Genomic DNA, 115,343 nt, shown 5'->3' on the forward strand with positions numbered 1-115,343 from the left:
ATATATTTTTCATCAAATTCTATCTCAAAAAGCCTTAAAAACGCCATGTATTCTTCCCTAAATGTCTTTTTCTTATGATGCTCTTCCTGATTTTCGATGTATTTTATAATAGTTGGTAATTGAGATTGTCCGTATGAAAATGCACCATATCCCTCTTGCCAAGCAAATTTTTGACTCGTTAGTTTATTTTCATTTATCCACAATGATGTCATTTGTTTTATATCACGCACTAGATCGGAAAGAGATTGCGTGGTACGAAATCCAATCAGTATGTGAACATGATCTGGCATTCCATTTATAATCAATAATTTATGTCCATTGTTTTGAATAATGCCTGTGGCATATTTATATAAATCATTTTTCCATTTTTGTTGAATGATGGCTTGACGATATTTGACGGCAAATACCAGATGTACATGTATTTGAGTAAAGGTATTTGCCATGTTTACCAATATATAGCCCCTATGGGGCATCGTTGTTTTCCTATCGTTTGTTTTTACCGATATGTAACCCCTACGGGGTATTATTGATTTTGTTATTATCGTTTCTACCGATATATAGCCCCTATGGGGCATCGTTGTTTTCCTATCGTTTGTTTTTACCGATATGTAACCCCTACAGGGTATTGTTGAATTCTTCCTTATTCTATTATTTCTACCGATATACAGCCCCTAAGGGGTATTGTTGATTCTTCTTTACTGTTTATGTAAGCCCTACGGGGGCATCTTATCAGATTCCCCGTAGGGACTTTTGCTTTATTTAACTACTGTTAAATCAGGGTTATTAGGCCCAAAATGCTTCAACATCACGATGGGATCGGTTGAAGAATAGTTTGTAATGGTTACGCCTTCTTTAGCCGCTTTTTCTGTTACAAAAAACTCATCGTTGGTAAGTTGTCCATAGCGAATCAAAGCAGGCGTTTCGATATTCCATTCTCCCATTTTACCATGACCTTGCATCATAATCAAACCATACGCTGCACTATCTTTGATAGTAACTGTTTGACCTGGATATACGGTCAATTCTTTAGCACTAAACGCTTCCGAACGGTAACAAACCCATACTTCGTTGTATCCTTCTGTTTCTACATCAGGATTTACTGGGATAGGGCGCATAAAACGCGTTTCGAGAAGGTTGGGGTTGGTATTGAGATCCCAGTCGATTACTTCCATCAATTGGTCATAGTCACCAATACGCTCAGGAGGGGTACCGTTCCAAAGCAATTCTTCAGGAATGACGGCCTCATTTACGAGGGATTGATACATCGCAAATACATCTGATGCTTTTTGAGGCTCATAAGTACAAAGGCTACCTGGCGCGTGCAACATCCCCGGAGGCACATCCCAGCCTGTACCCGGAATCAGCGGGAAAGCTTGCGAATACATAGTGATTTTGTTGTCGCCTTTGGTGAAGTTCATCAAGCACTCTTTGATTTGCTCTTTGGTAGTACCGGGAGCAATTCCAAAAAAGGTATAAGGAAAGTCACCGCCGTGATTATTGAGCTGAGGGGGATAATAATAGGCTTCAGGTTTACCTAATTGACCAATTTTAGCAGCTTCTTCGTCATTGTGGTGAATATGGTGAGGAAGCGGCCCCATGTTATCAAAAAACTTAGAATACATTGGCCAGCTTTGGTATTCATCCCAAAGGCGGTCGCCGATGATTTCACCCTTTAGCTCATCAATGACATCTTTCAAGAGGATTTGCTCGGTTTGTCCTCCCTCTTCATATACTACTTTACTGAGTCCTTCATGCTCGCCAGTGAGTGGGCCATTTTTGGCAGGAGTAGTTGACGATAACCAACGCTCATCAATACCGCCACGTACACCACCCAATACATAATAATCGTCGGGGTGAAGTTTGATACGGCGCCCTGGTACACAAAAAGAGCGAGGTACCCACGTAGGAGCTAAGCGTAAAATTCCTTTGCCTTGTTCAAGCGCTTTTGCTGCTAAACTTAAATTTGCCATTGTATTGTTATAATAAGTGCTTTTGCACGATTGAATTGATATGTGTTTGTTTTTAGAAAGATTCTTTGTGAGGATTTAGGCTTCGCTGCCCCGCACATCTATGGTTAAGTCATAGGTACGACGCTCACCAGGAGCAAGATAGATGAGCGTGTTTTGGGCTCGGGCACTTGCCTGTCCAATAGGCGGATGCGTACCTGGCTCTAGCCCTGTAACATATTCATTTTTGCCCCAATGTTGCCAGTTGGTAAGATGAGGCAATTGATCCTTTTGGAAATAGAGCTTTAGGGTGACTCCCAAATTAGGATTATGTAAGCCACACATACAGCGTCCTGCCTCATCAGCAGTAGGGTCGATAAAGGCTACCTCTTCTCCCGAACCAAGGTGGTCGTCGGGCGGTGGAGGGCAAGTTTTAAAATCATTTCCTTCTTTGAATATTTTGGCTTTTTCGGGGCCAAAACGAGGTTGCCAATCTCCTTCCCACAAGATTTGAGTACCTTCATCGGCCAAGGGCCAACCAAAATTGAAATGATATAACAGCATCAAGGGTGCGGGGGTATTTCCTCGATTCAGTACTTCGTCGTGGATACGCAATACGGGTTCACCAAGGGTACTAGAAATAGTACGACGTAGCTCCAAACTAGGCCCGAAGATTTTTGTTTCACGCATTATGCCTGTGATACTCATCTCCATTTTGCCAGCCAAAGGGTCGGGCTGAACGATAGATTCTATTTCGGCGGCGATATTACTGATTTGTCCGTGAAGGCCCCGCTCGCCGTATTCGTCTGATTCAGGGCCTCCTACGTGTGAGAGACCGCAAGTCGTCAGAAGACCGCCCGTGAAAGTCCTTAACCAATCGATGCCTTTGTCAGAAAAGGGCTGTGGCGACATCACACCTGCATGACTTATCCACGCCAAACCATGTTGATTATAAAAAGCATCAGCAATATCCATAGCACGGTCTATGACGACTTTGTACCTTAAACCTGCTCCTGTATTAAACCAAGCCACGCGAGTACCTCGTCCTGCGCCATTGTCAATCACCGACGTCTCGATACCTCCCCATTGTGCTACATTTGAAAGTTTATTGGTCCAAGATGGTTTTGATGCTTCGGTGCTTTTGTTCATCGGCTATGTCTAAAAATTAAGGTTAAATAGGATTTTGAATGCCTCTTCGTTGGACATTCATACACTCTCAAATTTTTGCAATAAGTTGATTTATAAAAATTATTAAAAGTTGAATATAATGCACTAATCAAATAAAAAATTATGATTTTTTAATGCACCAATAACCAACTTTTAACTCTTTCATTAAAATCTTCTAGTTTTTCGAAATGGAAAATATGCCCTGCTTTTTCGTATAAGTACAAATCAGCTTTGGGAATTGCCTTGGCTACTTCTTCGGCCATCCATACAGGGGTGAAAATATCTTCTTTGCCCCCAATGACCAACGCCGGTTGGGTAAGCGACGAAAGAGCTTCTAGCGCATTGTGTGTAATACACGCCCATGCTTGTCCTTCAAGGGCATGTAGAGGTTGTGGCTCGGCTCCAATAGCTGCTTGCTGACGGCCTTCGGCTAGTTCGGCGGCTACTTTTTCATCGTCCCAAGAGGCTTTAGAATAAATCAATAACTGAATATAGTGGCTAAATTCTTCGGGGCGAAAACGTGCTTTGCAAGTCATGATGTGTTGAAAAATTGCCTTTGCCACATTGTCGCAGCGAGCCCAAGGGCACATTAGCACCAGTGAATTCACTTTTTGAGGATGGCGAATCGCCAATTGCTGCGCGATAGTACTACCCATAGAGCAACCCACTACTTTTACTTTTTCGAGATTGAGGGCATCCAGCAGACCTGCATAGTCGTCGGCCATTTGAGCGGTAGTATATGGACCAGCAGGTTTATCGGTTTTTCCTACGCCACGGTTATCGACCACAATGCACCGAAAGTATTTTTCCCAATAAGCCACATGAGGCTCCCACACCGACCCAGAAGCCGTAATGCCCATAATCAGCAACAAGGGCTGCGCTGAGGCAGAGCCACGCTCTTCGTAGTATAGCTTGATTCCGTTGGTTTCTACAATAGGCATCCGTATTGATTATTTTAGGTTCGGAATAAGTTCGTTTGTAATCCAGCGACCATCATGTAAGGTTACAAAATCAGGGTCTTCTAATGCTTCTGCCCCTTCATCTTCGCAGATAATCCAGCCACCATAATTAATATCTTTGAGCCACTGCGTGATAGAGACCAAATCCACTTTGCCTTTCCCCATAAGTGCGAACTCAGGTGCGCCATCCCAATCTTTATAATGAACGTGATTGATAAGCGACTGATATTCTTTCATTTTGGAGAGGGGATCCATATCGCCATTGATGATGTGACCTACATCGGGAGTCCAACCTGTAACACGCGTATCAAGCGACTCTAAGACTATTTTGTAATCTTCTTCGGTACGAATAATAGAACTATGAGGAGAATTGGGATGAAAACTACATTCGATCCCTTTTTCTTTGGCACGAGCCGAAACGGTATTCACAATGTTTACCAAACTTTTCCGACGTTCTTCTAGGTTATGACGTCCCGTTGGGATTTGTACGGTATTCAATACCGCTCCCGGAAAGTGTGTCAATAAACTAATGGCATTGTCGGCTACGATGCGTTCATTTTCCGACTCTTCGGCTCCGTTCCATTCTTGTGCCAATGCCAAGGCCGCTAATTCAATACCTTGTTCTTTGAGCTTGGCAGCCAAACGCTCAGGGTCTACCAAATCGCCCATCCAAGTAAAAATAGGTTGAATTCCGGTAAAGCCTGCTTGCGCAATGATTTCAATCATGTGTCCTAAACGTCCTTGGTGGGTTTGGCCGTTGCCACTCATAAACCAAGTATATACCTCTGAACCAAAACGAAACGGAAGTTTTTCTGTCATTTTTATAATATGTCAAATGAATTTAAAAAATCACTTTTTTTCTTTTTTCACCACTTCACCGGGCATAATCAACGAATCCCAACCTGCTAAATCGGCTGGTTTGACATTGGCTTTATAACCCGTAAAATTGAAAGTAGTAGGCTTATAAGGCCCTACAAAATCAATATCACTATTGGGTTTGATTTTCTTTTCAAGACCCATTGTCCAAAAAACAGCGTTGATGAGCATTCGCCGAAAACCCTCATTGAGCAAATCCTCAGAAGCTCCGTGAGTAGTAGCAAATACCCGTCCGCTTGCGCCCGATTCTAAGGTATAATTGCGCACCCAAGCCACGGGCAGAAGTTTTTTGTTGGGATCTGCTGCCGCGTCGGGAGTCATACCGTTGAGTACTTCGCCTCGTGCGATTACGGTAGCATTTTTGGGGTCAGCGGTGTAGCCACCTGACTGTACCCACATATCTTTGACACCTTTTAGTATTGCATGTTTTGCTTGTTCTTTTTCAGGAATAAGTCGTGACGATTGTTTGTGGTTTGTACCATAATGCGACACCCATGTTTCGCCTAGCACCACTTCTCCAAACCCATCCTTCCAGGCAGTTTTGGGGCCTTTATAATTCCAGCCGTAGTGCTCCCATGTAGGATCATTTTTAATATCAAAAGCGTGAGTTGCGGTACGAAGACCAATGACGGGTTTGCCACGTTTTAGATAATCATCAATGTGTTGCATTTCGGCGTTTTCAAAATGTGAAAAACGCGTGAAAATAAACATCAAATCAGCCTTATCTAACACTTCTAATCCTCGTAAGTTGGAGCTGCCGGGTAGGATATTACCTTGGTCGTCGAGAGCAAAAATCACCGTGCAAGTAAATCCAAAACGCTTCGCTAATATCCGTGCCAAAGCAGGCAAGTTTTCTTCGCCGCGATATTCATGGTCAGAAGCAATGAAAACAATGTTTTTCCCTACGCCAGGCCCTTTTTCTCCTTGATATACAACACGGTATTTTTCTAAATCGGCTTTTGTATCAGCCTTTCGGGAAGGGATGGGAGAGATTTGGAAACTGCTACCAACCGCCAAAAAAGATAAAAGCAACAACAGACGCTGAATATGTTTCATATAAAAGGTGTAGGATTTCGGATAAACAATAAAAAAGACTAAAGTCCGTGCTTAGCTCCCATTTCTTTGATAAACTTTAATCCTTCTTCGGCAATGTGCCAAGGGTCGTTGTATTCACGCCACACGTTGATAGCATTGGCAAAATCGGGGTCATTTCGAGAAAAAGCCTCAATGGTAAGCCATCCTTTATAGTCTATCGCAGCTAAAGAAGAGAAAGCCGCATCCCAAGGCACATGACCATCACCGGGGGTTCCTCGGTCATTTTCGCTGATGTGTACATGACTCAGTACAGGCGCAATCGTATTGATAGCTTTATCGTATTTTTTTTCTTCGATATTGGCATGGTGCGTATCAAACATAGCCCTTACATGGACATGGTCAGCCATTTTTACCAATTTCGACAATTGCTCCATAGTATTACAGAGATAGCACTCAAAACGATTGAGTGCTTCTATCGCCAACACGATATTGGCCGAAGCGGCATGTTCGCCAGCCGCATGAAGCACTTCAGCACTGCGCGCATACTCTTCTTCTAATGCTGGATGTGCTGCAAAGTGGGCGTGTGCCGAATGGAAAGGCCCACACAATACGGTCGAATTGAGGTCATGCGAGCGGTCGATGGCCCATTTGATGCGGTCGAGGGATTTGGCTCGTACCGTGGCAGACTCGTGAATAGGGTTCATGTCAGGGCTTACCACTGTTACGGTAGTTACTCCTAATTCCAATGAACGAGCATGCTCTCCCACTTTTTTGTACATCGCATCGTCAGGTGCGCCCACAAAAAACTCAACGCCGTCGTAACCGATTTTTTTCAATCGGTCGAGGATTGGAAAAAGTTCTTCCGACATTCCTGCCGACCAAGCCAATACGTTAAAACCTATTTTGTTCATCTTAATTTTGAGCCTATTTAATTTTAAGTTAAAGGGTCAACTATGGTGGATTTCAGTTGACAATTGTGGATAATGTACGGATTTTTATAAAAACAGTGCCAAGGTGAAAACTCACCTTGGCTCATCCAATCTTTATTTTACAACTGCTTGATGCGTAAATTACGGTATTGTACTTTCATGGGCGGGCCTACGTGCACTTGTACACCCAACAACCCACTCGCTTTGCCATTGACGGTATCTTCGTCGATTACTTCGCTCATCAGCACGCCGTTGATGTAGTGTTTGAGGTGATTGCCTTTGATGACCAAATGAAACTCATTCCAGTCTTCGCTTTTGATCAATGTTTTGAGAGAATCGCTGCTGCCCAACGAACCGGTCACGGTCAGATTAGTCCAGGCATTTCTTTGTACTTTAGAGCGTACCGCTTGAGGGGTGGCTTCGCCTGAATAAGGACTGATATTGGTTTTTTGACCACGATAAGCCAGCGTTGTACGTCCGCGTTCTTCGTAGTTTTGACCTGTATAATTAATCTTTCCGTCAATATCTGCTTGGTATCCTTTCAAAGCAAATGGAACATCTGGAACGCGCACACTACGATAATTGATTCCAGAGTTGCCAGCAGCGGCGATATTGAACTCCCCTTTCAACTCAAAATCGGCAGGCTCGCCCCCTTGCCAAATGATAAACGAATTGGCTTTTAACAGCGTAGCGGGGGTGATTTCTCCCACCAAATTTCCGTTTTCAACCCGCCAATAGGTAGGATCACCTTCCCAGCCATCTAACGATTTTCCGTCAAATATTTTTACAAAACCCTCTTTGTCTTTCTTTGCCTTTTTTGCTTTTTTCCCTTGGCTTATGGCATCGAAGCTAATCGATACAAAAAGGGCTGCTATCAAGCCCAACGTGAAATATCTAAGTTTGGAAGTACTGATCATTATTATGTTGCGTTTGATTGTATGATTTTTTGTTGGTTTCGGCGGCATTTGGCTCTCTTTACTATTTAACTCCTCAACAAGAGTCAATATTATATTCAAATATTTCTAAAAACACAACGGATTACTATCCTTTACATACCTGTTCGATGAAGTTTAGGTGAGATAAAAATGCTTTTTGTTTAGAACATTCAAGGAATAAAATATTGATTATCAGTTAGCTTAAAATTTCACTTATTTGCTTCACCGTTCTCTTTTTGAAAGAGATATTTGAATATTTTACTAGATTATTTGCGCATCTAGCTTTCAAATCTTTCCTCTATTTATTGTTGTATTTTGTTTTTTAAAGAAAGCTCTGGGCAATTACTACCCCTGTTTTTTGGCTAAAAACGCCAAATAAAAAGCCCCAGCGAAAATCACTGAGGCTTTTGGGATTACTAACCAATTGTAAAGTATTTTACCACTCCAAGCGTTGTTTATCTTTGAGCAAAACTTCCTTCAATTTCTCGTAGGGTAGCTTTTGTGGCGACACTTTACTATCTATCGCAAGGGCGGCGGCTGTAGCAGCCGACTGCCCCAATATCATAAATACCGGCTCCATCCGAATTGACCCATAAGCAATGTGAGAGCTTGATACACAGACCGATACCAGCAAGTTGTTGCATTCATTTTCTTTGGGCAAAATCGACCCGTAAGCAATCGAGTAAGGCTTGTCGGGATGCACTCCGATGTCACCTTCATTTTGTACATAGCCATCTTCGGTCACAAACCGCTGTGCATTGTGAGAATCCAATGCATACGAACCCATCCCAATCGGATTAGGCACTTTGGTTTTGCCAAGGGCGTCGGCTTCGGTCATTACAAACTCCCCAAGCATACGGCGAGCTTCACGGATGTAAAGCTGATGTGGCCATCCGCCATTGTCTTTAAACTCGTCTTTGGGTAGCCCCCATTGCTTCATTTTATCTTGTACGTCGGCTGGTACCCGCGAATCATTTTGAAGGAAATACATCAAGCCTTTTTGGTACAACTCATGCTCTTTGATGATTTGGCGGCGACGCTCGTAGGAGGCATTGGGATAATCATAGTTTTTGCCAATATAGTCGGTACTAAAAGGCCCGTGATTGTTGGTGTCGGTTTTGCGGTTAGGAATGGGGTCAAACTTGTCGTAAGTTTCGCGCCATCCTGCCTTAAACACGCGTGCATAAAGTTCGTAGCGATTGGGGTCATAGCCTTCGGGTTTAGGAAAAGGAATCCGATTGTCGGGGTGATTGCTCAAACACATCCGAAAACAATACGCCTGAATCTTGTCGTCGCCTTCGCCGTTTTTGCCGGGAGGCAAAGCCGATACTTCTGGCAACAACCCGCTTTTAGGGTCTCCTTCTATTTTGTAAGGACTGATTTTGTCTTTGAAATAATGACGATGCTGAAAAACGCCCACTTGTACGCCGTTCCATTTTTCGTTGTAAACACTATTGGCTTCGCGGCCCACGTGAAACTTGACTCCAGCGGCAGCCATCAAATCGCCTTCATAAGTAGCATCAATAAACATTTTTCCTTCGTACACATTACCACTCAAAGTACGGATTGAAGTAATGCTCCCTCCTTTCTTAGTAATGCCTTTGGCAGAACGGTCGAGCCACTCGTTGCGATAAATAGTAAGTCCGTATTCTTTCACAAAATCTTCATAAACTCCTTCAGCAGCATGAGGTTCAAAAATCCACATGGTGCGGTTGGCTCCGTCGAGAGCAGGGGTACCTTGACCTTTGTTTCCATACTCTTCTTTTTTCTGCCATTGCCATGAAGCATCTTTCTGATAATGCTGATATAAACGTTGATAAAATTCCCGCGAAAGGCCTCCAATCACTTCTTTGTTGCCCGTATCAGTAAAACCCAAGCCCCCCGACGTAAGTCCGCCGAGGTGTTTGTCGGGAGATACAACAATGACTGATTTACCCATTTTTTTGGCTTGGACGGCCGCAATCACCGCCGACGAAGTTCCTCCATATACGATAATATCCGCTTTGCGCGTAGCCACCACGGTTTGGGCATCCGCTGAAGTAGCTTTTGAGCCCATTTTATGGCTTGAAAACAGCAAAACGCATGGAATCAACCACGTCAAAAACATATTTCTTTTCATCAGAATGCAGAGTTGTTTTGGTTTAAAATAAAGACTGATCAGGTATTTTTTTACTGTTGAAATGTGCCTAATAGCCAGGGTTTTGATCCGAAGCTGATAAGTCAGGATTATTGTCCATTTCTTGTTTCGGAATAGGCCACATCAAATGAGTATCTTTGACATCTTTGCCACGAGCAGTTTTGATAACCTCTTTTAATTTGGTAGTGCCTAGCCGTTTAAGATCGTACCAGCGACTCGCTTCCATCATAAATTCATAGGCTCTTTCGGTCATAACCAAATCTCTAAATGAAGCAGCCGATAGTCCTGCCAAAGAAAAATCAACGGGCGAGGTAGTGGTAGATAAATAGCCATAGGCTCTACGGTGTACTTTGTTGAGTGCTTCGAGTGCTTGGGCGGTAGGCCCGCCATTGGCTTGACTTGCCGCTTCGGCATAGATAAGAAGCGCTTCGGCATATCGCAATACTGGAAAATCATTGCCGGCAGGATTGGCGGGCAAATCCCTAAACTTACGGAAGCAAATCGGTTCAGCAGCCGGAAAAGTAGTCAATCGGCCACTACGATTGGTATAGGACGAATACAAATTGTAGTCTTTGCGAAGGTCTTTATCGGACCAATTGCGGATGAGGGGCAACGTAGGCAAGGTAAAATGGGCTCTTACTCCCGTAGTATAAGGGCCATCTGCCGGGTGTTGATAGCTCGGATACCCCCAGCCTTGCCCCGTAATACGAGCATATTTGATATAAAATACTTCTTCGGGCGTAGTGGCTAAATCTGCCCCGAAGAGTTTTTCGAAATCATCAGAGGTTTTGACTTCTACCAAAGAATACACACCCGACTTTATTACTTCGTCGGCTTTGTCGCGCGCACCTGCCCAGTTTTCGCGCGTTAAATACACACTCGCTAGCAGCAACTTAGCCGCTCCTTGGGTAGGACGCCCCGCTTGCCCAGCAGATACTGTTTTGGGGAGGGAGTTTTCGGCAAATTGCAAATCTTCAATGATGAGTTTATAGACTTCTTCTACCGAAGCTCTTTTTCCTCTAGTCTGTGATACCTCAAAAATAGGCGCTGTACGTAAAGGCACTCCCCCATAATTTCTTACCAAATTATAATAATTGAAGGCCCTCAAAAACCGCGCTTCGGCCACAATCGTGTTTTTGTCGGCTTCGCTTACCGAAGCGACGTTGGGCGTAACCTGAATCACGATATTGGCCGAATTGATACTTTGGTACAAATCTCTCCATACGGCATCGGTACGGGCGATGTTGGTCCCGTCCAATCCCTGAAATTCACTCACGGGTATTTGAGTACCCCGCGAAATACAATAATCGGTCATCCCATTTAGCTGCGCGGGGTAGTTGGTCCCGTAGGAATTGGCTCCCCGCACTTGTGAATAAACCGCATTGAGGGCGGCAATCAAATCATCCTTGCTCTGATAGAAGTTTTCTTGAGACAGACGGTCGGTGGGAACTTCTTCCAACAGGCGTTCACAGGAGGTAAGGAATAAGACCAAGCAAGCAAAAAATATCTTTTTCATATTCGATTTCATTTAGGGAATTAAAAACCAAGACGAGCGCCAAGGGTGATTGTTTTGGCAACCGGATAACCAAACTGATCCACGCCAGGGCTGATAGACGTACTGCCACCTAGGGTGCTTACTTCGGGGTCATACCAAGAGTATTTGGTAAGCGTGAGTAGGTTTTGACCACTTACATATACTTGGGCTTTGCGCAGCCATTTGATGCCTGAGGTCGGGATGTTGTAGGCCAGCTGAATGTTTTTCAAACGCATGAAAGAGCCATTTTCAACATACCGATCAGATTCTCTAAACTTGGTATTGACACTGACCTTTGGATACTTAGCATTGGGGTTGGGGTTTTGCGGTGTCCAACGATTGAGGTATAAATCTTTGATTTGATTTTCCCCAAAATTGAAACTGTTGGCAAAACTCGCCACGTTGAAATTAAACAAATCTACCCCCTGAACTCCTTGAAGAAACAGATTGAATTCAAAGTTTTTGTAATAAGCCGAGGAGCTAAAACCAAAAATAGCTTTAGGGTTGGGATTACCGATTATGGTTTTATCATTGGTATTGATAATACCGTCGTTGTTGAGGTCTTTAAAAACAATTTCTCCTTTTTCATTGAGTCCGTTTTCTTGGTAGCCAAAGAAAACACCTACGGGCTGCCCTACTCTCACCAAACTTACGGGTACTCCTAAGGGGTTTTGTAAAGCAGCGCCAAAAATATCGCTGCCTCCTACCAAGTACTTGACTTTATTACGGTTGAAAGAAGTATTGGCTGAAATATCCCATTTGAATTCGCCCGAAAACACATTGGCATCTATTCCAAGTTCGACACCAGAGTTTTGGATTTCGCCGATGTTTTGAGTCGTACTAGCATATCCCGCCGAAGTAGGAAGGGATACAATGGCCAACAAATCTTTGGTGTCTTTCATATAATAATCGGCGGTAACTCGAAGGCGATCCTGCAAAAAACCTAAGTCCACCCCAATGTCGGTTTGAGTGGTGGTTTCCCACTTCAAGGTAGGATTTGACAAACTGCTGCTAGGGGCATAGCCGATTGCCAAATCATTTCCAAAAATAGTCTGATAAGAACTCAAGCTATTGAGGGTTTGGTAAGGGCCAAGGGCGGTATTGCCGGTTTGTCCCCACGACACTCTGAATTTCAAATCCGATAAAATCGTTTGCTGTTTCATGAAATCCTCCTCAATCGCTCGCCAAGCAAAAGCGGCAGAAGGAAAATAGCCCCATTTATTGTTTTTCCCAAACCTAGACGACCCATCGGCCCGATAGCTTGCGGTGAGCAAATAGCGATCTTTGAAAGTGTAATTCACCCTTCCCAAATAAGACAAAAGTGTCCATTCAGAAGCACCACTCCCTGGGATTCCGGGCGTAGCCGCTCCTTGTAGAGCATTGGTAGTGAGCACATCTGAAGCAAATCCGCTACCACCTGCACTCAAAGAGTTGTTTTTTTGGTTTTGGTAAGTCAATCCTGTTGTTACGGTCAAGCTATGGTTTTGTCCCCAAGTACGCGCATAGTTGAGGATATTTTCGTTGAGGAGATTGGTCTGACGCGAAGTAGACACCGAAGCCGAACCAGAAGGAGAAGTAGATAGTTTTCGAGTAGAATATTGGTCTCTTCGATTGTTGAATGCTTCTATCCCCCCTGATACTCTCAATGTAAGACCTTTGAGGATCTCATAGTTAATGGCAGTGTTGGCCAATACATAGTCTTGCACATCTTGGTCACGGCGCTCGTTGACCAAAGCAAAAGGATTGAGCAATACATTGGAACTAAACGAATAAGGTACCACATTGCTATAATCACCCTGAGGGGTAAAAGGAGCCACGGTAGGGGGCGCTACCAAAATAGCCGAAAGAGCGCCATTGCCACGGTTACTGTTTTCGCCATCGATGCGGCGCTGATTGAGGCGGCTCAGTATCATACTGAAATCAAAGGTCAATTTGTCATTGACGCGGTGATTGATGTTGCCGCGTATGGTTCCTTTTTTATAACTAGAATTGGGAACAATGCCATCTTGCGACAAAATATTGGTAGAAAAAGAATATTGCATACGCTCAGTACCTCCCGAGAAGGTAGCACCGTGGTTTTGAATAGGTGCCGACCGTAGCAATTCTTTTTGCCAATTGGTCCCTTCTCCAAAACTAGCAATCTCTTGGGCCGTGAAAAATGCACTAACGCCATCGTTGGCAGCACGCTCGTTGGCGATTTCGGCCATTTCGCGGGCATTCATCATTTCAATAAGTTTGGTAGGAGATTGTACTCCATAAAAACTCTCTACGTCTATTTGACTTTTACCTGCTTTTCCTTTTTTGGTAGTCACAATCACCACGCCATTGGCACCTCTAGAACCATAAATAGCCGTGGCTGAGGCGTCTTTAAGAACTTCAATAGATTCAATATCAGAAGGGTTGAGGGCTGATAAGCTTCCTGATAGCGCAAATCCATCCACTACATACAAAGGCTCATTGCTAGCGCGTAGCGAATTCCCTCCACGGATTCGCACTGAAATCGACGCCCCAGGGGCTCCCGAGTTTTGAATAACTTGAACCCCTGATACGCGCCCTTGGATACCTTGTACGGGTGTGGTGATAGGAAAAGCTGTGATGTCTTTGGCTTTGACCGAAGCTACCGAGCCTGTCAAGTCACTTTTTTTGACTTGACCATAGCCAACAACCACGATTTCACCCAACGACTTAATATCTGTTTTGAGTTTGATATCGACAGAAGTCTGATTTCCAATCGCAATTTCTTGGGATTCATAGCCCACAAAACTAAACACCAATACGGCGTTGTTGTCGGGTACTACTAGCGTGTAGCCTCCGTCTGCTCCGGTGATTGTACCTTTGTTGGTTCCTTTGACCAATATACTTACCCCCGGCAATCCTAAACCCGATTCGTCGGTTACCGTTCCTTTGATAGGCTGCTCGATAAGCATCTGATTGGTCCGTATTTCCGAACGAGGGCTTTCGGGAGTAAGGTTAGAAGGAGTGGTGATACGGTTGAGCAATATCTTATTGCCTACTACTTCATACGTGAGATTAAGAGGGCGCAATAGACCATCCAAAATAGTAGCAAGCCGTTCATTTTTCGCTACGAGCGTCACTTTACGTTTCGACGCAATAATCTGTGGGCTGTACATAAAATGCACATCGGCGACTTTCTCAATGCGCTCAAGCGCACGCCCTATTTCTTGATTCGATACTTGAATCGAAACCTTGCGTTCGAGTAGTTCTTGGGCTTGAGTATCTATGGCATACCCCAGAGAGGTGCATAGAATTGTGATGAAAATTTGATAACAAGTGATTCGCATGATTTTGAGCAGAATCTTGCTGAATTGTCGATGTTTTGACATAACTTTGATCTTTGTTGGTTTACAAGATTGACAAAAACATCCCCGCACTCGCCTGAGAACGAGTGTTGTGAAAGCCTGAGAAACTTTGGGGAATCCTAAGCCGGTGATGCGGACACATCGCCGGCTTTTTGTTGGTTGGGAGTTGAGCGTAATTTTAGGTCATTCGGAATACAAAAGGGGGTTAGGTAAAACAATCATTAAAGCATCTATGTAAAGTCTTTTTTTAAGAGCCTCATTTACAACCTTTTCCTGTCACTACAATTTGGGCATCTATCAGTTCGTACTGCGCTTCGAGTACCTTACAAATCAGTTCCATTTTTTCTAACAAAGGCTCATCAGAGAGGGTAGCGGTGAGTTCACAACCTCCCATCAAATCTTCGTCATATACTATTTTGACGCCGTACGCTTTTTCTAATACATCAAATACATCCGATACAGGAGCTTGTCTAAACTCGAAGCTTTGCTGCTGAATCTCAGGCAAAGCAAGGAGTTGGGGTTTTTCAACGAGAGAGCGTACGAGTCGGTTATCGGCTCTACTGTAAGTCACTTGCTGATTGGGCGTAAGTACCAGCCCTGTAAGTTCTCGACTTGATTTTTGATCCTGCGAGGCGGTCTCTTGTGCAAACACCGATACTTTCCCCGTCTTGACGATGACCTTTACTTCTTGGTCTTTGTCATAAGCTCTGACCGTAAAAGAAGTACCAATCACCTTGGTAATCAAACCATTAGCAAAAACAAAAAAGGGTTTATTCGGATTTTTGGAGACCTCAAAAAAAGCCTCTCCCGACAATACAACTTCTCTTTTATCCGCCAAAAAAGTGGTAGGATAACTAATACTAGTCTCGGGTTGAAGTACCACTGAGCTACCATCGGAAAGCGTAACAGACTGAGGAAAAGAAGTCGTGTTGGTAAATTCTAAAAGTTTAACCTCATCTTTGAACTGCCCTACCACTTGCTGATAAGGTGTAATGTGTATTTTTTGTTTTTCATAATAAAGCAGCCACCCAATCATAAAAAGAGCGATTGCCGCTACTCCAATTTTGAACCAAGTTTGTTGCCAAAGGGGAATTATCATGCTGCGCTTATCAGCTATCTGCACCAATTGATGTATGGCCTCGTCAATTTCTTCTTCCAAAATCTCGTCTTGGGCTTGATAAAGTGACAATACAAGCGCTTGAGCTTGTTTGACAGTGGCTGTTTTAGCAGGGTTGTTTTCTATCCAATTCTTCCAAAAATGGTGTTCTTTCCCCTCCAAAACCCATCCTCTAAACGAGTCGTCGAGGGCGAGAGCTTCAGGGGTATATGTGGTATAATCAATCATAGAATAAATTGTACTTAAATACCTTGTTATATTGAGATAGACACCTCTATGAAGTGCATACTCACTTAAATGCAATTTTTTTTGAATTTACTTCCAAAAAAGAAGCAATAACTTGGCGACAGAAAACCAGTTGGTTTTGAGAGAAGTAAGGGCTCGGTGGAGCAAATTAGCCACTGATTGGCGGTTCATGTCCAGAATCTCGGAGATTTGGTCGTTGGAGAGATTCTCATAAAATTTCAGAAAAATGATTTCTTGCTGACGTTTGGGGAGCTTAGACAAAGCGGTTTTGATTTTCTCCTCATTTTCAAGAAAAAGCTCACTTTCAATCCAACTAGACTCTGCCGATATATGATCCGACAGAGGTATTTCGGTATCGAGGTCTTCGGCGTCGGTAAACTTTCTTTCTTGGCGTATTTTACGGAACAAGTTATTTCTGAGGGCTTTGATAAGATAGATACGCACAAAAGGCGTCTGTGTCAAGTAGTCGCGCCGCTCCCATAGCTCCAAAAACAAATCTTGAATACAGTCTTTGACTACTTCGCGGTCTTTGGTAAATTTTATGGCATAATTAAACAATGCACGGTAATGACGGCGAGAAAGCAGCCCAAGGGCCTCACTGTCTCCTTCTTTGAAACGCTCCCAGAGGCGTTCTTCTTCGATATGAGAGAGGTTGTCTTTCAAATGTACGCCTATCTATTTTGGATGTCAAAATAACAAACAAAGTATTATAAATCATACTATTTTTTATGCGTTCAGTACTAATTTGCTTTCATCAGTTATTTATACAACACAAAGGGTCGGTGGGGCGCAAATCATCAGTATATCTTCTCTTTTAGGCAAAAAAGTGGGACATAAAGAATATAAAATTGTATAAATTTTTGTTTTAAACAAATGTTTAAAATTTTAAGTTAAAATAGTTTGTTAGTTAAATTATCCAATATTAACTTTGGCGCAGGTTAATGAAAACAGAGAAGAAAACGTGGCGTGTATAACTCAATCTAGTGAAGAAAAAATCAAAGAAGCAGCGAAATCTGTTTTTTTGAAGAAAGGATACGCTGGTACAACAGCGCGGGACATTGCGGAGGCAGCCAACATGAATATTGCCCTTACCAACTACTACTTTAGGAGTAAGGAGAAGCTTTTTGTTGAGATTTTTAAGGATTTATTTTCGCTTTATTGCAACAATACACTTCAGATTTTTGAGAAGCCCATTTCGCTTAGAGAGAAGCTAATTGAATTGATTGAGGCTGATTTTCAAGTGATGAAGACAGAACCTGCCTTGGTTTTGTTTTTGATGACTGAGATTCAACGCGACGGGAGTCGGCTATTGCCGGAGCTGAATAAGTTAAAAGAATTGTTACATGGGCATTTGACGGCTCATATCGAAGAAGAAGTAAGTAAAGGCACTATGCGTAAAATTCCAACCGAAAGCATCATGCCTCTGATCATGGGAAGTCTTCAATTTGTGTTTGTTGGTAAAAATCTTACCATGAAAATGTACAATTGCTCGGAGGAGGAGTTTAATCAGTTTGCCGAAAATCATAAGAATATAATCATTGATATGATTACGGAATATTTATTTATTTCGGAAGAAGTGATGTAGTTGTTTAACATTTTCTTCTGAAACATTGTTTGTAGTTGTAAGTTAATATTTGCCTTATCTGCAATCCTTCCATTTTTAATGGAAATGATTGAGTAAAGTTAAAAGCAATTTGTAGAATATTTCTGACACTAGTTTCATAATATGAGTAACAAACTACGAAGCCGAGTTGCGGAGTTTAAAGACGCTGCAATCGCGAGAGAAAAGGGAATATACCCCTATTTCAGGCCGATAGAATCAGGTCAGGATACTGAGGTTCTTATCAAAGGAAAGCCTGTGTTGATGTTTGGGTCGAATTCATATTTAGGGCTTACCAACCACCCCTATGTCATTGAAGCAGCCCAAAAAGCGGCCCAAAAATATGGAACAGGGTGCGCAGGTTCTAGATTTTTAAACGGCACGCTTGATATTCATATAGAGCTAGAACGTAGATTGGCTGCTTATACTGGCAAAGAAGCCGCTATTCTTTTTAGCACCGGTTATCAGGCCAATTTGGGAGCGTTGTCTTGTTTGACAGGGCGGCACGATTACATTTTGTTGGATGAAATGGATCATGCTTCTATCATCGACGGGAGTCGGCTTTCGTTTTCGAAGGTCATCAAATATGCTCACAACGACATGGAAGACCTCAAGAAAAAATTGGGTCTCCTGCCCGACGAAGCTATCAAGTTGATTGCGACCGACGGTATTTTTAGCATGGAAGGCGACATTGTCAAGCTTCCCGAAATGGTCGAAGTAGCAGCGCAGTTTGGTGCTTCTATCATGGTAGATGATGCCCACAGCTTAGGGGTAATCGGCGAAAAAGGCGCGGGAGCTTCTTCCCATTTTGGTCTTACCCATGCTACTGATTTAATCATGGGTACTTTTAGCAAATCTCTTGCTTCTTTGGGAGGGTTTATTGCCAGCGACAACGACACCATAGAGTACCTGAAGCATAGAGCTCGTTCTTTGATATTCAGTGCTAGTATGACACCGGCTACTGTGGCAAGTACATTGGCCGCTTTGGATATCATCGAAACAGAGCCTTTTCATATCGAGCGTCTATGGGCCAATACCCGCTATGCCAAGGAGTTGTTGCTCATCAATGGGTTTGATTTGGGTAAAACAGAAAGCCCTATTCTACCGATTTATATTCGAGACAATGAAAAGACTTTCTTAATCACCCGACTTTTACAAGACGAAGGCGTATTTGTAAATCCCGTGGTGTCGCCGGCAGTTCGTCCCGAAGATACGTTGATTCGGTTTTCGTTGATGGCAACCCATACCTTTAGTCAAATAGAGGAAGCAATCGACAAGATGACCAAAATTTACCATAAAATTTGCCCAGAAGCCATCAAAGCCAACCTATGAATCGGATAGTTGCGGTAGAGTCTAGCAAGGAGCTCGCTAGGTTTATTGATTTTCCCCATGAGCTTTATCGCGACGACCCTCATTACGTCCCAGAGCTGTTTATTGCTCAACAAGATATGCTCTCCCCCAACAAACACCCCTTTTATGAACATGGGAGTGTGAGGCTTTTTCTTGCGTATAGCAATGAGCGTATAGTAGGACGCATCGCCGCTATTCACAATCAAAACCATATTGATTTTACGGGAAACAAAGACGGTTTTTTTGGTTTTTTTGACTGTATCAACGACCCTGCTATTGCCAAAGCATTGCTTCAACAAGCGACCGAATGGGTAAAAGCAAAGGGAAATACCAATATCATAGGCCCTGTCAACTTGTCTACCAACGATACTTGTGGGCTTTTGGTAGAAGGGTTTGACCGTCCGCCTATTGCGATGATGCCTTACAATGCTCCCTACTATGCAGAGTTGATTGTAGGTGCAGGATTTAAGAAAAAAACGGATTTGTTGGCCTACGAACTCGAAACCAAAGAAGCCAACGAACGAACCCTCAAATTAGTGGATACGCTCGAAGCTCGCCTAAAACGCAACGGTATCACAATCCGGAAAGTAGACATCAAAAGGTTTAAGGAGGAGGTTCCTAAAATCAGAGACGTATACAACTCAGCTTGGGACAAAAATCTAGGCTTTGTACCCATGACCGACAAAGAGTTTGATTATTTAGCCAAAGATTTGAAGTTAATATTAGATCCTAATTTTTGTTTGGTAGCCGAAAAAGACAACAAATTGATTGCGTTTGCCTTAGGAATTCCGGATATCAATCAAGTACTGATCAAAATTAAAAGAGGACGCTTACTACCTACGGGCATTTTTAAATTGCTTTTCCAGAAAAAAAACATCACCCGACTGCGCGTACTTACCCTTGGGGTAGTAGAGGGGTATCGCAAAATGGGTATAGAAGCATGTCTTTACGGAAATATTATCAAAAATACGTACGGTACTAAAATTACGGGGGGCGAATGTTCGTGGATGTTGGAGGACAATTATCTCATGAACCACGCTATTGAGCAGATTAATGGTAAGCTTTACAAGAGATACCGATTGTACGAAAAGGAATTATGAGCAGCAGGGTACTCATTACAGGAGCGAGTGGTTTTATTGGCTATCACTTAATTGAATCCGCACTGAAAGCAGGCTTGGAAGTCCACGCCGCTATCAGGCCCTCAAGCGATGTGAGCCACCTAAAGGCATTCGATATTACGTATGTTTACCCTAATTTCAACGACAAAGCAGGTCTTCAAAAGCTACTTGCAGAAGGTCAATATTCCTACATCATTCATTCGGCAGGAGCCACTAGAGCCAAAAATCAACAAGCATACAATCTAATCAACGCCGATTATACCCGTACATTGGCCGAAGCCTCTCTTGCTGCCGATATTCCGCTCAAAAGGTTTGTGTTTTTGAGCAGTTTGGCCGCTTTAGGACCCATTTCATACCAAGATACTCAACCTATTACCGAACACACTTTACCCAACCCTATTACGAGTTATGGCAAGAGCAAATTGCTTGCCGAGCAGTACCTGTCCCAATTGAGCGAGCTACCTCTTACTACTATCCGACCTACGGCAGTATATGGCCCGCGCGAAAAAGACTTACTGATTTTGTTTAAAACGCTCAACAAAGGACTAGATGCTTATATTGGGCGCAAGCCGCAGCGCTTAAGTTTTGTCTATGCCAAAGATTTAAGTGCCGCTACCATAGCCGCTCTTGCCCAAGCTTCTCCCGAAAAACGAAGCTACAATATTTCGGACGGGAATTGGTACGACCGCTACGCGTTAGCCAATTATTTTAAAGAAGTCAGTGGTCAGCGTCTGTACCGATTGCATTTACCCGTGCAGATTTTGAAAATGGCCGCCAATGCACTTGAATTGAGTAGCTCATTTTCTAACAAAACACCCGTAGTCAACCAAGAAAAAATCAAAGAACTCACGGCAGCCAACTGGTATTGTAGTATCAATGCCGCCCAAAAAGACTTAAAATACAGCCCTCAGTATGACCTAAAAAAAGGTCTCACCGAAACCATTGAATGGTACAAAGCCCAAAGTTGGCTTTAAAGAATCAAATTAGTAGAATAAAATAACAGTTGTGATAGACAAATTAGGCCCAAGGCCCACATCAAAATGTTACGAATTATTTATGTACATATAGCCCTTTTTTTCGCGATTGTGGGAATACAATCGGGAGCCGTAATGGCACAAACCACGACCGTTAAAGGAGTGATTACGGATGCTAAAACGGGCGAAACGCTACCCTATGTCAATGTCCAAGTAGTAGGCACGACCATCGGTAGCACCTCCGACGCCGAAGGCAATTATACGCTTAGCTTCCCTGCCAACCAATCCCGCATTAAGTTTACGTACATTGGTTATCAAAGTCTTGAAAAAACGGTAACGCCGGGAATTACTCAGACTATCAATATAAAGATGGCTGTCGATGCAGTAATGCTCAAAGAAGTCACCGTCAAAGGCAAAACCCGAGGCTATCGCAACAAAGATAATCCTGCCGTACAGCTGATTAGGGAGGTGATTGCGCACAAGGACAAAAACCAAATGGCAAGCAACGATTATGTAGAGTATGAGCAATACGAAAAAATATCGTTGGCACTCAGCAACTTGTCCGACAATTTCAAAGAAAGACGCATTTTCCGTAATTATCAGTTTTTGTTTGTCAATCAAGACTCTACCAATATGGGTGGCAAAAATATGCTTCCCGCCTATATGCAAGAAAAACTCTCGCAGGTGTATTTTCGGAAAAACCCTTATACCAAAAAACAATGGGTAAAAGCGGATAGAAAAGCAGAGTTTGACTCCAAATTTATCGACAACGACGGACTAAACGCCTACTTTAGAAGGCTTTACGAAGATATAGATATTTATAAAAATGATATTTCGATTGCGACCAACTTATTGTTGAGTCCCATTGCCAATAGTGCCCCCACTTTTTATAAGTTTTTTATCCGCGACACCGTCAAAACCCAAACACCGTGGTTGGTAGAATTGGGCTTTGTACCACGCAACAAAACCGATATGCTTTTTGAGGGAAAACTCTTTGTGACTCTTGATGGCAATTATAGTGTTCAAAACGCCTATCTCACTGTCAACAAAGACATCAACCTCAACTTCATGCGCGACCTAGAAGCTCGTTTAGAATTTGAAAAAGGCGATGAAGGGCGCTATCATCTTAGCAAAACTACGCTGGGAATGGAATTTGCTTTGGGAGAAAAAGCGGCGGGATTGTATGGGCAACGGGTTGTCAATTTTAAAAATTTCACCATCAACCAACCGCGAGAAGATAGCCTCTACAAAGGCCCTGCTCAGGAGTATTTGCCCACGCTTGCTTCTACCTCCAAAAGTGAAGAATTTTGGAGCAATGTAAGACACGTACCTCTCGAAAGACTGGAGCGCAATATTTATCGCAATGTAGACACCCTCCAAACCATTCCGTCTTTTAGACGCGCTATGGACATCGCCACTTTGTTTGTGGCGGGTTATAAATCCTTTGGAAAAGTGGAGGTAGGCCCCGTCAATACTTTTTATAGCTTCAACCCAGTCGAAGGTTTTCGCTTGCGCTTTGGCGGACGTACCACTACTGAGTTGAGTCATCGTCTTTATTTTGAATCTTATGCCGCCTATGGCTTCAAAGATGAAAAATGGAAGTATTTTTTGAGTAGTACTTACTCTTTCAACAACAAATCGATTTATCAGTTTCCGTTTCATTATATCAGAGCAAGCTATCAGCGCGATACCAAAATCCCGGGTCAAGAGCTTCAGTTTGTGCAAGAAGACAATTTCTTGCTATCGTTCAAACGCGGCGACAACAACCGTTGGCTCTACAATGATATTTTCAAACTTGAATACATCCGCGAATTGCCCAATCATTTCTCTTATCGTCTAGGATTTACCCAATGGAACCAAACTCCTGCGGGGATTTTGAGATACGAAAAAGTGAACAACGATGGTTTGGTGCAAGCCGTACCTCAATTGAAAAATACCGAGCTAAGCCTCGAACTTAGGTACGCGCCCAATGAGCAGTTTTATCAAGGAAAACTATACCGTACGCCCCTCATCAACCGCTACCCTATCTTCACACTTCGCTATAATGTGGGAGTAAAGGGGTTTTTGTCGGGCGAAAACAATTACCATACTATCACAGCCAACGTAGCCAAACGTTTTTATTTTTCTCAGTTTGGGTTTGCTGATATTACGACCGAAGGCGGATACATCGTAGGCAAAAATATTCCTTTTCCGCTTTTGATGATTCACCGTGCCAACCAAACCTATGCTTATCAGTTGAACTCTTACAACTTGATGAACTTCTTGGAGTTTGTGAGTGACCATTATGCGAGTGTGGACGTACAATATTATTTCAACGGATTTTTCTTTAACAAAATACCTCTTCTCAAAAAACTAAAACTCAGAGAAGTAGTAAGCGTAAAAGCTTTGATAGGGGGATTGAGAGACGAAAACAATCCAGACAAAAACCTATCGGTATTTAGATTTCCGGTAGATGCGCAAGACAAATCGATTAGCTATTCGCTTGGCCGGCAGCCCTACCTTGAAGGGAGTGTAGGGGTAAGCAATATTTTTAAACTTATTCGGGTCGATTTGGTAAAGCGTTTCAATTACCTCAATCATCCCAATGTAGCCGAATGGGGAATTCGTACCCGATTCAGGCTCGATTTTTAGAATCAGCTCTCTTTGGATAACTCCTTCTATCTGTGGTTGTATTTTTTACCATAGCACGAAGGAAAAATCCAGAAAGACATAGACAAACACCCATATGAATTATGCAATCATAGCCGCCGGAGAAGGGTCACGTTTGGCAAAGGAAGGCTTTCCACTTCCTAAGCCTATGGTGCAGCTTCATGGAGAAATGCTCATTGATAGACTCATCAGGATATTTGTAAAAAATGGTGCCAAAACCATCCAAATTATCATCAACGAAGAGTCAGAATTACTAGAAACACATTTGCTATCAAGCACTTATCCAGTTTCGTTGAAGATAATCAAGAAGTCCACGCCTAGCTCGCTCCATAGTTTTTATGAGTTGCTGAAAGCCTCTCAGCAGCTTGACGCTCTCTGCCTTACTACCACCGATACGGTGTTTCGGGAAGAAGAGTTTGCCGATTATATTGCCGCCTTTCAGCAAAATACCCAAGTAGGTGGCCTGATGGCGGTTACTACTTTTGTGGACGACGAAAGCCCGCTTTTTGTCTCTGTGGATGCTCATCAACACATCACGGCTTTTACGGATACCAACCAAAACAGTACGCCTTACATATCAGGAGGCATTTATTGCTTGCGTCGTCCTGCGCTTAATCGGGCCATTGAGGCTGTAGAAAAAGGCACCAATCGGATGCGCAATTTTCAACGTTATTTGATCGAAACAAACATACCATTACAGGCGTATTCTTTCTCCAAAATTGTGGACATCGACCACGTCTGGGATATTACTACTGCCGAGCGCTTTTTGAGCGAACAGCAGCCGACACCAAATCATGAAGTTACGTTAAAATGAATCATTTAAAAGTATTAGGAGTACACCGCAATCGAAAGTTTTCACCTAACCATATCGGAAATGACGACGCTATTTTTTCGCTTGTAGCCCAGAATTTAGAAAAAATGAAGTGCCATGTTACGATTTGTTGTGAAGATGAGTTTCTTCAAAAAGAAGAAATACAAGAAGAGTATATCTTTACAATGGCGCGCCAGAAAGAGGTAGTTAAGAAATTGCAACAACTTGAAAACGAAGGCAAAAAGATTGTCAACTCAGGGTTTGGCATCGAAAATTGTTTTCGAATCAACATGACCAATGGCTTGATTGAAAACGGAATTCCGTACCCAAAGAGTTTTATTGTACCCACTACCTATGCCCAAAACGAAGTGTTTGACCAACTCCCGGGCAAAGGTTTTTGGATTAAACGTGGGGATTTTCACGCTATTCACAAAGAGGATGTGACGTTTGCGGCCTCTATCAAAGAAGCCAAAGAAATCCTGCGTGAATATACCTTTCGGGATATTCATGATGCTGTGATTTCGCAACATTTGGTCGGCGACTTGGTGAAGTTTTATGCCGTCAGAGATACTGACTTCTTTTTTTGGTTTTATCCTTACGACAACAACCACCACAAATACACCGGCTACGAAGCCATCAATGGGCAGTCGCTTTATCATAAATTTGATATAAATGAACTGCAAAAAGTAGCCAATGCCTCAGCCGAAGCGCTAGGGGTACATATTTATGGCGGAGATGCTATCGTGAGTAAAGACGGAAGTTTTCATATCATCGATCTCAACGATTGGCCCAGTTTTGCGCCTTGTCGCGAAGAAGCTGCTAGTTTCATCGCGCAATCGATTGTTCAACAATTTAGCAGATAACAGTATGGCAACCAATACTATCATCGAAGAGAAAAAAGAAAGTGCGTTTGAAAGCTCACTCAAATCCAACGACACCGAAGAGCAAATCGATATTTGGTTTTATCGACCTATTGGCTACCAAATCGCGCTATTTTGTGCCAAAGTAGGCATCACTCCCAATCCCGTTACGATTGTCAGTATCTTTTTTGGAGTAGCGGCGGGGATTTTGTTTTATTACCAAGAGCTTTGGATTAATGTGATCGGAATGTTGCTGCTGGTTTTTGCCAATTCGCTCGACAGCGCCGACGGTCAGCTTGCACGCCTCACCAACAACAAAAGCCGACTTGGGCGTATTTTGGATGGCGCGGCGGGTGATTTTTGGTTTATTTCGATTCATATCGCGATTTGCTTGCGTAGCCAAAACGAAGGCTGGAGCGCCTTGATTTGGGTGCCGGGTGTGGTAGCGGGGCTATCTCACGTAGTACAATCTGCGATGGCTGATTATTACCGTAATGTACATTTGTTTTTTATCAAAGGTACATCGGGTAGCGAACTCGACAATAGCCGCGATTTGCAAAGAGAATATGACCAACTGTCTTGGTCCAAAAACTTTGGGATGAAACTCGTAGCACGAACGTATCTCAACTATACCAACCTCCAAGAGAGTTTTTCACCTCATTTACAAAAACTTTTGGCTCTTGTACGGGAGCGATTCCCCAACGGTCTTCCGCAAGAGTTGGTGCGGGATTTTAGAGCTCAAAACAAACCTTTGATGAAATATACCAACATCGTTCAGTTCAATACGCGCGTTTTGTTTCTGTTTTTGTGGCTCTTTATCGACCAAGCTTGGATTTATTTCATGTTCGATATTTTCATCTTGAATCCTATCTTGATATATATGTGTGTGAGTCAGGAGAAAGTAAGTCGTCATTTTTATCAACAGTTGACCCACCCTAGTGAAAATAAGTACGCAAATATATAAAGCCCTATTTTTGGTCATTGGGGTCTTGTCGCTCGGCTATATGATATATGGCATGGGAGTAGAGACTATTTGGCAAAACATCCAAAAAACGGGTTGGTGGTTTTTGCCCGTGATTGGAAGCTGGCTGGTGATTTATGTACTCAATGCCTTTGCTTTTCAGGCGATTATAGAAGAACCTCAGCGCCCCGAAACGGATTTGCCTTTTTGGGCGGTGTTGCGTCTTACCATTACGGGTTATATCATCAATTACATTACACCTTTTGTGGCGTTGGGTGGCGAGCCTTACCGCATCATGGAATTGAAGCCCGCCGTGGGTATCCAAAAAGCCACTTCGTCGGTGCTCTTGTATAGTCTGATGCATATGTTTTCGCACGTCATTTTTTGGTTGGCTTCCATTGTTTTGATTGTGTGGGCTGTACCTCTTTCGCCGCTCATGATAGGGGGATGTGGGGTTATGCTTGTCATAGGGTTGGTCTTGGGATTTTGGTTTGTAAGGGTATATCAGCGCGGGTTTACGGTAAGTACTTTTAATCTATTGCAAACACTCCCTTTTATCAAAATAAAAGCCAAAGCCTTTGCCGAAGAAAAAGCGGATACTTTACAAGAAATAGACGAGCAAATTCGGATTTTATACGCCGAACGCAAAGGGCGCTTCCACGCTTCGTTGTGGCTTGAGTTTGTGGCACGGGTGGTGGGCTGCGCCGAAATATACTTTACGGCGCAAGCCATTGGATTGGAGATGTCGGTGGTGCAGTCGTTGATTGTAAGCTCTGGTTCGTCTTTGTTTGCCAACGTAGTCTTTTTCTTTCCGATGCAGCTCGGAACCCGCGAAGGTGGCTTGGCGTTAGCTTTAAGGAGTATTGGCTTACCGTCGGAAGCGGGGCTTTTTATTGGAATAGTAATGAGAATCAGGGAGTTGGTATGGATACTGATGGGTCTAATTTTGCTAAAATTTACGCCTAACTATCTACCCAAAAACCCTCAAAAATTGGAACCGATGCCTGAGAGTGCATCATTTTGAAAAACCGAAAAGATATTATGATTAGAGGCGTATTGTTAGATTATGGTGGCACTATCGATACCAACGGCCTACATTGGGGAGGGGTATTGTGGAATAGCTATCAAAAACATCACATAGACATTCCGCAGGAGGCATTTTCAAAAGCTTATTCTTTTGGGGAGAAGGCTTTGGCTATTCATCCTATTGTGATGCCTCACCACACTTTCTATGATACATTAGCGTTGAAAATCGACCAACAGTTTCGCTTTTTGGCCGATCATGGTTTTGAGCTTGACAAAAGTCTCGTAGAGCTTATCGCCCAAGACTGCCATCTTTTTGCCAAAGCTACCGTGCAGCAAGCGATTCCTACTTTAGAGGCATTGTATGAGCAATATCCTTTGGTTTTGGTTTCTAATTTTTATGGAAATATCAATAGTGTATTAACCGATTTCGGTATCCATCATTTTTTTAAGGCAATCGTCGAATCGGCAGTAGTAGGAGTGCGTAAACCCAATCCCGACATTTATCGACTTGGAGTGGCACAGTTGCAATTACCTCCCGAGGAATGTGTAGTAATAGGCGACTCTTATAGCAAAGACATCGTACCAGCCAAAGAAGTGGGTTGTCAAGCGATTTGGCTCAATGTCCAGGGCTGGGAAGAAAATACCACCGCCTCTATCGCCGATGCTGAAATTGGCGATTTTGGGAAGCTTGTGGAGGCCATCAAAATCCTAGATAGTATTCTTTTTTAAAACACATCTGACACCAAATCACCTTGAGCCATGTATGATATTTGTACAATCGGGCATATTACACTTGATAAAGTAGTAACCACACAATCGGTCAATTTTATGCCGGGTGGTACTTCTTTTTACTTTTCGAAAGCTATCCAAAAATTTGACGTTGATTATCGGCTCATTACAGCACTAGCAGCGGCAGAGCTTCCGATTGTGGAGCAATTGCAAAAAGAAGGAATTGAGATTACGACCTTACCGAGCGAGCATACCGTATTTTTTGAAAATATTTATAGTCAAAACCAAGACCACCGCGAGCAAAATGTATTGTACAAAGCCGACCCTTTTACCAAAGAGGTGGCTTTGTTGCCAAACATCGACGCTCAAATTTACCATCTTGGCCCACTTCTCTCCGACGATATATCGGTGGAGCTGCTGAAAGCGCTCGCCAAAAAAGGAATGGTTTCGCTTGATATTCAGGGATTTTTACGTTTTGTCAAAAATCAAAAAGTACACTATACCGACTGGGTTGACAAAGATGAAGCATTGGCCCATGTGAGTATTTTGAAAGCCAATGAGTACGAAATGGAGGTGATTACGGGTCAAAAAGAAATCAGAGCAGGGGCGCTTTATCTGGCCGAAATGGGCGTAAAAGAAGTCATCATCACGCTCGGTAGCAAAGGTTCGGTGATTTATACCGAAGGCAATTTTTATGAAATTCCTGCCTTCAAACCCAAACAGGTAGTAGATGCCACGGGCTGTGGTGACACTTATATGGCGGGTTATTTGTTAAAGAAAATAAAAGGCGGAAATCCACAAGAAGCAGGGGAATTTGGGGCAGCAATGGCCACTATCAAAATCCAATCTTCTGGGCCTTTTTCAGGTGATTTGCAGCAAGTTGAGCATATTTTAAACTCAACTTCGCACGAAAAAATTTTTCCTTGGGAGGAGTTAGCTTCTCCTGTTTCACAGTCATGAAGTAAGCGTATGAAGTCAGTAATAAGTCGTTTGGTGATTACCCTTATAGTAGGTCTATCGTTTATAAGTGCCATTGCACCCACCCACACAGCACCCTCTGTCAATGGGCCTCTTCCTGACCCTGAGACTTTTCCGGTACCGAGTGGGTTGCCAAAGTTGCTGTTTTATATTCAGCGTGACCCTAATACCAATACTATCTGTTATGAGTTGAATATCAACGAAAAAGGTCAGCTAGAAGAAGGTAGCCCCATTCACGCCTTTTGGATACGCTATCCTGAGGGTGGCGCCCACAAAGACCTCAACTATATCCAAAGGAAGTTTGCGTATGGTATCAATGCCAAAAAAATTGGCAATGGTCAATATGAATTAAGGTCGGTCGCTTATTCAAAATTACCTTTGTTGTTGAAGAAAGACACCAAAAATCAATACCGAGTTTATACTGACATTTCCCAAAAAGAATGTGTCTTGCAGCGGGTTTTTATCCGCATCGATGGAGGTACATTTTGGTCACCCAATGTACTTTATATTGAACTAAAAGGCACCGAAACAGCTACTGGAAAAACAATCATTCACCGCTTCAAACCCTCCTAACTATTGCTTATGTATTAGAGATAAGCGCCACAAAAAAAACAAAAAACGCTGCTCATTATCAATCGGAATTCATCAATTCCTAGCTCTGCTATTTTCAAAATTTTAGTATCAGTATCGTACAACAGCTATTCGAAAAACAATCTTTCCACCTTTAAAACCGTCTTAACATGCCTAAACAATATGTTTCGAACTCGACGGAGTCCTCAAGAATGTTTAAAAGTGACCTTTTAGAAGCCCTTTCTAAGGTTCATTACAGCGTCCCTTTATTTATTTTTATTCCCGTCATCTTTTATTTTTCTTGGAAAGCTCTTTTTGTAGGCCAATTGCCCGTTTTATCATTTGTTGGATATTATGGCGGAGGCTTGTTTATCTGGACTTTTACCGAATATTTTCTGCACCGATTTGTGTTTCATTTTACGCCCAAAGGCAAAATCATGGAGCGCCTTCATTTTATTTTCCACGGAGTCCATCATGATTACCCCAACGATGCCAAACGCCTCGTGATGCCTCCGTCGGTGAGCATTCCGTTGGCTACGGCCTTTTATTTTTTGTTTGCGCTTATGATGAGTGAATTTCTGGTGGCTGCTTTTTTTGCGGGTTTTATCAGTGGCTATTTGTTTTATGACATGAGTCATTATGCGCTACACCACGCCAATTTCAAAGCAGGTTTTTGGAAAAAATTAAAGAAGCACCATATGCTCCATCACTATGCCGAGCCTGACAGAGGATATGGAGTTAGCTCAGATTTTTGGGACAGGATTTTTGGTTCGACTTTTCATCGAACTAATGAAAATTGATTTTATGAATTCAAAATAAAACCCCAACCAAAGTTGGGGTTTATCTTTTCTCACAATTTAACCTATTTATCTTATCTAAAATCTTCCAAATTCTTCATACACATCAAAGGGATTGCGGCCCGTAGCCATGGCTTGTCGGCTTTTGGCTTCTGACGCAAACCACTCTTCGGCAAGTTCCAAAACGGGAATCGTGAGTTCAAAAGGTACTACCACCACGCCATCGTTGTCGCCAAAAATATAATCTCCGGGATTTACTTGGAGGAGTCCTTGCATCCCTTTGACATAAATCGGAATTTGATAATCCACTACCATAAATCGCCCGAAAGCTTCGACAGGATTTCGGAAACGACAAAAAGTGGGGAAGTTCATATCAATCAAATAGTTGGAGTCGCGCGTAGAGCCATCAATCACTGCTCCCACACACCCGTGTGCATGAGCAGCGGTGGCTGAGATTTCACCAAATTGCCCACACGAAGTATCGCCTTGAGTATCGCGTATTTGTACTACACCATGCGTCATACTTTTAAACATCCCCAATCGAATATCATGGATTTTGGTATCTCGGCTAGGGGTGGCGATACCATGCGCCGTAAACGCCGGCCCCGCTACTTTCATGGTATGCGTAAGAGGATAAATCCCACTTGCCATGCACTGACTATGATAGCCCATGTGCTCAAGAGCATCTGATACGAGGGCAGCATATAGTTTAAGATAACGATGCTGTATCTCCTGCCAATCGTAGTTGACTTCAAATTTTCTTACGGGATAAGACTGTGTGATAATTTCCATATTGTTTTATTAATTAAAAATTTTGTACTCAATTTTTCTAGCTTGACCCAAACGGCTATTTGGGTCAAAATGCTGCTGCGTCTCCGACGCAAAACACACAAGCAAACCACTTTTAAGTTTCTTTATCGTGTTTAAAAAAACAAACTACGGCTGTCGCAATCAGCCCACTGCCCAAAACATAAAAGCCTGCTAAACTTGCCAATCCTGTCGTAAGGCCTAAAGTAGGCTTGAGGATACCCAACAAAAAAGGAGAAGTAGCTCCGACCAAAAAAGCACACGCCAACATCAAACCATAGGCCGAAGACCGAATCTGAGGCGCAACTACTTCATACAGAGAAGCGACGATGTTGGAATCGTACCAACCCCTGAAAAGCCCAAAGAAAAACAACGCCACATAGGTAACGCTAGGCGAAAGACTCACACTCATTAAGTAAATAAACGGTGCACCTAGTAGCAGCCCTAAAGCTTGTACAATCAAGCGGCTTTGGGGTTTGGTTTTGGCAAAAGAATCGGCGATTTTAGCCCCCATAAGCACTCCCAAAAAGGCACCTACGTGATGATAAAACAAAGAAGTAAAGCCGGCTTCGGTGAGGGATTGGTCAAATTTTTCGGCCAAAAACGAAGGCATCCATGTAAGATACCCTACATTGACAAAGACCATACAGGCAAAAGCCAAAGTTAGCATCCATACCGTAGGTTTTTTAACGATAATACTCGCTACTTGCGCTACACTTACGGCTTGCTTATCGGATAATAACTCCTTCGCAATAGCCGGGGTATCTTTTCGGACACGTACAAAAAACACAATGCCAAGGATGACCCCAAAACTCCCAAACAGAAAAAAGGCGCGTTGCCAACCGTAATGTTCTCCTACATAACCCGCAATCAATCCACTTAAGATAATGCCAAAATAGACCGCTGTTTGATGAATAGAGAGTGCCAAAGACTTGTTTTGGGAGTGGTGTTCACTCAAAAGCGAATTGGCTGAAGGCGCATAAAAGGCTTCTCCTCCTCCTGTAGCGATACCCCGTAGTAATACAAATTGAATAAGGGTTGTACAAAACCCTGTACTCAACGTAGCCAAAGACCAAAACAAGAGGCTTATTCCCAGGATATTGCGCCGTGAATAACGGTCTCCAATAAAACCAGCGATAGGTACTAAAAGACCATACGTCCAGACCAATGCTGATGCTATCAGACCGAGTTCGGCGTCGGTAAGGCCCAAATCTTTGCGAATCAAAGGCAAAACGACGCTGAAAATCTGCCTATCGGCTTGATTTAAGAAAAAAGCAAACCAAAGTAAAGCCAGCAGCTCCCACCGATAGCTAGAAGGAAAAGTGGCGGAGGCAGAAGACAAGGGCTTTATTTCCAATGACTTGTTCATAGTTTTGTTTCTACTTTAGGGGCATTCCACGCACTAAAATTCAATATTGCTTGAGCCGCCGTTTGGGGTTCCCGCCAAAGTACGTCCAAGGTAATTTCACGACTTTCGCCTGCCGCCAACCAATTGTAGTTGTCGCTCGCTACGATAGCTCGCTTCGTACCCACAATATCCACTTTGGTCATAAAGGCCGGTAATTTTCCTTGGTTTGAAACCCGAATCGTAAGGCGGCTTTTTTGTGCATTTATTTTTTCATGACGCACCACCGACATCTGACAAGTTGTTGTGTTTTTGGCAACCGTAGGTTTGAGCCAAGGGCCTTTGTCGAGCGTAATCCATTCAATGGGCTTGGTAATATAGCTGCTATAAAACTGAGCATCTTCCATTTTGGCCAAAACCCGTGGATAATAAAATGAGCGAGAAATCAGTTTGCCGGCCGCATCTTTAAGTTCGGCTACCACAAACAAAAAGCGGTCGTTGTAATCTTCAGGAATTGGATAATGCCCCGTGGCTACTTCACTCACCGAAGGGCCAGCGGTGATATTCACCGTTTTTTGTTGACTCCAGACTGTTCTAAAATGATCGTCCAAAACCGTGATTGAAACCTGTCCATTTTTCAGAATTTCGGACGCAGCATGGGTAATTTTGATAGGAAGTGCCATCTTTTCACCTTTTTTCCACAACATCCGGGGGATATCCACCGCGATGTGGGTAGGTTCATAAGTGCGCTTTAGGAAATAATAAGGCGCTGCTGCTTGACCAAACCAATCCATCAATTGAATGGCAATCACGGGCCAATGCCGCTTAAATACCCAAGGCATCAAACCTGCCGTAACGGGATAATTTCCCTGAACTTTTTCGGAGAAAATTTGATAAAACTCGCCCGCACCTACTTGCGAAGCTTCCGCAATAGCATCAATCGTAGGGTCAGAAACATCAATGATATGCGACGCTCGACTCAGCATCCGAGGTACGCGTCCGGGGCCATATTCTGTAAAATGATGGATAAATTCGGGGTGCGTTTTATAAAACTCTTTATCCCACATTTTGCCTAGGTCATGAAATTCGGTATTGTCCACCGTCTCATAAAATACGCTTGCTTCTGGAATCGAGTGCATTCCTGTTTCCGAAATCCACGGCGCTTTGGCATAGCTACGATTGTACCAAATAGGATCCATGTCAGGATAAATATGAATGGCACCGTGGTCGGGAGTGGTGCGTTTGAATACCCTCGACGGGTCGAAGGTTCGGAGATTTCGCTCAATAATCCCGATAGAGGTAGCATTGCCGTAGGAGTAAGCGTTGAATTCATTTCCTCCACACCACACCGCCAAGGAAGGATGATTGCGAAGGCGAAGAATATTTTGCACCACCTGTGCCTCCCACACATCTTGGGGGTAGTCGGGCGTATCTTGGTTTCCAATCGGGAAATCTTGCCAAACCATAATGCCCAATTCATTACAAATATCATATAGATGCTGGGTTTCCAACAGTCCCCCACCCCAAATCCGAATGAGTTGGACACCCATTTTTTGAGCGGCTTCTAGGGTCCAACGATAACGCTCACGGTTCAAATCCAACAAAATATCTTGGGGAGTAAAATTCATTCCTTTCACAAAAAACTTCTTACCATTCACCACAAACTGCCAGTCGTCCCAGCGGTCGCGGGTGCGAGGACCTGCGGTAGGTAAGTACTCAATCGTCCGAACACCATAAGTAAACCCTAGGTGGTCAACTGCTTTGCCGTCTTTCAAAAGCACTATCTTTACGTCATAAAGCTCGGCTTTCCCTAGGCCGTTGGGATTCCAAAGCTTAGGTTTGGGCAATACAATGTCTTTTTCTAACCAGTTTCGCCCTTTGTTTAAGCTTACGTTCCAAGATTGCTTCAAGGCAGAGACTCCGCCACTACTCATTTCCAAGGCTACTGTATAATTGCCTTCAATAGCTTCAAATTTTTGACCATAGTTGTCAGGATGATCGAGTTGGGTATTTTGCCAAGGGTGCAGCTTGAGATTAGTGGAAACTTCGTTGGCCAACAATTCCAGAGAAAGGTGCAAAGCTGCTGAACTTGTATTGGCTGCGATGGATTTGGTAGTCAGAAAAGGACGCTCAACGTGGACTTTAGGAACCATCTCTAAACGCACACCTTGCCACATCCCGACGCTAAAGAAAGGTTCTCCTCCCGAACCGCCCGAAATCACCCACGGTTTGATGATTTTGCCACTTGCCCTAGGGTTGTAGCCTTTTCGTTTAGAATAATCAAATTCGCCAGAGCCTAAGCGAGGGAGGTTTTCATAGTAGGTAGCTTTGTTGCCCCAATTGCCTGCCCTTACCTCTACAACTACCTCATTTTCAGATTTTAACAATCGACTAATTTCTACGGTAGGCCCACCAAACATACCTTCATGGATACCTACTAGCGAATCGTTGACCCATACTTTGGAGAAATAATCTACTCCCTCAAAACATAGATAAACATAATGGTCGGTGGCAGTGCCGGGTAGTTTGAAACTACGACGATAATACCACGCTTTTTCGTCGAGCCAAGTATATTGAAGAGAGTTTTTGTGATAATAAGGGTGGGGCAACTTTCCTGCTTTAAAATAAGACCAATGCACCGAATTAGGAATGGAAGTTTTGAAGGCATCTTTTATTCCTTTTAGGTCTTCGATGCTTTGGATAGGTTGGTCGGTGTGCCCAAGCGTCCAGCCCTCGCCCGATAAATCAAGGTGCTGCTCACCTACTCTTTCGGCTACACGATAAGGCTGCCATAAAGTGGGGGGAGATTGAGCAAAAATAGGCGATAGCAATGCCCAAAAGGCCAAAGCCCCCACAAGTCTAAAAGTATGGTATGTCTGAAGAAAAGGGTTCATGTTAGGTTTTTGTTTTTCATTTTTCTGTATCATAAAGATTCGGTTTCCCATAGCCTCGCATGAGCAATAGGCCACCATCCAAGGTGATACTCGCTCCTGTCAAATAGCTCCCCGAACTAAGCAAATCTACAATCACTGCGGCGGCTTCGTAAGGTTGACCAAAGCGCCCCATCGGAATGCCGTCATTGACTTCTTTGAGCAAAGTGGGGTTTTGCCAAACGGGGGCTGTGATATCCGTTTCAAAGGCACCCAAAGCAATGGTATTGACCCTGATTTGGTGGGGAGCAAGCTCCATCGCCACTCCTTTCATGAGGGTTTCGAGAGCACCTTTGGTCGCTCCGTACGTACTCAGCCCTAATCCAGGACGAAGCGCATTGACCGATGTTATGGTATAAATACTACCTTCTATCTGGTGTCGAATCATCAAATGAGCAAGGGTCTGACTTAGGAAAAAAGTGCCTTTGAAATTGACATCCATGAATGCATCAACATCGGCTTCGTCTACATCCAAAAAGTGTTTTTTGTAAGAAATCCCCGCATTATTTACCAAGTAATCAATCCCCTGCATGGCTTCCCAAGCGGCTGTGGCGATGGATTTTGCCTGCGCTACTTCCGACAAATCTGCTTGAAACAAATACGCTTTTCCGCCCTGATTCTCAATCTCGGTTTGTACCTGTTTGGCTTCCTCTTCTTTGTCGAAATAATGCACCCCTACCCAGCATCCCTCACGGGCGAGCTGCAAGGCGATGGCGCGACCAATTCCCCCCGAAGCTCCTGTTACTAATGCTTTTTTATGTTTTAATCGCATGATGTTATTTCTCTAATTTTACAACGATAGAACGGCTAAAAGAAGGCAACACCACGCGGCCCTCGGCAGATAAAGTACCTGAAGACCAGCCATTTGTCCAAACATCATAAAATGATACTTTTCGAATACCCTTTTGGTGAATCGTTAGGGACTGTGGTGCGACAGCTTCTACTGCCTTCCCTTCTACCAATTCTGTTTTCCAATCATTGCTAGGGTCTCTTATCCAGAGCAAACTCATATTTTCGCCTTCCAATCCGTAGAGATGTAAACCTTGTGGAAGGTTTTCGGTAAATGCTCGGGCTTTTTGTGTTATGGGATCAAAACCTTTGATAGCTTCCGAAAAACGAGCAAAATGCCACCAAAGGTTATGTTTGTCGATATAATAATCCCAATGCCAGCTTTGTCCAGGGGCAGCAGCTCCCGCAAAAAACGGCGCAAACAAAAGGTCGTGCAAAAGAATCCCTAAAGTGTCTTTTTCGTACAATTTTGAAGGCCCTGCATGGCGTGGCTCTACGGCCCCTACCTCCGAAAGCAACACTGGTTTGTCAGGACAAAACGCTCGAAGGGTCAAAACGGCATTGCTCGCCAGCACTTCCATCGGGCCTTTACATACTTCCAAGCTCGCTCCCAAATCTAAATACCGATGTACTTGGGCAAGTTGATTGGTAGGCAATTGGGAATAAACACGGTACATTTCGGTCGCACTTTCAGTATCAAAACTCCCAAGACTTTGCATCACCAATTGACGAGGAAATCGTTTTTTTACTTCAGGAAGCATTTCTTGCGTCCATTTTAGCAATTGATTCTTGTCTTTGACACCTACGGCATTGACCTCGTTCCAAAGTTCCCAGCCAAAAATACTGGGATTGTTGCCGTATCGTTTTGCCAAAAAATCAATACGATTGAGGTACAATTTTTTGCCTTTATCAGTCAAAAAAAACTCATCTATTGTAGCAATCGTAGATTCATAAACGGGTCTGTCAAAAGGAACAGAAGTAGGAAAAGGTGCGGGGGAATTGGTAATCTTTCTGAAATGTTCCAAACAAAACTTTACTCTAATCTGATGCTTTTTGGCCAATGCCAATACCTTATCGATGCGCTTTGCCATAGCCAAATCATACTTCCCGGCGGCCTGATGCTCTACTTCAAAAACCGGAACACTCAACCAAATACGGGTAAAATTTCCGCCATTTTGTGCCAACTTTTGGAAGTACTTTTCATAAAATGCCAATACGTCGGTTTCGGTAGTAAGTCCGCGTGGGAAACAAATATTAGGCCCCACAGGAATGAACGTTTGCCCATTGCTCAAAGCCAAATACCGCGCATCTTGACGACTGATTTCCACAAATGATTTTTCAGAAGGATGCTTTTGTGCTACGCCCTTCCCAAACCAGCAAACTACGAAAGCTAAGATTAATTTACGCACAGTTAATCGTTTTGTATTATTACTTCGGTGCCTTTAACTATCTGATTATTGAATATTAATTTCCCTTTTTATTAAATTCCACCGACCGTAGGATACCAATCTGGCCGATAAGGGTCTTGATGAAAACGGGCGTAATAATCCCCTTTCTGTTCATAATATTTTTCGTAAAACTTCATCTTGTCTTCATCTAGCGCGACTCCCAAACCTAGTCCTGTAGGTACTTTGATAGCCCCATTTTCGTATTTCATTAATCCTCCTTCGATGATGTCGTCGGTCAAATAATGATAGTGAGCATCTCCCGCAAAAGTCATGGTAGGAATGGTAGAAGCGGTATGAATCATAGCCGCGAGTTCGATTCCGAATTCAGCTCCGCTGTGCATGGCTACTCCTAGATTGAAGGTATTACAAACCGCCACCAAATCTTTGACTCCTTTGGGTCCTTCCCAATAGTGGATATCGGTCAACACAATATCTACCGCCTCCATTTTGATAGCCGGCGCAAGGTCATCAAATCGAGCAGGATACATATTGGTAGCAATCGGAATGCGTATTTGTTTACGGACTTCGGCATTTCCATTCAATCCCCAAGAAGGGTCTTCAAAATACTCAAGTCCTAGGCTTTCCAATCTTTTCCCAATTTTTACCGCTGTTGGCACTGACCATACACCGTTAGGGTCGATTCGTAAGCCAAAATCATCTCCTAGCCGCTCCCTGCAAAGCTCCAGTACACGGGCTTCTTCGGTAGGAGGCATCACCCCTGCTTTGAGTTTCATGGCATTGACCCCCAGCGTCTCGTGGAGTTCTTCACAAAAATCGGCCAAATCTTCTGCCGTCTCGTCATGACCACCGCCGGGGCGGTCGTAGCGCCAAAACAAATAAGCGATAAACGGTACCTCATCGCGTACACGTCCGCCCAACAAATCACTCAAAGGACGCCCCACTACTTTGCCCTGAATATCTAAACACGCCATCTCGATAGCGGCATATAGTCGGGCATTCGACATATAATAAATACTCCGCAGAACCTTTAATTTGATTGTTTCGAGGTGAAAAGGGTCAAGGCCGATAATTCGCGGTTTGAGTTTTTGTAACGCGCCGCGTTGGTCACCACCCCCTACTTCTCCAAGACCAATGATACCCTCGTCGGTTACCAGTTCTAAAATCGTCCGCAGAAAGTAGCCAGGATGCACACCTGTATTGTGTCTCAATTGCGCATTGAGCGGAATCGCCACACAACGCGTCTTTAAATCAATAATTTTCATAAATGTGGCACGGGCTACCAGCCCGTCATTAAAGTTTTACTATTTTAAGCCAAGTACCAGCCCGTCATTAAAGTTTTACTTTCTTAAGCTAAGCGCACTGTTAGTTAAATTTTACCCGCCGATTGGCGCAGATTTAAAGCCGCAGAAAAACGCAGATAGAAGACTCTATAAAGTTCTTTTTTAGCGAAAATCTGCATTTGAATTATTCAGCAGACTTCTGCGGGTAAAACACAAAACATTTTACTTAACAATGTACCAAGTACCAGCCCGTCATTAAAAATACTTAAGTGCTTTAGCCTTGATTTTAAACACACTCCTATGAAAAAGTCAGGACTAAAGCCTCGTGGGTATTTCTTTTTTCTTTTAGGAGCAACAGTTTTGTTTTGTAAACAAGCAGATTACAGCCCCGTTATATTCAATTCTTTAGGTTGATTTTTCCCAATCACAAAACGCTTCTCTACCATCTTGCCATTGACCGTAATCTTAGCTACATATTCCCCATAAAACCCTCTAAACGAATAACTTTCGCCCGTAACATTTGCTTTTAGTTGGGTCTTCCATTCCTGATTAATCAAAGAATTGAGTGCTTGGTAAGAAGGTTTTGGTTGAAGAGCTTCATCCAAAAACCCTCCCCTCCACTTGTCTTCACCTGCCACCGCAGTACCATCGGCCACATTCCACCAAATAATCGCCTCTACCGCCGCGTGACTAAACCACAAGCGATAAAAATTACGGGTCATTTTGGCTTGGTTTTCCAGTCCTTCCTTAGTATTGGGCAAAGTAGGAATTGTAATCTCCGACACGTGTAAAGGCAAATTGAACTGACCATACAAATCAAGCGCCTTAAACAAGTCTTCAGGACGCATAGCCTTGCCCGCTGCTACATCATAATGCAGAGGCTCACTAAAAAAATGAAACTGCAAACCAATCCCACCGATACGCGCCCCTTTGTGTTTTAGGTTCTCTATCAGCAACTTATAAGGGGTATAATCTCGGTGGTAATTTTGCCACGACAGCGTAGTCACTTCATTGATAAACAAGCGTGTAGAAGCAGGATAATACTTTTGAGCGGCCTTGAATGCTTTCAAAGCATAGTCGGGGGGCATCGGTACATTGGGATGGTCGGCGAGCACTTCATTTACCACATCCCACGTTTTCACCTGCGAACCATAGCGCTCGGCCAATGTCTTGATGCGCGCATCGATAAAAGGCTGAATCTTAGAAGTATCTTTGGTAAGCCATGTGGGTACAGCGTGGGCGGTATTATCCCACACGAGAGTATGTCCTTTGGGGGTAATGCCATTTTTTTGACAAAAATCAAGCACCAAATCTGGCGGTGGGCGACGATAAATAAAGGGACTATTGGCCGCAAAGCGCGGTTTTCCTTGCTCTGGCTCCAAATCTTTCCAATAAAAAGGCACACAAGCCGTATTAAACAATGACTTAAACACCTCTTCATAACGCTGATTTTCGGCATCAGTTTTGAAGCCTTTCAGCATAAAAATATTGGAACCAAACTGAAACTCATGTTTTACTTGTTGGATTTCTACTTGAGCATTTCCCTTGAGATTAGGAAAAAGAAGAGTAAAATCTCCTTTACGATTTTTTTCGATACCCTCGGCGATGCGTTTTTCGACCGCAGCATTGTTCCACAAAGAATCATAGCGGCTAGTTTGGGCAAAAGTGTGGATATAGCCCAAAAGCAATAGTAAAATCAGTTTTTTCATTTTCTAGTTTTTAGATAATTTTTTGATTTCCTCGGTACTTAAGGAGCGGTCAAAAACGGCTAATCCTCCTATTTGTCCTTTGAAAAAATTTCCCATACCTGCTTTGAGCAACACCGCACCGACCGTAAAATCGGAACCGTTGTTGCCCATACCTTCAGGAAAATAATAAGGGTTTTTGGAGTGAATAATGCCTTCTGGATATCCCTCAAAGCCTTTGGTGTGGTCGATAAGCTCAGGGGCGCGTTCTTTAAATTCGCCATTAAAAAACGACCGAATGTAAGTCCCGTCGTAGGTAAAGGCCACACAGCTCCACTCATTGGCGGGAACCGTCTGAGAACTCGCCGAATAATCAATAGAATAAGGAAAAGGAGGAGTGGGTTTGCCGTTCCATGAAATATGTCCACAAACTTGATTTCGACCATTGTAATAAGGCAATGAAACAAATAAACCATACTGACGCTTGCCACCGTCTTGGTATTCGTTCCACATTCCACCCACAAAACCCGTTTGTTCGCCCGTCCATTTGACCCACGCCATCACTGTTACGCCTTGTGATTTTCCATAAATATTGAGATTTCCAGTTTCGGTATTGGGTAGAGACAGAAAGGCTTTATTGCCAAACAGAGCCGAATAGCCCGACAGTGGTCCCTCATTGACACGAGGCAACGTACCATTTTGTTCTTTGAGCGGAAAATCTCCCTTTCCTTGCGCTTTTCGAGCTTGGCCTTCTTCTTCTTTGAAATCCCAAAGCGCAATCAGGTTAGGAGTTTTAAGAATCTTGGCGACGTACCTCATTTGCTTATTTTTAGATTGTCCACAGACTATAGTTATTCCCCCAATGAGAATAAAGAAAGCACACAGAATAATGGCGTTTTTGTTCATTTTGTAAGAAACAGATTGGAGTTGATTTGAAAAATAATAACAAATATCTAGTGATTAGGCTATTAGTTTTGATTTCCAAATCAACTCATCCACAATCCTTGAATCAATACCCCGGGTTTTGGTCTTTACTGGGGTCGAGGGCAGTGTTAAAGTTTAATTCACCTACAGGTATAGGCCAAAACAAATGCTTATCTGCTACATCTTTGCCCGTAGCTGCTTTGATGATTTGTTTCAGTTTGGCTGTACCTAGGCGTTTCAAATCAAGCCAACGTTTGGCTTCGTATTGGGTTTCATATCCTCTTTCTTTTAATACCAAATCATTGAAGGTCTCAGCAGTATAATCAGCCAATTTGAAATCGACCGTTGAAGGAGCCGTTGCAGGTTTGCCATAAGCCCGGCGATGCACCTGATTGAGTGCTTCTAAGGCTGCCGCAGTAGGGCCATTGCTAGCGCGACAAGCAGCTTCGGCATACATCAAAAGCACATCAGAGTAGCGATAAATGGGGAAATCGTTGCCAGCAGCGGTACCTGTGGGAGCAAGTGCGTCGGAGAATTTCTTACACAACATACTATTACTGCCTAAGCCAATATTCCAATTGATCCAGTTGTAACTTTTTCGCAAATCATTGTTATCCCAATTCTTATATACTGGATTGGTTTGGGAATCGGTATAGTGAGCAAAAAATCCGCCAGCGCCGTGTAGCCGCGTGCCAGGATGATGCGCAAACATCGCCAAATACATCCCTTGGTTGTTTTGACGGGTCATTTTCAAATAAAAAATCTCTTCAGGACTCGTCACTACAGTAGGGCCAAAGACCTTATCAAAATCAGCCGCAACGGTGACAGGAACGAGCGAAAACTGCCCCGATTTAATGATTTCATCGGCTTTGTCGCGGGCTTCGGCATATTGATTTCTTGTGAAATATACTTCTGCCAAAGCAGCTTTGGCCGCCCATTTGGTAGCTCGGCCCACTTGAGCGGGCTTGTCGGGGAGGTTGGTTTCGGCTTCTTTTAAATCGGCAATGATTAAAGTATATACTTCATCCACAGTTCCGCGCTTCACGTTTGGCTCGTTGAGAGTGGCTTCGGTACGAATGGGTACGCCGCCCCAATTTCGTACCAACCATAAATAGTTGTAAGCCCTTAAAAACTTAGCTTCGGCTACGTATTTGGCTACATCAGCTTGGCTGATATTTTTGCCTTTGGGGGCATTTTGAATCACCAAATTGGCATTGCGAATACTCAAATAAAACAGTCGCCATCCATCATCGGTGCGCGGAATGTTGGTACTATTCAAGCCTTGAAAATCACTCAATACCTGATAGCTTCCCCGGCCATAGCTATAGTCGGTATACGCTTCTACCTGTGCACCAAGCTGTCCGCTGATGCCATTGGTAGCTCTCAATTCTTGATAGGCCGCATTGACAGCGGTTTCTACCTCAGCGGCTGTATTATAAAATGTTTCGACGGCCACCGCTTTGGGTTCTTCTTTTAAGACATCCTCGCAGGACATCAAAAAGAGGGTCGCTAATAGAAAGAATATTTTTTTCATTTTTTTCAATGATTAAGTCTTACATGATTAAAACCCGACTCTTACCCCAAAGGTGACGGCTTTGGAAGTAGGATAACTATAATGGTCGATACCCTGACCGATAGAATTGGCACCTCCTTGTGAGTTAGTTTCGGGATCCCACCAAGAGTATTTTGTAAAGGTCAATAGATTCTGCCCACTGACATACACTTGAGCCGTGCGCATCCAGTTGACACGCCATTGTTGGAGAGGTAGGCTATAAGCCAATTGGATATTGCGCAACCGTAAATAAGAGCCATCTTCCACGAGTCTATCCGAATAGTTGTAGCTATTGGAGCGCGAAATCACGGGGTATTTGGCATTTGGATTGGTAGGTGACCAGTGATTATAAAGTACTTCGCGTGGCATATTTAGCCCAAAACCATAGTCGAGGGTATTGTTGATAGAACTCACATTGAGCAAATCGTTGCCTTGGGTTCCTTGCAAAAACAAGGTGAGTTCGAGGCCTTTATAGCTCATAGTCGAATTGAGACCGTAGATAAAATCAGGATTGGGATTGCCGATGATAGTTTTGTCCAATTGGTTGATGATGCCATCACCGTTGAGATCTTTATACTTTTCTTTGCCTAAGTCAGTATAGCCGTCTTTCAAATAGCCAAAAAATACACTCATAGGTTGGCCTTCTCTCAGAAGGTTGGCGTTGTCGTTGATGAGGGTTACCCCTACAGTTCCACCCAAAATATCGGCACCGTTATAGAGTTTGATGACTTTATTGCGGTTGAAAGAAATATTCCCTCCCAAATCCCATTTAAAAGCTTTGTCGATAACTCGCGCATCTAAGGCGATTTCCAACCCTTTGTTTTGGATTTGGCCTACGTTTTGAATCGTACTCGTAAATCCAAATCCAATCGGCAACTGCACGGTGTTAAGCAAATCGCGGGTGTTTTTGATGTAATAATCGACCGAGAGACGATAGCGGTTGTTTTGGAAAGCGGCATCTATCCCAAAATCGGCTTGTTCGGTTGTTTCCCATTTAAGATTTCCGGGAAGACGAGTACCGGGAGCAAAAGTGTTGTAGAGAGCATCATCAAACACCGTTTTTCCAGCCGATAAGTTATTGAGAGTAGCATAAGGGCTAATCGCCTGACTTCCTGTTTGTCCCCAACTTGCGCGTACTTTCAAGTCAGAGATAAAGGGTACATTTTTCAAAAACTCCTCCTCTGACACCCGCCATGCCAAAGCTGCGGATGGAAAATACCCCCATTTGTTGCCTTCGCTATAGCGCGACGACCCATCGGCGCGAAAGCTGACGGTGGCTAAGTATTTGTTGTTATAACTATAGTTTACTCTTCCCAAATACGAAAGTAAAGTAGCAAAAGAATAAGAAGTAGATGGAATACCGGGGGTATTGGCAGAACCCAAATTGGCGGTTTCGGTGACATTACTCAAAAAACCAACTCCCGAAGCTCCCAGTGAAGTATTTAAGAAATCTTGATACGTAAAACCTGCCACCGCCGAAAGACTATGCTTGCCTACGCTTTTGTTGTAGCTGATGGTGTTTTCGCTCAATAAGCTTCGACCTTGGGCAGTAGACACACTCGCCGAGCCTTGAGAGTTGATAAAATTGGTGGTGGTGTAGGCGTCGGTGCGGTCGTCGCTATTTTCGATACCTCCTGAAATTTTGATAGCCAACCCTTCAAAAGGCTTAAAAGTCATGGCTACGTTGGCCAATACACGATTGGCTCGTACTTCGTCGGTTTGCTCATTGACGTAGTTGAGAGGATTGGTAATCACGTTGGAAATAAACGGATAAGAAGTTGCCAATACCCGATAGCTGCCGTCGTCGTTGTAAGGAGTGAGCGTAGGCGGAGCCGATATGGCAGCCGAAATCATGGAGCCACCACGGTTGCCGCCGCCGTTGTTTTGACGGCTTGTATTGATGTTTGTCAAAGTAGCGCCGTACGAGAGATTAAACTTCTTACTTACATCGGTGGTGACATTAGCGCGCAATGAGTAGCGATTGTAATCACTGCCGATGATGATTCCTTGCTGTCCGAAAATACTTCCACCAATCGAATAACGTGTTTTTTCATTGCCTCCACTCACAGTCAGGTTATGAGTTTGCATAGGAGCCTTTCTGAAAATCAGATTTTGCCAGTCGTAGCCTTCTCCAAACCCGTCAATCTGTGCTTGCGTAAAATAAGGAGCCACGCCGTCGTTGGTAGCTTGCATATTATAAAAAGTAGCATACTCTTTGGCATTCATCAAATCGAGCTTTTTGCGGAGGGTCTGAATACTGTAGCTTCCTTCATAATCGACCTGTGTTTTGCCGGCTTTGCCTTGTTTGGTCGTAATCAAAACCACACCGTTGGCGCCACGTGAACCATAAATAGCCGTAGCCGAGGCATCTTTCAGGATTTCAATGGATTCTATGTCAGAGTTGTTGAGGATAGTAGGGTTGCTTCCCGAAGTCGGAAACCCATCTACTACATACAGTGGCTCATTGCTACCTTGGACCGAATTTGTCCCTCTAATCCTTACACTTACGTTGCCACCGGGAGCACCTGTGTTTTGAGTGACTTGTACCCCTGGCGCTCGTCCCGATAGCGCTTGAAGCACATTGGTAGCAGGAAATGCGTTGATTTCTTTGGACTTTACAGAAGCCAACGACCCTGTCAAATCACTCTTCTTGACGGTACCATATCCTACTACTACTACTTCATTGAGCTGGCGATTGTCAAGCTCAAGCGATACATCTACTACGCTTTGATTACCTACGATGATTTCTTTGGGGCTGTACCCCACAAAAGAGAATACCAAAACGGCATTGGCAGGGGCGTTTAATTTATAACTCCCGTTGGCGTCGGTGGTGGTACCTGTGCTAGTACCTTTCACCAAAATACTTACTCCAGGCAGTGGGGCATTGTCATTGACTCCCACAACCCGCCCTGAAATCGAGCGGTCTTGGGCCAGCAGCGGAGTGGCACTCAAAAAGAGGCAAACTCCCATAAGCCAAGTATAAATGTTGAGTTTCATTGGGTGTTGGTTTGGAATAATTTTTATATTATAAAATTTAATTTTATTTTATTACAATATTGATAACAAATCATAAACTGACCAAATTTTTTAGAGATTTTTTTTCATTTTTCTTAGATTAAAAAAAATAAAAAACTCTTCATAAAGCTTACTGCCTATGAAGAGTCGATGAGGGATACTAAACCAAAAGAAGGATTATTTCAGCCGCTGTGTGATGCGTTTGGCCGTGGCTTTAAGTTGAAAAACAAGCCCCGATTTATCGGCTATCATGTAGCGGTATTCGGGCAAATAAATACTGAGACTTGCCACCGCTTTGTCGTTTTTGAGAACAGGCACCGCCAAGCCAACTACTTGCCGTCCATATAATACTTGAAGAGCACATTCTTCTTTTCGAAACTGCATCAGTAAGTTTTTGAGAGTTTCGAGCGAATCTACTTCTTTCCAACTTTCGGAAGTAGGAAGGCCGTACTTATACACAAAGCGCTCAATTTCAGTCTCTGAGAGCATCGCTAGCAGCATACGGCCTGAGGCAGCATCATACACATGTTTTTCGAGTGGAGTTCGTACCTGAAGGTCTTGCTCGGCGTGAGTTCGGTGAATGACCATGCGCTTGTCACCATTTAAAATCGCCAACAAACAATTTTCGTTGATTTGAGCCGTAAGTTTTTCCATTTCTTCTTTGGCTGCCTCTACCAAATCTTTACGATAGGCGTCGTTGTTGGTAAGAGCGTAAGATTGGGAACCCAAAATATACCCTTTTTTGGTACCTACTTGTTCTAAATACTTACGCGCTACGAGCGTTTTCATGATGTTGGCGCAGGTACCGTGATTTAACCCCAAAGTATCGGCAATTTCGCCTAAAGAAGTAGGTTTTTCGGGATTTTCAGCCACTATTTCTAAAATATCAAGGGCTCGATTGATTACTTGTATCATCAATAAAAATATATTTTATAATGTAAAATTATATTCTTAAAATTTTTATTCCAAAAATCAAGGTATAATCCTAGCAAACTTTATCAAAAAGCAAGCCACTGCGCTTGTCAATCCGGCTCGTGTGATTCTCCAAAAAGGCCTTATAGGTGGATTAAATTGAGATTAAAAGCCGTTTTTTGTAGGCAAGTAATCAAATCAGCCGTGAACCCTTTTTTAAAAAATTTGTTTTTCTTCTAAAGCCAATCCTGTCCTTGGTGACTAGAAAAACTTTTTTTATATCCCATCATCACCTGTAAACACCCATACCAACTCGCAGCGGTTTTGACCTAACCTAGAGACACATTTATAATTATGGAACCCCAACCATAGTTTTTTGTAGAAGACCTGCGATTGTGTATTTCTGTGCATACTTTACTAATAAGAAGTAGCATAAGAAGCGGGAGTAAGGTTTAAATCATAAAAACCATGCTTGCTCTGATTAGCGCAAAGTCATTTCTGGAAAAAGTTAGAAGAGTCCCCTGCATTCTATTGTTAGATTTAGGTGCATACGTCGATTTTTTATCAAACGACACGTGATTGGGTTGCTATTTATAAGTAATTGTGCAAAATAGAATTTCCACGTTTTTACTTTTTTGACTCTCCGCTAAATAAGGCTAACTGTTTTATTTAGCTACTGATTATCAACACAATTAACTGTGCTTTGGCACTGAGTTAAGAGATAATTCAGCTTATTATTTGTGCGCATTTTTTCATAATCAAACATCATCCTTCATGAATTATTGGCCTACAGAAGACAAAAGGAGGACTATCGCTTTGCTAGTTGCCTTTCTTCTGCCTTTTTTAGCATTTTCCCAAACTACCCCCACGCCCGCTGAAAATGGGACTTTAGAAAATGCTTCTTTAGATGATATTGTAAAGTATGCCCTCAAAAATCAACCGTCGATTCAGCAATCACTGATAGATGAGCGCATTACCGAAAATACCATCAAGAATAAATTAGCGGATTGGTATCCCCAAATCAACTTCAATTATAATTTTCAGCACAATTTTATCGTGCAAACGAGCATAATCGGGGGCAATCCCGTCAAGCTAGGTGTCAACAACCTATCTTCTACGCAGTTTACGGTATCGCAAGCGCTCTTTAATAGAGACGTATTGCTGGCTAACCGCACGAAAAACGACGTCAGGCTACAAGCAAGCCAAATCACTACCAACAATAAAACCGATTTGGCGGTGAGTGTTTCCAAAGCATTTTATGATGTATTGGCTACTATGCAGCAAATCAGCGTAACCCGCGAAGATATCGTACGGCTAGAACGAAGCCTAAAAGATGCTCAAAATCAGTACAAAGCAGGTATCGTAGATAAGATAGATTTTAAAAGAGCCACTATCGCCCTCAACAATACCAAAGCTGCCAAAAAAAGCAATGAAGAAATCCTGACCGCCAAACTTGAGTATTTGAAGTCATTGATGGGCTACCCCAAAGAACAAGCTTTGAAGCTTCAATACGATAGTCTCCAAATGGAACGAGAGATTTTTTTGGATACTTTACAAAATGCGGAATACGGCTCTCGGATTGAATATCAGTTGCTTAACACGCAAAAAAAACTATTGGACTACAACTTGCAGTACCAAAAATGGAGCTATTTGCCCACAGTGTCGGCCAATGGTGCCTATAATCTCAACTTCCAAAACAATCGTTTTGTAGATCTTTACGGTAAAAACTTCCCCAACTCTTTTATGGCCCTGACGCTGTCGTTGCCGATTTATCAAGGCGGCAAGCGCAAGACAAATATCAATACAGCTGAATGGCAAATCAAAAGAGTGGATTTAGATATTCAACGACTAAAGATGAATATCGACGCCGAATATGCCAATGCTTTGAGCGCTTATAAAGCCAACCTCATAGAGTTGCTGGCTCAAAAAGACAATATGGATTTGGCCAAAGAAGTGTATGATATTATCCAATTACAATACAAATCGGGCATCAAAACCTACCTAGAGGTAATCACCTCCGAGGCGGATTTGAGGCTTGCTCGCATCAACTACTACAGTTCTCTTTATCAGGTGCTTGCTAGCAAAGTTGATGTACAAAAAGCCCTTGGCCAAATCAATTTTTAACACGACAGAAATTCCTCATACAAGATGTTTTCAAATTCCATGAAATATTTTACAGTATCCGTTTTGATAGTGACTTTGCTGATTTCTTGCGGCAAAAAAGAAGAACAAAAAACGGCCCAAGCACCACCTGCTGTCGCGGTATCATTAGAAGAAGCTACCTCTACCGATGCCCTGTATCATGACGAATACCCTGCTACCATCACTCCCCTGAATCAGGTGGAGCTTCGACCACAGGTGACGGGCTTCATTACGGGTATTCACTTCAAAGACGGCGCTCATGTAAGCAAGGGGCAGTTGCTCTATTCGGTGGATGCACAACTGTATTCGGCCAATTATGAACAAGCAATCGCCAATCTTAAAGTGCAGGAGGCTAATTTGCAGAAAGCCCAAAAAGATGCGGATCGCTATCATGAACTCGACAAAAACGACGCCGTAGCCAAGCAACTTGTAGATAATGCGGACGCTGCCCTCGAAGTTGCCAAAAAACAAGTAGAAGCCTCCAAAGCCAACGTATCGGCAGTACAAACCAATGTGAGATATACCAAAGTATATGCCCCTTTTAGTGGAATCATCGGTATATCGCTCGTGAAAGTAGGAGCAGCCGTATCGGCAGGACAAACCGTATTGAATACCATTTCGTCGGACAATGAGCTGGCGGTGGACTTCAACGTGGATCAAAAAGAGATTTATCGCTTTACTAATTTGTTAAAATCCAACAAACCTGCCGACTCTACCTTTACCTTGGCTTTTGGCGCAGATGTGTACCCTTATCCGGGTAAAATCCAACTCATCGACCGCGCCGTCGATACCCAAACGGGGTCGATCAAAACGCGCTTGATTTTCCCGAATCGTGACAATCTTCTGCGGGCTGGTATGACCGGAACCGTCAGAGTTTTGAATCGCGCGGCAAAAGCAGTAGTGATTCCTTACAAGGCTGTGACGGAGCAATTGGGCGAGTTTTTTGTGTATGTAGCAGGCGATAGCAGCAAAGTAAGTCAGCGACGAGTAGCTTTAGGAAAATCGTTGGGCAATAAAGTAATCGTCAAAGAAGGCTTAAAAGAAGGCGAAAAGATTGCCGTAGAAGGCGTGCAGAATCTCCGGGAAGGAGCAGTAATTAAAACAAATTAACCACGGAAATTCCTCAAAGATGATTGCAGATATTTTTATAAAAAGACCAATCACCGCCATTGTTTCGTCGATTGTGATTGTGTTGGTTGGGCTTATTGCTTTATCCACGCTACCCATTGCCCAATACCCCGATGTAACCCCTCCTACGGTGACTATTTCGGGAAACTTCATAGGGGCCGATGCCCAAACCGTAGAACAAACCACTACGACGGCCATCGAAACCCAAGTGAATGGCGTACCCGGTATGAGCTACATGTCAAGCAATAGTACAAGTAGCGGCCAAAGTGGTATCAACGTAGTGTTTGAAGTAGGAACTGACGTCAACATCGCCGCTTTGGATGTTCAAAACCGAGTCAGTGTGGCAGAGCCTTCCTTGCCCGATGCGGTCAAAAGATTAGGGCTTACGGTTCGGAAAAGACAGCCCAGTATCATGATGGTTTTGGCGTTGTATTCTCCCAATGGTACCCACGATGCTCAGTTTATTGGAAATTATGCCAATATTTATCTAAAAGATGCCCTTCAGCGGGTCAAAGGTGTAGGAGATATTATTTCGCGAGCCGATGATTTTGGGATGCGTATTTGGCTCAATCCCGAAAAACTTGCAAGTCTACGCATGACTCCTGCGGACGTATCGGCGGCATTGTCCGAACAAAACCTCCAGATTGCGGCAGGTACCATAGGTGGAAATCCCCAGCCCAATACCCAGAGTTTTGAGTATAGCGTACTGACCAATAGCCGATTAAATACCAAAGAGGAGTTTGAGGATATTATAGTCCGGTCTTCGCCTGCTCAAGGTAGTATCGTGTATCTGCGCGACGTAGCTCGGGTCGAGCTAGGAAAGTTTGATTATGGTTCCAATGCTTTTGTGGGAGGTAAACCTGCGGCTTTTGTGTTGATTTATCAAGCTCCCGGAGCCAATGCCCTAGAAACATACGATGGCGTAATGAAAACTTTAGAGGAAATGAGAAAAACCTTCCCTAAAGACATTGATTTTGTGTTACCCACCGAAACCGCCACGGTGGTACGGGTCTCAATCAACGAAGTGTTGCAAACATTTGCCGAAGCCATGATTTTGGTGGTCATCGTGGTGTTTTTGTTTTTGCAAAACTGGCGTGCAACTTTGATTCCTATTTTGGCGATTCCTGTTTCGCTGATTGGTACGTTTATTTTCTTTATTCCTTTTGGGTTTACCATCAATACCCTCACCCTCTTCGCGTTTGTATTGGCGATTGGGATTGTAGTGGATGATGCCATCGTGGTTGTGGAGGCAGTTCAACACAACATCGACCATGAAAAACTTTCGCCCAAAGAAGCCACCACCAAAGCCATGAAAGAGATTTCGGGACCCGTGATTGCGATTGCTTTGATTTTGGCGGCGGTGTTTGTACCAGTGAGTTTTGTGCCAGGTATCGTAGGGCGTTTGTATCAGCAATTTGCGATCACCATTGCGGTATCCGTTTTGTTGTCGGCCTTTGTAGCGCTTTCGCTTACGCCGGCACTTTGTGCTACCATGCTCAGACCTTCTAAAGGGGCCAATGAGAAGAAAAATTTCTTAGAAAAATTCTTTGATAGCTTCAACAATTGGTTTGAAAAACTCTCGCATTCTTATACCCGTGGCGTAGCTAAGTGGATCAAAGCCACTCCTTACGTAATGGTGATGATGGTCTGCTTGTTTGTGGGATTGTTTTTCTTATTTAAAAACAAACCTACGGGCTTTGTACCGGTAGAAGATGAAGGGCGCCTTTTTGTTACGTACGAAATGCAAGAAGCTACTTCTACTACTCGCAACATCGCTATGCTAAAAGAAATTATGAAACGCGTAGAGGCCATTCCCGAAGTGAGAGTGGCAGGCGGGCTAGCCGGACTAAATGTCCTTAGTTTTTCTAACAAATCAAACGTGGGGACTTTGTTTATCAATCTCCACCCTTGGGCTAAACGTAAGGGTGCCGAGCACCATGTTCAGAGTGTTATTAAAGAAATACAAAAGCGAACCGCCGATATCAAAGAAGCGCGTGTATTGGCGATTGCACCACCGGCTATTCCGGGGCTTGGAGCTACCTCTGGTTTTACGTTTCAGTTACAACAAACCACGAGTACCGACAATATCCAGCAATTTGAAAAAGTAGCGCGTAATTTCTTGGCCGAGCTTACAAAACGCCCCGAAATCGGTACCGCTTTTACCTTTTTCAATACCCGTACGCCTAGTTATAAAATAGACGTTGACCGCGAAAAAACCAAAAAATTGGGGGTACAAGTATCAGATGTATTTAGTTCGCTGTCGGCCATGTTGGGTAGTAACTATGTCAATGATTTCAATCTTTATGGTCGAAACTTCCGGGTAGTAGTGCAAGCCGATAGTAGTTTTCGGTCGTCTTTGGATAAAATCGAGAAATTTTATGTGCGCAATCGCGAAGGAAACATGATTCCGTTGAGTGCGCTTATTACCACCAAAGTCATCGAAAACCCAGCGTTGATTTCTCATTACAATATTTACCGCTCCGTCGAAATCAACGGAACCCCTAAGCCGGGTTTCAGTAGTGGGCAGGCGATTACGGCACTTAGAGAAGTGGCCAATGCGACTTTGCCAGCGGGCTACGGCTATGAGTTTTCGGGCATGAGTAGCGAAGAAATCAAGGCGGGTGATAGTACTCTTATGATTTTTGCTATTTCGATTGTGTTTGTATTCTTGTTTTTGGCGGCTTTGTACGAAAGCTGGTCGATTCCGTTCTCGGTTCTTTTTGCGGTTCCGATTGGTGCCTTTGGTTCTATTTTGACCCTTACCTTTTTACCCAATCTTTCCAACAACATCTACGCCCAAATCGGGCTTATTACGTTGATTGGACTTGCGGCCAAAAACGCCATTTTGATTGTGGAATTTGCCAAAGAGCGGGTCGATGCCGGTATGGAGCTTGTCAAGGCCACGCTCGAAGCGGTACAGCTTCGTTTACGACCTATCATCATGACTTCGCTGGCGTTTATTCTGGGGGTATTGCCTTTGGCCTTTGCCAGTGGAGCCGCCGCTGAGTCTCGCAAGACCATCGGTTGGACGGTATTTGGAGGAATGCTAGCCGCTACTTCTTTGGCCATTTTTGTGGTTCCGGTTCTTTTTGTATTGATTGAAAAAATCAGCATGGGCAAGAAAAAGCGCCAGCAAAACGAGCAAAATTCTCAAAACACCACACCGCTTTCTTCTCACTAAGATTTTATTTTTCTAATAATAATAATGCCCCGAGAGTCAGTCGTATTCTCAGGGCATTTTTTATTTTACGTAATTGTGTAAGATTAAAAAGTCAGGGCTAAAGCCCCTAGTTTCAGTCTTATTCTCTATGTTCCCTCAGCCTAAAGGCGTGGGGTTAGAAGAGTTTAACTCCACGTAGTGACGCTTGAATGGATTCTAATATCCAATTTATTTTTATTTGATTTTGACCAATATTTATGCAACATTTTCATCTTCAACGACTCTCATTGCCTATCGAATAGAACATCAATCACATTGTGGAAGACAAAGAACTGGTTTACAAGGTTTTAAAAGGCGATAAAAACGCGTTTACGACCGTCATCAAAAAGACGGAAGGGCTTGTGGCTCAGATTGTTTTCAAACTGGTTGATAGCCCCGAAGAACGAAAAGACATGGCCCAAGAAATCTATTTAAAGGTGTATAAATCTTTGCCCGAATTTAGATTTCAGTCTAAGCTCAGTACTTGGATTGGGCAAATTGCGTACAATACTTGCTACCATTCCTTAAAACACAAAAGGCCAATGCAGTCGCTTTCTGTCGAGTTAGGAAATGATTCGGACGACGATTGGCCGCAGAGAAATATCGACAAACTCCTCAGTGATTCTACCAACGAAACAGAAACTCTTATTTTTAAAACGGAGCTTTCTCAGATGATTCAGATTGCTTTATCTCAGCTTTCACCTATTTATCAAACGCTCATTACATTGTATCATTATGAGGAGTTGAGTTATGAGGAAATAGCACAAATCACGCAACTGCCCATCGGTACGGTAAAAAACTATTTGTTTAGAGCAAGAAAAGCCCTGAAAGATAACTTATTGACACATTATACCAAGGACGACCTATGAAAGCACCCCATCTTTCGGACGAAGAAATTCAGACGTATGCCTTGCGTTTGGACGAGGTATCGGAAGAAATCCATGCCCACGTTCAAGATTGCGAATTATGCCGACACAAGGTACAGGCATATCAGCTTGTATTTACAGCAATCGAAAAGCCTGTAGCACCCGTGTTTGATTTTGATTTGGCGGCAGCGGTCATTCAGCAACTGCCTCCTTCTGAGATAGTTGCCTATGACTCACGCTTTACCTCTTACAGTATCGGTGGAGGCGTATTGCTGGGGATTGGGATGCTTTTTTTCTATTTTTTCAACTATCCTATTTACTTATTTGAAGGACTTTCGAGCATTACTTTGAGCATTTTGTTGGCCGCTACAGTCAGTATTTCACTGTTTTTGGGGTACGACCTCTACGCCAAGTACCAAAAACAACTAAAAGTGCTAAATCTTTCTTGAGCATTGCAACATTTCAAAGCTTAAGTGCTCTTATCAGTCAAAACACATTTACTATTACAATCATGAAAAAACTTATTTTAATTTTAACAATCGTGGGCTTTGCCTCTACAGCCCACGCCCAAGACAGTCTTATGAGTCAGCACACTTTTAATATTTGTGCCTCGATTCTGGTGTTGGGATTAGTGATGCTTTTTATCCTGACCGTCATGAAAAGACTGTTGGAACACCGCATCAAAAACCGTATTGTTGAAAAAGGGGTGCCAGAAAGCATTGCGATGTCAATTCTGGAAGTTAGTCCCAAAGAAGACCGCAACGTCAATCTCAAATGGGCCTTGATTTTGGCAGGTCTCGGAATTGCTTTATTTTTTATTCATCATAGCCAGCCGTTAGGCATTCATTCTTTATCCATTTTGGCTTTTTGCCTATCTGCCAGCTTCTTAGGCTACTTCTTTATCAGCAAATCTTCCAATAAATAACTATTTTTCTCCCAGTTTAGTACAGTCATGAAAACGTATCAGGATTATACCCCCAATGGGGGCAGGGATTTTATTGCCCCAGCAACCCACATTGCTTTTTCAAAATTAGCCTTCGGGCTTGTATTGATTTTCTTTACAAAAGTGGGGCTTGCCCAATCCACTACCTCCCAAAAACTCGAACAACTGATAACCGCCTACCACGAATTGGGCTTGTTTAATGGTTCGGTTTTGGTGGTTCAAAAAAGCCAAATACTTTTCAACAAATCATATGGGTATCGTGATTTTAAGGCCCAAACCCTAGCTACCGAAAATACCAAATACTTAGCCTATTCCATCACAAAATCCGTTACAGCCACGCTTATTTTAAAACTTGTTGAAGACCATAAACTTTCACTTCAAGACAAGCTTTCTACGTTTTACCCTTCGTTACCTTTTGCCGACAGTATCACCATCGAGCATCTGCTAACGCACACATCAGGCATATATGCCTACAACAACGACTACAGTATGCCCGTCGAAAGCGAACAGGCGATGATTAATTTTTTGAAGCAATCGAAGCTTAATTTTAAACCTGGAACCTCTTGGAGGTACTGTAACACAGGTTATTATTTGCTGGGATTTATCATCCAAAAAGTAACTGGAATGTCCTATGAAAAAGTGGTCAAAAATTATATTTTCACCCCGTTGAGCATGTCGGAAAGCGGTTTTGATTACAAAAATCTAACAGATTCTCTGAAAAGCAAAGGTTATAAATCTACATTCAAAACCTACGTCAAAGAAGCTCCCCTTTACGACAATAAGGAGCTTTTTTCGGCAGGAGGAATGTACACAACACTTCGCGATTTATACAAATTTCACCAAGGAATGCAGTCTTATAAAATCATAAGCCAAAGCACCACCGAGAAAGCATACACCCCTTACAAAAACAACTACGGACATGGGTGGTTCATCGAAACTATGGCGGGTCGTAAGTTAGTTAGCCACAGCGGCGGCGCTTCGGGATTTCGGAGTTACTTGATTCGTGACCCTGAAAATGACCTTTGCATTGTTTTGTTGTGCAATAGCGAGGAGATTGATATTGTAGCTATCAAGAAGAAAATACTGGCCATTTTGTTCAACGAACCTTATTGGCTCCCCAAACAAATAAACCTGTCAGAGAAGCAACTAGCGAATTTGGAGGGTGCTTTTCAATATGGTTCAGAAATGACTTTTTATATTCAGGCTGGCAATGGTAGACTGCACATTATGCCTTCGCGTCAACCGTCGGCAATTTTACTTCCACAAACCGACAGCACATTTTACATTGACAAGATTGACGGAAAAGTTGAATTTAAGAAAAACAAATTAGGCGAAATTGACACCTTAGTTTTGGAACAGAAAGGCAAAAAATACATCCTGCCCAAAGCAAGTTTTCAGTGGGGAATAGTGGGAAGCGCCACCCCCAATGGCTGGGCAGGCGCGGATATAGTACTGAAAGCTGATATCACACAAAAAGGACGCTGGATAGTACGCAATATTTTATTGAAAAACGGAGAAATCAAATTCAGAGTCAATAACGACTGGACTCTCAGTTATGGAGGAACTGACGACCAAAATAAGTTAGAAAAAGGAGGCCAAAATATTCGAGTGGTGGCGGGTAGCTATGATGTCATATTAGATTTAATCAATGTCGATAAGCCCACTTATCGCCTCGAAATCCGTCAGTGAGTTAGTTAAAATAACCGCAAGACAATATCCCTAATTCAAAAAACATATACTCAAAAACAGGCTTCTTTGCGGTTTTTTACTCCCCCAAATAACATTTAATTGAAAAAACCGTTAAATTCTCGGAGATTAAATGATTAATTTGGCAAAATGTTTGCGGTAGCGTTTGGTATCATGACGAGAAGACTATTTCTAACCTTGCTTTTAGGACTTTCTTGCTGGCTTGTGAGAGCCCAAGACCCTCAGTTTTCGCAGTTTTATGCGAATCCCCTTTATCTCAATCCGGCCTTTGCAGGAGGAGATTTGGCTCCCCGTATCATGATGAATTATCGTAATCAATGGCCTGGACTTGCTGCCAACTACGTCACCACTTCCTTTGGGGTTGATCATTATTTTTCAAACGTCAATAGTGGTGTAGGGCTTTTGTTTGTCAATGACACCCAAGGCACCGGAAGCCTAAGAACCTCCGAAATCTCCGCCCAGTATGCATATCAACTCAAGCTTAGCGAAACCACGGCTCTCCGCTTAGGTCTGCAAGGGACTTATGCCAATCGCCGCGCCGACTTACGCGAGCTTACTTTTGGCGACCAATACAGTAATCGCGGCTTTACAGGAACCCCCACCGCTGACCCTGTAGCGGCCAATGGTACCCCTTCGATAGGCTACATGAGTTTTGCGTCGGGGCTTTTACTTTATTCTGACAAATATTGGGTAGGTGTAGCAGCCCACCACATCAATCGTCCGCAACAAGGGTTTTTTCAAGTAGCTGACGGAACTCGCTTGCCTCTCAAAGGAAGTATTCATGCAGGGCTTCGGATTCCGTTTGCTGGGTTTACGGGACTAGGCGACGAATGGGACCGTGAAAAAACGATTTCACCCGCTATTTTGTATAAGTTTCAGGGGAAGTACGATCAGCTTGATTTAGGGGTGTATATTACTTACTCTCCTATTGTGTTGGGGTTGTGGTACCGAGGTCTACCTATCAAAAAATACGTTGATAATATTTCCAACCGCGAATCGCTCATTGCCCTGGTAGGGTATCGCCAAGACCGATTCTCATTTGGCTATAGCTATGACATCACCATTTCGTCGCTAGGGCTACCAAGTGGCGGCTCTCATGAGATTTCCCTAGCCTACACTTTTGAGTTTGAACCCTCGCCAAGGCATCGGGTGCGTCGTAAAGACAAACAACTTTCTTGTCCTAAGTTCTAGGATTTTTGACTACAAATATACTTGGTTTGTCACCACATCTTTAAGACGTTGGTCGTGGGTTACGACTACCAAGCTAGCACCGATTTGTTCGGATTGATTCTTCAATAGTTCAATCACTTTTTGGCAGTTGACGTCGTCTAAGCTAGAAGTAGGCTCATCCGCCAAAATCACCGAAGGATTGTTCATCAAAGCCCGCGCAATACTCACGCGCTGCTGCTCTCCTTGGCTAAGTTGATGCGTTTTTTTGGAAAGATGCTCCGCAAAGCCTAGCTGCTCAGCCAACTCTTTGACCTTATTTTTATCTTGAGATTTTTGGGCTAAATAATTGGGCAATAAAACATTGTCCATCACACTCAACGAACTCACAAAATGGGCACGTTGGTAAATAATCCCAATTTGGCTGGCTCGTATTGCCGCCACTTCCGAAGCCGAAAGAGGAGTAATATCTTTTTCATTGATCCAGACCTGCCCCTTTTCAGGACGCAACAAAAGCGCCATTAGATGCAGAAATGTGGTTTTACCCCTTCCCGATTGCCCCAAAATAAGCAAGGCTTCACGGTCTTCACAGCGAATATCAGGAAATGAAAATGTTTTCTGTGGTGAATAAGAGAAAGTCAGTTGATGGCACGCAATCATGGGGTAGGATTTCTATTTCTACATTTTTTATACAAAGAAACTTAGAAACAGATAAACTCCCAACCCCTGACTTCAATTTTAGGATATATTAAAAATTACCAAGTTTATGCCCATACTGTATCGTAGGAAAAATATAGGTAAACTTGGTAAGTTTTTTAGTGACCAAAACGACGTTTTACAATCTCTAGCAGCTCCCCTACGGTATCGCCTGTCATATCCCAGAGATATTGAGAGGCAAATTTATAGCTAATCAAACTCCGAGCAGTTGCAAAATCAGGGGCTTGCTCTAGCTCCGCAATGGCACTTTCGTAAGCACTATTGCTTCCACTAAAGAGCTGGTGAATAAACATAAACTTTTGGTGTAATGGAATATTCTGTGAAATACTCGCAATAGGTTGTTTTTGGTAAGAATCAGACACCGTTGATTGCTCAGTACGTAGACGGTCGTTGAGAGATTCTTTGAGTCCATTGCCTGCCGAGTCATTGATTGTGGGGCGAGATACAGTAGGTAGCGGAACAGTTGGCTTGAATGACTCTACCGGCTTAGGCATTTCTATGGGTTTTGTTACCATTGATTCCTCCATTTTCACAGGCTGTACCACTGGTGTTTCTTCTACCAAAGTATCAAAGAAAGATTTGGCAGCGGGTGTTTCTATCACTGGTGCGGGAGGCTCAGGTCGGGCTACTTTTTTCAAAAGAGAAGTTACGTCCAAAGGCACCTTTTCCGAAAAGGCTCCCACCCATTGCTCTATCGAATCAAGCTCAGAAGCTCGCTGTGCTATCACCTGCTCCGACCATTCTATTGCCTGATTGACGTAGATAAATGCCCTATCTGAAAGGGAATCGGCCAAAGCTTGAGGCACTATTTTATTGAATCTCACATACTTCCGTAGCTGCTGTATAGTTTCGGCAGTGACCGTAAAATTGGTCTGGTTTCTGAAGATTTCGTTAAAGTAGCTATTGGGGTCGATAAGGAGCACCAAAGTGTCTTTGGTCGCCTCTCCCAAAATAGGCTCCAGATATTCACGTTTGACGGAGATATTACGCGAAACCACATTCATAAACTGTTTGAGAGCCTCTCTTACTTCCGCATTTTCAAAATCAAAAAATGGGCTCTTAAATGCCTCCGCATCGGCCTTCCACTTATCATATAAACTACTGATGACAAACAAGTTTATCTGTGGAATTGCCGTCAAATTCAGAATATGTTGACCTGACGCACTTGAGTTGTGGAGAAAAAAATCGTCGCACACTTTTCGCGCAAAACGCTGACTATAGTCATTAAGTACCGAAACATTAAACTTGTGAAGCATCCTAAAAATTGTTTGTTTTGTAAAAGTAGTTTGCAGGATTCAGTTATCTATGATTCATTATTCGAAAAATTTTTAGACTCTATTTTACAGTTCCCTCTGTCTCCATTTTTGTTGTTTTATTAACATGTTTATCGAGCCCAATCACAACTCCAAAAACACACACCCTCGCATCGGTTGGGTAGAAGTAGTCTGCGGTTCAATGTTTTCTGGCAAAACCGAAGAGCTTATTCGTCGTCTCAACCGCGCCAAAATCGCCCGTCAGAAAGTAGAAATCTTTAAGCCTGCCATTGATAAACGTTACCATGAGGAGGACATTGTTTCGCACAACGAAAATTCAATTCGCTCTACGCCTATTCACACCTCCGACGAAATTTTACTTTTTGCGGGTGACTGCGACGTGGTAGGTATCGACGAAGCTCAATTTTTAGACCAAGGCCTCGTAGATGTCTGCAACAAACTTGCTAACAATGGAAAACGAGTCATCGTAGCAGGTTTGGATATGGATTTTGCCGGCAAACCTTTCGGTCCTATCCCCTTACTTATGTCTATTGCTGAGTATGTCACCAAAGTCCACGCCGTGTGTGTCGTATGTGGAGAAGTGGCGCAATATTCGTACCGAAAAGTAACTTCTCAAGATAAAATTCTTTTGGGCGAAACAGATTCTTACGAAGCTCGCTGCCGAAGATGCTACAATCTGGGAGATTTGGCTTGATTGTTGTGGGCAGCATAAACGTAGGAAAAATTCTCTCTGTTTTATGCGCGGTTTGATCATTACGTGTTGCTGCTTACTTCTAGCATTTTGTGTTCGTGCCCAAGGCGGCTATTTGCTATTGTCGGGAAAAATCATCGACAAAGTCACCCAAAAACCCATTGCCCATGCCTATATCGGGATGATGAGCAAAGGAACGGGTACACTCACCAACGACGACGGCCAGTTTTTTTATCGTTTCCCTCGCATAGCGGTCGATTCAGCCCTAGTAGTGGCCGTCATTGGCTATCAACCTTTTCAGCAGAAAGCATCGTCTTTTCAACCCAATCAAAAAGACGTAGTCATTGAGCTTACTCCCGCTACCCCTCGCGTGCTTGATAGTAGTTATATCAAAACCTTTGAAGCCCGAAACCTGGTGGCCGAAGCGCTTGGAAAAATCAAGAAAAACAATCCTCAAGTGCCTTATTTACTGAGTGGTTTTTATCGCGAAACCCTCCAACAAGACGGCGAATACATCGAAATTAGAGAAGCTGTATTGCATAGTGAAAAAGATCCTCGCCCCAAAACTTTGATTCCCGAAAAAGTAAAGGCAATCAGAGGCCGCACTTTCACGAGTACAAACCGCTCCAAGGCTCTTGAAGGTTATGCCTTTCCCAACGGAGCGAGTATTGTCACTCATTCTATTGATGTAGGCACACCCGAATACCTCGACGGTAAAAATCTCTATGATTACGCCTATCAAATCGACGATACCATCACGCATTATTTGGGAAAAGAAGTCTATCGCATTTTGTTCAAACCAGCTAGTACAGGCCTCAAAGCTGCCCGCAATGGTGTCATTTGTATCAGCGCTGCTGACTCCGCTATTGTACGTATCGAATACGACTTTACGAGCGAGGGCGTCAAGGATGTTTTGAAAACAGGAGCTAACGACAAACTCTTTGGCAAAACCAAACGCGAACCCAAGCGACTTTATACTTGTATCAATTACAAACCTTTCAATGGTAAATGGTTTTTGCAAGATTATCGAATGCTTTTGGATACTCAATTTGAACAAAAAAATGCCCAAGTACTCGGCACTATTAAACTGCAATTTGCTACTACCGAAATCCAAAAAAGCAACGGCAACCGTATCCCCGAAACTGATATATTGGTAGATACCGAAAATTTTTCCCAGCAAAGCATTCCCAAATACGACGAAGTTATTTGGGGAAACTTCAACTTTATCATCCCTTCCGACGCCATGCGTCAGATTGTAAATAGCTTGATAAAATAAGTCTGTTGTGTTTTGAAACCTTAAAAAAGTTAGCCAACTTGTCGGACTTGTATCATCCATTCACTTCTGACACAAATGAAAACTCGGCCTTTACTTTGGTTAGCTACTTTGGGTTTATTTTGCATTTACGGGCTCTCAGCGCAGGGTCAATCTAAAATTGACTTAGAGACTGTTCTCCAAAAACACGTAAAAAACTACTACGGAGACTTATACGAATTTATGAGCTTGCCTAGCAATGCTCACATCAAAGAGCAAATTCAACCTAATTTGGATTGGTTGAAAAAAGCTTTTGAAAAACAAGGCTTCCGCACCGAAGCATTGCCCACGGCGGGGCATCCTGTTTTTTTTGCTGAAAAAGTACCTGCTGTTTCTCCCAAAGGCAAGCTCAAAACGTTGTTGTTTTATATGCACTTTGATGGGCAGCCGGTGGAGCCTGAAAAATGGCAGCAAGCTTCGCCCTATCAGCCTGTCTTGAAAAAACGCACCGCCGACGGCAAATGGGAAGCGCTAGACTGGAATCTTCTTCAAAAAAACTATGACCCCGAATGGCGGATTTTTGCCCGTGCTGTTTCTGACGATAAAGGACCGATTTTGATGCTCTTGGCGGCACTAGACATGATGCAAAAAGAAAAAATCAATTCTCCTTATCACATCAAAGTCATTTTGGACAGTGAAGAGGAAATTGGCGCGCCGCATTTGGCCGAAACCGTCAAAAAATACAAAGACAAGCTCGCTGCCGATTTTTTGATGGTCATGGACGGAGGACGACATCTTTCCAATGAACCAACCCTCACTTATGGCTGTCGCGGAATAGCCACGATTACCCTCACCACCTACGGCCCTAAAATATCTCAGCACAGTGGGCATTACGGGAATTATGCCCCCAATCCTGCTCTTAGAATGGCGCAGTTGCTTGCATCTATGAAAGATGAAGACGGACGGGTAACAATTCCGGGCTACTATGAAGGCATCAAAATCGACGAAAATGCGCGTAAAATCCTAGCCGCTGTACCCGACGACCCCGAGCTTATTCGCCAAAAACTAGTATTTACTCAGCCCGACAAAGTAGGAAGTAATTATCAAGAAGCGCTCCAATATCCTTCTTTAAACATTCGCGGATTGGTATCTGCCAATATCGGCGAAAAAGCCAATACCATTGTGCCAGACGAAGCTACCGCCGAAATCGACCTTCGCCTTGTGCCCGAGTCTTCTCCTGATTATTTGATTGGGTTAGTTAGAAAACATATTGAGTCAAAGGGATATGTAATTCTGGACCACAAACCAACCGATGCCGAAAGGCTAAAATTTCCTAAAATTGTGACCCTAACCGAAAATGAATCAAGGATGCTACCTTTCCGTACCGATTTTGGCATCTATCCCGACCGTTGGCTTACGGCGGCATTGGTCAGAACTTTTGGGAAAGAACCCATCAAAATCCGAATGACGGGAGGCTCCGTACCGATAGTGCCTTTTTTGCGTGAACTAAACTTGCCCGCTATTCATGTACCCATGGTCAATATAGACAATAACCAACACGCCGCCAATGAAAATTTAAGACTAGGAAACTACACGGAAGGTATCAAAACATGGATGGCTATTTTGACCCAAGAAGATGTAAAGTAGTATTTGTAACGAAGACATCCATCAAAAATAGCCCTCAAGAGGGCTATTTTTGATGGAATTAAACGTCTCAAAACTAATCTTTACCCAGATTCAAAGCCGCTTTGGCGCGGTCATAAAAGCCCGTACTTTTGAAAGTAAAGGTTTTGTGTAAAATAAAGTTGCTCACAAAACTTAGCCCCATTCCGACCAAAGTCGATGCTGCCTCCGTGACGTTTACTTCACGGTATTTGACTGGAATAAAATCTAAAGGAATATGATAAATTGTATCAATAGGATTGGTTGCATGGAGGATATTGAGCGTAAGTGCCGCAAACCCTACCGTGATTCCAAAAGAAATCGCGGCCACAATCCCAAATTTAACCATTTCACGACGGGTTTTGTTGGTATTGCGGGCATCGAACGCAAATAGCTTGGTTAATACAAATCCTACAAAAAAAGAGACAATATACCCCAACGATACCGACGCGTAAAAGTCAACGTAGTTACGAAAAAAGCTTCCTGATATAAATTGTACTGCTGCACCAGTGCCTGCTATCAGAAAATAAACAATGAGGTCTTTTAGATTAAAAAGGTTAGATTTCTTCTTCACAAGTATGTTATAAACTACATGAGGGGGCAAAATAAGTGCATTTTTGACAGTCACCCAAACGAACAACCTAGTTTTTATTTCTCGGTTAGAAGGAGTTAGAAACAAAAAACACCAACAATAGCTACATTCCGTCCTATAAAATCCCCTTTTCTATAGGATAAAAACTAAATTTTGGCTCTTAAAAAAAGAAAAAGAGCCTCATAGAGATTTTATGAGACTCTTAAATAAAATTTATTTTTTACAACTTTTTAGGTGAATTTGGAGCGACTGGAGCTATTGCAGGTTTAGGAGTCTGAGTAGGTTTCACCGCTTTTTTGGGTTTAGCAGGAACGGCCGCGCGTGGGGTGCGGGCTGCCCTAAATTCTATTGGTGGTGGCGGCGGAACCAAGTGGCTTATTTCTTCCGAATAGCGTTCGAGTTCTTGATCGTATTTTTCATTGATTTTTTCTAGTTTTTGCAATTGGCTTTCTAGCTCTTCAATGGGTTGGCGTGCCGTTTTGATTTGCCCCTTCAATTCGCCCAATTGCTGATTCAATTGTTGTACATTGGCTTCATTTTGCTTGATTTGCTCTTCAAACAACGCCAACTGTTTCTCCATTTGTTCTTCTGTTACTTTTTTAGCCTGATTCTCCTGATGAAGCATTTGGTTGCGTTTTTCGAGCACTTTGTTGCGCTCCTCATGAGACTTATTTTTTTTCCACTCTAGCACTTCCATTTTCCGCTCGATTTCGGCTGTTTTAAACTCATATTGTTCCATTTCTAGGCGCAATGCCTCCATTTTTTGGTACTGAGGCTCCATAAGGCGTCGAAGGCTATCCATTTTAGCCTGGTTTTTGGTCATGACAGCCTCAAAAAGAGAATCGGGTTCAATCGGAGCAAGAGACTCTATATAGGCGGCTTCGTCAGGCAAAGGGGGAGGCGTTATCTCCATATTGTCCATTGCAAGAAATGACAAGCCTTCTGCCAAATTTCTCATTCCCTTGTCAAGCTCATTTTCAACCTCCATGATTCGCGTTAAGATGGCTTTTTGCTCCGCATTTTGAACCGAAGAGAAGGTTACTTTTCCTTCCTCAATATCTTGTTTGAGCTGCTGCAACTCATTTACTTCTTTGCCCGACAATGTTCGTTTTTTCCAAATAACCTGAGTCAGTTTCCCTTCCTTGTCCAAAACAAATTTAGTGTCTTTTGAGGTGTGGCTGATATTGATCGCTTTCGTTTTTTTGGTAGGTTTATCTTGGGGTTGAAACGCATAGACAGATACCCCTATCACAAGCAATAAAATCAGAATCAGCCCATTACCGCCTAAGCGTTGGGGCCGTTTTTCGGCTACGCCTAATATACGTCGAATCCGATGTAGCATCATTCCTTTTTTAGAAGCAAATCCCATAGCAAGTTGGGGTGTTTGTCGAAAAACTTCTACTTGCGTTAGAGCCTGGGCAAAAGCCATTTTATCACCACAAATTTGTACGGCAAGGTCGTCGCAGCAGTGTTCGCGTTCTTCTCTTACTTTTGCCGACAACCACCATAAAGCTGGATGAAAAAAGTAAAAAATCTCTACGACCGACTGCAACAAATTCACCAAATAGTCATGACGTTTGACATGAGCGAGCTCATGCGCAAGTATGGTTTCGATTTGTTTGGTACTTAAGCCAGTAGCCAAGCCAATAGGCAACAAAACCACCGGTTTGATAAACCCAATAACCATAGGAGTAGTTACTCGCACCGACTCAAACAAATGCACCGTTTGACGGATGCGGAGCGTGTTTGTAAGTTTTTTAAACAAAGTTTGTACAGAAGCGTCGGTCAGGCGAATACCCTCTGCTTTCAGTTGCTGCACATACACCCAGCTGCCTATCATCCGAACTACCAATACCAAAACCCCAATGCCCCACGCCAATACGATGTTATCAAGATGAGACTGTAAAAACAATAGCACCTGCTTGTACCAAGGCAAAGCTATCTTGGCATAATTGAGCCCTGTCGTCACATAAGGAGCTGCTATCTTAGATGCACTTACCGCAGCCCCACTGCTCGACATTTTTAGGGGCTGATAGTAATAGATAAAAGTAGCCACTGAAGCTATGATCTGTAATACCAAACCACTGATTCCTACTCCATAACGCAAGGCACTTGAGCGCTTTTTTAACAAAAAAAGCATAACAGCTGCGGCCAATACAACGCCAACTCCTTGCCATATAGCATGAAGGAGTGTCCAGCCCAAAGCCTGTACAATAGGCTCTGTCATAAGTGAAAGTGTTTTCATGACTGTTTTTCGATTTGGTCTAAAAGTTTACGAATTTCATCAAGTTCAGCGGAGGTAGCTTTGTGATTGCCCAAGGCGTGCATGACGAGCTTGCTCGCCGAGCCTCGAAAGGCAGTATCCACAAAACGCTCCAACAAAGTGGTTTGGGTTTCTTCTTCGGTGACATTGGCCTCATATACATGCGAGCGCGCTTCTTCGAGCCTCGTGAGTAGCCCCTTTTCGTACATAATTTGCATCAATTTGAGGGTAGTAGTGTAGCCTACATCACGGCTTTGCGATAGCCGCTCATTGACCTGCCGCACGGTACAAGGGCCTTCTTGCCAAAGTACCTGTAAAATTTCAAGTTCAGAATCGGTTGGTTTCATGGGGGAATAATTAATCTACGAATATTTTCGTAGCAAACATATACGAACAATTTCGTAATACCAAATTTTATCTACGAAAATTTTCGTAGACAAATTTCCTTGACCCCCAACCTAATTGTTTTGATGCAATGAAAGTGCCCTAAGATAGCCCATAACCCACAAAGTATTATCTTTGCCTTTCAACTGTACCACCATGACTACTACGATTGTTCCTCAGCTTCAGGCTACCCAACAAGCCGCTGCGCAAGTACGACGCTTATCAAGCGAGCAAAAAACGGCTTTATTGAACCGCTTGGCCGATTTGCTTCTCCAAAAGCAAGCCTCTATCATGGCCGAAAACCAGAAAGATATGGTGCGTATGCCCGACGGAGACCCGAAAAAAGACCGTTTGTTTCTGAACAAAAAACGAATCCAAAGTTTGGCCGATAGCTTGCGTGATGTAGCTCAACTACCCGACCCTTCAGGAGAGGTGTTGTTGGAACGTGAAATCGAACAGGGACTTAAGCTCAAAAAAATCGCCGTTCCGCTGGGAGTCGTAGGAGCTATCTTTGAATCGCGCCCCAATGTCACCGTAGATGTAGCCGCTTTGTGCCTGCGTTCGGGCAATGCCTGTGTGCTGAAGGGGGGCAAAGAAGCTGACTTTTCCAACCGTTATTTGGTTAGTCTGATTCATCAAGCTTTGGCAGAGTATCATATCGATACCAACGCCATAATGCTGCTTCCTACCGACCGTCAGTTTGTGAATGAACTTCTCACCGCCACGCGCTACGTAGATATTATTATTCCTCGCGGTTCGGAATCGTTGATTCAGTTTGTTCGTAAAAACTCCTTGATTCCTACTATCGAAACCGGCGCGGGTGTTTGTCATGGCTATGTAGAAAGTACGGCTGATCTCCTCAAAGCTCGCGACATCGTAGTAAATGGACGTGTATCACGACCTTCTGTTTGCAATTCGATGGATTGTGTGATTGTGGACCGCGCCATTGCTACTTCATTTTTGCCTTTACTCAAAGATGATTTTATTAAGTGGAATGTAGAAGTTTTTGCTGATGAGGAGTCCTACCCTATTTTTGAACAAATGGAGTATCCGTTTCTCCAACATGCTCAATCTCAAGACTTTGGTCGGGAGTTTTTGGACTATAAAATGGCGATCAAAATCGTAACAGGTTTGGAAGAAGCACTTTCTCACATTCAAAATTACTCATCTCGCCACTCAGAGGCTATTGTCTCCAGCGACCAAACGATTATCAATAGATTTTTGAATGAAGTAGATGCCGCCGCAGTCTACGCCAATGCTTCTACGCGATTTACGGATGGAGGAGTATTTGGATTAGGAGCCGAAATTGGCATCTCCACCCAAAAACTCCATGCGCGTGGTCCTTTTGCCCTCGAAAAACTCGTCACCGAAAAGTGGGTCGTAGTGGGAGATGGGCAGGTAAGATGGTAAAATGATTCATAAATGACAAAGTTATGATATGGCAGCAAGAGATATTTTCCACGAATTAGTAAAAAAAGCACTGATAAATGAAGGCTGGAATATCACCCATGACCCATTCAAAATCATGATGGGTCGCCGCCGTGGATATATGGTTTCTATCAAAGATTCTTTGATGATCCTTTTTTTGTGGATATTGCCCACACTTTTGATGTAAAAATGATTGTTTTTGACGAAACTCAACCTCACATCAGACAATGGATAAAGTAAGCTTTCATAAACAGATTGTGCGTAAGGTGGTAGAAAAAATCGCCAAATTATCACCTGAAAAAGAAGGAGGAATTGAAAACCAACTTATCACTGACGATGAACACGGCCATTATTTGTATTTTGGCGTAGGTTGGGCCGAAGAAAACAGTGGTTGGATATATGCTTCATTTATCCATGTCGATGTGAAAGCCGATGGCAAAGTTTGGCTCCAACACGACGGTACTGATATGCGCATAGCCGAACAATTACAAAAACATGGTATTCCTAAAAGTGATATTGTGATTGGTTTTCAAGCTCCTGCCGTTCGTAAATACCTCGAAGGGTACGCTATATCCTAGTATTTTTTTAAATTCACTAATACCTCATAACTCATGAAACACCTCTTAGTGGTGGTTTCGTTTTTTTGTATGTCTGAAACCATTTTTGCCCAGAGTGATTTAGCGCAACGTCTTTTTGATGCGCATGATTTGTTTAAAGAAAAAACCATAACCGAACGCCGTGCTTTCAAACATCGGCATTTGGTACCGCTCATCGAAAAACTCAAAACAAGCCCTAAGTTTAAGGTTACTGAAGCAGGCAAGTCTTTTGAAGGGCGGTCTATTTTTCAAGCCCAATACGGCAACGGTGCCCCTCCGGTATTGCTTTGGTCGCAAATGCACGGTGACGAAGCCACCGCTACTATGGCGCTTTTGGATATTTTCAATTTCTTGAATGCTAGCGGAGATGGTTTCGATGATTTTCGTAAAAAACTCGCCGAAAAATCAACGCTTTATTTTGTACCTATGCTCAATCCTGACGGCGTGGAGCGCTGGCAACGACGCACCGCTCAGGAAATCGACATGAACCGCGATGCTCTACGCCTACAATGCCCCGAATCTAAGCTACTCAAACAGCTTCAGCAAACCCTTAAACCACTCGTGGGCTTTAACCTCCACGACCAAAGCCCCCGCTATAGCGTAGGTGATAGCAAAGAAGTGGCCGCCATTTCTTTTTTGGCCACGGCTTACAATCACGAACGTACCATCAATTCTGTCCGCGAGCGTGCCATGCAACTCATCGTAGGGATGAACCGCGACCTTCAAAAATTCATTCCTAATCAAGTAGCGCGCTATTCGGACGAATTTGAACCTCGGGCATTTGGCGACAATATTGCCAAATGGGGTACAAGCTTGGTACTGATTGAATCGGGAGGTTATAAAAACGACCCCGAAAAACAATACCTCCGTAAGATGAATTTTATTGCGATTCTTACCGCTTTAGAATCCATTGCAGATGGTGCTTACGCCCGCGAAAAACGTACAGATTATGAAAAAATCCCCCAAAACGGGCGTAATCATTTTGACCTTATCATCCGCAATGCCAAAGCCGAACTCAACGGCCAAACTTACACGGTGGATGTAGCTATCAATCGCAATGAAGTCAGTAATGCCGATGCCACCGCATTTAGCTATCGTAGTAGTGTCGAAGATTTTGGAGATTTGTCAGTGTTTTACGGAATTGACGAACTCGACGCCCAAGGAGGAACCTTGGTCGATGCCAAAGGCAAACCGATTGTATTACGCCTAGGCGACCGAGGCAATTTCGAGATTCGGGCTGGTAAAAAAGGGTGGAAAATTGAAAGTGGCTTTGTAAAAAGTTTATAATTCCCATGAAAAGACGCGATTTACTTTTGTCTTTGGCGACAGTGCCTTCTCTCTTTAGCGGGCGCAGTCCAAAACGCTTTTCTCGTTTTGAGAGAGGGTCTTTTGCTATTGACGCCAATCGAATCCGCTTTTTTATGCCTCATCTCAAAGAGCGGTTTAGTATTATGTTTATGGCTGATACTCACCTTTTCAGAGACGATGCTCGCGGGGCTGATTTTGTACAATACAGTGGCCGTATGGCCAAAGCATACAATCAAACCAAGCATTTCCAAACAGGCGAAACGACTCAACCCGAAGAGTGCTTTCAGAAAACCTTAGCTTTAGCCAAAACCGATGATGTTTCGTTGGTAGCTCTCATTGGCGATATTGTGAGTTTTCCTTCGGAGGCTGCTATCGAATGGGTAGGCCAACAATTAAAATCAGTCAACTTACCTTATGTCTATGTGGCAGGCAATCATGATTGGCATTATGAAGGGATGCCCGGCTCGCTGGACGAATTGCGCCATACTTGGACCCATAAACGCCTTTCGCCGCTTTATCAGGGAGCCAATCCTCTGATGACAAGCCGCGAAATCAACGGCGTTAGGTTTGTAGCACTAGACAATTCGACTTACGAAATCTCACCCGAACAACTTGCTTTTTTTCAGAAAGAAGTAGCCACCGAAAAGCCCATAGTGCTGATGATTCATATCCCGCTCTATGCTCCCGAAAGGCCCGTAAGTTTTGGATGTGGCCACCCCGAATGGGGCGCAAAAGCCGACCGTAGTCACGAACTCGAACGCCGCCCTCGTTGGCCCGAAACAGGCCATACTACTACTACGATGCGTTTTTATAAAGAAGTCACCCAAGCCCCCAATGTCGTAGGAGTGTTGGCGGGTCATACTCACAAACAAACCCTCGACGTCATCAATGGTCTTCCCCAAATCGTAACGCCCGCCAATGCCACTGGCGGCTATTTGAAAGTAGAATTTGTACCTGTTTAAAATTCTTTTTAATGCTAATCTAATGCAAGTATTTCATTCTATCACTGCCCTACGACTTTTTCTAAAAAACCAACGTCAACAAGACAAAACCGTGGGTCTAGTACCTACCATGGGCGCACTACACGAAGGACATTTGTCGCTCATCGAGGCATCTCGTGCACAAAACGACATAACTGTCTGTAGCATATTTGTAAACCCCATTCAATTCAACAATCCCGACGATCTCGCTCGCTATCCCCGCACGCTCGAAGCCGATTGTACTATGCTCGCCGCAGTGGGCTGTGATGCCGTTTTTGCGCCATCAGTAGAAGAAATGTATCCCGAAAAAGCCATTCTTAAATTTGATTTTGGCGATTTAGAGCGCGTCATGGAGGGAAAATTCCGTCCGGGGCATTTCAATGGAGTAGGAATTGTGGTGTCAAAATTGTTTAACATCGTTCAGCCTGACCGTACTTATTTTGGTCAAAAAGACCTTCAACAAGTAGCCGTCGTGAGACGAATGATGATTGACCTAGGGTTTCAGATTGAACTTCACCCCCGCCCTACCCTTCGCGAAGCTGACGGACTGGCAATGTCGTCGCGAAATCGTAATCTTACTGCCGATGAACGTGCGATTGCTCCGCATATTTTTGAAGGTTTAAAACTAGCAAAAACGCAATTGTTAGAAGGTCAAAAACCCACCGAAGTAAAAGCATTGATAGAAGAGCATTTCGGCAAAGAACCAGCTTTTAGACTAGAGTATTTTGAGATTGTCAACGCCCATACCCTACAAAATGTAGATTCACTTCAAGCAACGGGCCAAACGGCGATGTGTATTGCGGCTCATTTAGGCAAGGTACGCTTGATTGATAATTTTGTTTTTTAGACTCCCAATATCCACTTGGCTATATAGAGCGAAACAAGCGCAGTAAGCCCCATCAAAGCCGACGAAGGGGTAATGCTACGCAAAGTAGTAGCTATTGATTGATTGCCAAAACGTGCAATGACCCAAAAATAGGAATCGTTGGCATGAGAGGCCACCATAGAGCCTGCACTCATCGCCAACAGTGCCAACAAAGTGCCATCGCCACCCCCAAAACCCAAGCTTGCCAAGAGTGGCGCTACTAAAGAAGCCGTAGAAACTACCGCCACGGTCGAAGACCCTTGGGCTGTTTTGAAGATAGCGGCCAAGCCAAAGGGAATCAAAAGGCCCCAATTGCCCGAAGCCAAAGCTGGGCCATAAACCTTGCCTAGCTCAAGCGTTTTGATGATTTCTCCAAAAGCCCCACCCGCCGCTGTCACAATCAGGATAGGGCCTGCCTTCTCGATAGCATCATCAAAAAGATGGTTAAGTCGTGTTTTGTCTATTTTTTGAAAAAGAGGCAACGTCAACACAATCCCCACCAACAGTGCGCTCACCGGCTCTCCTATAAATTTAATAAAGTTCAAAAAAGACGAAGGCAGTGCCTCAGGATTGAGCAACAGTACCGATTTGAGTGAAATAAGCGCAATCGGAACAATAATGGGTAAGATTGATAAAAAAGGCGAAGGCAAAAAGAGTTCACTATCCTGCACCTTAGATTCGACGCGTACTGCTTCTTCGGAGTCATCTACCGAAGGTAGCATGATACTATAAGCATAGCCTACTGCCGCAGTAGGCAGTGCGACACATATACCTACCAGCATCGCCTTTCCTAAATCCACATTGAGTACGCCAGCGGCAGCTGTAATACCTGGATGCGGCGGAACTAAACAATGAACTGCATATAAGGATGTAGCTAAACAAGCCACTAATGCCCGTCTTTTGGAAGGAATTTTTTGACCTAACGAAACCACTAAACCGCTCAAAACCACAAATCCAGAATCACAAAAAATAGGCAGCCCTATCAGCACTCCCACCATAGTGATAGCCAAAGGGGCGTACTTTTCACCAGTTTTGGACAAAATCAAATTAGCCAAACTTAGCGTAGCATTGGTTTTGTCTAAAATCACCCCCAAAGTAGCGCCCAAAATGATGAGCAATCCAATTTTTTCGAGCGTACTTCCAAAACCTACTTTGAGGTATTTGAGTACACTCTCCCCGTCCACGCCTGCCGCAAATCCTACACCCATTGCCACCAAAATCAACACAAAAAAAGTATTGAATTTGTATTTAGAGCTAAGCAAAATGATAGTCAAAATACTGACAACAAGCAGAATAGATACAAAAAATGGACTGTGCATAAAAACCAAGGTTTAGGTCAAAATACAAGCACAGCACTTGCTATATCTACTGTTCCAACTTGTACCACTTGATATTGCGCAGTGGTTCGCGCCGCGAATAAGCCGCCTGATTGGGCGCATAATGTTTGGCAAGATAATCAAGCACTGTTTTTTCAGTTTCACCCAAATCCCAAAGCTTGTGGTTGCGCTGCATCCATCTGATTTTGCTCAACCACTCATCTCTTGTAAAACGGTGTTGAAGAATCAGCTTAGGCGAATGACAACCCGTACATTGCGCTTTTACAATCGCAAAATTAGGGTCTAGCGCCAATCCTGTTTCGGCATCCACCGAATCCGCCAAAATCATCTGCGATTTTTCGAGAGAAGGCGTATTTTCTCTAGTGATAGCCGCCACAAATAAGCCGACAATTACCAACATCATCACAAAACGTCCTGCCGATACTTTTGCTATTTTCATTTGTTTCCTCATTGGGTGCAAAACACTCTTTTCTCAATTATAGCTAGACTATCCCACTACTTTTACCGCAATACGATGACAAGTATTGTTCAAATACCCTCCCGGATTCCAAGCCGGAATCACCATCGGCTGAGAAGCACCCCGTGAATCCGTAGCTCGTGCCCATACTTCATAGTATCCTTTTTTAGGAAACTGAATTTGAGCCGACCACTGTTGCCAAGCCAACCGATTTTTGGGCGTTTGCAAACTTGCTTTTTGCCAAGTAGCTCCATAATCTATCGAAACATGTAGCTCCTTCACGGCCAAATCTCCCGCCCACGCATGACCGCCTATGGTCAATGTTTTCCCAAAATCAATCATTGCGCCTGATTGGGGCGATGTAATGAGCGACCTTACAGGCATCGATTCGATGATTTGATAGTTTTCGGGCGTTTCGGCTAGTTTTTCGCCCGGTTGAATCGGCTGCCGAGGAATACGGTAGCTATGTCCGTCCATTTTGGCACCGTCATGTTCTTTGTTTCTGACCGCAATCGTATGAAGCCACTTCCCGGATACCGACGCCGGCCATCCACCCACCACCAATCGCAACGGAAAACCGTGCATCATCGGAATCTCTTGCCCATTGACAGCCCACGCAATGAGGGTCTCATCTTCGAGGGCTTTTTTGATAGGTACTCCCCTCGAAATCACCACCTTGCTTGCGTCGCGACTTGGGTGGAGGTCTTTTCCATAATACCCAATATATACTGCATCCTCTTTTAAGCCTACATCATTCAGAATATCTTTGAGGCGTACTCCTGTCCATTCGGCGCAACTGACCGCTCCTTGGTCCCACTGATTACCAGAAGTTTGGGGTACAAATCCCGAACGACCATTGCCGCCACACTCCAACACCAATTGATAGGTATAAGTCTTAAACTTACTCTTCAAATCACTCAATTTGTAGGTCTTTGGCGCTTTTACAGATTCACCTTTGATGGTCAATGTCCAAGTATTAGGGTCTATTTTTTCTTCTGGTACCAGGCCATTGTTTCTTATAAACATCCTATCGATAGGCGTAACGGCATCGTTCAACAAATGCGGAGGCGTTTCGACATTCCAAGGCTTATCGCTCAGCACAATCATGTCGGCATGTTTTCCCTTTAAGCCTTCATCCAAAGCCAATGGAACGTAGTTTTTGGGCATATTTTCGGCAAAAACGATGTCGGTTCCTACCAAGCCCGCAAGCGACGTAAGTACACTTTGTTTCAAAAAACCACGACGGTCATGAAGTTCAGTATTCATAAGAAGTTGTAAGTGCAAAAGCGCACATTAATGATTATTTTCTCAAAATCAACAAATTGCATTCACAAAAAACTCAACAAATGGCAAATTTACTTTTTGGTATACTCTCTAAAAGCAAAACGCATAAAAGATTCGGACATAGGCTCAGGTTGGCCTTGTAAGTGAATCAACCAAAACTTTCGCATCAGTACTAAGTCTTTTACTTTAATAAGCTTCAATTGGCCCATATTTAACTCTTTTTGGATGGATTTGATTGACAAAAAAGCCATACAATTAGAATGTTCGAGAAAAGATTTGATGCTTTCGGTGCCGCCCAGATGCATCACAATCTGCAAGGAGGAGAGCTTGAGATTATGCTCTTTCAGGGCTCCTTCAATCACTTCTAAGGTGCCAGAACCACGCTCTCTCAACACCAAAGGGATGTGGGTAAGTTCGTCGAGCGTAAGCTCGTCGAGATGAGCCAATTTGCTTTTGACATGCACCACCGCTACCAGTTCATCATCCATAAAATCAACGTATTTGATGCCCGAATGGTGCTTTCTACCTTCGACAACACCCAAATCTATCGTATGCGACAAAATCGCATTCTCTATCATTTCGGTATTGCCATTGAGAAGCGATAGCTCCACTTGAGGAAATTTCTCATAATACTTTGCCAACAAAGGTGCAATCAGATACTGCCCGATAGTAGTACTCGCCCCAAGGCGAAGTTTGCCACTGTGCTTTGATTGGAGCGTTCCCAATTCAAAAGCTGCTTCTTGGTATAGCTGTAATATTTGATTAGCGTATTTTTTGAGTAATTCGCCCGCAGGAGTCAAAAAAACGGAGTTTCCTTTTCGTTCAAAAAGCCGTGTGCCATATTGCTGCTCTAGCTCATGAATGTGCTTGGTTACGGCGGGCTGCGTCACAAACAGCTCCCCGGCGGCTTTGGTAAAGCTAAGGTGATTGGCCACGCTACAAAATACTTTTAACCGAAAATCTGACACGACATCTTGGGCTTGGGATGAAACACAAAGTAAATAGAATTTGGGGAATATATTTTTGTACAGAATAGACTTTCCAAGTTGGGCCTGCGAAGTCTCATTTAATTTTACTTTATCCCCCTTATAATGATTTTGAAGTATCATAAGGTTTGGTCAACAATAGCCTAATCCCTAACTTTACAGCCTACACTTTACATTTTACGTTAACATATCAAATGCCACAAAAGAAAATTCAACAAATATTTGAGGAAATGGGCAAAGTAGTGGTAGGCCAAGAAAAGCTTATCAATCGCCTCCTCATTGGACTATTTACGGGCGGGCACATTTTGCTAGAGGGCGTCCCTGGACTAGCCAAAACCCTGACAGTCAATACCCTTGCCAAAGTTTTAGATTTAGATTTTCAACGTATTCAGTTTACGCCCGACTTGCTTCCTGCCGACATCATCGGAACCATGATTTATAAACCCAAACTCGGTGACTACGAGGTGAAGAAGGGGCCTATTTTTGCCAATATGATTTTGGCCGATGAAGTCAACCGCTCCCCCGCTAAGGTACAATCGGCTTTGCTGGAAGCAATGCAAGAAAAACAAGTGACGATTGGGGAAGAAACTTTTCACCTCGACCGCCCTTTCTTTGTCTTGGCTACCCAAAACCCCGTAGAACAAGAAGGAACTTACCCACTCCCCGAAGCCCAACTCGACCGCTTCATGATGAAGGTATTTGTGGATTATCCCAGCAAAACAGAAGAGCTAGAAGTAATGCGGCGAATGTCAAATTTGGATTACAACTACGAGCCTCAGGCTATTTTGACAAAGGAAGACATTGGGCAGATTAGGCACGAAATCAACCAAATCACGCTCTCCGAAACCCTCGAAAATTATATTGTAGAACTGGTTTTTGCCACCCGTAAGCCCCTCGAATACGGCTTGCGAGAAGAAGACAAATATCTCCAATACGGAGTTTCGCCACGGGGAACGATTAAATTAAACTTGGCTGCCAAAGCTCTCGCTTATTTTTCGGGACGCGATTATGTATTGCCCGAAGACATCAAAGAAGCCGCTCCCGACGTATTCAATCACCGTATTACGCTCAACTACGAAGCCGAAGCCGACGGCATCACTACCCGTTTTGTGATTGATTCTATTTTGAGAAAAGTGGCGATTGGAAGGTAAGTCGAAACACCCTTACTTGATCCAAACTATCATTTAAGTCACTATTGGCACCGCGTCTCTAAGGCCGAACATAAGAGCTATATCACTCATTGAAAAAAGAATAGGCGCGGGGATGTCCCCGCGCCTATTCTTGTAAAATCCATACTTCTATTTTCCTGAGCCGCCCAATTTGGAAGTCCCACTTGCGGGTTCTGCTTGTATGGGAGAGAGGCGTTGGTTGATGCCTTTTTCTACCATAGGCAAGCCTTCAGTCATCCACGCAGGAGCAGGCGCATCTTTGAGATAATGATCGAAATATTGGTACAAACGCACCGCAAAATCTTTCATATTTTGGCGTTTGGTAAGGCCGTGTTTTTCGCCGTTGTAATTAAGCATCCAAACGGGCTTATTAAGACGTTTCAGAGCCATATAAAACTCAATCCCTTGGTACCAAGGCACTGCACCGTCGTCGTCATTGTGCATCATCAATACAGGCGTTTGGATTTTGGGAGCGTGAAAAAGCGGTGAATTTTCGAGATACTGCATTGGTTTTTCCCACAATGTACCTCCGATACGGCTCTGCGTATGCTCATACTGCGCTTGCCGCGACATACCCGAATCCCAACGGATACCTCCATAAGCACTTGTCATATTAGATACGGGAGCACCGGCTTCGGCAGCTTTAAATAAGTTGGTTTGTGTCACAAGATAGGCAGTCTGATACCCACCCCAGCTATGACCCGAAATACCGATTTTGTCTTTATCCACAAATCCTTTGTCAATCATACTCAATACACCCGGTACGATGCAATTGTAGGCACTTTGGCCAGGATAACCGTCTTTATACACAATATCAGGTACAAAAACCAAGTAGCCATTGCTCGTAAAATAAGAGTAATTGATGTAAGAACGAATAGGGCGTGGGGCATAATGCGTATGGATATTGTCGGAGTTTTTCTCATAAAAATACGTCATCATGGGATACTTCTTGGTAGGGTCGAAGTTTTCGGGTTTGTACAACAATCCTTGCAGAGGCGTACCGTCGCCAGCTCTCCAACTTACGATTTCTACCGAACCCCACCAATAGTTGTTTTGTTGAGGATTAGCTTCGGTCACACGTGTTATATTCTTGAAACTCAAATCGGTAGCATACCAATCTGGATAATCTTTGAAAGTCTGTTTGGTAAACAATACCCGATTCGCATCTTTGGCTTTCAATACCACATTTCCAATGTTAAAATCCCCTTCATATAGGGGTGTTATTTGAGAAGTATTGGCCGCAAGCTGCACAAACCCTTCTTTCTTAGTAGTTTCGTTGACAGTGCTCAATAAAAGCGGGCTGTTTATATCTACGCTTTTTTCTTCGGGGTCAAGTCTTACATAGCGAAATACCTTCTTGTCAGGACGGCCATTGGTCAAGCGTTTGGCTTGGGCAGGATTTTTGGGGTCGATTTGCCAAATATCATAGCGGTCATATATCAAAAGAGATTGGTCATCTTTGCTCCAACCCGCCACGCCATACGCCCGTGGAAAATCAGGATGATCGTCTTCTTCATCCGCAAATCTTACCGTTTTGTTGGTGGTGAGTTGAATGGTCTTATTGCTAGCAATCTCATGCGCAAACCACGACGTATCAGGATTGGAAAACCAGTACAAAAACTTGCCTTCGGGCGATACACGCACATTTCCTTCCACTTTTTCTTTCACCAATTTTTGAGAACCGTCTTTGGCGTCAATGATGTATATATCTTCTTTGGGGTTCCAGTCCCAGTGTTGACCCGAATATTTTTCATCGGCATGACCCACCAAAATGTTGGCGTTGCCTTCCACTACCAAATCAACATCGGGCAGATGAACTCCTCCTAGCTGTACAAGTTTTTTATCATTGAGGTGCGCTACAGCCAAATACGACTTTTTCTTATCTCTTTCCAATGATACCTTTTGTTGGGTTTGGAGCTTGGTATCTTGCCAATGCCACACTTCTACGTTTACGATTTCGTCAGATAAGAGGGTGGTATCCTGAACAACGGGGCGGGGAGCCGTCCCAAAAAACAGTTTGTCACCACTTTTAGAAAACTTAGGGGTATAGTCACCACTTACTAGCCAATCCTTCTGAGCAGGTTGGGTACTTTCATCGGCCAGCAAAGTCGCCGTTTGCTCACCCATTTTCCAATATAAAAGTTTATGGCTTCTAATTTGGGTTTTGGCGTTGGTATCCAAATCAGCCACAAAAGCCAATTGACTTCCATTATCATCAAAAGAAAGTTTCTTGAATTTGTGTTTTGAATGCCCTTCGTAGATACGGGCAAGTTGCTTTGTAGCAATGTCATATACATACACCCCGGCCTTGGTAGAATCTGTACCAGTAGAGGCAAAAGCCAATAGCTTCCCGTTTTTGGTCACTTCATAATCGGTCACAAAAGGGAAGTTTTTTTCGGTAGCTGTTTTCAAATCACGCCACACAAGGCCGTAGCCATTTTCTTCGCTTTCTTTTTTGGCCTTTGCACGGGGTGCTTTTTTGGTGCTATCGCCTTTGGCTTCGGGCGTTTTGGCCTTTTCTGATTCTTTAATAAAAGCTACCCAACTACCGCTTTTCTCAGGGATTTTGAAAGACTGCACCAGCGGAAATTTGACCAGTTGCTTAGTAGCCAATGTATAAATCCCCAATGAGTCTTTAGGAAGCTCATCTTTTTTCTTTTTGGCACGCTTTGCGGCTTTTGTGACGGCGAGTTGAGGTTTTATTTTAAAAACGCCAAACTCCGAATCGCTCGTAAATTTGAGGTCATTGCCGCGCGCTACTGAGTCGGCTTTAGCAGTAGTAAAATTGTAAAAAACCACTTTACCGTCGCCTTCTTGGGGGTTGAGTGCATAGCCAAACCACTGCCCATTGTGGCTCACTATTCTTTCTGGAATATCCTTCCAAAAATCATATACCTCGTGGGTTAAGGGCTTTTTGGCCACCGTTGGAGCCTCAGCGGGGGCTTTCTTAGATTTCTTCTGGGCATAGGTCTGAGACACTACCAGAAATGCTAATGAAGTGTAAAATATAATTTTTTTCATGTTAATGAAGTTTTGATAGTCAAATCTACGATTTCGAGACGTTTTATTGCTGAATTATCCCCAATTTTGCGACGTAATCACCAACTATTTAGTCAAAACTAATGAAAATTGCCATAGTAGGTTGTGGAAACATGGGGATGGCTTTTGCCAAATCGTTTCTACAATATGATTTAGTAAAAAAAGAGAATCTTCTTTTAATCGAAAAAAGCGCCGACCGCGCCCAAGCCCTTCGTACCGAAAACACGGGTGTAGTCATCGAAACCATCAGCTCGCACATTGGCGACTATGATGTAGTGATTGTTTCGGTAAAGCCCCAAGATTTTACGAATGTACAGGCAGCTTTACGCGAAGTGCTCCAGCCTCAGCAAGTGGTGCTTTCTATCATGGCGGGTATTCCAATCAGCACTATCCAAGAAGCCCTCAATCACCGACTTGTGATTAGAGCCATGCCCAATACGCCTGCCATGCTTGGCATGGGAATCACGGGTTTTTCGGCGGCCAAAGAATTGAGTTTTGCCCAACTCCTCAAAGTCGATAACCTCATCAATGCCACCGGTCGTTCGGTGTTTTTGGAAGACGAATCCATGCTTGATGCCGTCACGGCGCTCAGTGGTAGCGGGCCTGCTTATTTTTATTATCTAGTAAAGTCAATGGTAGAAGCTGGCAAAAAAATGGGTTTTGAGGAATCACTTGCTACGCTTTTGGTAAAACAAACCATGCTTGGCTCGTTTCACCTTATCAACAATGCCGACAAAAGCCTCGACGACCTTATTAAGGCCGTAGCCTCAAAAGGCGGCACCACCGAAGCCGCTTTGCGCACTTTTGAAGAAGGCGAACTATCCCAAACCCTTCAATTAGGGATTTTGGCCGCCGAAAAACGCGCCAAAGAATTGTCGAAGGGGTAGAATTTTCTCTCCTTTGTATTTGCTATGAGTAAATTGCCCGCCTCCGTAATTTAGAAGCCCTATTTTTCGTTATTTTTGGTATGAAGCAAATTTTACGTACTATCTTTTTGTTGTTGTGGGTTATCGGCGGGATACAGGCTCAAAACCCCGCTGCGGTTCGGTTTGTGCGCAATCAAGGACAGTGGGATGCTGCCATTCGTTATCGTGCCGAAATACCCGGGGGGTATTTATTGTTGAAAGAGAAATCGTTGATGTACGTTTTCTTTGATGCCGAAGCCCTCAAAAGTCGCCATGCCATGGGCAATCTAGCCAATGCCCGCACGTCGGATGTAGTAAACGGCCACGCTGTAGAAGTGCTATTTGAAGATGCCAATGCCGCTTTTAAAGTCGAAGAACAGCACCCTAATGCTAGCAGCAACAATTATTTTTTGGATAGTAATCCCACCAAATGGGCCTCTAATGTTCCTTCTTTTGGCGAAATCATCTATCGGGATGTGTATCCCGGTATTGACTTCAAAATGTATGCCTTTCGCCAAACCCTCAAATACGAATTTTTAGTAGCACCTCTGGCCGACGCTTCGCGCATTAAGCTAAAATACCTAGGTGGCAAATCCCTCACACTCGTTGACAATCAGCTCAAGGTCGAGACCACTGTCAATACTTTCAATGAGCTTAAACCTTATACCTATCAGGAAATCAATGAGCGTACCCGTGAAATAACCACCCAATACCGCTTAGAAGGCAATCGGGTCTCTTTTGAGTTTCCGAAAGGATACCAAAAAGAACACGCCCTCACGATTGACCCGGAACTCGTTTTTTCGTCATTTTCGGGGTCTTTTGCCGACAACTGGGGCCACGCTGCTACTTACGACGAAGATGGTAACCTTTATACTGCGGGGACTATTTTGGATACCCGGGTCTTTCCAGCTACAACAGGCGCTTTCCAAACACGCCTTAACGGTCAAGTGGACGTGGGCGTGTTGAAATTCACCCCTGATGGTAGCCGCTTGCTCTACGCCACTTACATTGGAGGAGCTTTTACCGACATTCCTCATAGTATGATTGTCAATCATAAAAATGAGTTGGTGATTTTTGGAACTACCTCTTCATCCAATTTCCCTACGACCACAGGAGCCTATCAAACAAGATTTGGCGGAGGCACTCGTACTACCCCTATTGATGGGCTAGAGCTTGAAAATGGGAGTGATATTTTTGTGCTTAAACTCAATACCACCGGTACAAGACTCGAAGGAAGCACTTTTGTAGGAGGCAATGGCAATGATGGCATTTGTAATGCTTTTGACCTTACTGTACGCAATTATGGCGATGAGTTTCGAGGAGAAGTAGTAGTAGATGCCCAAGACAATGTGTATGTAGCGACTTCTACCAACTCTACCAATTTTCCAGTAGTAAATGGGATTACTAACCAATACGGTGGGCGACAAGATGCTGTAGTATTTAAACTTAACGCTTCTTTGCAAACTTTAGTCATGAGTACCTATTTAGGAGGTACCGCCATTGATGCTGCCTACGGCATCAAGTGGGCATCTTCGGGCGCATTCTATGTCACGGGAGGGACTCGAAGTAGCAACCTTCCCGCTAAAACAGGTGCTTATAAAGGTACCCTCAGTGGAATAGAAGACGGGTTTATCGCTAAATTTTCGAATGATCGATTTGAGCAGCTTACCTACCTAGGTACTGATAGCGCAGATGTAGCTTATCTGGTAGATATTGACGCTGAAGAAAATGTCTATACCATTGGGCTTACGCGAGGGCGATACACCACTACTACAGGCACTTATCGCAACCTAAACGCGGGGCAGTTTATTCACGCCTTAGACAAAAACTTATCTAGCACGGTATTTTCGACTACTATTGGCTCCAACCGCGCCCGTCCCGACATTTCCCCGACTGCTTTTTTAGTAAACGAATGTGGTAATATTTATTTTTCTGGATGGGGCGGAGCAGTAAATATTCGCAATCGAAACAACCCTTATAGTAGTACTACGGGGCTTCCTATTACTACTGATGCTTACCAACAAAATACAAACGGCAACAATTTTTACATTGCCATTCTTGAAAAAGGGGCAAAATCTTTATTATACAGTACGTTTTTTGGAAGCTCTAGTCCTGGTGACGTAGACCGAGGCGACCATGTAGATGGTGGCACAAGTCGCTTTTCTAAAAATGGCATCATCTATCATGCTACTTGCGCGTGTGGTGGCTCCCGCTTTCCCACAACTCCCATGGCTTGGTCACGAACTAACAACAGCGACAACTGTAACAATGCCGCTTTTAAAATTGACATTGATCGTCTCAAGGCCGACTTTGACCCTTACTTGGGTTCTCAAAAAGGCGTAGTATCGGGCTGTGCTCCGTTGACTTTAGATTTTATCAATGTCAGCCAAGGAGGAAAAACCTATATCTGGGATATAGAAGGAAATACCATTTCCCGCGACCCCAACAAATCTACTTATACTTTCAATCAACCAGGAGAGTATCGGGTCACTTTACGGGCCTTCAATCCCCTTGTTTGCCGAGGGCAAGATGTAGTTACTAAGATTATCAAAGTAGGAACTAGCAAAGCTAGCGCGAAAGGAGATACCACCGTGTGTAGCAATGTAGGGGTGCCTTTGCTGGCTCAAGGAGGCATCAAATACACTTGGAGTCCCGCAGCGGGATTGAGCAATCCTAATATCGCCAATCCTATCGCTCGTGTCAATGCTACTACGCAATTTATCTGTACAATTACTGACTCGGTATGTACCGTGACTCGCAACGTGACAGTACGCATTGACAATGCAAAACCTGATTTTAACGCCCTTAAAGATACCACACTCTGCCCCGGTCAAAGTACCTTACTGACGGCTTTGGGCAATGCCCCACGATTTCGATGGAGTCCTTCCAATACTTTGAGTGATTCGGTGGGTACTAAAGTATCGGCCAAGCCTACCCAAACAACGACCTATACCGTGACGGGCTTATATGCCGATGGATGTAGGCCGCAAAAAAGCATTACAGTTAGGATAGAAGACAACAAACCTGATTTTAAGGTATCACCAGATACTACCATTTGTGCAGGGCAAAGCGCCCTCCTCATGGCTGAAGGAAACGGCACTTTTCGCTGGACTCCTTCGCCGTCCCTCAGCGATACTCTTATCAAAAATCCTATTGCCACGCCCACGCAGACTACTACCTATACAGTGACGGCTGTTTATCCCGATGGATGCAGACCTAAAAAGAATGTAACGGTTACTATCGAGAGAGGTCCTCAAAATATGGCATTTGATATTGTACCATCTTATAGTTGCGGTCAGCCAACTACGCTACAGTATGTCAACAAAACTTCAGGAGCCACAAGATATGAATGGGATTTGGGCAATGGTGTAAAAGCTACTACACTGACTCCTTCTCCTATCACTTACACCCAAAATGGCACCTATCAAGTGACACTCAAGGCGTATTCAGCCCGAGGATGCGAATCGTCAGTCACTCAATCGGTCAATGTCTTGAATTTGGATAAAATCCCTAATGTAATCACCCCTAATGGTGACGGTAAAAATGATACTTTCGTCATCGGTGTGGCTGGTACTCGTTTAGAGATTTTTAATCGTTGGGGTAAACTCACTTTTAGTAGTACCAATTATACCGACAATTGGGGAAAAGACGTTTCAGCAGGAACTTATTTTTATCAACTTACTCTACCGGGCGATATACCCTGTAAAGGATGGATACAGGTCTTGGAATAGCACAAAAAAGACGGGTCTCCCCGCCTTTTTTGTGTAATAATATGGAATACTGAATTTAGTCATCGCTTCTTCTTCCAAGCAACAAACTAACGTAATACATCAAGTTGGCTAAGGCTCCCAATGCCGCCACTACGTAGGTCATAGCAGCCCACCAAAGAGCGTCTTTGGCCATGTCATATTCATTGCGGTTTACGATACCTCTCTGTTCTACCCAAGCCAAAGCCCTGCGACTTGCATCAAACTCAACGGGCAGAGTAATAAGGGCAAAAAGAGTAACACCCAAGTTTGCCGCCACCAAGATCGTCAATAAAGTAGTACTCACAATCCCTTGGTTGTAAAAGATAAACCCGCCCAAAAACAACATTCCCATGTTAAAAATATTAAGAATATTGCTACACACTTGCACCACAGGCACAAGGGCTGAGCGCATTTTCAGGGGAGCATAAGCTACTTTGTGCTGCACAGCGTGGCCGCATTCGTGCGCTGCTACCGCTGCCGCCGATACACTTCTACCGTGGTAGACATCTGCGCTCAAGTTGACAGTTTTGTCGGCAGGATTATAATGGTCGGTGAGCATTCCTTCTACTTGTGTGATTCTGACATCGTATATACCATTATCCCGAAGCATTCGTTGGGCGATCTCTGCCCCCGAAAGGCCATTCATTAAGCCTACTTGCGCATATTCCGTAAATTTACTTTTCAAACGCCATTGGACAAACATCCCAATGACCATAAATACCAGTCCAATTAGAATTAAACCACCCATGATTTTTGGATTTAGATTTTACCGATTTTAATTGGTTTCAATTTAATGGATAAGTTTAAAACTAATTAAAATCGAATTAATAGCTGTTTTTAATTTTTTCAATCAAAGAAGTCGTCGAATACCCTTTCACCAAAGCGATGGTTTTCACTTCTCCTCCTCTACCTACTACAAAATCTGCGCCAACGATATTTTGGGGTGTATAATCATCACCTTTCACCAAAATATCAGGACAAATTGTCTGAATGAGCTCCAGCGGAGTAGGTTCGTCAAACAAAATGACAGTATCTACAAACGACAAGGCCGCCATCAAACGAGCACGGGCGTATTCATTGACCACGGGGCGAGAAGGGCCTTTTAGACGACTCACCGACGCGTCGGTGTTTAAGCCCAAAACGAGCTTATCGCCCAAAGCACGTGATTTTTCGAGATAGTCGATATGTCCTAAATGAACAATGTCAAAACACCCATTGGTAAATACAATTTTCTTTCCTTCGGCTTGCCATTCGCGTGCAACTTGGGCGGCAGCTTCCCAGCTCATAATTTTGTCGGCAGTACTAGACATTTTTGTTTGGAATAGAATGTGTTACAGAATCTGTTTGATTAGAGGCTTGGGGACTTTTGACCAGCGTAATGATAAATGAAATACCGCCCAAAATCAACATCAGAATCATTTGTGTACCGTGGATATAAGTAGCCAACGCCAATCCATTTTCTTTGGACAATCCATACAATACCAAAGCACTACTCACCAAAATATGATATGGACCTATCCCCCCCTGTACGGGAGCCGACATACCTAATCCGCCCATAATCAATACCGTAAGCCCTGCCAACAAAGAAAGCCCTGACGACTCAGGTAGTACAAAAAAGCACACATAAGAACTCAAGAAGTACATGACCCAAATCAGCACAGTGTGAAAGACAAAAGCCGCCGGACTCCGAAGTTTTCGAATACTCAATAGCCCGTCGACCAAACCTAACACAAAACCTTCGATTTTGGCAAAGAGTGCATTCTGACGCAGACGTTCGGCATTTTTTCTGTAAAACCACCAAGCCGCCACCGCCAAGCCTATTCCTATTACTCCTACCCCTGCCAGAAGTACTATTCTATTAGAGCCGCCTTCTTGTCCTAGTCCTAATTTTTCACCAAAAAGGCTCATAAAAAAATCACTCAAACGCCCAAATTCTAGCACAAAGGCTAGACCTATCAACACCAATAACGAAACCACATCAAACACCCGCTCTGCTACTACCGTCCCAAAACTCACATTGACTGGTACTTTTTCGAGTCGATTGAGCGTGCCACAGCGCGTCACCTCCCCTGCCCTTGGAATCAACTGATTGGCAAAATATCCCGTAAAAACCGCTACCGTCGAGTTGAAAGCCGAAGGCTTGTAGCCCACTGGTTCTAGGAGCATATTCCAACGATAAGCCCGGCTCCAAGCCGCAATAATGGTAAAAATCGCTACGAGGATAAGCCAACTATGATTGGCATTTTGGAATTTGGCCCACATAGCCGCCAAATCCATGTCTTTGAAAACGTACCACATCAAGCCCCCAGCTACTGCCAACGAAATGATGTATTTGACAATATTTTTCATCTTTTGAAAAGTAAATAGCGATTTGAGGCTATTTTACAATGAGGTTGTTTTCGTCTGGAAAAACAATTTTAGGTTGAAAAGTTTTTGCTTCTTCTTCGGTCATCATACCATAAGAAATAATAATCACTACATCCCCAACCTGCGCCTTACGAGCTGCCGCACCGTTGAGGCAAATGATGCCCGTTCCACGTTCGCCTTTGATCACATACGTAATCAGCCGCTCACCGTTATTGTTGTTGACCACGTGCACTTGCTCATTTTCGAGGATTCCAGCCGCGTCCATGAGGTCTTCGTCAATCGTGATACTACCTACATAATTCAGCTCGGCTTGGGTAACTTTGACGCGGTGAATTTTAGATTTAAAGAGGGTTACAAACATGATGTTAGAATATTATCAGTTAGTTTAAAACCGTTTTTAAAAAAAATCGGCGTTGAAATAACCTTTAAGAATGCCGCAAAGTTCGTCTTTAATTTTCAAAAGTACAGAGGTCTATCCAATTTGATTTTAGTAAAGTGAGACTTTAGCGTACTTTTGTCCCAATTTTATGACAACTAATACAAAACAAAATAACATGCGCTTTCATCGGGTACTTGTGGAAGCTACGGTTTTTGCTCTCAGCGAAATCTTCGAAAAAAATCGCCAAGCCGACAAAGTAATCGAGCAAGTGCTCAAATCAAATCGGCAATGGGGCGCCCGCGACCGTGGGTTTATTGCCGAAAATACCTACGAAATCGTACGCTGGTGGCGATTGCTGACTTTTGTGGTCGAAACTGCTAAAGTGGGTAAGCCATCTGAGTATCTGGACCTTTTTGGAACATGGCAGATTATCAAAGGAAATGCTCTACCGCCTTGGGCAGAGTTTGCGCATCTCCATCCTACTGCTATCAAAAAAGCCTATGAGGAAGCGCTCAAGATTCGTAAAATAAGAGAATCTATTCCTGATTGGCTAGATGAAACAGGTGCGGCCGAATTGGACAATAATTGGGAAGCCGAACTTCATGCACTCAATCAAACGGCTCCCGTAGTATTAAGAGCCAATACCCTCAAAACCACTAGCCAAGAACTGAAGAAAGCGCTGGCAAGCGAAAATATTTTCACTGAACAGCTGCCTGATTTGCCTCAAGCGCTTGTATTGACAGAAAAGAAAAATGTATTTCAAACCGAGCTTTTCAAAAACGGATTTTTTGAAGTACAAGACGCCGGTTCGCAGCGCATTGCCCCTATGCTGGATGTACATCCCGGTATGCGCGTAATAGATGCTTGTGCGGGCGCAGGTGGAAAAACTCTCCATCTCGCTGCTTTGATGCAAAACCAAGGAAGGCTCATTGCGATGGACATCGAAGCATGGAAACTCGATGAACTCCGCCGCCGAGCCCGCCGCAATGGCGTAAGCAATGTAGAAACGCGCCCTATCGAAGCCAAAACCATCAAAAGGCTACGCGATACCGCCGACCGCGTATTACTCGATGTACCTTGCTCAGGTCTCGGCGTGCTACGCCGCAATCCTGATTCAAAATGGAAATTGAAGCCTGAGTTTTTGACCCAAATTCGGCAAACTCAGTACGAAATCCTCACTAGCTACTCTCAAATGGTAAAAGCAGGCGGCAAGCTTGTATATGCCACTTGCAGTATTTTGCCGTCCGAAAGCGAAGATCAAGTCAAACGTTTTTTGGGTGAACAGGGGTCAAAATGGCAACTCTTACAAGAAGAACGTACTTCTCCAGCACTTCAGGGTTTTGACGGCTTTTACATGGCTTGTTTGGTAAAAGCTTTGTAAAACAACCTTTTTTTTTGTTATTTGCAACAGAATCTAGCCGACGAAATGCTTACCATCCAAAGCAACGTTTCCCTCAAATCATACAATACCTTCGGAATAGACGCTACTGCGCGCTATTTGGTAGAAGTGGATAACGACGAAGACATTCAGACTTTACTTCAGCTTCCTGACGTTCAAACGCTCCCTAAACTTATCTTGGGCGGAGGTAGTAATCTGCTGCTTACACAGGATTTTAATGGGCTAGTGGTCAAAATCAATATTAAGGGCATCCAAACCATCAAAGAAGACCAAGACAATATTTGGGTGCAAGCGGGTGCGGGCGAAAATTGGCATGAGTTTGTGATGTATTGTGTAGAAAGAAAATGGGCGGGCCTCGAAAATTTATCACTGATTCCGGGCACCGTGGGCGCCGCCCCTATGCAAAACATCGGCGCTTATGGCGTAGAAATCAAAGATACGTTTTACAGGCTCGAAGCTGTTCATATTGCGACAGGGCAAAAGCGCATTTTTACGCGTGAAGAATGTAAGTTTGGCTACCGCGATAGTGTCTTTAAAAACGAAGTCAAAGGCGAATATATCATTTCGAGCGTCCAATTTAAGCTTCACAAAACCCCTACTTTCCATATCTCTTATGGTGATATTCAGAAAACGCTCGACCAAATGAGCATTAAAGAGCTGAGTATCAAAGCCATTAGTGATGCAGTCATCAAAATCCGTAAAAGTAAACTTCCCGACCCCGCCGAAATTGGGAATGCGGGTAGTTTCTTCAAAAATCCAGAAATTCTAACTTCTCAATACCATCAACTCCAACAACTCTACCCTGCGATTCCGGGCTATGTAGTTAGTGAAGATACCACCAAAGTTCCGGCAGGGTGGCTTATTGAGCAGTGTGGTTGGAAAGGCAAACGCCTTGGCAATATCGGCGTTCATACAAAGCAAGCCCTTGTGCTCGTCAATTATGGGGGTGGTAAAGGAGCCGAAATCAAACAACTGTCCGAAAAAATCCAGGCTTCGGTAGAAGAAAAATTCGGCATCAAACTTCTCACAGAGGTCAACTTCATATAAAAAAAGTTGGCCAGAAGCTAGCCAACTTTTCCAAACCTTCCTCTTTATTAATTAATGACTTCTTATAGGGGACAGCAAACACTTGTAGGTTTTCTCCTAAAACGAGTAAGCGTACAGACTCAGTTTGTCTTTTAGCTCTTTGCGCGCTATGTGAATTCGGTTTTTGACGGTTCCGATAGGAATATGGAGCTTTTCGGCAATCTCATGGTATTTAAACCCTCGGTAGTGCATCATAAAAGGCACGCGATAAGTTTCCTCCAATGAATCCACAGCTCTGTTGATATCTTCCATTACAAATTTGTTATGGGCATCGTTGTCCGTACTATTTTCCAAAGAATTGATATAATGCAAATTATCACTTGTATCAATGAAAGTGTTCTTTCTCACCATTCTTTGATAATTGGTGATGAAAGTGTTTTTCATTATGGTGTAGAGCCACGCCTTTAGATTAGTACCGTCTGCGTACTTTTCTCGATTGGTAAAGGCTTTTAGTAGGGTATCTTGTAATAAATCATTCGCATCGTCACTATCCTTTGTCAGACGAACTGCGAAAGGTTTTAGTGATTTCGAAACCTTAGCGATATGATACGTAAATTCAATGGCAGTCATGATGTGATGGATTAATTGTCCTTGCTTTATTTTGTTGAATCAAATTTAGTAAATAGTTAAACAAAACTCAAAATGTTTTTTCAAATATTTTTTCAACTTTGTCCAAAACTAGTACAACATCATGACAAATTACCTTAAAATACTACAAAAACCAACCTTTAAATTTTACAAAAATCGACAAAAACCAAACAAAAAGTACAATTTATCAAGTTTGTTTAATATTTTGGATTATATCTTAAACAAAATAAATCAAAATATTTTGTTTTATCTTTCAAATCAAACATTAAACAAAAAATCACTGCCCATAATAAAAATCTAGTGGATTGCTATACTTAAAAGAATACCCCAAATGAGTGGTTAATTTTTGCGAAGAAATTATTTTAAAATCATTAGGTGAAGCACTGCTCACAAAAGTAGGAGCCTCATAGCCAAACTTCCTCCCACTACTGATATACACCTCGCGGCGCGTGGGATGTAAAGGAGCAACGACATTATACACTTCGTTCCAAATAGAAGTATTTTGCAAAAAAGCTTCTATTACGCCTATTACGTCATCCCGATGCACATAATTGACTGGAACCTCTCCCGTAGCAATGTCTTTTTTGCCAGCTACGTATTTGGCCGGAATCCGCTCATAGCCCATCAAGCCCCCACAGCGCAATACAAGCCAAGGTCGTCCTAGTTGCTGCACCAATTGCTCGGCTTCCACGAGCGCAGGAGCCGCCGCCTCTGAAGGTATTGTTACTTCTTGTTCGCTTACTTCTCTGTTTAAGTCTCCATAAACCGAAGTTGAACTCACGTAGATTATTTTTTGAACTGTACTTGTTTCGACAAGAGATTTTAAATGCCGCATCTGCGCTACATGGTATCCCGCGCCCGCTTTTTCCAAACGAGGGGGAACATTAATAATCAATACCTCTGTGTCGAGCAAATAATCCCACCCAATTCCCTTCGGCTCAGGGGTAAGTTGTAACCACAGCGGCTCTATGCCTATGGCTCTCAAATCACTGAGTTTTTCGGCACGCGTCGTACTTCCCCGCACGACATAGCCTTTTTCTAATAAAGATTGCCCCAAGGGTAATCCCAACCAACCACAACCTAAAATGCTAATTTTCATACTTTTTCAAATTTTAAAGTTGCCCATTGGTTAAGCGTTTTTTGAGCAATCAACTTCAAACCTGACTCTTCGGCTTTTTGTACAATGTCGGCAATGTCAAATTCATAAAAACCACTGACAATCAAAGTACCGCTCACTTTCAAAAACTTTACATAGGTCGGAATCTCTTGCAACAAGATATTGCGATTGATATTGGCCAATACAATGTCATATATATCTGCCGGACAATCGGCAATCGTACCTTGAAAAACGGTGATATGAGTACAATCATTCAAAGCGGCATTCTCAATAGCATTCAGATAAGCCCATTCTTCTATATCAAATGCGGTGAGGCGATTGGCCCCTAATTTTTCGGCCAAAATCGCCAATATCCCCGTACCACTTCCCACGTCAAGCACCGACTTATTTTGGTGGTCAAGGGAGAGTTGTTGTTCCATCACCAGGGTGGTGGTTTCGTGGTGACCTGTCCCAAACGACATTTTGGGGTCAATCACCAAATCATATTCAAAACTCGGGTCAGGCAAATGATACGAGGCTCTTACCCTAATCCTCCCCGCCACTTCTATGGGCTGATAGTTTCGTTCCCATTCTTCATTCCAATTTTTAGTTTCTAACTGCTCATACTCGACCGAGATAGGTGTCAAATGCTGGTAGTTGTCCACTACTTGTTGGAGAAGTGCTGCATCAAAACTATTCTCAGGTATATACGCAGAAATTCCTTCGTTGGATTCCACAAAAGATTCGTATCCTATTTCGGCTAGTTCAGCCATCAGGATTTCGTTAAAATCAGGATTGAGCAACAAGCGCGCTTCAAAGTAATTGGTCGGCATATAATTGTTTTTGATTGATAGACATGAAAAAACAAAGGTACGCCCAATCTATTTTTAAATTACATTTGCAGAAACCATTCCTTTCTGATGTTTTACGTTTCTAATACCCACTTTTCGTTTGAAGAACTCACCCGTGATTTTGCGGGAGAATTATATTTTGATTCATCAGTGACGCATCAAGCCATCAAAAAACTCTATGCTACCGATGCGTCTGTTTATCAAGAAATGCCCTTGGCAGTAGCACTACCCCGTACCGTAGAAGATATTCGGCGGCTTATCACTTGGGCTACTACCCACCAAGTCACCCTGATTCCAAGAGCTGCCGGCACTTCTCTTGCAGGGCAAGTAGTAGGTAATGGCCTAGTGGTGGATATTTCAAAATATTTCAATCAAATCTTAGAAATCAACCCCGAAGAGCAGTGGGTCAGGGTGCAGCCGGGCGTAGTAAGAGATGATTTGAATGTAGCACTCAAACCTTTTGGACTGATGTTTGGTCCCGAAACGTCCACCGCCAACCGCGCCATGATTGGAGGGATGATTGGGAACAACTCCTGTGGACTGCACTCCATAAGTTGGGGAGCTACCCGCGACCACCTGTTGGAAGTAAAGGCTCTTTTGAGCGATGGCACAGAAGTTCTCTTTGGAAAACCTAGTAGCACTGAAGTAAAGTCCAACTCTTTACAACAAAGTATCGTCCAAAAACTTTCAGAAATTGTATCACAAAACAAATCGTTGATTCGGGAAAAATTTCCTAAACAGAGCATCACTCGCCGCAATACAGGCTATGCTTTGGATGCCTTGCTCGACTCCCCAGACCTCGCCCTCGACCTCCCCAAACTTATTGCAGGGTCGGAAGGTACACTTTGTTTTGTTACGGAAGCCAAACTCCATCTTTTACCTCTTCCTCCAGCTGAACTAGGCTTACTCTGTATCCATTGCACTACTTTACATGAGTCTTTGTTGGCCAACGGAATCGCCATGAAGCACACGCCTCTCGCCTCTGAGCTAGTGGACAAATACATCATGGACTTTACCAAAAACCACAACGAATACCGGCACAATCGCTTCTTTATCGAAGGGGACCCCGCCGCGATGCTGATGGTGGAATTTGGAGCTGACACTCGTGAAGAAGTAGAAGCGAAAGCGGCTGTATTGGTCGCCGAGCTAAAACTCAATCAGCTAGGTTATGCTTATCCTTTACTTTTTGGCGACGACTCCAAAAAAGCCTGGGACGTAAGAAAAGCGGGCTTGGGTTTGATTCGTAACCTACCGGGAGATGTTCAACCTGTCAACCTTATCGAAGACTGTGCCGTAGCCGTCGAAGATTTACCAGATTATATCCAAGACTTAGGGGAAGTACTCCAGAAGCATGGCGTTCACGCATCTTACTACGCTCACGCAGGTGCTGGTGAGCTGCACGTAGAGCCAATGGTCAACCTCAAAACCTCTGAAGGCAAAGCCAAATTCAGGGCTATTTTGGCCGATACCGCCATTTTGCTTAAGAAATACAACGGCGCACTTTCGGGAGAGCACGGCGATGGTCGCCTCCGAGGCGAATTCATTCCTTTTATGATGGGCGAAGAAGTGTACGCTTTATTTAGAGAAGTAAAACAGCTCTTTGATCCTAAGGGGATTTTCAACCGTGGCAAAATCGTGGATACGCCCCCCATGAATGAGTTTTTGCGGTATCAGCCCGACCAAATCAATCCCAAAATTGATACGGTTTTTGATTTTTCAAAACAAGAAAGTATACTGCGCTTAGCCGAAAAATGCAGCGGCTCAGGCGACTGCCGCAAAACCCACATCACGGGCGGCACCATGTGTCCGAGCTACATGGCAAGCCGCCGTGAGCGCGATACCACCCGCGCCCGTGCCAATATGCTGCGGCATTTTTATACAACAGCTTCTAGTACACCCGCTTCGTCGGAAGAGACCAAAGAAATATTGGATTTGTGTCTTTCGTGCAAAGGCTGCAAATCCGAATGCCCTTCAAGTGTGGATATTGCTAAGATGAAAGCTGAGTTTTTGCAAAATTATTATGACCAGAAAGGAGTGCCTTTTCGTTCGCGTTTGATTGCCAATTTCTCTCAGCAAATGCGTCTCGCTCGTATCGCGCCTTGGGGGTATAATATGATTTTTGGAAACGAATCTTTACGCCGCATCGCCAACAAAATCGTGGGATTCCACCCCGACCGCACTATGCCCTTGTTGCACCGTACTACTTTGGAGGCTTGGGCAAAAAACCGCCATTCTACTACAGCATCCCCCAAATCTAAGGTTTATCTCTTTTGTGACGAATTTACTAATTATAACGACGTAGAAATTGGGCAAAAAGCCATCATCCTCCTAGAAAAGCTAGGCTATGAAGTGGTGATTCCTAAACATATAGAAAGCGGACGGACGTATCTGTCAAAAGGACTGGTGAAAGAAGCAAAAAAAATAGCGATTCAAAACGTAGAAATGCTTCAAGGGCTTATTTCGGAACAAACGCCCTTGGTGGGTATTGAGCCTTCGGCGATTTTGACTTTTCGTGACGAATACCTCGACCTCGTACCCGAATCGCTCAGAGACGCCGCCCAAAAACTAGCCCAAAACGCTCTCCAATTTGATGAATTTATAGCCCGAGAAATAGATGCCAAACGCCTCACTTCTAGCCAGTTTGAAACTTCCAACAAAGTCATTAAATTGCACGGGCATTGCCATCAAAAAGCTCTAGCGTCGCTCACACCTACCAAAAAAATGCTGTCTTTGCCCTCCAATTACAAAGTTCAGCTCATTCCGTCGGGTTGCTGTGGAATGGCGGGGTCTTTTGGTTATGAAGCTGAGCACTACGAGCTGTCGATGCAAGTAGGCGAATTGGTACTTTTTCCTACCATCCGCCAACAACCCGAAGAAGTAGTGATTGCAGCCCCTGGCACAAGCTGCCGCCACCAAATCAAAGACGGTACAGGACGAAAAGCCAAGCATCCTATAGAGATTTTGTGGGAGGCACTACGGACTTAAACAGCCATAGATATGCGTTACTTTTGTATTTTACTCTTCTGTTGTATGCAGGGTTTTGCCCAATCCAATGTTTGGGTGAAGGGGTGTTTTGAAGGTTTTCCTTCATCAAAATATCAAATTTTCATTCAAGATTCGCTGCATTTTATTTCAAATGTGCCTTTACACCAAGGAAAAACCGACCAAAAAGGGAATTTAAAAGTTGATTTTGCGCTAGCTTATCCTCAAAAAGTGATCATCGAGTGCTTAGGCTATCAGCTTGATTTTTTTCTAACACCCCACGATACTTTGATTTTTCACGCCCCTAATCGTTCTACCCTCCCAATTGTAAAAGGTAAAACAGCGCGCTTACATGATTTTTTGTACAAAAGCCTCTTGATGGGCAAAGATAGCCTCACAGCCAATCCTCTTTTTCAGCATATGTCGCTTGAAAACTACACTGTAATTATCAATGATTTAGCAGCCCAATCTTGGGAAAACTTTAGGCATCAGTGCGATACTACCAATCCCCACATCAACAAATATATTTGGGCTTCTTTAGAAGGACAGAAATATTTTAGAAAGCAGGCCTATTTATTTTCAAAAGGAGAACTAGCCAAACAAGAACTAATCCGCCCGTCCATTACAGAAGATAGCCTCTATGTATCAGGCTTATATATGCAGGCGCTTCATTCGTTTTTTTTGTCGGGCCCCGAGGTGTACGTTCATCCTAATCCAGCATTTAGAAGAGGTGCCATGAGCCTTGACAGCATTGCGTTAGAAAATAAATACCATCAGATTCATGAAACTTTGAGCAAAATTCCCAAAACTCGCCAAATCCTATTAGCCCAATTTATAAGAATGTATTTTTTCCCTTATATGTATATTGAGGGTAAAAGATTGCAGCCTTTTGTAAAACTCCTAGAAAAATACAAAGAAGATTTCCCTTCATCTCCTTATATTGCTCCGCTTGAGCGGTATATACAAGCTCTTCGCAGCGAAAAACTTTTTTTGGGAGGACCACCTCGCTAGGCTTCAATCAATCAAGTTGTGCTTAATCGCAAACCGCATCAAGCCGACTACCGTTTTTACATCAAGTTTCTTGAAGATATTACGGCGATGGGTTTCTATGGTATTGGGACTAATATTAAGTAACTTAGCAATGTCTTCACTAGACTTGTCTTTGACGATATAACGGATAATTTCGATTTCGCGCTTGGTAAGATTCGGTAATTCATCTTCTTTGCTGTGCCAATTCGCCACTACTACTGTAGCATTTTCAGCGGTATCTATTTCTAAATCAGCCCCAAAATACTTTTTCCCTTCTACTACTTCTTTGATTGCCCACTGAAGTTCTTCCAAACTTGAGCTTTTCAAAATATACCCCCATGCTCCTATCCGCATAGCCTCACGTACACGGGCCATGTCTTCCGTCATGGTTAGTAAAATCACTTTAATATGCGGCGAAATCTCTCTGGCCTTGACCGTAAAATCGATTCCGCTAAGTAAAGGCATACTTAAATCAGTAATCACCAGATCTACGGGCATTTGCTTAAGAAGCTTCAACGCTTCGATTCCATTGATGGCTTTTGCCACTATCTCTACTGTTCCGAGGTTGGTAAGCAGGGCTTGTAGGCTTTCAAGAAAGATAGGATGGTCGTCAACTAATAATACTCTGGTAAGTCTCATAAATCCAGTAAATATACTTTTAAAAGAGTTATCTCATACATTTTAAAAGAAACTGCCAAAGTATATCTCAAAAAGTTATTCGATAATCGTTACTCATCGTCTATATTCTAAATAAAGAACATATGGATTCATGTTCTACTTAATCAAAAATATAGAGTCTAAAAAAAAACGTTGATAAGAAAAAAGGTCTTACCAACGTCATACTCAGCAAATGTTTTTAAAATGGCGATACGGGCACTTATTATACATTAATAGATGATTCAACCCAAATCTATAATCTTCATGTCTCCTTACTTTGAAATCAAGTATTACACTTATTAAAGTAAATTGACCGATTTTTATCGGTTTGAGTTCAACAATCTGAGGTTATGTGTTTCTAAATACTTCAAAATGCTTTTTCTGCTGACAATAATGGTATCCTATCTATGTATCAATAAAACAATTAATTAATAATATATCTTCCCTAATCCTTCAGACCATCTTTATCAGCTTGTCTTATACTCGCCAAGGGACTTACTAGTTTCAGTTTACTGACCAGCAATATTAACAAGGCGAGTATAATTAAGCATAGCTTACAACTGAACCAATAACATAAACTTGAAAATGAAACTTTTCAAAGAAACATTTTTGGGTAACAGTGTATAGCTTGTTGTCAATGTAGGATAGAGGTTTAGCGATACAAAGTTCTCACTATCAACTATATCACACAATACTGGAAATCCAGTATTTTTAGCCTAATCTTAGCCTTTTTGAAGCAAAAAATATCATATTTACAGAAAAGTATAGGCTAACTAGGCCACAGTTAGGGCTAGTGTTACGTAAAAAAGGTTGTCTATAGACTCGCCTTACTTTGATTGAGCCAAAATCTGCAAGGCTGCTTCTAAGTACATTTCAGAATCTTGTTTGAAATAATTTTCTACTTTTTGGGGAGACTCTTTATGACCTAATCTTACTACTACCGCATTTTTGGAAGGAATTGCCCAAATCAACTGCCCTAATAGACCTCGCATACTGACGGTGGCGACTCCTTTATAAGACTGCATCCAAAACTGGTATCCATACGCCTGAAGAGGCCGCTGAGTCTTGGGGTCGAGAAGATAGGAAGCAGGCCGTTGTGCTTCTTTCATGTACCCTTCAGAAACAATCTGACGCCCTTTCCAATTGCCATTCCAAAGCATCAAATGCCCAAACCGAGCGAAATCCCTAGCAGTAGGGGCAAAACAGCAAAACGCTTTTTCACGGCCTTTGGGTTTATCGAGCATCCAAACCGCATCAGTCTCGCTGCCAATCAACTGAAATATCTTTTCGGAGGCCAAATCCGCGATTTTTTTGTTATATACTTTTTCCAAAACCAAGGCCAAAATTTCAGTATCTCCGCTTCGATATTCAAATTCCTTACCCGCAGGCTTTTCGGAAGCCAAATGCTCAATCACCCCTTCTATGTTTTCGCCATAGTATCCCAAGGCATTGTTGCTAAAAAAACCTTTGTCTCTTTCATGCCAATCAAGTCCCGTACTCATCGTCAAACAATGACGGATGGTAATTTTACTTTTTTCACCTTCCTCAAACGCCCCTAAGTACGCTTTGATAGGTTGATCCAAACTACGAATTTTGTTTTCGTTGAGAGCAATGCCCACCAACATCGAAATGATACTTTTGGCCGCCGAAAAAGACTGACTCAGACTGCTAGTATCGGTATTTTCTCCATATTTTTCATAAAGCAATTTTCCGTCTTGAAACACCAAAAAAGCCGTTGTTCGATACTTTTCTAGGGTATCCAAGAGATTTTGGCTCACCACCGCTTTATTAAAATTAGAATCTAAAGGCCAAGGCTCAGGCCGCGTAGAAGCCAACACCTGCCGCGTAGGGTGCTGCTTGTAGTCAATAATATCCACATCCCCTCTTTGAACGTAGTTTTTGATGTGTACCAATGGCGAAGTATAAGTCAGCCCTGTACCCACAAGGAGTAGTCCTACTAGGCCAAAAAGTAAATTGCGAGATAGTCTTTTCATAAGTCCCTCAAGTAATTAAGGATAGGCTCGTTACTTTATGAGGCAAATATAAACGCTGGATTCCATGAAATATCTTTTTCTATTTGTATTCTGTTTGCTAGGGAGCATCGGCAGCATGGCTCAAGAAACTTATGCCGAAAAATTGGGCTACCCCAAAGGCAAAAAAGTGATTATCTTCCACATCGACGACGCGGGCATGTCGTATGAGGCCAATCAAGGTACGATCCTTGCCATGGAAAAAGGCGTGGCCAATTCGGCCAGTGTGATGATGCCATGTGGGTGGGTACCTGCCTACATGAAATACCTCCAACAACACCCCACTACCGACGCCGGCGTACATCTCACCCTTACTTCCGAATGGAAAGGTTATCGTTGGTTCCCACTATCGGGGCGCGACAAAGTGCCTGGCTTACACGACAAAGAGGGCGCCATGTGGTCAAATGTAGCAAGTGTGGTCAAAAATGCCTCCGCCGACGAAGTAGAAACCGAAATCAGGGCACAAATAGCCCGTTTTCGGCAGTTTGGGGTTGAGCCTTCACACATCGATTCACACATGGGAACGCTGTTTGGGTCGCCTGCTTTTACGGAGCGTTATGTGAAAGTGGGTATTCAAGAAAAAATCCCCGTGATGTTTCCTGCGGGTCATGCTACGCTTATCTCCAAAGAGCGCAACAGCCCACCTCAAGAAATACAACAGTTTCAGCAAATCGGCAAAATGCTTTGGAACGCGGGCTTGCCAGTGCTCGACGATTTGTTTGCTGATACTTATGGTTGGAAACTCGCCGCTAACGTGCCTAATACGGAGGAAAATTTACGTAAAATGAAAACCGAAAAATACATTGAACTCTTGAAAGAAGCCAAGCCGGGTATTACGATGGTAATCATGCACTGCGCTGCTCCCAGCGACAACTTCAAAGAAATCACCGATTCTTGGCCTACCCGTTACGGTGATTTTTGGGCGATGTTAGACCCTGCCTTAAAAACTTTTATCGAAAAAGAAGGCATCATTCTTACCACTTGGCGCGAAATGCGAGAGCGTAGAGCTAAAGTAAAATAAGATTTCCTAAGTATTTTTTTCAAAACCACAGAGGTGCACAGATACAACAAGGTTCTATTTCCTTGGTATGTATTCTGCCTTCTGTGGTTTTGTTTTGGTAGTATAAATGGGATTCAACAAACGTTATTCTATATTTTTAGATAAAAGTCACCCATTCTCAGAAATTTCATGAGCAATTTTCTAATATTCATCTGCCTGTACTGCCTTTAATCCCAAAAAAGATAGTTTAAGTATGGTTTTTTTTATTTTCGCAAAAACCTTCAAAACCTACAAACTAATTTTTACATGCAGCTAACGATTACCAATCTTTCGAAAACGTATTCCAATGGCGTACAAGCTCTTAAAGACGTTACGCTCACGATTCCTCAAGGAATGTTTGGACTTTTAGGCCCCAACGGTGCGGGGAAAAGCTCCTTAATGCGCACCATTGCTACCCTTCAAGAGGCTGACAGTGGCAGTATTGCGCTCGATGACTTGGATGTTTTACGCCAAAAGGAAGAGGTACGTAAAATTCTAGGATACTTGCCTCAAGAATTTGGGGTATATCCGCGTGTGAGTGCCGAAACCATGCTTGACCACATCGCCGACCTAAAAGGAATTTCGAATCGTGGTGAGCGTAAAGACATCGTTACGGCTCTTTTACAAAAAGTAAACCTCTACGAAGCCCGTAAGAAAAACTTGGGGACGTATTCGGGAGGGATGAAACAACGCTTTGGTATTGCACAGGCGCTTATTGGCAATCCCAAACTCATCATTGTCGATGAACCTACGGCGGGCTTAGACCCTGCCGAACGCAACCGATTTCACAACTTGCTGTCCGAAATTGGCGAAAACACGATTGTGATTCTTTCAACGCACATTGTGGAAGATGTTACCAACCTTTGCTCTCACATGGCTATCATCTGTTTGGGCGAAGTAGTGTCCAAAGGGAATCCAAACGAGTTGGTAAAAAGCCTTGAAGGGAAGGTATTTAAGAAAAGTATTGAGAAACACGAGCTGAACGACTATCGCGAAAACTACCAAGTGATTTCGACTTCCCTGAAAATGGGTAAAACACAAATTAGGGTCATCGCCGACGAGCCACTCGAAGGTTTTGAAGCGGCTACGCCTGATTTAGAAGATGTGTATTTCTCAGAAATCACAGTTCGACAAGGGCTGGCGGTGTAGTTTTTTTTGTCATTCCGACGAAGACCTTTTGTCATTCCGACGGAGGCCCTTTTGTCATTCCGACGGAGGCCCTTTTGTCATTCCGACGGAGGAGGAATCTAAAGCGTCGAATGCTCATTGGAAGGATGTAGACCCCTCCTATCGTCGGGGTGACAAATGGTTTCTTTTGTGCCCCCCGACATTTGCCTTGTGACCCCGAACATTTTCTTTGTCATTCCGACGGAGGAGGAATCTAAATCCATGTCACCTTTTTGCTCTTTATAAATCATGAAAGATCACTCGTATTATGTCTACATTTTAACAAACTATAGTAAGACGGTTCTTTATGTTGGCGTTACAAATAATTTGGTGCGACGATTAGATGAGCATAAGCAGGGTTTAAGCGGATTTACGGCTAAGTACAATTGCTTTTATCTTCTTTACTGGGAGCATCACAAATACGTTTACAACGCTATCGAACGTGAGAAGGAAATAAAAGGTTGGCGGAGGTCAAAGAAAGAAACACTTATCAATGAGTTTAATCCTGAATGGAAATTCTTAAACGATGAAATTCAAGACCAATGAAACCCTTTGTCATTCCGACGGAGCCCTTTTGTCATTCCGACGGAGGAGGAATCTAAAGCGTCGAATGCTCATTGGAAGGATGTAGACCCCTCCTTCGTCGGGGTGACAAAGAAAATGGCGGGGGTGACAAAGAAAATGTCGGGCTGACAAAAGAGCAAGTCAGGTCACAAAGGAGTTTTCTGTCATTCCGACGGAGGAGGAATCTAAAGCGTCGAATAGTACGCGGTGTGGTAGACCCCTCCTTCGTCGGGGTGACAAAAAAAATGGCCGGGGTGACAAAGAAAATATCGGGGGTGACAAAGAAAATGTCGGGCTGACAAAAGAGCAAGTCAGGTCACAAAGAAAAAATATCAAAGAGTAGATTTGTCCAAAAACAGTCAAACACAGCTAAATTTATGTTTTCAACCATACTTTCTTTTGAATTAAAATACCGCTTTAAGCGACCCGCAACTTGGGGCTATTGGGCGGTGATGTTTCTATTTTCGTTGGTACTGGCACTGTTTGGGTCGGTAAGCATCAGCGGTGGTTCGTCCGAAAAAGTATTCATCAACGGCCCTGCTATAGCGGGAGTTTTCATTGCCGTGATGAGTGTATTCGGAATCATGTTAGCTACGGCGGTGATGGGCGTGCCTGTCTATCGCGATATTGAGCACAAAACTCAAAATTATTATTTCAGCTATCCTATTTCAGAAAAAGGCTACCTCATGGGCCGTTTTGTGGGTTCATTCCTGACACTTTTGTTCATTGGTTCAGGAATGATAATCGGGCACTTGTTTGGCTGTTTGATTGGGCAGCTATTCGAGGTTGGCGATAATGCCGAGCGCATTGGCCCTTACAACCTGCTCAATTACCTTTGGCCTTACCTAGTGGTAGGTGTTCCTAATTTATTCTTTGCAGGAAGCCTCTTTTTTAGCTTAGTAGCCTTGACTAAACGCGTATTTGTCACTTATGCGGGCGGGGTAGTTTTGCTCGTGACCTACTTAGTGGCAACTTCGCTAATGGCGGATTTGGACAATAAAGCACTTGCTGCTATTCTTGACCCTTTTGCGTTAGGAGCGCTCGATGATTTGACGCGTTATTGGACAGTTACCGAACAAAATACCCGTTTTTTTCCACTGGAAGGTAATTTCCTTTGGAACCGCTTATTATGGATAGGGGTAGGTCTTGCACCGCTGTTGTATCTGCTGTTCCGTTTTGATTTTCAACGATTCATTGCACCAAAAGCGCAAAAAATCGCCAAAAAGAAGAGCGAAACAATGCCCAATCCACGCTCCTTGGCGGACTTGCCGGTGGCCGAAAAAGCCTACACTACGGGTCGTTATTTGAGACAAATGCTCAGCATGGCCAAAGTAGAGTTTCGGAATATCGTTCGCGACCCCTTCTTTATCGCCATCTTATTAGCAGCGGCGTTGTTTTTGTTTTTAGATAACCAGTATGCAGGAATGATGTTTGGAACAGACTCGTTACCTACTACTTACCTCATGCTGGAGTCCAAAGATAGTACGTTTTATTTTGTGGTAATTATCCTCATTATTTTCATTACGGGGGAAGTGGTTCACCGCGACCGAACGGTCAATTTTCACCTCATTGGCGATGCCTTGCCTTTGCCAAACTGGCTGGTGTACGGCTCTAAGTTTTTGGCCATGATTGGGGTGATGCTGTTTATTCCTGTGGTGGGGATTTTGTGTGGTATTACGTGGCAAACCATCAAAGGGTATTTTGATTATAATTTGCCCTTGTACTTGCAAGGCTACGTAGTGCCTATTTTGCAGTGGACGTTCCTGACCATGATTACGTTTTTGATTCATACCTTGGTCAACAACAAAATGACAGGGCACGTGGTTAATATCGCTTTTTGGGCGGTATTGTACGGCACGCGGGCTTTTTCGGAATACAAATATATGTTGCTGTATTTCAATGCCGTCCCAACTTCGACCTATTCAGACATGAACGGGTTTGGGTTTACCCAAAACACCATGTGGTATTTGTTGTGCTGGGGTGGATTAGCTTCGGTCTTTTTGGTGATTGGAAACCTGTTTTGGTCACGAGGCACGGAAACCAATTTCAAAAACCGTTGGCGCTTGGCCATGCAACGCTTTACGCCTGCTACGGGGGCATTACTTTCGATTTTTACCCTTGTTTGGTTAGGTTCAGCAGGCTTTATTTATTACAACCAAAGTGTGCTAAACAAATACCGTACCGCCGAAGAAGGCCGCAAACAGAGCGCAGAGTACGAAGAAAAATACCGCAAATATTACCTTAAAGCACAACCAAAGGTAACATCGGTGAAAGTTGAGGTAGATTTATTCACCAAAAAACGAATGGTGGACGCCCGTGGCCGATTTGTGATAAAAAACAAACACAATCGTCCGTTGGACTCGCTGATTTTGAACGTGGGAAGTGGTTTTCCTCATTATCGAATGAGTCTAAAAATCGACGGTGTTGAGCCTAAAAAATTGTTGAACGATACTATTCAACGGTTTTATATCTACCAATTACCCAAAAAGTTGATGCCCAATGACTCAGCGGTACTAGAAGTGGTTTCGCACGGGGAATTTAGGGGCTTCCGCAACGGTGGTGAAGAGCAGTTTACCATTACCGACAACGGTACGTTTCTTAATCAAGGCGATTTATTCCCGAGCATTGGATACAGTCAGCAAGCCGAACTTTCGTCGGAGCGGTATCGGAAAAAATATAAACTTCCGATTCGGGAATTTGAAATGCCAAACCGTACTGATTCCACGGGGTTACAGAACTTCCTGTTTACCCAAGAAGGTGACTGGATTACGTTTGAAGGTACGGTTAGTACCGAATCCGACCAAATCGCGATTATGCCCGGCTATTTGCAAAAAGAATGGACAAAAAACGGTCGGAAGTACTTTAATTACCAACAAAATGAGTTCATGGATTTGTTTTTCAACGTAGCGTCGGCGCGTTATGCTGTCCACCGCGAAACGGTTAAAAACTCTGATGGACATGATATTAAAGTGGAGATTTTTCACCATCCTACGCACAACAAAAACATTGCCCACTTTATGAATGGGTTGAAAGATGCGTTACGGTATTGCTCGTCCAATTTCCGCCCGTATCAGTTCCGACAGATGCGTATTTTGGAATTCCCTCGTTATCAGACCTTTGCGCAGTCGTTTCCGAATACCATTATGTACTCCGAAAACTTTGGCTTCTTGGCCGATTTTTCTGACCCTAACAAAACCGATTATGCGTACTACGTGACGGCCCACGAAGTAGCGCATCAGTGGTGGGGGCACCAAGTGATGCCGAGCTTTACGCGTGGAGCCAACAACATCGCCGAGGCATTGGCCGAATACAGCTCGCACATGGTGCTACACCACGCCTACGGCCGCGATGTGATGCAGGAACGCCTCAAATACGCCCTCGACCAGTATTTGCGCGGTCGTGGCACGGAAAACAAAGGCGAACAGCCGCTCATGGACAACGAAAACGGGGCGTACATTTGGTACGGAAAAGGGACGTTGACGTTTTATGCCTTGCAAGACATGGTGGGCGAAAAGCAACTTAACACTTGGCTGAAAGATTACGCCGAACGCACGGCCTTCCGTCAGAAAGCGCCTTTTACGACTACCGACGAATGGTACAACAGTATTTACACCCAGACTCCCGACTCGCTCAAGTATTTTGTGGAGGATTGTATCAAAAAAATCACCTTGTACGAAAACAAGGTGACGGCCGTAGAAGCAACACCGCTGAAAGGCGACCAATACAAAATAAAGCTAACCGTAGAAACCAAAAAGCTGTATTTTGACAAAACGGGCAAGGAAATTGCGCAGGGAAAAACACCGAACTACATCGACATTGGGGTATTTACGGAGGAGTCTAAAAACAAGCTAGGCATGAAGCAAAAAGTGCCACTTTACCTCCAAAAACACAAACTCAGTCCAGGCAAACACACGATTGAGTTAGTGGTAAAAGGCAAGCCCGTCAAAGGCGGCATCGATCCTTATAACAAACTCATCGACCGCATTTCGGATGATAATGTGATGAAAGTGGAGATGCTGTAGAGAAATCGGTCGGCGGGGTTTAATGTTCAAGCCTTTGCCGACCATTTTGGTTATATTTGTAGAGAAATGTAACTATTATCTTATGTATTCAGAATTAGAAATCAAGTTATTCAAACAACGATTTCATGGAGCAGTTAATATAAACGGGATTGATTTTCAGATTCATTATGCTCTTAATATTGCCCTAAATCTGCTCTCGGTAGAAGAACCATTGGGCTCTATTACATTAGAAGGTATTGAAGACCTTGATTTACAGCCTATAAAAGCAGGAAATGTTTATGTACAAGTGAAAACTTCTAATACCTCATGGCATTTATGTCAGCTATCAGAGCCACTTATAAACTTCATATCCCAAAATAAAACCACTGGTACAGAGAATTCATTTCAACTTGTAACAGATTTTGAACAGCGAGAATCAATTAAAAAGCTATTTTCCAAAAATTATTCACTTGCTGAAAAAGCTAATTTGGTAGATGACATTCTCAAATGTAAGCCCCTAAAAGATAAGAGAATTACTCGAACTCAACTTGAAACTGTTATCTTAAACACTGAAATTCAGTCTACTACTAAACAATCTCTGATAGAAGATTCTAAGAGAAAATTTGTTTTGTTGTTAGATATTCATCCAGACGAAGCTGAAAATTTTTTACTGAGTTTCCTGTATAAATTTATTGATTGGTCAGTTGAACGGAAGACAATTACAAAAGCTAATATTCACGATTTCAAAAATAGATTTTCTGAAAATAAAGCGCGAAGTCAAGAATTTGAGGCATATGGCAGTGGGCTTATTGATAGAATTTCTTGGAGAGAAGATAGCTTACCAAAAGAATACTTCGAAGGTAAAAAAACTCGTTTTGGGCATATCGCTCTTGGGTTAGACGTAAGAAGGACTAAATGGCTGAATAAAATTCAAGAAATATTTGGTAAAACAAGAATTTGTGTCATTCGAGAAGCAAGCGGACAGGGAAAATCTACATTAGCGCTGAGATATGCTTATGATTTTTGGAATCATGAATATTCTTTTGCCATAAAGGCGGTTGAAACAGTTGAGCACTCAGAGCAAATTTCAAATTATCTAAAATCCTTATCAGAGTTAGGGCTGCCAGTGAATGTTCTTATTGATGATGTAAACCATACAAAAAGCCACTTCAGCAAAACAATTCAGAACTGTGCAGGTTATCCAATCAATTTTCTAATTACTTCTCGAAATGATGATTTTTATCACTTTGCTGATTCAAGTCTTGTAAATTCAGGCTTAATCTTTCCTATATTTGATATAGATGAAGCAAAGCTAATATTTGAAAAATTTAGAAAGGAAGGTAAAATTCATCATGATGTTATTTCTTCTGATTGGGCTTTTGAGAAAATTAGTTCCCCAAAATGCTTCATTGAGTTCATATTTCTAATTACGCAAGGACAAATGTTAGAAGAACGTTTAGTCGAACAAGTCAGAGTAATTCAAAGGAATAACCAAAATGACAAAATTGACTTTTTAAGGAAAGTTCTATTGGCAGATGCTTGTAAAACTCCCATCAATATCAATCGTTTGATAATCTCAGAGGTGTCAACTATTGATTATCAAACGATTATACAGAGTACTGATAATGAGTTCATTTATTTAGAAGACAGCTATATACGTGGCTATCATTGGGTCAGGACTTCACACTTACTAAGAATATTGCATGATAGCTACTCTAACCCTGCCATTACTGCATTAAAAACTGTTGCACTAATTGAAGATAATCAAAAGCCAGTTTTTCTTGGAAACTTATCTAAAATCCCAGATTTTGATGTAGAGGTTCTCATTGGAAACTTCAATTATATTGCTGATAAAACTGATTTAAAGACCTATTTAGCTTTCCTCAGCGGTATTTTCAAAATAGGTGAATATCTTTTCTTTTTGAGGAATAAAGAGGTTTACCAAGAGGCTTATGATAAATTTAATGAGGGCGTTTTATTCTTATTCAATGCCAAATTTCTACCAACTCAGGGAATAGATCTTTTTAGTTTGTTTGGTGATAATCCCAATTTCAGAGAAGCAAAGGAGTTGAGTGATATGATCACCATTACTCAGAGAGGTTTTTAACATGTCGGTTTGTTCGTGAATTCCAACGAATTTAAATATGAATTTAATGACACAAATTTGGATTTGGTTGGCGAAGTAATGGATTGGTTTTACTGGCTTAAAAAAAGCATTTTAAGCCTAAATCAGATTGAAAAACTTATCGAAAACTCTAAAATATTCGACTTGGATATAAGTTCTTTTAGTTTATTTTCGCAATCACTTTATAGACTTTATCCAGAAAAACATGATAAGTGGTTTACGAAAAATAAAGATAAAATCCTTACAAAGCTGGAAACCCATCTAAAATGTTCTATTTCATTAAGTAGAAATTATGTTAGCATGACTTATTCACAACTTGTCGAAGGTGAGTCACCAAATGAAGCTACTATGAATCGATTAAATACTATCCGTTCCGCCATACCTTTTTGTGAAGTGTACAAAGGGAAACATACTTTCATGTCTATAATGACAAAACTTGTAAAGTTGAAATACAAATATGACCACGATGAGTCAAAAAAAGAAACTCCCGCTGAAAATTTGCATTTTCAAAGTGATGTCGAGAAAAATAGAGTTTTAAATGATATTGTTGAAACTCATTTTAGAGTAAAAACATGGTATGAATTTACCGAATGTTATTATATTTTAAGAAACAATATTATTATCTATTGTGAGGATTTATGTAGAAGGCTAAGTGGCAGTTTTCATAAATTCAAAAATGAAGCACCAGTTATTGCTGAAAGCATATTGCACAGCTACAAAAAAATGCCTATCGAAGTTCAAGAATTGGAAAAACTATTTTCTGATTGTTGTGATTCATTCAATTCGTTTAATAACTTCTTGATCTTGATTATGAAATCAAAAGTCGTTCAAAATGAATACGATATCGAAGCAAAAAGATTAATGTTCATTAACTTCAATAATTATCTTATAAAAATTCCTAAAATGCAGGAGTTTTTCGATAAACTTGGAGAGTTCTCACCAACTTATTTCCATTTCGGAGAATTAAATCAACGAGAAGATAGAGCTTTTAAGAACTTAAAAGAAGTGTTGAAAAAGAATGTTCCAAATAGCATAGATTACTGGAATTTAGACACAATCATAGATTAATAGGGGTGTAACGCCCTCCGAAACTCACTCAATGACAGATTCATTAAGCTCGCCGCTTTGCTCAACGAAATAACCTCTTCGATAGCTGCTCGGTACAATAACTGTGAAAAACGCAATGGTTGCTCTAACCCTGCATATTGACCAGGTTCTTTGCTACGATAGCCTACTTTGTTCATCCAAATCAGAAAACCTTTATACGTCGCTTCATTGATAACCTCAAGGTCACGTAGGCGCTTCAAGATAGCCTGAACCGATATACCATAATAACATTTCTGTTGAAGCAGTTCGGCAAAAGCCAATTTCTTTCGTTTGCTCGAAAATACTTCTATTACACTTTGCTTCGGAAACAATACGGCCCCCGCAAAGCGGTGACAATATCGTTCTACATCAAGCCCTTCGGCAAACCCCAACACGATGTGTGCTAACTCGTGCAAGGCGGTAAATCGTTTGCGGAAGGCATCGTCGTTGGCATTAAGTACCACCACGAGTCGCCCATTGGCTTCGGCACTAAATCCTTGAAAGCCGTCAGTGGCATTGACCTCCAATACTTTAATTCCTTTTTGTTCGAGCATTTCAATCACACTCGGAATAGGTTTGGTGCCTAACTCCCATTGCTCGCGTAGGGAATCCGCGGCCTTTTCCACGTCTTCTTCGTTACGAATGAGAATGCCAGTAAGTGGATTTTCAAACGAAATGTGCGCATCCATCAGTTCTTCAAGTTCAAAATAACGTGCGAACCGATCTTTGGCAGTTTCGTTGATAGCCGTAGCTTCAGTTTTACTTAGTTTAACTTTTTTTCGATACTCTAATTTGTCAAACTGAACGTGGTTATCTCTGAAAAAGAAATCCAAACGAACATTCAAAGCTTTGGCTAAATCCAGTAGCGTGTCGGCTTCGGGTTTAGATTTGCCTTGTTCAAACTGGTGAATGGCCTGCTTGCTAATGCGATTGTCCATTTTATCGGCCAACTCTTGCAACGATAACCCTGCCATTTTGCGGGCAGTAGTTAGTCTTTCGGCAAGATATATGATTGGCGCGTCCATTTGAATTGCAATTATTTACTTGACAAAAGTAAAAGAAAAAATATTTTTTGTCAAGTGAGAAGTTCTAAATAAGAATTTTCGAAACTCAATACACTTATTGAGTCACTAATCCTCCCAAAATTTGATACACCATCTCCATTCATTATATTATCCTTAAAAATCCCCCTCATTCCAACCAAAAAGCCGCTGTGATGAACAGCGGCTTTTTGGTTAAAAAATTATAAATCAATAATTTACAAAATCAATCCAGCGCGTTTGAGCATTGCTTCGGGCTTGGGCTCACGACCACGGAAACGCTTATAAAGTACCATTGGCTTCTCACTCCCTCCTCTTGAAAGTACGTTTTCGCGGAACGAAGTAGCTACTTCTTGGTTGAAAATACCTTTTTCTTTGAACAACTCAAAAGCGTCAGCGTCTAACACTTCCGACCATTTGTAGCTATAATAGCCCGCAGAGTAGCCGCCCGCAAAAATGTGACTAAACGCAGTACTCACGCTTATCCCTTCTACTTTTGGATAAATTTGAGCACCTACGTCGGCTTTTTCCTCAATTTGCGCTACCGATTCGCCATTGGGTACGTTGCTGTGCCAAGCCATGTCAATCATTCCCAATCCTATTTGGCGTAGATTGGCTAGGCCCGCCATAAAGTTAGAACTAGCGCGGATTTTTTCGATGTATTCTTGGGGAATCACTTCGCCCGTTTGATAGTGTTTTGCAAACATCCGAAGTACTTCGGGCTCTTCCGCAAAGTTTTCCATGATTTGACTAGGAAGTTCTACAAAGTCCCACGCTACGCTTGTACCTGAGGTGGTTTGGTATTTGCCTTTAGCAAGCATCCCATGAAGGGCATGACCAAACTCGTGAAACAAGGTAGTGACTTCATTAAAAGACAACAATGAAGGCTTGGTATCGGTAGGACGTGAGAAATTACAGACATTGACCACGTGAGGACGATATTCAACGCCATTTTCTATCCATTGGTCTTGGACGCTGTTGTTCCACGCACCCGCACGCTTGCCCGCACGAGGGAAATAATCGCCGTACCATACCGCCAAAAACTTGCCATCTTTGTCAAAAACCTCATAAGCTTTCACTTCAGGGTGCCAGCCAGGGATGTTTTTGTTTTCTTTGAAACTAATACCGTATAGTTTGTTGGTCAGAGCAAAGATTCCGTCCAATACATTTTCGAGTTTGAAGTATGGTTTCAACAACTCATCGTTGATCGCGTATTTTTCTTTTTTCAGTTTCTCTGAATAGTACGAAACATCCCAACGCTGCAATTTATCTTCGGCGAATCCATTTTTCTTTGCGTAAGCCGTCAATTCGGCTAGTTCACGGGCAGCGGCAGGTTCGGCGTATTTTTTGACGTCATTCAAAAAATTGTTGACAATCTGCTTGCTGTTGGCCATACGCTCTTCCAAGATGTAATCGGCCCAAGTAGCGTAGCCGAGTAGCTTTGCTTTTTCATAACGAAGCTTTACAATTTGGGCGATGTTGTCTTTGTTATCGTTTTTGCTACCGTTGAATCCACGTCCGTTATAAGCCAAGAAAAGTTGTTTGCGTAAGTCGCGGTTGTCGGCGTACTGCATAAAAGGTCCGTAGCTTGGAGCATGTAGCGTAAACACCCAACCTTCTTTATTGAGACGTTTGGCAGCGGCCTTTGCAGCTTCTTTCACAAAATCGGGCAACCCTGCAAGGTCTTTTTCGTCGGTTACTACGAGCGAATATTCGTTGGTTTCGGCGAGGTTGTTTTCAGAAAATTTGATCGACAATTGCGACAATTCTTTGTTGATACCACGCAGTTTTTCTTTGTCAGCGGCGTTGAGATTGGCACCATTACGGGCAAAGCTTTTGTAGGTTTTTTCCAAAAGCATTGCACTTTCTGTATCAAGTTTGAGCTTATCGCGTTGATCCCACACTGCTTTTACACGCGCAAAAAGCTTGTCGTTGAGCGTAATATCATTGCCATATTCGGTAAGTAGCGGGGAGGCTTCGCGTACTGTTTTCTGGATTTCGGGGTTGGTTTCAGCCCCATTCAAATGAAACAATATCGAACTGGCTTTGCCTACATTTTCGCCACCTTGCTCCAGCGCAATGATGGTATTTTCGAAAGTAGGTTTGGCTTTGTTGTCAACAATCGCATCAATTTCTTTCTTTCCTTGCGCCATTGCTTCTTTCAAAGCTGGCAAAAAATGTTCGGGTTTGATTTTGTCATAAGGGGCCGTTTGATGGGGGGTATCAAAGGGCTGTAAAAGTGGGTTTGAACTCATGTTACTGGTGTTTTGTGCAACGGCCATGCTACTGCTCAGCAGCAAGCCAAAAAATAGAGATTTGGTTTTCATGGGATGAAAGAACGGTTAGTTTTTAATGAAGTGGCAAGTTAATACTTGTATTCCAAAAATTCCTCCCCCAATTGAGGGGAGAGTATTTACCAAAACGGAAACAAATCTAAGCTAATTCCCTAACAATCAAGAATCTTCTTTCAAAACATAACCCATTCCAGATTTGGTGTGAATAAGTTTGGTTTCAAAATCGCGGTCAATTTTTTTACGTAAAAAATTGATATAAACCTCCACCACGTTTGTGCCGCTGTCGAAATTCATATCCCATACTTTTTCGGCAATGTCGGTTTTGGATACCACTCGGCCTTTGTTACGAATCAGGTATTCGAGCAAAGCCAACTCCTTGGGAGTGAGGTCAATAGTATGTCCTGCGCGTATTACGGTTTTGGTATCAGGGTTGATTTCAAGATCGGCGATGCGAAGCAAGTTGCCACTCACGTTTTCGCCATCAGATTGAGAGCGTTTCAAAAACACATTGACCCTTGCCAGAAGTTCTCTGAAATCAAAGGGCTTTACGATATAGTCGTCGGCGCCTACATTGAAGCCTTCGATTTTATCATCTGCTTCGCCCAGAGCGGTTAGCATCAAAATCGGCACGTTGGGGTCGCGCTGCCGAATATTTTTACATACCTCATAGCCATTCATGGAGGGCAAGTTGATATCCAAAATCACTAAATCGAAGTGATGAGCAGCGGCAATTTTGCTACCTATCAGTCCATCATAGGCTACCTCGGTATCGTATCCTTTTTCGCGCAAGCCTTTACTGATGTTTTGAGCAATGCGTGAGTCATCCTCTACAATTAGGATTTTTTTTATTTCGCTGTTCATCAATTAGGCTGTCATATATTAGTTAACAATCCACTTTATTTTTTATTTACAAAAACGCCCGACTTAGTATCGTCCATCCTTCTATAGAGAATTCATTTGACCTCACAATAGTTTCCGTACATTCTACATCCTTTAGCATTTTTTATACGGTAAATATAACGAGTTTTGTCAGAAATTAGTTGTTTTGAAGTCATTCCTCAAACGCTCCACAATATGCAATTACACGTTATAGACGCAGGGCATTTCAAACTCGACGGCGGCGCGATGTTTGGTGTAGTACCCAAAACCATTTGGAATCGAATGATTCCTGCCGACGAAAACAATCTTTGTAGCTGGGATATGCGGTGTTTGCTCATTGAAGACGGCAATCGTCTAATGCTAGTAGATACCGGTATGGGCAACAAACAAGACCCCAAATGGCAGGCTTACTACTACCGCCACGGCGAAGGAGATTTGGTAAAATCAATACAGAAAGCAGGCTTTGGAGTAGACCAAGTTACGGATGTTATTTTTTCGCATTTACATTTTGACCACTGCGGGGGTGGGGTCGAATGGAAAGCCGACCGTTCGGGCTACCAAACTACTTTCCCCACAGCTCAGTATTGGACACACTCGGACCACTGGAACACTGCTAATTTTCCAAACGCTCGCGAAAAAGCTACTTTTTTCAAGGAAAATATTTTACCGATTCAGGAGGCAGGACAGCTTCGATTTTCGGACCAAATTGAAAATCCTTTTGGCTCCCACGTTACCCCTATTTACGTAGATGGGCATACCGAAAAAATGACCATGCTCAAAATAGCCTACAAAGGTCAAACGGTGGTGTTTATGGCAGATACGATTCCGTCGCACGCGCATCTGCCACTGCCTTATGTGATGGGCTATGATGTAAGACCGCTCGAAACGATGAAAGAAAAAGAAACACTTTTAAAAGAAGCCTTGGAACATAACTATCTGCTCTTTTTTGACCATGACCCACTCTTTGACTGCTGCACGGTAGAAATAACCGAAAAAGGGATTAGAGCCAAAGACAAAGGGTTGTTGCGAGATTTTATATAAAAAAATTCCCTCTCCTTGCAGGGAGGGAATTTTTTTAAACTAATTTTTAAGAGATACCTATTGTTGTTCAAACTCGCCGACAGCTCTGAGTTCTACATCTTCACCCACTACGGCGGCGGGCATACCACCTACACCAAAGTCAGTGCGTTTGATAGTACCTGTGATTTTGAAACCTGCTTTGGGCTTCTGAGTGCGCATATTTTTGCCCATACCAAGGAGCGTCATCTCCAAAGTCACAGGTTTGGTAACGCCTTTTAAGGTCAAGTCGCCCGTTAGTTTGT

91 protein-coding genes (1 of these 91 cut by a window edge) are annotated in these 115,343 nt (G+C 43.1%); 44 read left to right on the top strand and 47 right to left on the bottom strand.

Annotated features, from left to right (window positions below; genetic code table 11):
* From tnpA to G563_RS0122325, 13 genes are all read right to left on the bottom strand, one after another.
* On the bottom strand, positions 1-443 hold a 443-nt coding region (gene tnpA, locus G563_RS35575; RefSeq protein ID WP_037327809.1), incomplete at its 3' end, for an IS200/IS605 family transposase.
* Between the two features lie 312 nt (positions 444-755).
* Positions 756-1,970, bottom strand: a complete 1,215-nt coding sequence (locus tag G563_RS0122270; protein WP_028667259.1) for a cupin domain-containing protein — start codon at positions 1,968-1,970, stop codon at positions 756-758.
* Positions 1,971-2,045: 75 nt separating this feature from the next.
* Positions 2,046-3,095, bottom strand: coding sequence for an aldose 1-epimerase family protein (locus G563_RS0122275; protein ID WP_028667260.1), 1,050 nt, complete (start codon positions 3,093-3,095; stop codon positions 2,046-2,048).
* Positions 3,096-3,244: 149 nt separating this feature from the next.
* Complete coding sequence (locus G563_RS0122280; protein WP_028667261.1) at positions 3,245-4,054, bottom strand: alpha/beta fold hydrolase; 810 nt, start codon at positions 4,052-4,054, stop codon at positions 3,245-3,247.
* A 9-nt stretch (positions 4,055-4,063) separates the two neighbouring features.
* On the bottom strand, positions 4,064-4,891 hold the full coding sequence (locus G563_RS0122285; RefSeq protein ID WP_028667262.1) for a sugar phosphate isomerase/epimerase family protein: 828 nt from the start codon (positions 4,889-4,891) through the stop codon (positions 4,064-4,066).
* Positions 4,892-4,921: 30 nt separating this feature from the next.
* Positions 4,922-6,004: a ThuA domain-containing protein gene (locus tag G563_RS0122290; RefSeq protein ID WP_028667263.1), complete on the bottom strand. Its 1,083-nt coding sequence runs from the start codon at positions 6,002-6,004 to the stop codon at positions 4,922-4,924.
* 38 nt (positions 6,005-6,042) lie between these two features.
* Positions 6,043-6,894 (bottom strand): sugar phosphate isomerase/epimerase family protein, encoded by an 852-nt coding sequence (locus G563_RS0122295; RefSeq protein WP_028667264.1) that lies wholly within the window; start codon positions 6,892-6,894, stop codon positions 6,043-6,045.
* Between the two features lie 137 nt (positions 6,895-7,031).
* Positions 7,032-7,829: a 3-keto-disaccharide hydrolase gene (locus G563_RS0122300; protein WP_028667265.1), complete on the bottom strand. Its 798-nt coding sequence runs from the start codon at positions 7,827-7,829 to the stop codon at positions 7,032-7,034.
* Between the two features lie 454 nt (positions 7,830-8,283).
* Complete coding sequence (locus G563_RS35580; RefSeq protein WP_051211149.1) at positions 8,284-9,903, bottom strand: FAD-dependent oxidoreductase; 1,620 nt, start codon at positions 9,901-9,903, stop codon at positions 8,284-8,286.
* 130 nt (positions 9,904-10,033) lie between these two features.
* Entirely contained in the window at positions 10,034-11,500 is a 1,467-nt protein-coding gene (locus tag G563_RS0122310; RefSeq protein WP_028667266.1) for a RagB/SusD family nutrient uptake outer membrane protein, read from the bottom strand.
* A 20-nt stretch (positions 11,501-11,520) separates the two neighbouring features.
* Positions 11,521-14,862 carry a TonB-dependent receptor gene (locus tag G563_RS0122315; protein WP_084650942.1) on the bottom strand — a complete coding sequence of 1,114 codons (3,342 nt, stop codon included), beginning with the start codon at positions 14,860-14,862 and terminating at the stop codon, positions 11,521-11,523.
* Positions 14,863-15,094: 232 nt separating this feature from the next.
* Positions 15,095-16,183, bottom strand: coding sequence for a FecR family protein (locus G563_RS0122320; protein WP_028667268.1), 1,089 nt, complete (start codon positions 16,181-16,183; stop codon positions 15,095-15,097).
* 87 nt (positions 16,184-16,270) lie between these two features.
* Positions 16,271-16,864: an RNA polymerase sigma factor gene (locus G563_RS0122325; protein ID WP_051211132.1), complete on the bottom strand. Its 594-nt coding sequence runs from the start codon at positions 16,862-16,864 to the stop codon at positions 16,271-16,273.
* A gap of 298 nt (positions 16,865-17,162) precedes the next feature.
* Between G563_RS0122325 and G563_RS0122330 the strand changes: the two genes are divergently transcribed.
* The 13 genes from G563_RS0122330 (at position 17,163) to G563_RS0122390 (ending at position 30,627) form a co-directional block, all read left to right on the top strand.
* Positions 17,163-17,786: a TetR/AcrR family transcriptional regulator gene (locus tag G563_RS0122330; protein ID WP_028667270.1), complete on the top strand. Its 624-nt coding sequence runs from the start codon at positions 17,163-17,165 to the stop codon at positions 17,784-17,786.
* Positions 17,787-17,927: 141 nt separating this feature from the next.
* Positions 17,928-19,133 carry a serine palmitoyltransferase gene (gene spt / locus G563_RS0122335; protein ID WP_028667271.1) on the top strand — a complete coding sequence of 402 codons (1,206 nt, stop codon included), beginning with the start codon at positions 17,928-17,930 and terminating at the stop codon, positions 19,131-19,133.
* Complete coding sequence (locus G563_RS0122340) at positions 19,130-20,251, top strand: hypothetical protein (RefSeq protein WP_028667272.1); 1,122 nt, start codon at positions 19,130-19,132, stop codon at positions 20,249-20,251. Before spt ends, G563_RS0122340 begins: the two co-directional genes overlap by 4 nt.
* A complete protein-coding gene (locus G563_RS0122345; RefSeq protein ID WP_028667273.1) occupies positions 20,248-21,243 on the top strand; it encodes an NAD-dependent epimerase/dehydratase family protein in 996 nt (331 codons plus the stop codon). The genes G563_RS0122340 and G563_RS0122345 overlap by 4 nt, the downstream gene beginning before the upstream one ends.
* Before the next feature lie 66 nt (positions 21,244-21,309).
* The gene (locus tag G563_RS0122350; RefSeq protein WP_028667274.1) at positions 21,310-23,874 is read left to right on the top strand and encodes a DUF5686 and carboxypeptidase-like regulatory domain-containing protein; all 2,565 of its coding nucleotides are present in this window, start codon (positions 21,310-21,312) and stop codon (positions 23,872-23,874) included.
* Positions 23,875-23,968: 94 nt separating this feature from the next.
* Positions 23,969-24,706 (top strand): nucleotidyltransferase family protein, encoded by a 738-nt coding sequence (locus tag G563_RS0122355; protein ID WP_028667275.1) that lies wholly within the window; start codon positions 23,969-23,971, stop codon positions 24,704-24,706.
* Positions 24,703-25,566 carry a hypothetical protein gene (locus G563_RS0122360; protein ID WP_028667276.1) on the top strand — a complete coding sequence of 288 codons (864 nt, stop codon included), beginning with the start codon at positions 24,703-24,705 and terminating at the stop codon, positions 25,564-25,566. Before G563_RS0122355 ends, G563_RS0122360 begins: the two co-directional genes overlap by 4 nt.
* Positions 25,567-25,570: 4 nt before the next feature.
* Entirely contained in the window at positions 25,571-26,527 is a 957-nt protein-coding gene (locus tag G563_RS35585) for a CDP-alcohol phosphatidyltransferase family protein (protein ID WP_037327811.1), read from the top strand.
* Positions 26,502-27,548 carry a lysylphosphatidylglycerol synthase transmembrane domain-containing protein gene (locus tag G563_RS0122370; protein WP_229598552.1) on the top strand — a complete coding sequence of 349 codons (1,047 nt, stop codon included), beginning with the start codon at positions 26,502-26,504 and terminating at the stop codon, positions 27,546-27,548. The genes G563_RS35585 and G563_RS0122370 overlap by 26 nt, the downstream gene beginning before the upstream one ends.
* Positions 27,549-27,565: 17 nt before the next feature.
* Positions 27,566-28,279: an HAD family hydrolase gene (locus G563_RS0122375; protein WP_028667278.1), complete on the top strand. Its 714-nt coding sequence runs from the start codon at positions 27,566-27,568 to the stop codon at positions 28,277-28,279.
* A gap of 30 nt (positions 28,280-28,309) precedes the next feature.
* Entirely contained in the window at positions 28,310-29,239 is a 930-nt protein-coding gene (locus G563_RS0122380; protein ID WP_028667279.1) for a PfkB family carbohydrate kinase, read from the top strand.
* Between the two features lie 9 nt (positions 29,240-29,248).
* A complete protein-coding gene (locus tag G563_RS0122385; protein ID WP_028667280.1) occupies positions 29,249-29,830 on the top strand; it encodes a DUF4833 domain-containing protein in 582 nt (193 codons plus the stop codon).
* Between the two features lie 167 nt (positions 29,831-29,997).
* On the top strand, positions 29,998-30,627 hold the full coding sequence (locus G563_RS0122390) for a sterol desaturase family protein (protein WP_028667281.1): 630 nt from the start codon (positions 29,998-30,000) through the stop codon (positions 30,625-30,627).
* A 75-nt stretch (positions 30,628-30,702) separates the two neighbouring features.
* On the opposite strand, the gene G563_RS37195 is transcribed toward G563_RS0122390, so the two are convergent.
* The 11 genes from G563_RS37195 to G563_RS0122445 form a co-directional block, all read right to left on the bottom strand.
* The gene (locus tag G563_RS37195; protein ID WP_051211134.1) at positions 30,703-31,416 is read right to left on the bottom strand and encodes an RraA family protein; all 714 of its coding nucleotides are present in this window, start codon (positions 31,414-31,416) and stop codon (positions 30,703-30,705) included.
* A 112-nt stretch (positions 31,417-31,528) separates the two neighbouring features.
* The gene (locus tag G563_RS0122400; RefSeq protein WP_028667282.1) at positions 31,529-32,800 is read right to left on the bottom strand and encodes an MFS transporter; all 1,272 of its coding nucleotides are present in this window, start codon (positions 32,798-32,800) and stop codon (positions 31,529-31,531) included.
* Positions 32,797-35,670 (bottom strand): glycoside hydrolase family 2 protein, encoded by a 2,874-nt coding sequence (locus G563_RS35595; RefSeq protein ID WP_084650952.1) that lies wholly within the window; start codon positions 35,668-35,670, stop codon positions 32,797-32,799. The genes G563_RS0122400 and G563_RS35595 overlap by 4 nt, the downstream gene beginning before the upstream one ends.
* Before the next feature lie 16 nt (positions 35,671-35,686).
* Positions 35,687-36,478: an SDR family NAD(P)-dependent oxidoreductase gene (locus G563_RS0122410; RefSeq protein ID WP_028667283.1), complete on the bottom strand. Its 792-nt coding sequence runs from the start codon at positions 36,476-36,478 to the stop codon at positions 35,687-35,689.
* Between the two features lie 4 nt (positions 36,479-36,482).
* Complete coding sequence (locus G563_RS0122415; protein ID WP_028667284.1) at positions 36,483-37,904, bottom strand: cellulase family glycosylhydrolase; 1,422 nt, start codon at positions 37,902-37,904, stop codon at positions 36,483-36,485.
* A gap of 71 nt (positions 37,905-37,975) precedes the next feature.
* The gene (locus G563_RS0122420) at positions 37,976-39,166 is read right to left on the bottom strand and encodes an enolase C-terminal domain-like protein (protein ID WP_028667285.1); all 1,191 of its coding nucleotides are present in this window, start codon (positions 39,164-39,166) and stop codon (positions 37,976-37,978) included.
* 398 nt (positions 39,167-39,564) lie between these two features.
* On the bottom strand, positions 39,565-40,893 hold the full coding sequence (locus G563_RS0122425; RefSeq protein WP_028667286.1) for an endo-1,4-beta-xylanase: 1,329 nt from the start codon (positions 40,891-40,893) through the stop codon (positions 39,565-39,567).
* Positions 40,894-40,896: 3 nt separating this feature from the next.
* The gene (locus G563_RS0122430) at positions 40,897-41,775 is read right to left on the bottom strand and encodes a LamG domain-containing protein (RefSeq protein ID WP_028667287.1); all 879 of its coding nucleotides are present in this window, start codon (positions 41,773-41,775) and stop codon (positions 40,897-40,899) included.
* Between the two features lie 103 nt (positions 41,776-41,878).
* Entirely contained in the window at positions 41,879-43,327 is a 1,449-nt protein-coding gene (locus G563_RS0122435) for a RagB/SusD family nutrient uptake outer membrane protein (protein ID WP_028667288.1), read from the bottom strand.
* 27 nt (positions 43,328-43,354) lie between these two features.
* Positions 43,355-46,342, bottom strand: coding sequence for a SusC/RagA family TonB-linked outer membrane protein (locus tag G563_RS0122440; protein ID WP_028667289.1), 2,988 nt, complete (start codon positions 46,340-46,342; stop codon positions 43,355-43,357).
* A 195-nt stretch (positions 46,343-46,537) separates the two neighbouring features.
* Positions 46,538-47,275, bottom strand: a complete 738-nt coding sequence (locus G563_RS0122445; RefSeq protein WP_028667290.1) for an IclR family transcriptional regulator — start codon at positions 47,273-47,275, stop codon at positions 46,538-46,540.
* A 771-nt stretch (positions 47,276-48,046) separates the two neighbouring features.
* Between G563_RS0122445 and G563_RS0122450 the strand changes: the two genes are divergently transcribed.
* The 8 genes from G563_RS0122450 to G563_RS0122485 all read left to right on the top strand — a co-directional run bounded on the left by G563_RS0122450 (position 48,047) and on the right by G563_RS0122485 (position 58,448).
* Positions 48,047-49,396, top strand: a complete 1,350-nt coding sequence (locus G563_RS0122450) for a TolC family protein (protein WP_028667291.1) — start codon at positions 48,047-48,049, stop codon at positions 49,394-49,396.
* 39 nt (positions 49,397-49,435) lie between these two features.
* A complete protein-coding gene (locus G563_RS0122455) occupies positions 49,436-50,524 on the top strand; it encodes an efflux RND transporter periplasmic adaptor subunit (RefSeq protein WP_037327895.1) in 1,089 nt (362 codons plus the stop codon).
* A 19-nt stretch (positions 50,525-50,543) separates the two neighbouring features.
* Positions 50,544-53,723, top strand: a complete 3,180-nt coding sequence (locus tag G563_RS0122460; RefSeq protein WP_028667293.1) for an efflux RND transporter permease subunit — start codon at positions 50,544-50,546, stop codon at positions 53,721-53,723.
* 296 nt (positions 53,724-54,019) lie between these two features.
* A complete protein-coding gene (locus G563_RS0122465) occupies positions 54,020-54,610 on the top strand; it encodes an RNA polymerase sigma factor (RefSeq protein ID WP_229598553.1) in 591 nt (196 codons plus the stop codon).
* Positions 54,607-55,056, top strand: a complete 450-nt coding sequence (locus G563_RS0122470; protein ID WP_028667295.1) for an anti-sigma factor — start codon at positions 54,607-54,609, stop codon at positions 55,054-55,056. Before G563_RS0122465 ends, G563_RS0122470 begins: the two co-directional genes overlap by 4 nt.
* Before the next feature lie 62 nt (positions 55,057-55,118).
* Positions 55,119-55,532 carry a hypothetical protein gene (locus tag G563_RS0122475; RefSeq protein WP_028667296.1) on the top strand — a complete coding sequence of 138 codons (414 nt, stop codon included), beginning with the start codon at positions 55,119-55,121 and terminating at the stop codon, positions 55,530-55,532.
* A gap of 27 nt (positions 55,533-55,559) precedes the next feature.
* Positions 55,560-57,239: a serine hydrolase gene (locus G563_RS37200; RefSeq protein WP_051211135.1), complete on the top strand. Its 1,680-nt coding sequence runs from the start codon at positions 55,560-55,562 to the stop codon at positions 57,237-57,239.
* Positions 57,240-57,434: 195 nt separating this feature from the next.
* Positions 57,435-58,448 carry a PorP/SprF family type IX secretion system membrane protein gene (locus G563_RS0122485; protein WP_445508773.1) on the top strand — a complete coding sequence of 338 codons (1,014 nt, stop codon included), beginning with the start codon at positions 57,435-57,437 and terminating at the stop codon, positions 58,446-58,448.
* Between the two features lie 9 nt (positions 58,449-58,457).
* Here G563_RS0122485 and G563_RS0122490 read toward each other — a convergent pair whose 3' ends face one another.
* Both G563_RS0122490 and G563_RS0122495 read right to left on the bottom strand, forming a co-directional pair.
* Positions 58,458-59,084: an ABC transporter ATP-binding protein gene (locus tag G563_RS0122490; RefSeq protein WP_028667298.1), complete on the bottom strand. Its 627-nt coding sequence runs from the start codon at positions 59,082-59,084 to the stop codon at positions 58,458-58,460.
* 155 nt (positions 59,085-59,239) lie between these two features.
* Positions 59,240-60,397 carry a DUF8457 domain-containing protein gene (locus G563_RS0122495; RefSeq protein WP_028667299.1) on the bottom strand — a complete coding sequence of 386 codons (1,158 nt, stop codon included), beginning with the start codon at positions 60,395-60,397 and terminating at the stop codon, positions 59,240-59,242.
* 124 nt (positions 60,398-60,521) lie between these two features.
* Here G563_RS0122495 and G563_RS0122500 point away from each other — a divergent pair, with 124 nt between their 5' ends.
* From G563_RS0122500 to G563_RS0122510, 3 genes are all read left to right on the top strand, one after another.
* Positions 60,522-61,109 (top strand): thymidine kinase, encoded by a 588-nt coding sequence (locus G563_RS0122500; RefSeq protein ID WP_028667300.1) that lies wholly within the window; start codon positions 60,522-60,524, stop codon positions 61,107-61,109.
* A 43-nt stretch (positions 61,110-61,152) separates the two neighbouring features.
* Positions 61,153-62,382 (top strand): carboxypeptidase-like regulatory domain-containing protein, encoded by a 1,230-nt coding sequence (locus tag G563_RS0122505; RefSeq protein WP_084650944.1) that lies wholly within the window; start codon positions 61,153-61,155, stop codon positions 62,380-62,382.
* A 75-nt stretch (positions 62,383-62,457) separates the two neighbouring features.
* A complete protein-coding gene (locus tag G563_RS0122510) occupies positions 62,458-64,005 on the top strand; it encodes a M20/M25/M40 family metallo-hydrolase (RefSeq protein WP_028667302.1) in 1,548 nt (515 codons plus the stop codon).
* A gap of 73 nt (positions 64,006-64,078) precedes the next feature.
* Here the strand turns inward: G563_RS0122510 and G563_RS0122515 are convergent, their stop codons facing one another.
* The 3 genes from G563_RS0122515 to G563_RS0122525 all read right to left on the bottom strand — a co-directional run bounded on the left by G563_RS0122515 (position 64,079) and on the right by G563_RS0122525 (position 67,222).
* A complete protein-coding gene (locus tag G563_RS0122515; RefSeq protein WP_037327900.1) occupies positions 64,079-64,594 on the bottom strand; it encodes a GtrA family protein in 516 nt (171 codons plus the stop codon).
* Positions 64,595-64,832: 238 nt separating this feature from the next.
* Positions 64,833-66,857, bottom strand: coding sequence for a M56 family metallopeptidase (locus tag G563_RS0122520; protein ID WP_028667304.1), 2,025 nt, complete (start codon positions 66,855-66,857; stop codon positions 64,833-64,835).
* Complete coding sequence (locus G563_RS0122525; protein ID WP_028667305.1) at positions 66,854-67,222, bottom strand: BlaI/MecI/CopY family transcriptional regulator; 369 nt, start codon at positions 67,220-67,222, stop codon at positions 66,854-66,856. The genes G563_RS0122520 and G563_RS0122525 overlap by 4 nt, the downstream gene beginning before the upstream one ends.
* A gap of 193 nt (positions 67,223-67,415) precedes the next feature.
* On the opposite strand from G563_RS0122525, the gene G563_RS0122535 reads away from it, so the two are divergent.
* The 6 genes from G563_RS0122535 to panC are packed head-to-tail and all read left to right on the top strand — an operon-like array spanning position 67,416 to position 72,418.
* Positions 67,416-68,669 (top strand): glutamate-5-semialdehyde dehydrogenase, encoded by a 1,254-nt coding sequence (locus G563_RS0122535; protein WP_028667306.1) that lies wholly within the window; start codon positions 67,416-67,418, stop codon positions 68,667-68,669.
* 28 nt (positions 68,670-68,697) lie between these two features.
* Positions 68,698-68,874, top strand: a complete 177-nt coding sequence (locus G563_RS37755; RefSeq protein ID WP_084650945.1) for an element excision factor XisH family protein — start codon at positions 68,698-68,700, stop codon at positions 68,872-68,874.
* Between the two features lie 40 nt (positions 68,875-68,914).
* On the top strand, positions 68,915-69,265 hold the full coding sequence (locus tag G563_RS0122545; RefSeq protein ID WP_028667307.1) for a XisI protein: 351 nt from the start codon (positions 68,915-68,917) through the stop codon (positions 69,263-69,265).
* Positions 69,266-69,298: 33 nt separating this feature from the next.
* A complete protein-coding gene (locus G563_RS35605) occupies positions 69,299-70,570 on the top strand; it encodes a M14 family zinc carboxypeptidase (protein WP_037327812.1) in 1,272 nt (423 codons plus the stop codon).
* Between the two features lie 5 nt (positions 70,571-70,575).
* A complete protein-coding gene (locus G563_RS35610) occupies positions 70,576-71,553 on the top strand; it encodes a metallophosphoesterase family protein (protein ID WP_051211137.1) in 978 nt (325 codons plus the stop codon).
* Between the two features lie 22 nt (positions 71,554-71,575).
* A complete protein-coding gene (panC, locus tag G563_RS0122560; RefSeq protein WP_028667308.1) occupies positions 71,576-72,418 on the top strand; it encodes a pantoate--beta-alanine ligase in 843 nt (280 codons plus the stop codon).
* On the opposite strand, the gene G563_RS0122565 is transcribed toward panC, so the two are convergent.
* The 4 genes from G563_RS0122565 to G563_RS0122580 form a co-directional block, all read right to left on the bottom strand.
* Positions 72,415-73,755: a GntP family permease gene (locus G563_RS0122565; RefSeq protein WP_028667309.1), complete on the bottom strand. Its 1,341-nt coding sequence runs from the start codon at positions 73,753-73,755 to the stop codon at positions 72,415-72,417. The two genes, panC and G563_RS0122565, sit on opposite strands and share 4 nt — an antisense overlap.
* A gap of 46 nt (positions 73,756-73,801) precedes the next feature.
* Complete coding sequence (locus tag G563_RS0122570; protein ID WP_028667310.1) at positions 73,802-74,212, bottom strand: hypothetical protein; 411 nt, start codon at positions 74,210-74,212, stop codon at positions 73,802-73,804.
* A 48-nt stretch (positions 74,213-74,260) separates the two neighbouring features.
* Positions 74,261-75,496, bottom strand: coding sequence for a sulfite oxidase (locus G563_RS0122575; RefSeq protein WP_028667311.1), 1,236 nt, complete (start codon positions 75,494-75,496; stop codon positions 74,261-74,263).
* 89 nt (positions 75,497-75,585) lie between these two features.
* Complete coding sequence (locus G563_RS0122580) at positions 75,586-76,623, bottom strand: LysR substrate-binding domain-containing protein (RefSeq protein WP_310586564.1); 1,038 nt, start codon at positions 76,621-76,623, stop codon at positions 75,586-75,588.
* Between the two features lie 71 nt (positions 76,624-76,694).
* On the opposite strand from G563_RS0122580, the gene G563_RS0122585 reads away from it, so the two are divergent.
* A complete protein-coding gene (locus G563_RS0122585) occupies positions 76,695-77,651 on the top strand; it encodes an AAA family ATPase (protein WP_028667313.1) in 957 nt (318 codons plus the stop codon).
* Positions 77,652-77,798: 147 nt separating this feature from the next.
* Here G563_RS0122585 and G563_RS0122590 read toward each other — a convergent pair whose 3' ends face one another.
* Positions 77,799-80,690, bottom strand: coding sequence for an alpha/beta hydrolase family protein (locus G563_RS0122590; RefSeq protein ID WP_028667314.1), 2,892 nt, complete (start codon positions 80,688-80,690; stop codon positions 77,799-77,801).
* Between the two features lie 101 nt (positions 80,691-80,791).
* Here G563_RS0122590 and proC point away from each other — a divergent pair, with 101 nt between their 5' ends.
* Positions 80,792-81,595 carry a pyrroline-5-carboxylate reductase gene (proC, locus tag G563_RS0122595; protein WP_028667315.1) on the top strand — a complete coding sequence of 268 codons (804 nt, stop codon included), beginning with the start codon at positions 80,792-80,794 and terminating at the stop codon, positions 81,593-81,595.
* A gap of 80 nt (positions 81,596-81,675) precedes the next feature.
* Positions 81,676-85,344, top strand: a complete 3,669-nt coding sequence (locus G563_RS0122600) for a DUF7948 domain-containing protein (protein WP_028667316.1) — start codon at positions 81,676-81,678, stop codon at positions 85,342-85,344.
* A 55-nt stretch (positions 85,345-85,399) separates the two neighbouring features.
* Here the strand turns inward: G563_RS0122600 and G563_RS0122605 are convergent, their stop codons facing one another.
* From G563_RS0122605 to panD, 4 genes are all read right to left on the bottom strand, one after another.
* Complete coding sequence (locus G563_RS0122605; protein WP_028667317.1) at positions 85,400-86,110, bottom strand: zinc metallopeptidase; 711 nt, start codon at positions 86,108-86,110, stop codon at positions 85,400-85,402.
* Positions 86,111-86,186: 76 nt separating this feature from the next.
* Entirely contained in the window at positions 86,187-86,672 is a 486-nt protein-coding gene (gene rfaE2, locus G563_RS0122610; protein WP_028667318.1) for a D-glycero-beta-D-manno-heptose 1-phosphate adenylyltransferase, read from the bottom strand.
* Positions 86,665-87,711, bottom strand: coding sequence for a lysylphosphatidylglycerol synthase transmembrane domain-containing protein (locus G563_RS0122615; RefSeq protein WP_028667319.1), 1,047 nt, complete (start codon positions 87,709-87,711; stop codon positions 86,665-86,667). The genes rfaE2 and G563_RS0122615 overlap by 8 nt, the downstream gene beginning before the upstream one ends.
* Positions 87,712-87,739: 28 nt before the next feature.
* Positions 87,740-88,090 (bottom strand): aspartate 1-decarboxylase, encoded by a 351-nt coding sequence (gene panD / locus G563_RS0122620; RefSeq protein ID WP_028667320.1) that lies wholly within the window; start codon positions 88,088-88,090, stop codon positions 87,740-87,742.
* Between the two features lie 193 nt (positions 88,091-88,283).
* Here panD and G563_RS0122625 point away from each other — a divergent pair, with 193 nt between their 5' ends.
* Together G563_RS0122625 and murB are read left to right on the top strand one after the other, a co-directional pair.
* Entirely contained in the window at positions 88,284-89,489 is a 1,206-nt protein-coding gene (locus G563_RS0122625; RefSeq protein WP_028667321.1) for an RsmB/NOP family class I SAM-dependent RNA methyltransferase, read from the top strand.
* Positions 89,490-89,534: 45 nt separating this feature from the next.
* Positions 89,535-90,554: a UDP-N-acetylmuramate dehydrogenase gene (gene murB, locus G563_RS0122630; protein WP_028667322.1), complete on the top strand. Its 1,020-nt coding sequence runs from the start codon at positions 89,535-89,537 to the stop codon at positions 90,552-90,554.
* Between the two features lie 96 nt (positions 90,555-90,650).
* Here the strand turns inward: murB and G563_RS0122635 are convergent, their stop codons facing one another.
* The 3 genes from G563_RS0122635 to prmA all read right to left on the bottom strand — a co-directional run bounded on the left by G563_RS0122635 (position 90,651) and on the right by prmA (position 93,110).
* Positions 90,651-91,163 carry an RNA polymerase sigma factor gene (locus G563_RS0122635; RefSeq protein ID WP_028667323.1) on the bottom strand — a complete coding sequence of 171 codons (513 nt, stop codon included), beginning with the start codon at positions 91,161-91,163 and terminating at the stop codon, positions 90,651-90,653.
* A gap of 295 nt (positions 91,164-91,458) precedes the next feature.
* The gene (locus tag G563_RS0122645; RefSeq protein WP_028667325.1) at positions 91,459-92,280 is read right to left on the bottom strand and encodes an SDR family oxidoreductase; all 822 of its coding nucleotides are present in this window, start codon (positions 92,278-92,280) and stop codon (positions 91,459-91,461) included.
* A complete protein-coding gene (prmA, locus tag G563_RS0122650) occupies positions 92,277-93,110 on the bottom strand; it encodes a 50S ribosomal protein L11 methyltransferase (RefSeq protein ID WP_028667326.1) in 834 nt (277 codons plus the stop codon). The genes G563_RS0122645 and prmA overlap by 4 nt, the downstream gene beginning before the upstream one ends.
* Positions 93,111-93,197: 87 nt before the next feature.
* On the opposite strand from prmA, the gene G563_RS0122655 reads away from it, so the two are divergent.
* Both G563_RS0122655 and G563_RS0122660 read left to right on the top strand, forming a co-directional pair.
* Entirely contained in the window at positions 93,198-96,113 is a 2,916-nt protein-coding gene (locus tag G563_RS0122655; protein ID WP_028667327.1) for an FAD-binding and (Fe-S)-binding domain-containing protein, read from the top strand.
* Positions 96,114-96,125: 12 nt separating this feature from the next.
* Entirely contained in the window at positions 96,126-97,121 is a 996-nt protein-coding gene (locus G563_RS0122660; RefSeq protein ID WP_157585551.1) for a hypothetical protein, read from the top strand.
* A 3-nt stretch (positions 97,122-97,124) separates the two neighbouring features.
* Here G563_RS0122660 and G563_RS0122665 read toward each other — a convergent pair whose 3' ends face one another.
* Together G563_RS0122665 and G563_RS0122670 are read right to left on the bottom strand one after the other, a co-directional pair.
* Positions 97,125-97,778, bottom strand: coding sequence for a response regulator (locus G563_RS0122665; protein WP_028667329.1), 654 nt, complete (start codon positions 97,776-97,778; stop codon positions 97,125-97,127).
* A gap of 845 nt (positions 97,779-98,623) precedes the next feature.
* A complete protein-coding gene (locus G563_RS0122670) occupies positions 98,624-99,790 on the bottom strand; it encodes a serine hydrolase domain-containing protein (RefSeq protein ID WP_028667330.1) in 1,167 nt (388 codons plus the stop codon).
* A 64-nt stretch (positions 99,791-99,854) separates the two neighbouring features.
* Here G563_RS0122670 and G563_RS0122675 point away from each other — a divergent pair, with 64 nt between their 5' ends.
* The 6 genes from G563_RS0122675 (at position 99,855) to G563_RS0122705 (ending at position 109,790) form a co-directional block, all read left to right on the top strand.
* On the top strand, positions 99,855-100,847 hold the full coding sequence (locus G563_RS0122675) for a polysaccharide deacetylase family protein (RefSeq protein WP_028667331.1): 993 nt from the start codon (positions 99,855-99,857) through the stop codon (positions 100,845-100,847).
* A gap of 285 nt (positions 100,848-101,132) precedes the next feature.
* Complete coding sequence (locus G563_RS0122680; RefSeq protein WP_028667332.1) at positions 101,133-102,014, top strand: ABC transporter ATP-binding protein; 882 nt, start codon at positions 101,133-101,135, stop codon at positions 102,012-102,014.
* Positions 102,015-102,281: 267 nt separating this feature from the next.
* The gene (locus G563_RS0122690) at positions 102,282-102,578 is read left to right on the top strand and encodes a GIY-YIG nuclease family protein (RefSeq protein ID WP_028667333.1); all 297 of its coding nucleotides are present in this window, start codon (positions 102,282-102,284) and stop codon (positions 102,576-102,578) included.
* A gap of 395 nt (positions 102,579-102,973) precedes the next feature.
* Positions 102,974-106,618, top strand: a complete 3,645-nt coding sequence (locus tag G563_RS0122695; RefSeq protein ID WP_028667334.1) for an ABC transporter permease/M1 family aminopeptidase — start codon at positions 102,974-102,976, stop codon at positions 106,616-106,618.
* Between the two features lie 82 nt (positions 106,619-106,700).
* Complete coding sequence (locus G563_RS0122700) at positions 106,701-108,704, top strand: P-loop NTPase (protein WP_028667335.1); 2,004 nt, start codon at positions 106,701-106,703, stop codon at positions 108,702-108,704.
* Positions 108,705-108,719: 15 nt separating this feature from the next.
* Positions 108,720-109,790 (top strand): hypothetical protein, encoded by a 1,071-nt coding sequence (locus G563_RS0122705; protein ID WP_028667336.1) that lies wholly within the window; start codon positions 108,720-108,722, stop codon positions 109,788-109,790.
* On the opposite strand, the gene G563_RS0122710 is transcribed toward G563_RS0122705, so the two are convergent.
* From G563_RS0122710 to G563_RS0122720, 3 genes are all read right to left on the bottom strand, one after another.
* Positions 109,787-110,833, bottom strand: a complete 1,047-nt coding sequence (locus G563_RS0122710; protein WP_028667337.1) for a helix-turn-helix domain-containing protein — start codon at positions 110,831-110,833, stop codon at positions 109,787-109,789. The two genes, G563_RS0122705 and G563_RS0122710, sit on opposite strands and share 4 nt — an antisense overlap.
* Before the next feature lie 233 nt (positions 110,834-111,066).
* Positions 111,067-113,175 (bottom strand): M3 family metallopeptidase, encoded by a 2,109-nt coding sequence (locus G563_RS0122715; protein WP_051211138.1) that lies wholly within the window; start codon positions 113,173-113,175, stop codon positions 111,067-111,069.
* Positions 113,176-113,301: 126 nt separating this feature from the next.
* Positions 113,302-114,003: a response regulator transcription factor gene (locus tag G563_RS0122720; RefSeq protein ID WP_211235304.1), complete on the bottom strand. Its 702-nt coding sequence runs from the start codon at positions 114,001-114,003 to the stop codon at positions 113,302-113,304.
* Between the two features lie 213 nt (positions 114,004-114,216).
* On the opposite strand from G563_RS0122720, the gene G563_RS0122725 reads away from it, so the two are divergent.
* Positions 114,217-115,062, top strand: coding sequence for an MBL fold metallo-hydrolase (locus G563_RS0122725; protein ID WP_028667340.1), 846 nt, complete (start codon positions 114,217-114,219; stop codon positions 115,060-115,062).
* Positions 115,063-115,119: 57 nt separating this feature from the next.
* Here the strand turns inward: G563_RS0122725 and G563_RS0122730 are convergent, their stop codons facing one another.
* Positions 115,120-115,343, bottom strand: partial view of a YceI family protein gene (locus G563_RS0122730; protein ID WP_028667341.1) — the end only. Its footprint extends 340 nt past the window's final position; only the last 224 of its 564 coding nucleotides appear in the window; the start codon falls outside the window, past its right edge; the stop codon is at positions 115,120-115,122.

The sequence above is a fragment of the Runella zeae DSM 19591 genome, assembly GCF_000423565.1.
In the GTDB taxonomy this organism is placed as follows: domain Bacteria; phylum Bacteroidota; class Bacteroidia; order Cytophagales; family Spirosomataceae; genus Runella; species Runella zeae.

Bases quoted from the DNA above. Each gene is read 5' to 3' on its own strand.
- G563_RS0122720 (WP_211235304.1), bottom strand. From the start codon at position 114,003: ATGAACAGCGAAATAAAAAAAATCCTAATTGTAGAGGATGACTCACGC.
- G563_RS0122475 (WP_028667296.1), top strand. From the start codon at position 55,119: ATGAAAAAACTTATTTTAATTTTAACAATCGTGGGCTTTGCCTCTACA.
- G563_RS37755 (WP_084650945.1), top strand. From the start codon at position 68,698: ATGGCAGCAAGAGATATTTTCCACGAATTAGTAAAAAAAGCACTGATA.
- G563_RS0122585 (WP_028667313.1), top strand. From the start codon at position 76,695: ATGCCACAAAAGAAAATTCAACAAATATTTGAGGAAATGGGCAAAGTA.
- G563_RS0122295 (WP_028667264.1), bottom strand. From the start codon at position 6,894: ATGAACAAAATAGGTTTTAACGTATTGGCTTGGTCGGCAGGAATGTCG.
- panD (WP_028667320.1), bottom strand. From the start codon at position 88,090: ATGTTTGTAACCCTCTTTAAATCTAAAATTCACCGCGTCAAAGTTACC.
- panC (WP_028667308.1), top strand. From the start codon at position 71,576: ATGCAAGTATTTCATTCTATCACTGCCCTACGACTTTTTCTAAAAAAC.
- proC (WP_028667315.1), top strand. From the start codon at position 80,792: ATGAAAATTGCCATAGTAGGTTGTGGAAACATGGGGATGGCTTTTGCC.
- G563_RS0122590 (WP_028667314.1), bottom strand. From the start codon at position 80,690: ATGAAAAAAATTATATTTTACACTTCATTAGCATTTCTGGTAGTGTCT.
- G563_RS0122445 (WP_028667290.1), bottom strand. From the start codon at position 47,275: ATGATACAAGTAATCAATCGAGCCCTTGATATTTTAGAAATAGTGGCT.
- spt (WP_028667271.1), top strand. From the start codon at position 17,928: ATGAGTAACAAACTACGAAGCCGAGTTGCGGAGTTTAAAGACGCTGCA.
- G563_RS0122535 (WP_028667306.1), top strand. From the start codon at position 67,416: ATGACTACTACGATTGTTCCTCAGCTTCAGGCTACCCAACAAGCCGCT.
- G563_RS0122490 (WP_028667298.1), bottom strand. From the start codon at position 59,084: ATGATTGCGTGCCATCAACTGACTTTCTCTTATTCACCACAGAAAACA.
- G563_RS0122315 (WP_084650942.1), bottom strand. From the start codon at position 14,862: ATGTCAAAACATCGACAATTCAGCAAGATTCTGCTCAAAATCATGCGA.
- G563_RS0122690 (WP_028667333.1), top strand. From the start codon at position 102,282: ATGAAAGATCACTCGTATTATGTCTACATTTTAACAAACTATAGTAAG.
- G563_RS0122390 (WP_028667281.1), top strand. From the start codon at position 29,998: ATGCCTAAACAATATGTTTCGAACTCGACGGAGTCCTCAAGAATGTTT.
- G563_RS0122665 (WP_028667329.1), bottom strand. From the start codon at position 97,778: ATGAGACTTACCAGAGTATTATTAGTTGACGACCATCCTATCTTTCTT.
- G563_RS0122505 (WP_084650944.1), top strand. From the start codon at position 61,153: ATGCGCGGTTTGATCATTACGTGTTGCTGCTTACTTCTAGCATTTTGT.
- G563_RS0122455 (WP_037327895.1), top strand. From the start codon at position 49,436: ATGAAATATTTTACAGTATCCGTTTTGATAGTGACTTTGCTGATTTCT.
- G563_RS0122280 (WP_028667261.1), bottom strand. From the start codon at position 4,054: ATGCCTATTGTAGAAACCAACGGAATCAAGCTATACTACGAAGAGCGT.
- G563_RS0122710 (WP_028667337.1), bottom strand. From the start codon at position 110,833: ATGGACGCGCCAATCATATATCTTGCCGAAAGACTAACTACTGCCCGC.
- G563_RS0122355 (WP_028667275.1), top strand. From the start codon at position 23,969: ATGAATTATGCAATCATAGCCGCCGGAGAAGGGTCACGTTTGGCAAAG.
- G563_RS0122565 (WP_028667309.1), bottom strand. From the start codon at position 73,755: ATGCACAGTCCATTTTTTGTATCTATTCTGCTTGTTGTCAGTATTTTG.
- G563_RS0122655 (WP_028667327.1), top strand. From the start codon at position 93,198: ATGTTTTACGTTTCTAATACCCACTTTTCGTTTGAAGAACTCACCCGT.
- G563_RS0122290 (WP_028667263.1), bottom strand. From the start codon at position 6,004: ATGAAACATATTCAGCGTCTGTTGTTGCTTTTATCTTTTTTGGCGGTT.
- rfaE2 (WP_028667318.1), bottom strand. From the start codon at position 86,672: ATGTCTAGTACTGCCGACAAAATTATGAGCTGGGAAGCTGCCGCCCAA.
- G563_RS0122680 (WP_028667332.1), top strand. From the start codon at position 101,133: ATGCAGCTAACGATTACCAATCTTTCGAAAACGTATTCCAATGGCGTA.
- G563_RS0122350 (WP_028667274.1), top strand. From the start codon at position 21,310: ATGTTACGAATTATTTATGTACATATAGCCCTTTTTTTCGCGATTGTG.
- G563_RS0122660 (WP_157585551.1), top strand. From the start codon at position 96,126: ATGCGTTACTTTTGTATTTTACTCTTCTGTTGTATGCAGGGTTTTGCC.
- G563_RS0122520 (WP_028667304.1), bottom strand. From the start codon at position 66,857: ATGAAAACACTTTCACTTATGACAGAGCCTATTGTACAGGCTTTGGGC.
- G563_RS0122495 (WP_028667299.1), bottom strand. From the start codon at position 60,397: ATGCTTCACAAGTTTAATGTTTCGGTACTTAATGACTATAGTCAGCGT.
- G563_RS0122700 (WP_028667335.1), top strand. From the start codon at position 106,701: ATGTATTCAGAATTAGAAATCAAGTTATTCAAACAACGATTTCATGGA.
- G563_RS0122425 (WP_028667286.1), bottom strand. From the start codon at position 40,893: ATGAAAAAACTGATTTTACTATTGCTTTTGGGCTATATCCACACTTTT.
- G563_RS0122400 (WP_028667282.1), bottom strand. From the start codon at position 32,800: ATGAACAAGTCATTGGAAATAAAGCCCTTGTCTTCTGCCTCCGCCACT.
- G563_RS0122385 (WP_028667280.1), top strand. From the start codon at position 29,249: ATGAAGTCAGTAATAAGTCGTTTGGTGATTACCCTTATAGTAGGTCTA.
- G563_RS0122725 (WP_028667340.1), top strand. From the start codon at position 114,217: ATGCAATTACACGTTATAGACGCAGGGCATTTCAAACTCGACGGCGGC.
- G563_RS0122435 (WP_028667288.1), bottom strand. From the start codon at position 43,327: ATGAAAAAAATATTCTTTCTATTAGCGACCCTCTTTTTGATGTCCTGC.
- G563_RS35595 (WP_084650952.1), bottom strand. From the start codon at position 35,670: ATGAACCCTTTTCTTCAGACATACCATACTTTTAGACTTGTGGGGGCT.
- G563_RS0122525 (WP_028667305.1), bottom strand. From the start codon at position 67,222: ATGAAACCAACCGATTCTGAACTTGAAATTTTACAGGTACTTTGGCAA.
- G563_RS0122575 (WP_028667311.1), bottom strand. From the start codon at position 75,496: ATGAATACTGAACTTCATGACCGTCGTGGTTTTTTGAAACAAAGTGTA.
- G563_RS0122320 (WP_028667268.1), bottom strand. From the start codon at position 16,183: ATGATTGATTATACCACATATACCCCTGAAGCTCTCGCCCTCGACGAC.
- G563_RS0122460 (WP_028667293.1), top strand. From the start codon at position 50,544: ATGATTGCAGATATTTTTATAAAAAGACCAATCACCGCCATTGTTTCG.
- G563_RS0122605 (WP_028667317.1), bottom strand. From the start codon at position 86,110: ATGGGTGGTTTAATTCTAATTGGACTGGTATTTATGGTCATTGGGATG.
- G563_RS0122430 (WP_028667287.1), bottom strand. From the start codon at position 41,775: ATGAACAAAAACGCCATTATTCTGTGTGCTTTCTTTATTCTCATTGGG.
- G563_RS0122440 (WP_028667289.1), bottom strand. From the start codon at position 46,342: ATGAAACTCAACATTTATACTTGGCTTATGGGAGTTTGCCTCTTTTTG.
- G563_RS0122645 (WP_028667325.1), bottom strand. From the start codon at position 92,280: ATGAAAATTAGCATTTTAGGTTGTGGTTGGTTGGGATTACCCTTGGGG.
- G563_RS0122500 (WP_028667300.1), top strand. From the start codon at position 60,522: ATGTTTATCGAGCCCAATCACAACTCCAAAAACACACACCCTCGCATC.
- G563_RS0122410 (WP_028667283.1), bottom strand. From the start codon at position 36,478: ATGCGATTAAAACATAAAAAAGCATTAGTAACAGGAGCTTCGGGGGGA.
- prmA (WP_028667326.1), bottom strand. From the start codon at position 93,110: ATGCCGACCAATTACTTTGAAGCGCGCTTGTTGCTCAATCCTGATTTT.
- G563_RS0122345 (WP_028667273.1), top strand. From the start codon at position 20,248: ATGAGCAGCAGGGTACTCATTACAGGAGCGAGTGGTTTTATTGGCTAT.
- G563_RS0122545 (WP_028667307.1), top strand. From the start codon at position 68,915: ATGGATAAAGTAAGCTTTCATAAACAGATTGTGCGTAAGGTGGTAGAA.
- G563_RS0122300 (WP_028667265.1), bottom strand. From the start codon at position 7,829: ATGATCAGTACTTCCAAACTTAGATATTTCACGTTGGGCTTGATAGCA.
- G563_RS37200 (WP_051211135.1), top strand. From the start codon at position 55,560: ATGAAAACGTATCAGGATTATACCCCCAATGGGGGCAGGGATTTTATT.
- G563_RS35610 (WP_051211137.1), top strand. From the start codon at position 70,576: ATGAAAAGACGCGATTTACTTTTGTCTTTGGCGACAGTGCCTTCTCTC.
- G563_RS0122635 (WP_028667323.1), bottom strand. From the start codon at position 91,163: ATGACTGCCATTGAATTTACGTATCATATCGCTAAGGTTTCGAAATCA.
- G563_RS35605 (WP_037327812.1), top strand. From the start codon at position 69,299: ATGAAACACCTCTTAGTGGTGGTTTCGTTTTTTTGTATGTCTGAAACC.
- G563_RS0122615 (WP_028667319.1), bottom strand. From the start codon at position 87,711: ATGAAAAATATTGTCAAATACATCATTTCGTTGGCAGTAGCTGGGGGC.
- G563_RS0122380 (WP_028667279.1), top strand. From the start codon at position 28,310: ATGTATGATATTTGTACAATCGGGCATATTACACTTGATAAAGTAGTA.
- murB (WP_028667322.1), top strand. From the start codon at position 89,535: ATGCTTACCATCCAAAGCAACGTTTCCCTCAAATCATACAATACCTTC.
- G563_RS37195 (WP_051211134.1), bottom strand. From the start codon at position 31,416: ATGGAAATTATCACACAGTCTTATCCCGTAAGAAAATTTGAAGTCAAC.
- G563_RS0122570 (WP_028667310.1), bottom strand. From the start codon at position 74,212: ATGAAAATAGCAAAAGTATCGGCAGGACGTTTTGTGATGATGTTGGTA.
- G563_RS35580 (WP_051211149.1), bottom strand. From the start codon at position 9,903: ATGGGCTCAAAAGCTACTTCAGCGGATGCCCAAACCGTGGTGGCTACG.
- G563_RS0122695 (WP_028667334.1), top strand. From the start codon at position 102,974: ATGTTTTCAACCATACTTTCTTTTGAATTAAAATACCGCTTTAAGCGA.
- G563_RS0122510 (WP_028667302.1), top strand. From the start codon at position 62,458: ATGAAAACTCGGCCTTTACTTTGGTTAGCTACTTTGGGTTTATTTTGC.
- G563_RS0122340 (WP_028667272.1), top strand. From the start codon at position 19,130: ATGAATCGGATAGTTGCGGTAGAGTCTAGCAAGGAGCTCGCTAGGTTT.
- G563_RS35585 (WP_037327811.1), top strand. From the start codon at position 25,571: ATGGCAACCAATACTATCATCGAAGAGAAAAAAGAAAGTGCGTTTGAA.
- G563_RS0122675 (WP_028667331.1), top strand. From the start codon at position 99,855: ATGAAATATCTTTTTCTATTTGTATTCTGTTTGCTAGGGAGCATCGGC.
- G563_RS0122375 (WP_028667278.1), top strand. From the start codon at position 27,566: ATGATTAGAGGCGTATTGTTAGATTATGGTGGCACTATCGATACCAAC.
- G563_RS0122310 (WP_028667266.1), bottom strand. From the start codon at position 11,500: ATGAAAAAGATATTTTTTGCTTGCTTGGTCTTATTCCTTACCTCCTGT.
- G563_RS0122670 (WP_028667330.1), bottom strand. From the start codon at position 99,790: ATGAAAAGACTATCTCGCAATTTACTTTTTGGCCTAGTAGGACTACTC.
- G563_RS0122450 (WP_028667291.1), top strand. From the start codon at position 48,047: ATGAATTATTGGCCTACAGAAGACAAAAGGAGGACTATCGCTTTGCTA.
- G563_RS0122470 (WP_028667295.1), top strand. From the start codon at position 54,607: ATGAAAGCACCCCATCTTTCGGACGAAGAAATTCAGACGTATGCCTTG.
- G563_RS0122270 (WP_028667259.1), bottom strand. From the start codon at position 1,970: ATGGCAAATTTAAGTTTAGCAGCAAAAGCGCTTGAACAAGGCAAAGGA.
- G563_RS0122275 (WP_028667260.1), bottom strand. From the start codon at position 3,095: ATGAACAAAAGCACCGAAGCATCAAAACCATCTTGGACCAATAAACTT.
- G563_RS0122420 (WP_028667285.1), bottom strand. From the start codon at position 39,166: ATGAAAATTATTGATTTAAAGACGCGTTGTGTGGCGATTCCGCTCAAT.
- G563_RS0122625 (WP_028667321.1), top strand. From the start codon at position 88,284: ATGCGCTTTCATCGGGTACTTGTGGAAGCTACGGTTTTTGCTCTCAGC.
- G563_RS0122580 (WP_310586564.1), bottom strand. From the start codon at position 76,623: ATGATACTTCAAAATCATTATAAGGGGGATAAAGTAAAATTAAATGAG.
- G563_RS0122360 (WP_028667276.1), top strand. From the start codon at position 24,703: ATGAATCATTTAAAAGTATTAGGAGTACACCGCAATCGAAAGTTTTCA.
- G563_RS0122285 (WP_028667262.1), bottom strand. From the start codon at position 4,891: ATGACAGAAAAACTTCCGTTTCGTTTTGGTTCAGAGGTATATACTTGG.
- G563_RS0122600 (WP_028667316.1), top strand. From the start codon at position 81,676: ATGAAGCAAATTTTACGTACTATCTTTTTGTTGTTGTGGGTTATCGGC.
- G563_RS0122715 (WP_051211138.1), bottom strand. From the start codon at position 113,175: ATGAAAACCAAATCTCTATTTTTTGGCTTGCTGCTGAGCAGTAGCATG.